The sequence below is a fragment of the Lederbergia graminis genome (genome assembly GCF_042655485.1).
GTDB lineage: Bacteria > Bacillota > Bacilli > Bacillales > Bacillaceae_C > Lederbergia > Lederbergia graminis.
Genome location: NZ_JBHSMC010000005.1, coordinates 1 through 115,343 on the forward strand (window position 1 = coordinate 1; position 115,343 = coordinate 115,343).

Sequence of the window (115,343 nt, forward strand, 5' to 3'; positions counted from 1 at the left end):
TAATGTAGCTCTGATTTGGTTTTTGTTTATTTAACCACTAAACATTCTTACCAAAATAACCTACGAATTTACGAGTAAGGAGCTAGTTTCGTTCATGATAACTCGACGCTTTACGCGTCTGTGGGGTCTCATCGAGGCCTTTATTCCCGCAGGAGTCTTCGTGTATTTCCTCCGCTGGTAACTATAAAATTTTTGTAATTGAGAAGGTAACCGAACTATCTTGTTTTGAACAAGTTATGGTTCGGTTTTTATTTGCAATCATTATCCATTGTCCAAGCTCTTCATTTTAATCCATTACACTCTTTAGAAGTCTATCATCATTCTTAGCTGGATTACCTCTTCCGTCCGTATTATTCGTAATAAAATATATCTCACCATTATCTATTAATACATCTCGAATGCGGCCATTCCCATCTATTAAAATAGTGGCTTCATTTGTTTGTAAATCAAACTTTCTTAATGCCTCGCCACGTAATGTTGCAATATACAAACTTCCATTATCGTATGCTATACCACTAGGTGCCCATGTGTTTCCGTTTGTATGATAGAGTGGTGTTTCCATATTTTCTTGCTGTTCATCCCCTTGGATGAATGGCCATCCGTAATTCCTACCTGGTTCAATTCGATTTATTTCGTCATGTGCACTTTGACCATGTTCTGTTGCATATAATTTACCTTCTTCAGTCCATGCAAGCCCCTGTGGATTACGGTGACCATATGAATAAATATAAGAATCTTGAAAAGGATTATCAGCTGGTATGGAACCATCTAGCTCCATCCTTAATATTTTTCCAGACAACTCATTAATATTTTGTGCAGAATCGGGATTTGCTGCATCTCCTGCTGTGACGTACAATTTTTGATCTGACCCTATTTTTATGCGACCTCCATTATGAATGTCCGCTCCAGGAATTCCTTCTAATAATACATCTACTTCTTCCCATGAATTATCCTGTTTTTCGATACGAATAACCCGATTTTTCACTTTTCCTTGTTCCTCATATGTATGGTAAGCATAAGCCTCTAAGTTAGTATTTGGAATAAGTTCTAAGCCTAGAAATCCACCTTCTCCACCTGTATACAGTTTCTTTTGCAATTGTACAGGTAAGCGCATTGCATCACCTGTCTCCGTATTAATGGAAACGATGGTTCCATGACGTTCACTAATATAAAAAGTGGTTTCTTTTTTTGTGATTGCCCATGGAACATGTAAGTTTTCAGCAATTTGGTTATTACTGACGCCAACATTTACTGGAATATCTTGATTATCTTCCGGTGTTGCATCGTTATCATTACCTGAACATCCTACTAAAAATAATACGATGAAAATAAGCCAATATATTTGTTTCTTCATTTAATCACCTCCCATACTACTAAGTTATACCCGATTTCCTATTACTTGTTACAGAATTCTAGGATTTTTTTATTGTGAAATAGACATTAGTCTGGGTACATCGGACAGTTAACTGAACGCGACAGACAGTATTCACTTGGTCTTGGACAGTATACTCTGCTCGACAGACAGTAATCACGCATACTGTCATAATAAAAAAACGAGCTGAATCATCAGCTCGTTCCGTTCTCAGAAGTTATCCTCTTAGCTCCGCTCCTGCTTTATCCTTTACAGCGGCAAGTACTTTGTCATGTGCACGTACTACTTCTTCATCTGTAAGTGTTTTTTCAGGGTCGATATATGTTAAGGAGAATGCAATAGATTTCTTACCTGCTTCCATCTTTTCACCTTCATAAAGGTCAAAGACATGAACAGATTTCAATAGTCGACCACCAGCATCTTTAATAATATTTGTTAACGTACCGGCAGTTACTCCCTTATCCACTACTAACGCAATGTCTCTAGAAATCGATGGGAATTTAGGAATTGGAGTGTATTTTAATTCCAGTAATTGTGTATTGAATAATGGACTAGCTTTTACTTCAAATACATATGTGTTTTTCAAATCTAATTCTTTTTGAACAGTTGGATGGACTTGACCAGCGAAACCAATTACTTCTCCATCAAATAAAATTTCTGCAGTTCTTCCTGGATGCATACTATCCAATTGGGCTGCACGCCATTCTATATGAGAAGCAATATCTAATTTTTCAAATAAGCCTTCTAATATTCCTTTTACTACATAGAAATCAACTGGTTTCTTCTCACCTTGCCATGCATTATCCACCCATAGGCCAGTTAATGCACCTGCAATATGTTCACGTTCTTCTGGCTGCACATTTTCCCCTTGACTCAAGAATACAGAGCCAATTTCATATAATGCGATAGAATCATGTTGGCGAGCAACATTATAAGAAATTGATTCTAATAACTGAGGAATAATACTAAGTCTTAAACGACTGCGTTCTTCACTCATCGGCATTGCTAGTTTGACTGGTTCACGACTTTCAATTGCAAAGTGCTGTGCTTTTTCTTCACTTGTTAAGGAATATGTTAGTGCTTGATAAAGCCCAGCTCCTTCTAAAAATCCTTTTGCAGTACGACGCTTCTCTTGTAAACTTGTTAAACCACCAGCAGTAGCTGAACCTTTAGGCAATGTTTTTGGTAAATTATCATAACCATATAATCTAGCTACTTCTTCTACTAAGTCCTCTTCAATCTTAATATCACCACGACGAGTCGGTACAGTAACTGTAAAAATTCCTGCTTCTACTGTTGCATGAAACTGTAGTCTAGCAAAAATCTGTAGCACTTCTTCTTCTGTAATATTGGTGCCTAGTACACGATTAATTTTTTCTAATGAAATAGAAATGACAGCAGGTTCAACTGTTAAATGATCTGCTTCCACTCTACCACTTAGCACTTCACCACCCGCTAGTTCAGCGATTAATTGTGCAGCGCGTTCTGCTGCAGGGCGTACTCTGTTTGGATCCACCCCTTTTTCATAGCGACTGCTAGCTTCACTACGTAAACCATGGTGTTTAGAAGTTGCACGAATCGACGGGCCAGTAAAGTATGCTGATTCTAGAAGAATAGTTGTAGTATCATTACTCACTTCAGAATCAGCTCCCCCCATTACACCTGCAAGTGCAACTGGGACGTTACCATTTGTAATAACTAACTGATCCTTCGTTAATGTACGTTCCACATCATCTAAGGTTGTAATTTTTTCCCCTTCATGTGCATGGCGAATGACAACTTCCTTCGAACCAAAGCGGTCATAATCAAAAGCATGTAGTGGTTGACCATATTCTAATAAAATATAGTTTGTAATATCTACTACATTGTTATGTGGTCTAATACCCGCTGACATAAGGCGAGTTTGCAGCCATAGTGGAGAAGGACCAATTTTCACGTTTTTAATTACTTTAGCTGTATACAGTGGGTTATCTTGCTCCGCTTCTATTTTAACAGATACGTAATCTGCTGCTTTTTCAGATGAAGTTGCACCAGCTAATTCTGGTAACTTCACTTCTCTTCCTAGAATAGCTGCTGTTTCATAAGCAACACCTAACATACTTAAAGCATCTGCACGATTTGGTGTTAAATCAAGCTCTAATACTTCATCATCTAAATTTAGTAATTGAAGAGCATCTGCGCCAACTTCCGTTTCTGGAGGGAAATTATAAATTCCATCTGCAAATTCTTTCGCAACAAGCTTTCCTTCAATCCCTAGTTCTTGTAAGGAACAAATCATACCATTGGAAACTTCACCGCGTAATTTTGCTTTCTTTATTTTAAAGTTCCCTGGTAGCACAGCTCCAACTTTTGCAACTGCTACCTTTTGTCCTTTTCCAACATTTGGTGCACCACAAATAATTTGAACAGGCTCCTCTTCCCCAACATCAACTAAACATTTATTCAATTTATCTGCTTCTGGGTGTTTTTCGCATTCGAGAACGTGCCCAACAACGACACCTTTTACGCCATTGCTTAATTGCTCAACACCGTCCACTTCAATTCCACTTCTAGTAATCTTCTCTGCTAATTCTTCGGCAGTGACTCCTGTCAAATCGACATAATCCTGCAGCCATTTATATGAAACAAGCATTATTAATACCTCCCGTCATTATTCTTGAACTGAAAATTGTTGTAAAAAGCGAATATCATTCGTATAGAAGTGACGAATATCATCAATTCCATACTTCAACATCGCAATTCGTTCTGGTCCCATTCCAAATGCAAAACCTGTGTACTTTTTAGAATCAAACCCTGCCATTTCTAGTACGTTTGGATGAACCATTCCTGCACCAAGAATTTCAATCCAACCTGTTTGCTTACAAACTCGGCAGCCGTCTCCCCCACAGATTTTACAAGAAATATCCATTTCTACAGATGGTTCTGTAAAAGGGAAGAAGCTTGGACGAAGGCGAATTTCGCGATCTTGACCGAACATTCTTTTCGCAAATACTTCCAATGTTCCTTTCAAGTCACCCATTGTTATATTTTCATCAATTACTAGACCTTCAATCTGTGTAAATTGATGAGAGTGAGTTGCGTCATCATTATCACGACGATACACTTTACCAGGACAAATAATTTTCACTGGTCCTTTACCTTCATGTTTTTCCATTGTGCGTGCCTGTACTGGTGATGTATGTGTACGCATTAGAATGTCTTCTGTTATGTAGAAGGAATCTTGCATGTCTCGAGCTGGATGACCTTTTGGCAAATTCAATGCCTCAAAGTTATAGTAATCTTGTTCTACTTCAGGACCTTCAGCGATTTTATATCCCATACCAATAAATAAGTCTTCAATTTCTTCTATAATTTTAGTTAATGGATGCTTACTACCAGTTCTAGCTGGACGACCTGGAAGTGTAACATCAATTTTCTCAGCTTCTAATTGTTTTAACACTGCTTCTTCTTCAAGTGCTTGTTGCTTCTTCGTAATTTCCTCTGTAATTGATTCTCTAATTACATTTACTAGTGCCCCCATTTTCGGGCGCTCTTCTGCTGATAGTTTCCCCATTCCACGTAACACTTCTGTAATCGGTCCTTTTTTACCGAGATACGCAACGCGGACGTCATTTAATTCTTTTAGATTTGTTGCAGCTTTTACTTTTTCTAAAGCTTCTGTTTGTAGACTATTTAATTTTTGTTCCACTTGTAAAACCTCCTTCTAAATTTTGCCAAATAAAAAAAGCCCATCCCCCAAAAAAGGGACGAGGCTTTGGTCGCGGTACCACCCTTATAAACATTTACATGTTCACTTCATTGGAATAACGGCATTGCCGGGGTATCTTTACACTAATCAATATTAATGGTCCCGATACCGACTCAGGAGGTGAACTTCACCTAGATTCCACTGCAAATGCTCACAGTCAAAGGCATTTACTTCCTTAAAGCTTTCTCTGGTTACTTTTCTCCGTCATTGTCATTTCATTTATTCAGATAATCACATTATAGACGTTCTAAAGTGTGATTTCAAATTTATTTGCGTAAATGGTACATTAAAATACCAGCAGCAATTGCAACATTTAATGATTCACTCTGACCGTATATAGGTATATACAAATTTTGAGTTGTCTGTTGTAGGATTTCTGGATGAACTCCTGCACCTTCATTCCCCATAATTAATGCAAAGGAATCAGATGGATCTACATGTTTAAATGGTACTGCATTTTCCAGTGCTGTACCATAGATAGGAACCCCTGCAGTTTTTAGTTTCTTCATCCAATCAAATATATTTCCAACCTCTGTTTGGATGTGAAAATGACTACCTTGTGCAGAACGAATTACCTTTGGATTATATAGATCTCCAGACCCTTCACCAAATATGACAACATCTACTCCTGCAGCATCCGCTGTTCTAATCATGGTCCCAATATTTCCTGGATCTTGTACCGCATCAAGTAGTAAAAAACGTTTATATGAATTAATATCTTTCGTTTGATTCTTTTTACGACATACCGCAAAGACACCTTGAGATGTTTTCGTAGTAGAAATAACTTTACTTACCTCCGGTGAAACTGTAGTGATGTTTCTTCCACTTTGTAGCCAATTGACAGGTATCTCAATACCCTCCTGAATCATTAATTCGAGTATATCATCCGTTTTTAACGCTTCTTCTATTAGATGTGATCCTTCAATTATGTAAGTTCCTGTAATATCACGTTCTTTTTTTAGTTGTAACTTTTTCCAGTCTTTAACCTTTTGATTTTTTGTTGATTGAATATGTTCCACAACTTCAATTCCTTTCCTACTACATATCATGTGTGTAGTTGCAAAGCCAAACGTTTACTATAACTCTAATTTCACTTCGTTAAAGAGTCACTATTGCTTTACTAATATTATACATATTTTTTTATCTTTGCGAAAAACTAACACTGTATGATCTGAAAAGGAGCTGAAATTATGAATTTAAATTTACGTAAAGCCATTATTGCTAATGTTTCTGGAAATTCTCAAGAGCAGCTAAAAGATACAATTGTAGATGCTATTCAACGTGGAGAAGAAAAAATGCTACCAGGATTAGGAGTGCTTTTTGAAGTCATCTGGGAACATGCAGATGATCAAGAAAAGAGTATGATGCTTGAGACATTGGAAGATGGATTAAAATAATACATAAAGTCCCAAGTTTTTCACTTGGGACTTTTATTGTTTTAAAAAGACCTCTTTTACGGGATCTTCGATGAATATTATTTAGATTTTGCAAGTATTCTTCCCAATAAAAATGCTAGTAAGCTAGCAATTAAAGCAATTAATATACAAGTGATGGAAAGGGTAAAATTATCAGGATTCTCAAAAAAATACTTAATACTATATAAAGGTCCTATTACAAGGAAGATTGCTGGTAACGTAAGCAATATGAGTGACTCAATATAATTCCCTAATAAGAATAATACAAGTCCTATCCCCCAAAAGATTAGAATAACGGCAATATAGCTATATTTCTTTTTCCTTCCCATGACAAACGAATAGGCGAACCAAATGAGGATTAATAAAATCGATGATAGCGCCTGCAATAAATTCGGTTGTCCACTTTTAGAGAACACCTTGAAATTAATAATAATAAATGGAATTGCAATGATAACTGCATATAATAAATTTAATAAAATAAATTTAATTTTATCTCTCATAAACTCTGCTGCCTTTCTATCAATCTAGTGATTTTATCATATCATATCAAAATTTGTAATGTAAACCGTTTTCAAAATTGTGCCTAGCTCAGGAAGATTTGATAAAACGATTAAAAAAAACCGAAAATCAGTGAAGATTTTCGGTTCAACTTATTAATCAAATGTAATTTTATCAACAGTCTCACGATCAAGTCTTTTTACAACTTCTGTAATTAACTTCACTGCATTTTCAAAATCATCACGATGGAGAATTCCTGCGTGAGAATGGATATATCGAGTAGCAATTGTAATGGCAAGGGATGGTGCCCCTTCACCTGCTAAGTGTGTGGACCCCGCATCTGTCCCTCCACCAGGAATTGCATCAAATTGATAAGGAATATTCAATTCATCCGCAACATTTGTCACAAGATCACGCAATCCTTTATGAGATACCATCGATGCATCATATAGAATTATTTGTGGGCCATCTCCCATTTTACTCATTGCTTCTTTTTTACTTATTCCAGGAGTGTCACCTGCAATACCTACATCAACAGCAATGGAGATATCTGGTTGAATTTTATTACTTGCCGTTTTAGCACCACGTAATCCAACTTCTTCTTGAACAGTTGCCACACCATAAACAACGTTATCATGTTTTTCATTTTGTAAATTCTTAAGTACATCAATTGCAATCGCACATCCAATACGATTATCCCATGCTTTTGCAAGCAACATTTTATCGTTATTCATGACAGTGAATTCAAAATAAGGAACTGCCATGTCGCCAGGGCGAACTCCCCACTCTAATGCTTCTTCTCGGCTAGAGGCACCAATGTCAATAAACATATCTTTAATATCAACCGGTTTTTTACGAGCTTCTGCAGACAATATATGTGGCGGTTTAGAGCCAATGACTCCAGTAATGTCCCCTTTAGATGTCACTACTGTAACTCGTTGGGCAAGCATAACTTGAGACCACCAACCACCAACTGTTTGAAAACGCAGGAAGCCTTTATCATCGATTTGCGTAACCATGAAACCAACTTCATCTAAATGACCAGCAATCATAATTTTAGGTCCATTTTCATTTCCTGATTTCTTTGCAATTAAGCTTCCTAATCCATCTGTTTCCACTTCATCTGCATAAGGTGTTATGTATTTCTTCATTACTTCTCTTGGTTCATGCTCATTTCCTGGAATTCCTTTAGCATCTGTTAAATCTTTCAACATCGTAAGTGTTTCATCAAATTTTGGCATGTTGTGCCTCCTTATAACTTTCATTTCCCACTTTTCATTCTATACATAATATGGATTTTACATCCACTAATATCCCTCTTGTTGCCGTTTAAAGTTCACTTCATTTTTTGCTTTATAAGCTGATTGAACATCATCAATTGAAAAACCAAGAGATTGTCCAAGAATGAAGTATTGTCTTAATAATTCCTCAAAACTTTCGGCTGATCGGTGTAGTCGAAGTTCTCCAATAAGATGATATATCTTAATAAAAGATTGAACTAAGTCTTCATTACCTTCTGTTGATACAAGTGAAATATCACGCTCTGAAAAGCTAAGTTCTAGTCCGATAGAAAGAATAAAATGTACCCCATCAACAAATTCTTCTAAAATTATGTCTGTTTCTGACGCTGGTTTCTTGCTCCAGAATTTAAAACATCTTGTCTCATTTGCAAGTTCACCGATTTCCACAAGTAATGCCAATATTTTCTTTTCCACTAAGTCTTCATTTTCTAAACCATGCTCTCTTTCAATGTACTGATCTAATTCATGTTGCATTGCAAACCATTCTGTTAATGTCATATAGATCCCTCCTAAAAAAAATTATATCAAATAACGAAACTTTTTCATCTTTCAAACGTATAGGAGGTAAATATTCATTTGGGAGGTCGTCTTATTATGGCCCTTCTGCTAAGAATCGCTATTTTCGGATTAATTATTTACCTCATTTATAAAATTGTTAAATTTTTGCTTGATGCAAAACGTAAGCTCGAAACCGCACATGAACAAAAGAAATATTTTTTCTACGATGTTCGGGAAAATATTCGAAAAAACTTCCTCATTACTTATAATGGCGTAATGTTTGAGGGAGAGAAATATTTAGGCACAACTGATAAATCGTTTGAAGTTGTATCTATTTTTATTTGGCCACATAACCCTGATTTACTTCATGGTCTAAGCTACGATGATTTTATCTTTATGGAAAATGAAATTAAGCTGAGGTATCCGAACGCGGAAATTGATTGGAAGAGCCCAATAAAAGAATTATTGGCAAAAAACAAGAAATGAGTCCCATTTGCGGGACTCATTTTTTATGAAGTTTGTTTGGATTGAACTTGATCTGCGAAGAACTCACTCCAAGTAACAGTGGCAATTTTTTCACGAAGTAGGTAAAACAATACAAAGAGGGATAAGATGATGATGATAGCCATTCCTGGTGAAAACCGTGTTATGAATTCGCCAAAGACTGTATAGAAAAATGCGAGAGGTAAATTAGTTGCGAATGAACCTTTCATAAACCCTTTAAAATCCGGACGACGTTCAAGTAAACATAGGTTCAATAATTGATAGTGAAAAAAAGGAATTAGACGTAATACTGCAATTTGACCCACTGTCATTTTGTTATAGCGACCAAACCAATTATATTTTATATTCATTAATCTTGCATGGGTTTTTGGCATTTTTCCGATACAAAAATAAAAAATAGCAGATAATAGCAACAGTCCAATCATGGAATAAACCGTTCCGAGTAAACTTCCGAATAATATACCCCCAGCCATACAAACCATCACTACAGGTATGAACATAAATTGTCGTAGAACATGGAAAAAGATAAACATAAAAGGAGCTAAAATACCGGTTCCTTCCACTAGAGCAAGCATTACCAAGAGCTCGTCATTCAATGTGACCACCTTCCTTTTTGTCTAATTCCTCCATGGAATCCACAATTTTTTCCGCCAAGTTACAATGTCATTAATTAATCCTATTAACATTGTATTTACTTATGTAACTAGTTATGACAGACGGCCAAGCACGTAAAAGTAAATTAGGAAGTCCAAAATTGCAACGGTCGGTAATCCATATTTGAATAAAAAATGTTTTGTTTTATGTCGGTATTTCTTCATACCGATTGTTAATCCTGGTGCTGCACCAACGAATGCAAGTAGCCACAGCTTCTTCTCGCTTATTCTCCAATCCCTTTTTCGAGCCCTTTGCTTATCCTGTTTCATAGTGAAGATGCCAATAATATTAATGATAATGAAATAAAAACTTAATATTGCCTTTATCATTCTCTATCCCTCTTTTCAAAAAAAGAGGCTTTTCCAACTTAAAGTGGAATAGCCTCTTTCTTCATTCAAATTATAGAGCAGCTTTTGCTTTGTTAGCTAATTCTGCGAATGCTTTTTCGTCAGATACTGCTAGTTCAGCAAGCATTTTGCGGTTAACTTCAATGCCAGCTTCTTTCAAACCATGCATTAAACGGCTATAAGAAAGACCGTTCATACGAGCAGCAGCATTAATACGTGTGATCCAAAGTTTACGGAAATCACGCTTTTTGTTGCGGCGATCGCGGTATGCATAATTGTGAGATTTCATCACTTGTTGCTTAGCAACTTTAAATAATCTATGTTTAGAACCGTAGTAACCTTTAGCTAATTTTAATACTCTCTTACGACGTCTGCGGGTAACTGTACCGCCTTTTACACGTGGCATATTAATTCCCTCCTAATATCTCTGTTATTACTTAAGATTGTCTAGCAAGTGGCGGATGCGGCGGAAATCACCTTTAGATACCATTGCTGATTTACGTAGTTTGCGCTTTTGTTTTGTAGATTTATTTGCAAACAAATGGCTTGTATAAGCTTGTGAACGTTTCAGTTTACCAGAACCTGTTTTTTTGAAGCGTTTTGCTGCGCCGCGGTGTGTCTTCATTTTTGGCATAGAGTTTTCCTCCTCAAAACATTACTTTTCATTTTTTGGTGCTAAAACTAAGAACATGCTTCTACCATCCATTTTAGGATGTGATTCAATTGTAGAAAGATCTGCACACTCTTCTGCAAATCTATTTAATACACGTTGACCAATTTCTTTATGAGTAATGGCACGTCCTCTAAAACGAATCGAAGCTTTCACTTTGTCTCCTTTTTCAAGGAATTTGCGACCATTGCGAAGCTTTGTATTGAAATCATGCTCATCAATTGTAGGACTCAAACGAACTTCCTTCAAATTAATTACTTTTTGGTTTTTGCGTGCTTCTTTCTCTTTCTTCTGTAGTTCAAAACGATGCTTTCCATAGTCCATAATACGAGCTACAGGCGGTTTTGCGTTAGGCGCTACAAGAACAAGATCCAGATTTACACGCGCAGCCATTTCTAGTGCTTCATTGCGGGATTTAACCCCCAATTGCTCACCATTATGATCAATAAGACGAAGTTCACGGGCACGAATGCCTTCATTTACCAACATATCTTTGCTAATAGTTAGCCACCTCCAAGGTTTTTTCAAGGAATACATTGTTTGGAAAAAGTCAAGCTAAAAAGCACAATAAAAAAGTGCGGAGCATATAGCACCCGCACTGCATTCACGCACAATAGTGTAAGAATGAATGACAATTCATATCCATAGCCTGTCAACTGCATTATCGCGTCAATCAGGCGAGAAGCGGGTAGCTCCTTCTTCCATAAACGAGTATTCAATTACCTTAGTTACTTTATCATAGAAAGTCTGATGTGTCAATGTTGAATCCTTTTCACAACGTTATTCATCATATCAAATTGAAGATAAATAATCAATGATTTTCTTAAAAATGTTTAATTAAACAAAAGCGGGAAAAACTTTGAGTACAAGTAAAAATGCGGAAAGAGCCTGCTAATGGAGAGAAGGCTCCTTTTCCAGTCTGTTGTATAAACCTTCATGAACAACGAAGTTTGGACAAACAAAAACAAATATTTGGAGGGAAAACAATGAAGAAGTTATTTATGATTATTTCTGTCCTTAGCATTATTGGTCTAGCAGCATGTTCCGATGACCCTTCTATCGATAGTCATCCGAAAGAACAACTTAATCCTCAACATGAAGAACAAAATGCACCTCCACCAGATCCTACTGGAGACATGTCACATGAAGGTGAGATAGCTGACGATAAAGATTCAGCTGCTAAAATGGATAAACTAAGTTTTTCGAAGTTTGATTTAGAGGTAGAATATGCGGTGGATAAAGAATATGACTTTGATTATGAGGAAAAGGACGACGATGGCGATTATAAGGCTGAGCTTTATGATTCAATTCACGATACAAGATTATATGGGATGGAAGCATTTAATGCATTATATTCTTTAACCGAGGAATTACATTTTGATGAAAATACTCCGAAAGAGGAAATAATACAACATATCCTTGAGCGTTTTAATCTTGATCAAGATTATTCAAGCTTTGAATTAGAAATTAAATTTAAAAATGGAGCAAAAATAGATATTGAAGATAAGTAACTAGTTTGTGAATAAGTGTAGCGATATGACTGGTTCTATTAGACATTTTTTTGGGGGATAATTAGGAAAATGTTGATTAGATGGGGGCTATTGGACTTTTCGTACTAAGTTGATAATCAAAGTGTCGATTGGGATGTTTCTATAAGACATTTCGCTTTTGGTTTCATGTAAAAATTGTCCATTAGAACACTCCTATTGGACATTTCAAAGCCTGATTCACATTCAAATTGTCCATTAGAGCACTTAATTAAATCAAAGTGATTTCGACTATAAAAATAAAGGCAGGAAATAAGTAATCTACATCACTTACTTCCTGCCTTTTGGATTTCATTACATAGTTATTGAAGTTTTTTATAAAAAGCTAACTTCTGACTTCAGCTGTTCTATAAATTCTTTGAATGGAACTGTCTCGGATTTTTGTTCTCCGTATTTCCTTACGTTTACAGCTTCTTCCTTAATTTCATTGTCTCCAACGACAAGCATATAAGGGATTTTCTGCATTTGTGCTTCCCTTATTTTATATCCTATCTTCTCATCCCGTTTATCCATTTCAACGCGGAAGCCAGCAGCCTTTAAGTTTGTAACTACTTGTTTAGCATAATCAAAATGAACATCAGGAGATACTGGAATTACTTGCACTTGAACTGGTGCTAGCCATGTTGGGAATGCACCTTTATACTCTTCAATTAAGAACGCAACAAAACGTTCCATTGTTGACACAACACCACGGTGGATAACTACTGGACGATGAAGTTTTCCGTCCTCACCAACATAAGTCAAATCAAATTTCTCTGGAAGTAAAAAGTCAAGCTGAACAGTAGATAATGTTTCTTCTTTTCCTAATGCTGTTTTTACTTGAACATCCAGTTTTGGACCATAAAATGCCGCTTCACCGTCTGCTTCGAAGTACTCAACACCAAGATCATCCATTGCTTCTTTTAACATCGCTTGTGCTTTATTCCACATCTCATCATCATCGAAATACTTTTCTTTATCTTCAGGGTCACGATAAGAAAGTCGGAATGAATAATCATTAATCTTAAAGTCATCATATACTTCTTTAATCAATTCTACTACGCGAATAAATTCATCTTTGATTTGGTCTGGACGTACAAAGATATGAGCATCATTCAATGTCATTCCACGAACACGTTGTAATCCAGATAGAGCTCCAGACATTTCATAACGATGCATTGTACCAAGCTCTGCAATTCTTAGCGGTAATTCACGATAGCTGTGAATATCATTTTTATATATCATCATATGATGCGGACAGTTCATCGGACGAAGAACTAGTTGCTCATTATCCATTTCCATGACAGGGAACATGTCTTCCTGGTAATGATCCCAGTGACCACTTGTTTTGTATAAGTCTACACTTCCCATAATTGGTGTATATACGTGATCATAGCCGAGCGATACTTCTTTATCTACAATATAACGTTCAATCACACGTCGGATTGTAGCACCTTTCGGAAGCCACATTGGCAACCCTTGGCCAACCTTTTGAGAATTTGTAAATAGGCTAAGTTCTTTCCCTAACTTACGGTGGTCACGTTCTTTCGCTTCTTCGAGCATTTTCAAATGGGCTTTAAGATCCTCTTTAGTGAAAAATGCTGTACCATAAATACGTTGAAGCATTTTGTTTTTACTATCTCCACGCCAGTATGCACCAGCAATACTTAATAATTTAAATTCTCTAATTTTCCCTGTTGATGGTACGTGAACACCACGGCAAAGGTCAGCAAAATCCCCTTGCTCATAAATTGTTACTTTTTCGTCAGCAGGAATCGCATCAATTAATTCTTGCTTATATTGATCATTAGCGAAAAATTCTTTTGCTTCATTACGAGTTACTTCTTTACGTGTAATCTCAATATTTTCATTGATGATTTTTTTCATTTCTTTTTCAATAATTGGTAAATCTTCTGGTGTAATTGCATGGTCGAGATCCATATCGTAGTAGAAACCATGTTCAATTACAGGACCAACACCAAGTTTCACATCTGGATAAAGTCTCTTTACTGCTTGTGCCATTAAGTGCGCAGTACTATGACGCATAATCTCTAGTGCTTCTTCACTACCAGATGTAATAATTTCTATAGATCCATCTGCATCAATGGGAGTTCTCAAGTCAATTAGTTGCCCATTATGTTTACCCGCTATAGCTTTTTTCCTAAGACCAGGACTTATCGAAGCTGCGATATCTTCTGTTGTCGTTGTTTTAGGAAACTCCTTCACATTACCGTCTGGAAACGTAATTTTAAGTTGCTCCGACATTGCATTTCACTCCTTCATTATTTGTAAAATAAAAAAGCCCATCCCTGGAAAAGGGACGAGCTTAATACACGTGGTTCCACCCTAGTTTATATGTTGACAAAAAGACAACATAACTTGGATTATTATAACGGAAATAGTCCGCCAATCAATACTACACAAATTCATTGTGATTCATGATTGGAGTTCAAAGGTGGTAAGTATTCTGTTCGTATTAGGAAGTTCTCAGCATTTCTTCCCTCTCTGTAAATCGTGGCAGAAAACCCATGTCCTTATCATAACTTATTAAATGTAAGATTATGTAGGATATTATAGCTGTTCCATTTGATAAAATCAAGGGTTTTGGGAGTATGCCTCAGATAATGCATAGAAATGCTGAGGAGTGAAAATAATTAAGCGCTCTTCAAATATATTTTGTAATGTTCTTATCAATGGTTGGTCTTCATTTTCCGTATATAAAAATACTTTGTTTGGTGCTATGGATAATAGTGGAGCAATGATTGCGGAGTCTACATAAACAGGATGGTTGGACAATAAGCGACGATCAATTAATTCATGGAGCTCCTCTCTCGTCATTTCTGTTAAACTTTCATCATAAAAAATCGTAGAATTAGTAAATAGTACATGAATGATATTTTTTTGTGTCGGTCGCTTACGTAAATATTCTCTCAACATATGCACAAACATTTGATAATCTTGTTCCATCTTATATTCATCTATTGCAATTGCTAAATAGTTCGAAACATGTTCATAGTATTTTTTTAATCTAAACCGAAGAAATGAATCAAACGAAACCGTCCCATTAAAGTCTAGTAAATCCATAACCGCTTCACTAATAATTGCATTCTCATCAAACTGACCAGCCAAGGAAGTTAGCTCAGGACGCTCACCTAAAAACATCTCACTTACAATTTCTAAAATTTCGTTACGTTCTTCCTCATTTTCAAATTTATATGTTTCATACAAGACTCTATTTATCCACTCATTACGTTTTTCCTCTTGAATATATTGAATGAAAGCTGATAAGTATCGGTCTTTTTTCGTTAATAATTGTTGAAAAGAATATATAAATTGGTTGCGTCGTTCCATGAAGGAATCTTGCAAACCATTAGCTGATAAGAAAATTTTAAATCGAATTGCTTCCTTAATGGATGTAAACATTAATTCCAAGCTTGCCCCCCCTTTCTCTATATTGATACATATATATGAGAAAGTAGTAGGACTAGACCAAAGAATTGATGTTTCATATATAAAAATAAGTGAATCAATATATATAGTTCATTTCTCTTCTTTATGGAAAATATTCGCGATGAGTTTGGCTAGCTGCTTCTTGCCTTAAGGGACTTATTGTCACGCAATCCCACAGGAGCGACAAAAACGTTTGCAATAAAGTAAAGAAAGCTTTAAAATTCTCGGTCTAGGACAATAACCTTACTTATCCAATGAAAAAGAGCCTCCAACGAGATATATTATATCTTCTTGGACAGCCCTTATTTTATAATCAAGTATGTCTTCTATTTGGTCCATCTACTTTAATTGGGATGGATAAATATTTAATACGCTCCATGATTCGCGCAGCTTTCATCTGTTCCTCTTCTCCACGTTGGGAATAAGTAAGGTGATGCTGCAGTGCGTTAAAATCAAAATTAGATGTGAAAAAGGTTGGTAACTGCTCGTGCATACGGAATTGCAAAATGGAGCCAAGAATCTCATCCCTTGTCCAACTCGACATTGCTTCCGCACCAATATCATCCAGCATTAATACTTTCGCTGTTTTTACTACCTCTAATTTTTCATTTAATGTTTGATCTCCAAGAGACTGTTTCATTTCTCTTAAAAATTCTGGCACATAGACAATTAACGAAGGTATTTCTTTTTCTGCAAGTTGATTTGCAATTGCACCAAGTAAATATGATTTTCCAACCCCGAAACTACCATGCAAATATAGTCCCTTCATCTGAGTATCATCATTATAAGTTGATGCGAATTGCTCTGCATATTCGAATGCATTAATTCTCCCAGGACTATCAAGTGAAAAATCAGCAAAGGATGCTTGTAAAATCTCTTTTGGCACATAAATACTCTTTATTAATTTCTCTGTCTTCTTCCTCTCATCATCCATAATCTTCGTTGGACAAGGTCGGTATTGGACTTCAATTGAACCTCTTACAAGTGCAATAACAGGTTCATAGCCCTTCATCATATTTTTACATCCATCTAAGTTCGGACAATTAGAACAGCTTTTTGTTTGGGAAGCATACTCATATAGCTTCATTAACCCTTTTTCAATCATACTTTCATTTATTTCATATTGATGTTCTTGTAAGAATGCTTGAACATCTGGATTATTCAATATTTCAGATTTCATCTCTTCATATCGTTGTTGAAAGTTTTGTGAATTTGAAATTCTACTTAATGTCCGATTAATTCGTTCCACCTTTTTCACCTCCATTTTTCTTATATTTTTGTTGAATCGCTTCTAATCTACGTCTTCTTTCTGCAAAATCTGTTGTAGTTTCTTCTTGTTGTGCAGGAGTAGCCTGATTTTGACTTGCCATAAACCAATCCGGTAGTTGCTCAGTCCGAATTGCTTTTTTGCGTTTTTGGGTCGATTCCTTTTTACTATTAGCCCATTCTTGGTATTGACGATGTTCTTTAAGTGCAAGCTCCATTGCTTCCTTGACAGTAGTCACTTTTTTCCGTGCCCAGTGGGAAGCAATTTTCTCCAAATAACTTTTTGACAATTTCATATCTGTTTTTAACATTACATAGTGGATCATTACATTTATGACACCTGGTGGTAATTTTTGTTGGAACATTACTTCTTCTATCGCTTGTAAATCTGACATAGAAGGTTCCGTTCCTTCTCCTAAGTCGATGAGGAACTGACGTGGAGAGATGGATTCCAAATAAGCTATTAGTCTATCTTCTTGCGTTACTGGTGGTTGTAGTGACTCACGATTAAAAACTGGCTGCGAACGATCCACCAATTGAGGTAACTTCCCATCATGTTCCACCTGAAACCAATCGCGTGCAGCCTTTCTCATCTCTTCAATATCAATCTCTTGTTCAGCTGTTAAACTAGATAAGACAATTTTTTTCATATCTACAGCATTAATGGAATACAAATACGCAAGTTTAGCTATTGCTGCTCTTACTTCTTTTGTAAAAAGTTTTCTAGGCACCATCACTTCGGATAGCCCCGAAAACAATAAATCAAAATCGAACTCACTCTCTGCAATCTCAATAAAACTTGCCTTTTCTCTGCGGAAGAATTCTTTTCCTTCCTCTAATGCTTTTACTTCTCGTACATCTATATTTGTTAAGGAACTAGCTCCTAACGACTCAAATACATCTTGAAAATCGCGAGTGATATTATGAAATTGTTCTGTATCCAGTTTATTATCGGATAATCCTCGCTTTAATCTAGAAAAATGCGACTGACCCAGCTTTTGATATAGATAAATGTTCAACATTCCATCAGAAAAAAACTCATCAGCTGATAAAGGTGGGTTTAATTCATATATAAAGGATCGAGATTGTTCTTCATTCTTTATATATGTATTTAATAATCCAATGCCTTCAAGTTTTAATCGCGCATGATAGATTTCTTCCAAGTTTATCGATAATTCGTTCATTAAGTGATAATGATTCCATTCTTCCGACCAAATACGATTATTCTCAATTTTATTGAACAATGTAATATAAAAACTAGTACATATCGGCCCCATAAGTGGTTGATACAATGTTGTAATGATTTTCAAATCATGTGAATGCAATATTCCATTCATCGTAATTGTAAAGGAATCAACTGGCTGTACTTCATTCCAATATTGCTTCATGTTATACACACTTTCATTAATCTTTTTTGATTAAATCTTTCAATTCATCCAAAAAGACATTAATATCCTTAAATTGACGATAAACAGACGCAAAGCGGACGTAAGCAACTTCATCTACCTTTGCTAATTTATCCATCACTAACTCACCAACAATTCCTGAATTAATCTCAGCTTGTCCTAGACTTCGTAATTCACGTTCTATATCGTGAGTTATTTTATCAAGTTGATCTAAAGTTACTGGTCTTTTTTCGCAAGCACGAATAAGCCCTCGTAATATTTTCTCGCGGCTAAATTCTTCTCTCGTTCCTTCTTTTTTCACAATAATGAGTGGTGTTTCTTCCACTCTTTCAAATGTTGTAAAACGGTAAGAACATTTCTCACACTCACGTCTTCTACGTATGGACCTAACTTCATCAGCAGGCCTTGAATCAACTACTCGTGTGCCATTATGTTGGCAGGACGGGCATTTCATCGTATCAGCTCCGTTCATTGTGCTTTTTTTCATTATACATTACTTTAAGGAGAAGTAACAAAAGATATCATGTGAAAATGAGAAATAGAAGCAGTAAAAAACTGCTTCTTAAGGTACTAATTTCCATTTTTCAATTAAGGCATTTATTTGGTTTTTTGTATTCTCTATTGTGCCATTATTATTAATTACTACATCTGCCATTTTCACTTTCTGTTTTAATGGCATTTGTGATTTTATGCGAGCATCTGCTTCAGGTTCAGATAAATTATTACGTTGCATTAAACGCTTCTTTTGAACATCTTCATCTACATAAACAACTATTGTTCTTTCCACTAAATGAGTAAGATTGCTCTCAAATAGTAATGGAATATCATAGATGATTGTTTGTTTTCCAGCAGTAATGGCTTCTTGTTTCCATATGTTCATGCGCTCTCGGACTGCAGGGTGAACAATTTCATTTAAGACCTGTCTCTTGTCATCATCATGAAATATTATGGATCCAAGTTTTTTTCGATTGATTGTTTTATCCTCATGCAAAATGTCCTCTCCAAATGCAGTCACTATTTCTTTATAAGCTTTCTCACCTGGCTCAACTACAACTCGTGCTGCAATGTCTGCATCAACAATATAGAATCCATTATCTTTTAGAATATTTGATACGGTACTTTTTCCACTTGCAATACCGCCAGTAAGTCCAATGATGGTTGCCATAATTAGTGCCACTTCCAATTACATTTTTAGTAAGCCAATCAATATTAATAATACACCAGGCATAAATGCTATTTTTTGCACCCAACTTGATTTAGATAATATTTTCCCAAGGTGAAGACCACCTGTTAAGAATATACAACTCATACATGCGGCCGCAGTAGCTAAAAATATTGGAGAAAAACCAAGCATCGCTGCCCCAATACCTGCTCCGAATGCATCTAATGATAATGCTGTTCCTAACATAAGAGCTTCTAGTCCAGTAATAGTACCTGAACGATCGAAGTCAGCATGTGTGGGCTTTTTTAAAATTTGAATTACGATACCAAGGGACGTAATTTCCCATTTTAAAACTAATTTTTCATGTGTTAAAGGCTCATCCTTTTCTGTTCGGAAGAATTGGAACACAACCCATGCTCCAATTAAAATCAATATACTGCCACCTATTCTTCTTGCTACAACCTCTGAAAGAACTTGCAAAATTAGTTGTCCAGCAAGCATCGCAATTGCTAATGAAACCGCCGTACATAGCGCAATAATTAAAATTGATTTCAGAGGAATTTTCATCTTCCTAAGTCCATATACAAGTCCAGTACTAAAACTGTCTAGACTTACTGCGACAGCGAGTAGCAGCAATGTTAACGAGTAGCCCATCTCCAAACCCCTTCCTCATTAGCAGTTGATAAATCAGTATATGAGGAAGAAAGATTGAACGTTAATACAGTTAAATTTTTTGACAGTTAGGACAGAAATGAGTCCCTCGACCAGCAGCTTTTATTTTTTCAATTTGCTCACCACATTGTAGACATGCTTCACCTTTCCTACCATAAACAAGCAATTGCTCTTGGTAAGAGCCGGTTAGACCATGTGAATTCATATATGTGTTTACAGAACTCCCACCTACTGCAATTGATTCTTGTAATGTTGCAGCTGCTTGTTCACGAAGTCTTGCTATTTCTTGATCAGTTAGTGACTTCGCTTTCCGTTCGGGATGAATTTCTGCTCTGTGTAGTACTTCATCTACATAAATGTTTCCAAGCCCAGTTACGATTGTTTGATCCAGTAGTACGGCTTTGATGATTCTTTCTGTTTTAGCAAATTTTTCTTTCAAGTAGTTTGTCGTAAAGCTCTTGGAAAAAGGTTCTGGACCTAACTTAGATAATGGTGGAACCGTCTCTTCTGTTCCCTTTGTAAACAAGTGCATGGTGCCAAATTTTCTCACATCACGATAACGTAATTCCGTTCCATCTTTAAAGTGAAAGATAATATGTGTATGTTTATCTTTTGGATCGTCTTCGTTTTTTAAGCGATAATTACCCTCCATCCGCAAATGGGATACGAGGGCATAATCATCTAAAATAAAAATGAGGAATTTTCCTTTTCGATTTACATCTATAATCGTTTGTCCTTGTAATGCGTCCTGAAATTGTTCGTATTCCAGAGGATGCTGGATAATTTTTGGCCAACCTACTGTTACTTCTTTGATTGTTTTGCCTACAACCAGTTCGACGAGTGTTTTTCGGACTGTTTCAACTTCTGGCAGTTCTGGCATATCCCCATATCCCCTTTTGCTTTTTATTTTGCATCATACCAAGTTGGACCATATGAGTATTCTACTTTTAATGGTACGGATAGTTTTAATGCGTGTTCCATCACATCCGGAACGATTTCTTTCAATTTTTCGATTTCATCTTCTGGTGCTTCGAAGATTAGTTCATCATGTACTTGTAGTAGCATCCGTGTTTGTAATCCTTCTGTTTCTAACCTTGCTGCCATGTCGATCATTGCTTTCTTAATAATATCTGCAGCACTACCTTGAATTGGTGTATTCATAGCAGTTCTTTCTGCAAAGCTACGCAAATTAAAGTTACGACTCGTTATTTCAGGTATATATCTTCTTCTGTGCAACAATGTTTCGACATACCCCTTGTTTCGAGCATCTGCAACAATGTCTTCCATATAATTTTTTACACCTGGGAAACTTTCTAAGTATCGATCAATAAATTGACCTGCTTCCTTGCGCGTAATTCCTAAATTTTGCGATAGCCCATAATCACTAATTCCGTATACAATTCCGAAGTTAACTGCTTTAGCTTGTCTGCGCATTTCACCAGTAACTTCCTCCGCCTCTACATGGAAGACATCCATGGCAGTCTTCGTATGGATATCCATATCTTGTGTAAAAGCTTCCTGTAAGTTTTCATCATTGGCGATATGTGCTAACACTCGTAATTCAATTTGTGAATAATCGGCAGCAAATATGACCCAGTTGTCTTCAGAAGGAACAAATGCTTGACGAATTCTGCGACCTTCCTCCAAGCGAATCGGGATATTTTGCAAATTAGGATCAATCGAGCTTAGACGCCCAGTTGAAGTTAGAGCTTGATTAAAGCGAGTATGAACTTTGTTTGTATCTTTATGAACGACCTTAAGCAATCCTTCTAAATATGTTGACTGTAATTTTCCAAGTTGACGGTAATTTAATATTTCCCGAATAATTTCGTGCTCATGCTCTAGTTTTTCTAATACATCAGCAGAAGTGGAATATCCTGTCTTTGTTTTCTTTATTGCAGGCAGACCCATTTTTTCGAATAAAATGACCCCAAGCTGCTTCGGAGAATTAATATTAAACTCTTCTCCTGCCAACGCATATATTTTAGCCTCAATTTCCTTTAGACGTCCTGCCAACTCTGTCTTCATCGTTTCAAGGCGCTCTACATCTACTTTCACGCCAGTATACTCCATTTTAGCCAAAATAAGTGCAAGCGGTAATTCTAGATCATAAAATAACTCTGTTTGTTCATTTTGGTCTAATTCTTGTAAAACTTTTTCGTACAGTTCTGAAATAGCAGCTGCTTTTCTTGCTAGATGTTCTGATAGCTCGGCCTCTTCCGCTAGCTTTCTCTTCGCACCTTTTCCATAAACAGCTTCATCAGTTTTCACATTTGTATATTGATGACGTTTTGCAACACCTGCAAAATCTTCGATTGATTCAGATGGATTCAACAAATAAGAAGCAAGTAATAAGTCAAAATCAATACCTCGCAAATGTATTCCACGTAATTTTAAGGAAACAATCGAGCGCTTTGCATCATACACTCGCTTTTTCTTTGTTTCATCTTCTGCCCAGTTTTTAAAAGCTTCGGATTGTTGTGCTACTTCAAGTGGTAAATAAAAGTTTCCATTTTCATTCGATAATCCGATGCCTACAATTTCACCTGTTTGGTAATTGTCTTCTAATATTTCGATGTAAAGGGCAGATTCGTCAGCCAGCATATTTTCAGTGATTTCATCTGCCTTTTCAAAAACTATTTCATTTACTTCTTCTATTGCAATATCTTCAGCTCCATCTAGCTTCTCTAGTAAGGAATTAAATCCTAACTCTTTAAAAATAGCTGATAATTTCGCTACATCATAGCCTTCGTATAATAATTCATCTACGGTTACCTCGACTGGAGCTTCCTTCGTAATTGTTGCCAATTCTTTACTCATTACTGCTAGTTCTTTATGCTCTTCTAGCTTTTCTTTTAATTTTTTTCCACTTACTTTATCAATATTTTCAAGTACATTTTCTACTGATTGAAATTCTTTTAATAGCTTGATGGCTGTTTTCTCCCCAACACCAGGAACTCCGGGAATATTATCAGATTGATCTCCCATTAAACCTTTCATATCGATAATCTGTTCAGGTGTTAGTCCATATTTTTCTTGAATATGATCAGGTGTGTATTGTTCTACATCTGTAATTCCTTTTTTCGTAATAGAAACGGTTATTTTATCCGTACTTAATTGAGTTAAGTCTTTATCACCTGAGACAACTTGTACATCAAAACCTTCTTTCTCTGCCTTGGTTGCAAGAGTTCCTATAATATCATCTGCTTCATAGTTTTCTAACTCATACCGTTTAATTCCATATGCGTCTAAAAGTTCGCGAAGGAACGGAAATTGTTCTGATAACTCTGGTGGAGTTTTTTGGCGACCACCTTTATATTCCTTAAACGTAGAGTGGCGGAATGTTGTTTTTCCGGCATCAAATGCAACAAGAATATGTGTCGGCTTTTCATCTTCCAACATTTTCATCAGCATTGTAGTAAATCCATATACTGCATTTGTGTGTATACCTTTGTCATTATTTAAAAGTGGTAATGCGAAGAAAGCTCGATATGCGATACTATTTCCGTCAATTAACATTAATTTCTTTTTCAAAAAGAATAACCTCCCATTGGAGCAAATTCGTCCATTTGATTTATCTTTTATTTTATCAGAATGATGATCGAAAGGGAAAATAATGGGGTATTTCGAAAAAGATTAGTGGAGCAAATAGAAAAAATCCCACTTATTAAGCGGGATTTCTCTATATTATTCTGTATACCCCATCAAAATTTTAGCATAAGGGGAATCAGATGGGATAATGATGACTGTATCATCACCAATAATTTTCTTATATGTTTCTAATGTACGATATAGATTATAAAATTCAGGGTCTTTAGAAAAAGCTTCATTATAGATTTTTGCTGCTTCTCCTTCCCCTTCCGCACGAATCTCATCCGCATCTGCTTCTGCTTTTGAAAGGATTTCTTTCACTTTACGATCCGTTTCCGCCATTGTTTCGTTTTTCTTTGCATCACCTTGTGATAAGTAATCTTGGGCTGTTGATTGACGCTCAGAAATCATTCTAGTATAAACAGAATTTTCATTTTCAGTTGGTAAATCAGTACGTTTCGTCCGCACATCTACAACTGTAATCCCATACTCATCTCTTGATAATAGTTCATTTACTTTTTCAGTCACTTGATCATTCAAACTACCACGGGAGGACTTCTCGTCATTAATAATTTCATCATAATTTAATTGACCAAGTTCAGCTCTAACAACAGAATAGATAAATTCCTCCATTCGAGTTTCTGCATTAAGTACTGTTCTTGCGTTTGAAATCATTTTCTTAGGGTCATCAATTTTCCATACTGCATAGTTATCAATGATAATCCGCTTCTTGTCTTTCGTATTAATTTCTGCCTCTGACACATTATATGTCATTTGTCGTTTCGGAAGTGTTGAAGTGTTTTGAATAAATGGTATTTTGAATGCTATACCAGGCTCACTCTTAATATCCACTACTTCTCCGAATTGGCGAATTACTTTATATTCTCCCTCTTTCACGACAAACACGCTAGAAAAAAACAATATCAGTATGACTATTAACGCTAAGAAGAACATCCCAATTTTTGCAAATTTACGCCATTCTTCATTAACAGATTTTCTCATGTTCACGACTTTTTCATCCATTATTGTTGTGTACCTCCTTCTTCAGTAGACACATTTCCTTGATTAGAAGGTGTAGGTTGTTGTTGGTTTTCTAATGGTCGAATTGGAAAATACTTCATCGTATTCCCATCATCATTCATAATATAAATTTCAGCACCAGGGAGAACTTGTTCCAATGTCTCTAATGTTAAACGTTCCCTCGTGATCTCTGGGTTGTTTTTATATTGCTCATATAATTTATTGAAAATGGCAACATCCCCACGAGCAGCTTCTAAACGAGCAGCTTTATCTCCTGTTGCTTTTGAAATAATCGCAGCCTTTTCCCCTTCAGCTTCATTCATTAATTGATTTTCATATTTCTGCGCTTCGTTAATCTTCGTATTCATTGTTTCCCTTGCATCTGTAACTGCAGTAAAAGCATTACGCACATCTTCATTCGGAAGTTCTACATCTTTTAAATTCACTGCAAGAATCGAAATACCTAGGTCATACTTATCTATTAAGCTAGTAAGTAATTCACGTACTTCTGCTTGGATTTCTGCTTTACCAGTTGTTAAGGCATCATCAATCTTTGAATTACCAATGATACTTCTTAAAGAAGCCGATGTCGCATCATACAATATATCTTTTGGATTTTCAGCATTAAATAGATACTTTTGTGGATCTACTATTTTCCACTGTACTACAAGATCTGCAAGGACAATATTTTCATCCCCTGTAATCATCTTTGTTTCGTTAGCTGCGCCATTATCTTCCTTATATCCAAAATCTAGTGATAAAGTTTCAGCAGGTACCTTTTCCACTTCTTGAATTGGCCATGGTAGTTTGAAATGTAGTCCTGGCTCCGAAACAGTTTGTTCTGCTTTCCCAAAGGTCATTATGACGGCTTGATCAGATTCATCTACAGTATACCAAGTTGTAAAGGCAACAATTGCTAGAATGATAACTGAAATAACAAGACCTGTTACCGTATAAATTCGTTTTAAGCTCATGCTTCACTTCCCCTTCTCTTAATCTCTCAACAGGTATATACGACTAGGTGGGGAAAAAGTTTCATAAAATTATATAGCTATTTTGGGATTTGTTTTTTTAACTTTGTATGTTGATTTCCACTTCAGGTACTCGCTTTCCGCGGGCGGTTCGGTGAGCCTCCTCGTCGCTACGCGCCTGTGGGGTCTCACCCTGACCCGTCATTCCCGCAGGAGTCTCGTACCTTCCGCTCCAATCAACACTTTAGCAGTATAAAGATTTTATTATAAATAAGCTTACCAATTAAAAAGCCTCGCTACATGGCGAGACTTTGATAATGTAATGCTTATTATATTTTTTGCTCGCTGTATCGACATGGTGCGTACTCCTTCTTTTAATGAGTTATGTTTAATAATGCTTTTTACTGAGGGTAAATCGTTCTTTCAGGTAATTCTTTGTACTCTTTTTTTGATTTCACTATATCTCCAATTAGCTGTGTCAACTGGTAAAAGTCTTTATGGTTTTTAATACTTTGGTCATAGCCATCTCTCCATATGAACGATTTCTTTTTCCATCCATATTGAATTTGAAATTTATGGCCTAATCCACCGGGAAGACCTGATAATCCTTGAATTTCATTGGGATAATCAAAAAAATCAATTTCTTTCATATAGCTTAATATTTTCTTTTTTTCTTCCTTCGTTAATTCGAGATCAATTGTCACTGGTCCATCGTCTAATATTTTAGTATATTGATTTGTAAAAGTATTCAATTGATCTCCCCCGTTTAAATAACCAGATTCATATATAAAATTGAACCTAGACTGAATAAGGAAGAAAATCAATATTAGTGAAATTATTAAAACTATTACTAATGACATTATTTTAGTATTTTTCATCATACTAATTTTACCACCTCCAATAGAATCATTGTCTCTATCACTTAATATACAATTGAAGATGAGTAATATGTTCCACCATATTTATTATAACTTTGAAAATATGGTGCGATTGCTACACGATACGTCCCAGAACCATACGAAGTCAGGTAAAAATCAGCTGTTACTGTTCTATCATAAGTCCATCCTAACCCTTTTACCAATCCGGTATTATTTATTACGTTTTGGGTTGCAACAGTTTTCCAACTTCCAGATGAATACCTTTGTAATTGAACCCTATAATGCTTCTCTCCGTATGATCTATCCTTAGAGGTAAATCGGGCTATGTTATTTGAAATTACACTCGAAGTAATATTTTCTGCCCACCCATAGCCTAAAACACTATCTATCTTTTGCTTATCAGTATAACTAGGGCCTTTCAATGAGTTACACCCTGCCGCATCCATAATTGTTGTTACGGAACCATTACAAACATTTGATCCTGTATGTTTATATTGTTCATGTAATCCAATATAGATAAAAATAACCGTGTCTAACTTTTTGGGGTCACTTCAAAACCCCGAGGAGGCTTGCCATTCTTGTCTAGCTCAGCTCCTTGTGGCTATTGAATTTCCTGTCGCTTCCCTACGATAAGTCATCATCGACTTATTCCCTTCGTGATTCCTTTACCTCAGTTAGCGCTGTAGTAAATTCATAGGCCACTTCACTGTCGCCTACACTTTTCTATTCCAATGGAAAGCGAAGTGTATACGGGCTACGGATATTTAATCAAAAAATTTATTTGCAAACAGTAACAATACACAGTAATTATTGATTATTATTGTGGTGGACAAACAACAATATCCCCATTTAAAACTATGTCTTCATTTTCATCTATTGCTTCGACATGAACTGTTATTTGGTTTACTTCCGTCTCCATGTCTGTGATTTCAAAAAGAAATGTTACTGTTTCGTAGTGATGTACCGGTTTTGTAAATTCGATTTGCTGTTTAATAATATTTGAACCCGGCCCTGGCATATATTTGGATACTGCAGAAGTAATAATGCCTGTTAGCATGATTGCTGGAACGATCGGTTTCTTATAAATTGTTTGTGAAGTATATTCATGTTGTATGTACAGTGGGTTTGCGTCATTAGTAAGTCCTAGGAATAATAGTAATTCTTTATCCTCCATTTTTTCTGTAACTTCAAACTTTTCACCTACTGATATTTCTTCTATTTTCCGACCGAGCTTTTGTTTTTTTCCCAGTATCAATACGGGCACCTCCATCAAATAAAAACGCTTTCTAAAATATTATTTTTATCATAACATGTTTATTTTCTCTGTACAAAAGAAATACCGAACCAATCTATCTTAAATAGGCTGGTTCGGTATTTTTATTAATTTAAGCTCTGTTAAACTCTGTTGTTGATTTTCGCTCCTGAACACTCGCTTTCCGCGGGCACGGCCTCAGCTAACTTGGCAAAGAAAACCGCTTTGCCAAGTTAGCTGAGGCTCGTGCTGTTCCCGCAGGAGTCTCGTGTACATCCGCTACAATCAACTAAGTTGTTAACAACAATGAACTTTAACAGAGCCTAATTTAAAATATCCATTACTTTTCGTACTGATGCAGCTGACTTTTGGAGCGCTACCTTTTCATCATCTGTTAAATCGAGTTCAATGATTTTTTCAATGCCATTCTTACCTAAAATAGTAGGTACACCTAAGTAAATACCATCGAATCCATATTCACCTTCAAGGTAAGCTATTGCAGGAAGAACACGACGTTGATCCTTTACGATGGCTTCTACCATCTCAACTAAAGCAGCAGCGGGTGCGTAGTATGCACTACCATTCCCTAATAAGTTTACAATTTCGCCTCCACCTTTACGGGTGCGTTCAACGATTGCCTCGAGACGATCTTGTGGAATTAATGTTTCAAGCGGAATTCCACCTGCAAAAGAATAACGCACAAGCGGAACCATATCGTCTCCATGTCCCCCAAGTACAAATCCAGTTATATCCTTTACAGATAGATTTAATTCTTGTGCAACAAATGTACGAAAACGAGCAGTATCAAGTACACCTGATTGACCAATAACTCGATTCTTAGGAAATCCTGATTCCTTAAAAACTGTATAAGTCATCGCATCCACTGGATTCGTAAGGACAACAATATAGCAGTTTGGAGAATATTTTACAATTTCTTGCGTGACACTTTTCATGATTTGCTGGTTTGTTTGCACGAGGTCATCACGACTCATCCCAGGTTTACGTGCAATCCCTGCAGTAATAACAACTACATCCGAGTCCTTCGTATCCTCGTAATCAGCAGTACCAGTAATATTGGCGTCAAATCCTTGTACTGGAGAAGCTTCTAGCATGTCGAGAGCTTTCCCTTTTGTTGGATTTTCCATTTGCGGGATGTCCACCAGTACTACATCGCCCAGTTCTTTCTGAGCTAATAGAAATGCTGTTGTTGCTCCTGTAAAACCACTACCAATTACGGAAAGCTTTTTTCGTGCCATTTATATCTCCCCCTACCGTAAAGTACTTATCTGAAACCGTTTCATTTTCATTATAAAATAAAAGACTGAGGAATGCGAGTCAACCCGAAGATTGAACCCGCTTTTTCCGTCAGTCCATTAAATTAACCCATATTTTCAATTAATGCAGTTGCGAATTCGGAAGTTTTTACTTCTGTTGCACCTTCCATTAGGCGTGCAAAGTCATAAGTAACAACTTTAGATTCAATTGTTTTCTCAACAGAATCAATGATTAATTTTGCTGCTTCATTCCATCCTAAGTGTTCAAGCATTAGTACACCTGAAAGAAGAACAGATGAAGGATTTACTTTATCAAGGCCAGCATATTTTGGAGCAGTACCATGTGTAGCTTCAAAAATAGCATGTCCTGTTTCGTAGTTGATGTTTGCTCCAGGAGCAATACCAATCCCACCTACTTGAGCAGCTAGTGCATCAGAGATGTAATCTCCATTTAAGTTCATTGTTGCTACAACATCAAATTCTTTTGGACGAGTTAAGATTTGTTGTAAGAAGATATCTGCAATAGCATCTTTTACAATGATTTTTCCTGCTGCTTCTGCATCAGCTTGTGCTTTATTAGCAGCTTCAGTGCCTTGCTCTTCCTTAATCTGATCGTATTGGTTCCATGTGAATACTTTATCGCCGAATTCTCTTTCAGCTAGTTCATATCCCCAATTCTTAAATGCGCCTTCTGTAAATTTCATAATGTTACCTTTATGTACAAGTGTAACAGATTTACGGCCTTCTTTAATTGCATAGTTGATAGCTGCACGTACTAGACGCTCAGTACCTTCTGCAGAAACAGGCTTAATTCCAATCCCAGAAGTTTCAGGGAAACGGATTTTGTTTACACCCATTTCATTTTTCAAGAACTCAATCACTTTTTTAACTTCATCTGTACCTTCTTTATACTCAATACCTGCATAGATATCTTCTGTATTTTCGCGGAAGATAACCATATCTGTATCTTCTGGACGTTTTACCGGGGAAGGTACACCTTGGAAATAACGTACTGGACGTAAGCATACGAATAAATCAAGCTCTTGTCGAAGTGCTACGTTTAGTGAACGAATTCCTCCACCGATTGGTGTTGTTAAAGGTCCTTTAATTGCGATGAAATACTCACGAATTGCTTCTAGTGTTTCTTCTGGTAACCATTCACCAAATTTATTGTAAGCTTTCTCACCTGCATATACTTCTTTCCAGACAATTTCCTTTTCACCAGCATATGCTTTTTCAACCGCAGCATCTAATACTCTTTGTGCTGCTGCCCAAATATCGGGACCTGTCCCATCTCCTTCAATAAATGGAATAATAGGATTGTTTGGCGTCTTTAACACACCGTTTTCAACTATAATTTTTTCACCTTGTGTCATTTTGTTCCCTCCTGTGTTAGTCATGATTTATTATAATATCAGAAAAACTATAAATATTCTATCTTCGCTTCCTCTTAACGCTGATCAACAGGTACGTATTGACGCAAAGATGGTCCTGTATATTCTGCGCGTGGACGAATCAATCTGTTGTTATCATATTGTTCTAGAATATGTGCAAGCCATCCAGATACCCTGGAAACAGCAAAGATAGGCGTAAATAGATCATGGTCAATGCCAAGGCTATGATATACAGATGCTGAATAAAAATCAACATTTGGCGGTAGTGGTTTTTGTGAAGTAAATGTTTCATGTACCTTTACTGAAATATCATACCATTCTGGTTCACCAGTTAGTTCTGTGAGCTTTCTTGACATTTCTTTCAGATGTTTAGCTCTTGGATCACCACTTCGATATACACGGTGACCGAAGCCCATAATTTTTTCTTTTTTACTTAGTTTATCTAAGACATATTGTTCTGCTTTATCTACTGAACCAATTTCTGTGAGCATTTTCATTACTTGTTCGTTTGCTCCACCATGAAGAGGTCCTTTTAAAGCACCAATTGCTGATGTTATACCAGAGTATACATCCGAAAGTGTTGCAACACATACACGAGCAGTGAATGTAGATGCATTTAGTTCATGGTCTGCATGAAGAATTAATGCTTTGTTCATCGCTTCTACTTCAATTTTCTCTGGTTCTTTACCATTGAGCATATACAAGAAATTTTCAGCGATATCAAAGTCTTTACGTGGAGCTACTGGTTCAAGACCTTTTCGTATTCTTGAGAAAGCAGCAACGATTGTTGGCATTTTAGCTTGCAGACGAATTGCTTTACGATAATTAGCCTCTTTTTCCATTACATCCGCTTCATCATCATAGAGACCAAGTAATGAAACAGCTGTACGTAGTGCTGCCATTGGATGTATTTTATCGGTAGGCATAGATTTTAGAGTTGCAATTACTTCTTTCGGAAGTTCCATATTGTCTGCTATTTGATTTTTTAATTCTTGTAATTGTTCTTTTGTAGGTAATTCTAAATGCCAAAGTAAATAAATTACCTCTTCAAAAGTTGCATTTTCTGTTAAGTCATCAATGTTATAACCAACATATGTTAGATTATCATCGATGATAGAACTAATGGAAGATGTAGTTGCTACAATTCCTTCCAGTCCTTGCTTTGCAATCATAATATAACCTCTCCTTTATCTCTCTTTTTGTAACAAACTGAATTTACAGCAAAATAAAGATAGATTGCTATAAGAGGATTCATAAAACAGCAATCGTGCGCTTAATAATCCAATTCCCATTTATTCACAATACCCCACATTCCATAATAGCGACTTAATTTAGCCATTCACTAGATAGGGAGATTGTATCATTGTCCATTATAACTAAAAAATGTACTTTTGGAAATGGAAACGCTTAAAAATTCACAATCTAATAAAAAAGTATAGAATAACGACAAAAAACTCGTTATCCTATACCTGATTTTAATAATTCAAATACTTTCATTGCAATATAAGCTATCCCCGCTCCAATCAATGGTCCAACTGGGACTCCTTTAAATAGAGCAACCGCTAAAATAGTTCCTATTACTAACGCAGTTGTAATATGGGGATCGGTTGATAGGAGGCCAACACCATATCTTGCTATAATCGCAACTGCCATACCTGCAGCAAGAGCAATCCAAGCATATGGAGATTTTACAACTTCTCCTAATTCTTTAAAACCTATATGTCCACTCGCAATCGGAGCAAGAACGGCAATAGTTATGACGGTTACTCCCCAATTTATACCTTTTGCCTGAAGAGTATCAAATATTTTATGATCTATCCCTATTACGATAAGGACGATTAAAATACTAGCAGCAATCATTAATGACTGGTTTTTTGCTATGAAGCCTATAGCAAGAAGTAATAACATAAATAAAAATGGCTGGTTAAACATCGTCGCACATCCTTAACAGAAAATTATTATCGTAAATTGCCCATCATGTTTTGATAGAGAAAAGCATATAATCCATTAATATGAAATGGGGGTGGCTTTTTGAATAGAGAAACTGTAAATATAGTAATTCGATTTCTACTTGTTCTTAGTATTATTTTCCTTTTGTGCATTTCTCTTTATTTTATTTCAAAGGTTACTTATCCATTTATTATTGCTATAGCAATCACAATTATGATAAATCCAGCGGTAAATTTCCTGGAATTCAAATGGAAATTCCCAAGAGCACTTGCTGTGTTATCTACTCTATTTATTCTAATTGCTATATTTGCTGGCATCATAACATTATTGATAGCAGAAATTGTCGCTGGTGCTTCCTATCTCGCTACAGTAGTTCCACATCACGTTGGTACATTTATTCTTTTCTTAGAAGATTGGTTCGCCGGACAAGTTCTCCCATTCTATAATAAGATCTCAAACTTATTTCAAAGTCTGGATAGTGGTCAGCAAGAAACAATCATGGATAGTATTAGAAGTGCTGGGAATAAAATAACAGAAACGGCAACTGTTTTTTTACAAAGTTTTTTCTTAAATCTACCTGGTCTAATATCGTGGATTCCAAATGCAGCGACAGTTCTCGTTTTCTCTGTATTAGCCACTTTCTTTATTAGTAAAGATTGGAGAAAATTAACTGCGCTTTTCAAACAGTTGTTACCTGAAAAGGCACATTCTAGTGGAAAAAAAGTATTTGTAGATTTAAAAAAGGCTTTTGCTGGTTTTTTTAAAGCCCAGTTTACCTTAATTTCAATTACTCTAATGATAGTATTAATTGGCCTTTTAATTCTTAAGATCCAATACGCGATTACCATCGCTTTTATTTCAGCGCTAGTGGACTTATTACCGTACTTAGGGACAGGGATTGTATTTGTGCCTTGGATCATCTATGAAGCTGTTACAGGCAATTACGGACTAGCATTAGGCTTAGGGATACTTTATACAGTTGTTGTAGTGCAGAGGCAAGTAATGGAACCTAAAATCCTCTCTACTAATATAGGGCTAAACCCATTAGCTACACTCATAGCTTTATTTGTTGGTTTTAAACTGTTTGGATTCTTGGGATTAATCGCTGGACCCGTTTTACTCGTATTTATATCCGCCCTTCACAATGCTAATGTATTTTACGATATTTGGGAATATATCATTGGAAATAATAAAAACGCATGATAAAAGAGACTGTTCAAAAGTCATACTACATGACTTTTAGCAGTCTCTTTTTTATCGGTAGATATATATTTGTTTTCTAGAGATCCACTTCTTAATCATTTTAAGTAATAAAGGCCTTAGAGCTATTCTAGTAAAAGGAATTAATAATATTAATCCGAATAAATCGGTAATAAAACCAGGGCTTAATAGAAGAATTCCTCCTGCTAGAATACATACTCCATCCAGCAGCGCATTACCAGGTGGTTCACCATTTCTTATCTGTTCCTGAACCTTTTGTAATGCAGACAATCCCTGCCTTTTTGCTAAAAATGCCCCTAAAATACCAGTCAAAATGATAATAGCAACAGTATTTAAAATACCAATCTCATTCCCAGCGAGAATAAATACCCCTATCTCTACAGCAGGAAGGATAATAAATAAAAGAATAAAATACTTCAAACGGACCACATCCCCGTTTTCAATTAATGAATTGATATAAAATGTTGGGACAATACGATCTGAACTAGAGGTAAATCCGAACAATGGAAATAAAACGATACCGCTTCGGAAATACACTACGCTTTCCGCGGGCTTAGAAAAGTGAAAGGCGCTTGCTTATCGGCGACAAGCAAATGTTCTGAGACAAAGAAAGGCGCACTTTGCCTTTCATGTCTCAGGTTATTTGACCTCGAGCCGATAGCGCCTACAACTAGACAAGGCTAATGAGCCTCCTCGGCGCTAAACGCGCCTGTGGGGTCTCATCGAGGCCTTTGTTCCCGCAGGAGTCTTCGTGTATTTCCTCCGCTGATAACTTTAATTTCGTATAGATGATACAAAAAGACCAAACTATATTAATTAATATAGTTCGGCTTTAGGTTTTATCACATTTTTTTCCTTAGCCTCTTATAAAAAAGCTATATAATAAACGGATTAAAGAACACTAGCATGTCCATTGTAGATAACTCCATGAGTAGAATCTACCGTAATTTCTTGTCCATCCTTAATAATATTTGTAGCATTTTCAACACCTACAATAACTGGAATACCTAGGTTAATTCCAACTACTGCAGCATGGCTTGTTAAGCCACCTTCTTCTGTAATAAGAGCAGAACATTGATCTAAATAAGATACCATTTCTTTATCAGTACCAATCGCAACCATTACAGAGCCTGGTTTAATTTTCTCTTGTGCTTCTTGAGCATTACGTGTAATTACAGCCTTACCAAATGCAGATTTGCGGCCAATACCTTGACCTTTAGCAAGTACATCACCAACAACATGAACTTTCATCAAGTTAGTTGTTCCTTTTTCACCAACAGGAACTCCACCAGTAATAATGATGACATCGCCATGCTTCACATGACCAGAATTCAAACTTTCACTTACTGCTTGTTCTAACATTTCATCTGTAGTAGCCACTTTCTCAGCAAAGTAAGGATATATACCCCATTGAAGCGTTAAGCGACGAACAACTGATTCATTTGAAGTAACAGCAATAATCGGAGCTTTTGGACGGTATTTTGATACCATTCTTGCAGTATGTCCACTTTCAGTAGGAGTTACAATTGCATTCACATCTAGATTGATTGCAGTATGAGCAACTGATTGACAAATTGCATCTGTCATATTGCGATCACTATTCTTTCTTAAGTACGATAAGATTTCTTGATGGTTTAGAGCAGTTTCTGCTTTTAGGGCAATGTTTGCCATTGTTTTAACTGCTTCAACTGGGTATGAACCTGCAGCCGTTTCACCAGAAAGCATAACCGCATCTGTACCGTCAAAAATTGCATTAGCAACGTCACTTGCTTCAGCACGTGTTGGTCTAGGGTTACGTTGCATGGAATCTAACATTTGCGTCGCAGTAATAACTGGTTTTCCAAGCTCATTACATTTTCTAATTAATTGTTTTTGTACAAGAGGAACAGCTTCTGTAGGGATTTCTACGCCTAAGTCTCCACGTGCTACCATTAATCCGTCAGAAACAGCGAGGATTTCATCGATATTATCAACACCCTCTTGGTTTTCAATCTTAGGGATGATGTTGATGTAAGATCCACCATTCTCTTCTAACAATTGTCTAATCTCTAAAACATCAGATGCTCTTCTTACGAATGATGCAGCTATAAAATCTACACCTTGTTCAATACCAAATAGGATATCTTTTGCATCTTTTTCTGTCATACCAGGAAGATTTACTGAAACTCCTGGAACATTAACACCTTTTTTATTTTTAAGAATACCTGTATTTAATACTTTCGTAACGATTTCGCTCGTATCACGTTTGATTTCTACTACTTCTAGGCCAATTAAGCCATCATCTAATAAAATATTAGAACCAACATGAACATCATTAATTAAACCAGGGTATGAGATGGAGATTCTCTCTTCCGTTCCTTCAACTTGTTCCATTGAAATTCTCAAAGTTGTGCCTTCTTTTAATTCAAGTGCGCCATCTTTCATGTCATGAGTTCTAATCTCTGGGCCTTTTGTATCTAGAAGAATCCCTACATTTTTACCTGCTCTTTTTGAAGCTTCACGAAGGTTAACGATGCGGTTACGGTGTTCTTCATGATCACCATGTGAGAAATTTAGGCGGGCAACATTCATCCCAGCATTAATCAGTTGATAAAGAGTTTCCGTATCTTCACTTACAGGTCCAATAGTACAAACTATTTTTGTCTTTTTCATTTACTTATTTCCTCCTAAACATCATACAAACTATATCGATAATTCTTTGGATAAATCGTACATGGACTTATCATAAACACGATCTTGCTCAAGGATTGTTAGTATATCATCCTCAACTATTTCATTGCGGACAATTCCTACTGCTTTTCCACCTTGATTATTCATTAGAAGTTCTACTGCACGTGCACCTAAACGACTTGCTAACACCCGGTCAAAGCCTGTCGGAGTTCCACCACGTTGGATATGGCCTAATACGGACACACGATGCTCAACCTTGGAAACTTCGTAAAGCTTCTCAGCGAATTCTACCCCACTCATTACTCCTTCAGCCACAATAATGATACTGTGTTTCTTGCCACGTTTTACACCATTTTTTATTCTCGTAGCAATATCATTCATATCAAAATCCACTTCTGGTACAATAATTGTTTCTGCACCACCAGCAAGTCCAGCCCAAAGAGCGATATCTCCAGCACCTCTACCCATTACTTCAATGATAAATGTTCTTTCATGAGAAGAAGCTGTATCCCGGATCTTATCAATTGCATCAAGTACAGTATTTAGCGCAGTATCAAAACCAATTGTAAATTGAGTACCTGATATATCGTTATCGATTGTTGCAGGGACACCAACACATGGAAAACCATGCTCCGTTAGTTTTTGCGCTCCCATAAAGGAACCATCTCCACCAATAACAACAAGCCCGTCAATTCCATGCTTTTTCAGTTGTTCAACACCTTTTAATTGTCCTTCTCTCGTTTTGAATTCCTCGGATCTTGCAGAACGAAGTATAGTACCACCTCGTTGTACAATATCACCAACTGATCCTAATTCTAATTTTGTAATATTCCCATTGATTAGTCCATTAAATCCTTGATGTACTCCAAACGTTTCGATTCCATGATAGATTGATTTTCTAACTACCGCTCTTATTGCTGCATTCATTCCTGGTGCGTCTCCACCACTTGTTAAAACACCAATTCTTTTCATAAATATCACCTCAGCTTTGAAATTATGGAATATTACGCAAATGTAAATTAAAATCGAATTATGTAAAACAATTTTATACATGCATGTTTAAAATACCACTTTATGAGCTTTTTCACAAATTTTTTCCCCAAAAAAAGAGGTATTACTAAAAAGTTAGTAATGCCTCAATTATGGATATTTTCATAATCTTTGGTTTCCGAATATTTACCTATGTTTTTAAACTTTTGATAACGATTTACAATTAATTGATCTGTTGGAATAGTTAGTAGTTCTTTTAATGTTTTGGTTAAAACAATATCAATATGAAGTGCTTGTTCTTCAATATTTTTATGTGCTCCACCTTTTACTTCAGGTATTATTTCATCGACTACGCCAAGTTCTAAAAGGTCAGGTGCAGTAATTCGCATTGCTTCTGCAGCTTGTTTTGCTAGTGAAGCATCCTTCCACAAGATGGACGCTGCCCCTTCAGGAGTAATAACTGAGTAAGTAGAGTTTTCTAACATAAAAATACGATCTCCAACACCTAGAGCTAGTGCACCACCACTACCACCTTCTCCTGTGACGATACAAATGATTGGTACAGTCAATCCAGCCATCTCAAATAAATTACGAGCAATTGCTTCACTTTGTCCTCTTTCTTCTGCTGCTTTTCCTGGGTAAGCTCCTTTTGTATCAATAAAACAAATGATTGGTCTGTTAAACTTCTCAGCTTGTTTCATTAAACGTAAGGCTTTACGATACCCTTCTGGATGTGGCATTCCAAAATTACGTCGAATATTTTCTTTCGTATCTCTTCCACGCTGATGACCTATAACAGTTACTGGGAGTCCCTTGTACTTGGCAATACCACCAACAATTGCAGTATCATCACCAAATACTCGATCACCATGTAGCTCCATAAAATCGGTAAATAGTCTTTCAATATAATCTACCGTTGTTGGACGTTCAGCATGGCGAGCTACTTGCACTCGATCCCAAGGTAACATATTCTCATACACATCTTTTTCTAACTTTTCCAATCTAGCTTCCAATTTATCTATTTCTTCTGTTAGGTCTATATCAGAATCCTTCGTAAACTCCCGTAACTCGGCAATTTTTTTCTTTAAATCTAATACTGGTTTTTCAAATTCTAATCCATTTACCATGAGAGTTCACCTTCTTGCTGATGAATTTCTAATACCGTTGTTAACTTCACTTTCATTTCTAGACGATGTATCACCGCATCAAGTTGTCCATGTTCTAATAGAAACTCAGCAGTTTGGAAATCATCAGGGAGATCTTCCCTAATGGTTTGTTCTATAACACGTCTACCTGCGAAACCAATTAAGGCACCAGGTTCTGCAAAATTATAATCCCCTAAAGAAGCAAAACTAGCAGAAACTCCTCCTGTTGTTGGGTGCGTCATGACAGAAATAATCAAACCACCCTTATCACTGAACATTTTAAGAGCAGCACTTGTTTTTGCCATTTGCATCAAAGAGAGTACACCTTCCTGCATTCTTGCTCCGCCGGAAGCAGTAAAGATAATGAAAGGTACTTCTAATTTTGCCGCCTCTTCGATTGCACGAGCAATTTTTTCTCCGACAACTGAGCCCATACTTCCCATTCTAAAGTGAGAGTCCATAATAGCCACTACAACTTTATTTCCGTTAATAGCACCTGTTCCGGTAAGGACTGCTTCGTTTAATTTAGTATTCTTTTTATCTTTTTCTAGCTTCTCTAAATAATCAGGAAAACCAAGTGGATTTTCTGATGTGATAGATTCATTAAATTCTTGGAATGTACCCTCATCGATAATACTCTCAACACGTTCAAATGCGGTCATCCGTAAATGATGACCACAATGTAGACATACTTTTAGATTCTTTTCTAAATCTTTCGTATACATTATCTTTTTACATTCAGGACATTTTGTCATGATTCCCTCGGGAACATCATGCTTTGCTGCCTCTGATGGAATTGCCGCATACTTTTTCTTTTTTGCTTTAGGTTTTGTAAATAAATCCTTTAGCACACTGTTCCCCCCATATCAACTAGTTTATCAGAATGAGAACATACCATTAGGATTGCAGCATTTGATCGTAAAACGATAATGCTGCTTTCTCATTCCCTGTAACTAGTGCATCTAGTATTTGAAAATTTATATGGCGATTTGGTTTCATGTCTGCCATTGAGTAGTCCTTTAAAATAATCCAAATTCGATATAAAAGATGATTATTTGCAAGTTCCATTAATTTATCGAAATCAACGGAAGAATGTCCTTCATCCATAAGCACTTGTATTTTAAGTTTATTTGGAGATGAACAAATATCCCTAATAATATCCTTTTCTAGAAATTCCTTTGCCTCTTGTAAATCCTTTTGTACAGAGGAATCTTCGAGAATAAACATACCTAACAAACTAATTAAACGGTGATTTTTAAAATTGGTTAGAAAAGTTCCTTCACCGCGACGAGTTTCAATTAAACCTAATAGTTCCAAAGCCCGCAATGCTTCCCGAACGGAGGATCTTCCAACTTGAAGTCGTTCAGTTAATGTTCGTTCTGAAGGGATTTTATCCCCAGCCTTTAATCCATCTGATTGGATAATAGATTTTATATCTTTTACGATTGTGAGAAAAACTTTAGAGTTTTCTTGTTTATTAATCACTATCATCTTCGCCTTTACTTATTTCCGCGATTTTCAACGTTCTTTTTCTTATTTCCTCTGGGTCTACAGAAATTTGGGCGACACCTGTTTCCATAGCAGCTTTTGCCACTGCAGCTGCAACATGTGGTGCAACACGATGATCAAATGGACTGGGAATCACATATCCAGGTTTTAGTTCCTCGTCTGTAATTAGATTCGCGATTGCAGAAACTGCTGCTTGTTTCATTTTTTCATTTATATGAGTCGCTCTTACGTCCAGTGCTCCTCTAAATATACCGGGAAATGCTAATACATTATTTACTTGATTTGGATAATCTGATCGACCTGTTCCTATTACCATAGCACCTGCTTCTATTGCAGCTTCCGGCATTATTTCAGGATCCGGATTCGCCATCGCAAATATGATTGGATTTTGGTGCATGGTCGCAATCATATCTTTTGTTAATGCACCCGCTACCGAGACACCAATAAAGATATCTGCATCCTTAATTACATCAGCAAGCTTTCCTTTTACTTTCCGCTGATTTGTCTGTTTTGCAATATCTTCCTTTATTTTATTCATTCCATCAGGCCGTCCATCATATATCGCACCTTTAGAATCACACATAATGATGTCTTTCACACCATAACTAATCAATAATTTCAAAATAGCAATACCAGCAGAACCCGCTCCATTAATTACTATTCTACTGGTTGACATTGTTTTTCCAACTAATTTCAAAGCATTTACTAATCCTGCAACAGTTACAATTGCTGTACCATGTTGGTCATCATGAAAGACAGGTATACTCGTTTCTGCTTTTAATCTTTCTTCAATTTCAAAACATTGAGGTGCTGCAATATCCTCTAAATTAATCCCACCAAAATTTGGTTCAAGAAGCTTAACAGTCTGTATTATTTCTTCTACATTTTCAGTGTTAAGACAGAGTGGAAATGCGTCAACTCCTGCAAAACTTTTAAATAATACTGCCTTTCCTTCCATCACTGGTAATGCAGCAGCTGCTCCAATATTTCCAAGTCCCAATACTGCTGTACCATTACTAATGACGGCAATCATATTCCCTTTCATCGTATAGTCATATACTGTTTCTGGCTTTTCGTATATTTCTTTACATGGTGCGGCTACACCCGGTGAATAGGCTAAACTTAAGTCTTTTGCATTTTTGACAACTACTTTTGATTTTGATTCAAGCTTTCCCTTGTTTTTTCTATGCAAATGTAGTGCTTCTTCTCGCAAGGTCAAGAGTTCCACTCCTTTATTTATGCAGAATACACGCAAAAATCGTAGGGTACCTCGAATCCAGGTAGGATTTTATTCATTCCATACAAAAAGTGGTCAGACCACATAAGCTTATAAGACAATATATCATATTTTTTCTGGTAGAAAAAGCTTATTTTAGGATAACGTTTTGTTTTCCTAGTAAAGCTTCTAACTCTGATAGACATTTTCGTGATGGATTGATCCAATCTTTCTCAGCTAATTTAATCGTTCTCTTAGTTGATTCGTAATGGACAATTACCTTTGTATCTCCACGATTTCCCTCTAAAATATGTTGGAGGTCTTGTAGTATTTTCTGATTATTAAAATCGTTAGAGATTTTTATATATAAGGTTCCATTGCTAGTAGACTGCTTATTAATTAATTGTGATGCTGGTTGAAGTTTTTGAATAATAAATTGCAGTTTCCCTGATCTTTCTTCGATATTTCCGTTGATTAATACTATTTCTCCTTCTTTACATGTCGATAAGTAGTTTTTATACGTATCTGGAAACACGACTGCATCCATTTCTCCAGACGGATCACTTATCGTTACAAAAGCCATTAAATCCCCCTTCTTTGTGCGTATAGGCTTCACATTCGTGATATAAACACCGGATGAAACTTTCCTTTGTCCAGGGGTAAGTTGAATTAAAGGAATTGTTCCTACTTCCAAAAATACACGTTCATACATGCTGGTAGGATGATCAGAAATATAAACACCTAAAGCTTGTTTCTCTAACTGTAGTTTCTCTGCAATTCCTATTGGTTCTCTCTCAATGTATTTCGGTTTTAATTGAAACAGTTCATCATCTTCAAAAAGGTCTGTCTCTGCTTCTGTTGGTCTCATTAATTCAGCATGTTCGAGAGCTATATCTAAAGATGCAAGGAGTACAGCCCTATCTTGCCCAAACTCATCAAACGCACCAGAATAAACGAGCGATTCTAATACTTTTCGATTCACTGCTTTTGCTGAAACACGCAAGCAAAAATCAAATAAATCTTTAAAAGGTGCTGTTTTTCTAGCTTTCATTATTTCCCTATATGCTGTTGCACCTATACTACGAATGGCACTGAGGCTATAGCGAATACCATTTTGCTCTGGTAAAAAGCGAAATTGACTTGCATTAATAGATGGAGGAAGTATCTCCATGCCCATGTTTTTAGCTTCCGAAATATAGGACGCTATTTTATCATCATTTCCAATTGCTGAAGTAAGTAAAGCAGCCATAAAGTCTAATGGATAATTTGCTTTAAGATAGCTTAACTGCCATGAAATATGACTATATGCAACAGCGTGACTTCTATTAAAACCATAATTTGCAAAACGAACGATTAAATCATACGTTTTATTTGCAACTTCTTCGCTATACCCTTTTTGACAAGCACCTTTCACAAAATGATTCCGTTCTTTATCTAGCACTTCTTTTTTCTTTTTACTAACAGCTCTCCTGAGAAGATCTGCTTCACCGAGTGAAAATCCTGCCATCTTAGAGGCAATCTGCATGATTTGCTCCTGATAAACAATGACACCGTATGTGATTTTTAAAATTGGTTCTAAATCTGGATGTAAATATTCAACTATCTTCTTTCCATGTTTGCCGGCAATATATTCTGGAATATTTTCCATTGGGCCTGGTCTATACAAGGCGTTGACTGCCACTATGTCTTCAAATTGTGTCGGCTTCAATTGACGAAGAACCTTTCTCATTCCTTCTGATTCTAATTGGAATATTCCAGTCGTATCCCCTCTACGTAGTAAAGCAAATGTTTTTTCATCATGCAGCGGGATTTCTTTAATTTGAATTTTCTTTTTAACACGGTACTCAATGCTTTTTAAAATTTGTTCAATCAACGTTAAATTTCGTAGTCCGAGAAAATCCATTTTCAGTAATCCGATTTCCTCTAACTCTTCCATTGGAAATTGAGTCAAATATGTTCCAGCTTCTCCACCTTGGATTGGAATTAAATCTGTTAAAGGCTGTTCCGATATAACAACTCCAGCTGCATGGGTAGAGGTGTGACGTGGTAGCCCTTCTAATTTCAATGCTGTTTCGTATAATAGTCGTTTCTGCTCCGAAGCTGCTACAAACTCTTGTAACCCTTTTGATTCTTTATACGCATCTTTTAAGGTGATACCTAAACGCCCTGGAATAAACTTTGAAAGCTGCTCCATTTCCTGTGAACTAAGCCCAAACACACGTGCAGTATCACGAAGTGCAGCCTTTGCTGCAAAAGTACCAAACGTAATAATTTGTGCAACATGTAATTTTCCATATTTGTTCATCACATACTGAATGACATCATCCCGACGATGGTCAGGAAAATCAATATCAATATCAGGCATAGACACTCTTTCTGGATTTAAGAACCTTTCAAATAGCAAACCATGCTCTAACGGGTCAATATCTGTAATCCCCAATAAATAGGAGACAAGTGAACCTGCAGCCGAACCACGTCCAGGTCCAGTTAATATATGCTGTTCTCTAGCATATTTCATAAAGTCCCAAACTATTAAAAAATAGTCATTAAAGCCCATTTTATCGATGATGGATAGTTCATATTTCAGTCGCTTGATATATTCTGGATTAGTTGATAACTGTCTTTTTTCTATTTCGGAATAACATAATTTCTTTAGTGCAGTTGCTGCTGTTTCTCCTTCTGGTAGTGGATACTTAGGCAATAATTGTTGATTTGTTTCGATCATCACATTACATTTATCCACAATCTCCATCGTATTATGAATAGCATCTCTGTATTGTGAAAATAAACTGATCATTTCTTCTTGATTTTTAAAATATTTTTCTCCAGCATGATGAATCTCTATTTCATGAAGCTTAAAGCCATCACGGATAGCGGCCATACAATCGGAAGCAAATCTGTCTCCTTTATGTAAATAACGAACATCATTGGTAGCTACATATGGGATTGACTGTTGCTGTGAAATTTTCTCTATTTCTGCTATTAAATTTTCTTCACCGTGATTCTGTAGCGATAAATAAAAGCTCCCTGGTTCAAAAACAGACTTTAAATTATTCGCTATAATAGAAGCTTGTTCGATATTCCCTGCTAGAAGTGTCGATTCTATTTCTCCATTTTCTCCTGGACTAATTGCTATTAGCCCTTTACTATACGCTTTCAGCCATTTTATTGATATCCTTTTATCCGGACTAGTCTTAATAACACTAGATATTTTTAGTAGATTTTTATATCCGTTATTATTTCTCGCTAATAAAATAATGGAGTATGTATGATTTGATTCCGTTCCTTCAATATCTGCAGTCATCCCTATAATCGGCTTTATTTTCGCTTGAACACATGCTTTATAAAAAGATAAAACACCATATAATGTGTTGTGATCTGTTATTGCTAATGCTTTATAGTCATATTCCTTTGCTTGCTTCACTAACGCGGGAATCGAGATGGTGCTCGATAATAGGCTATATGCAGTGGAGATTTGCAAATGTGCAAATGTCATCTTAATTCACCTTCCCTAAATTCTTCTTATATACATTATGAACTAGCTATCCAAAAAAGAAAATACGTTCGCATTATTATTCATTCAATTTTTCATACATTCACACTTTGTCCCATATATTTAAATATAGTGATTTTAATTAAAACTGGAGATGGTTGTATGAATGAAGCCTTTTTCCCCACTTTTTTTAATTGTTACTTCATTGCATTAGGCATTATGTTCGGTGGAGCTTTAATTGGTGGACTTGCTGCTTTTATTACAGGAGAACCACTTTTCACAGAAATAGCTAAAATTTCTAGTAGGATTAGGATTTGGGCTATCATTGCTGCAATTGGTGGAACTTTCGATACTGTGTATAGCTTCGAGAGAGGTTTTTTAGATGGTGGGATGAGAGACTTATTTAAGCAATTTCTTTGGATACTATCTGCTATGGGGGGAGCAAAAACAGCAGCTCTTATTATTACTTGGCTAACACAGGAGCATATTTCATGAGAATTCCGCCATTATATCGCAAACCTAATTGGCAACGTTTTTTCTCTGGTGCGGCAATTGGTGGCTGTATCAGTTGGGTAATCTTTTTATATATGTTTGGAGCGATGCAAGAGAGATTCGGCTATATAATTGATGACCAAGCCCAGGTAATTGCGAAATTAGAAAAAGAAAAAGAATTGTGGCAGGAAGATTATAAAGAATTAAATGAGAAAAACGAAAAATTGCTGACCGTTCAAAATATTGACGTGAAGCTAACCGGTTATGAAAAATACGATATTAACGACAGGCAAAGTGTCTTTATGGTACAAGAAACGGTAAAAGAAGATTTAAAGTCATTACTAAAAAAAGATTTAGGGATTGTCTATAAAAATAGCGAGATCATAGAGAAAACAATTACAAATAGAAATCATGATATTAACGGTAAAGATTACAAACTAATCGTTCGCAAGATTTCCTACTATACAACGATAAATATTGTTGTCGAACTAAAACTAGCATAGAACTTTCGCATTTTACTAAATGACTAGCTGATATCAAAACAGAAATCAGCTAGTCATTTGACGTTTACTTACCTTTTTTACATATTTCTACAATATCTTGTTTTACTAACTCAGCTTCTTCCCAAGAGTATACAGAAGCTCCTGAAGCTAATGGATGTCCTCCGCCATTATATTTCATCGCAATTTTATTAATAACTGGTCCTTTGGAACGCAAGCGGACACGAATTTGATCATGCTCTTCAATAAAGAAACACCACGCTTTAATCCCCTTTACACTGCCTAAGGAGCTAACTAGTAATGATGCTTTAGACGGAACAACACCAAATTGTTCCAATGTTTCTTTCCGAAGTTCTACAACTGCAGCGCCGTTCTCATCCATTTTAAAATGCTCAAAAACGTAGCCTTGGAGTTTAATGACTTTATCTTCTAATTCATACATCGCATCAAATAATTCGTTGCGATTAAAATTGTAGCGAATTAATTCACCTGCATATTCAAATGTACGCTGTGTAGTACTTGGGTAAAGGAAACGTCCTGTATCACCAACAATACCTGCAAATATTAGTCTTGCTGCTTCATCAGTCATGACAAGTCCTTTATCTTTTCCATATAAGTAAAATTCATATATCATTTCACTTGTAGAGGAAACAGTTGTATCTACCCAAAGAATATCACCATATTTATCTTCATTAGGATGATGATCAATTTTAATAAGCTTGTCTCCAAGGTGATACCTACTATCACAAATTCGTTCCTTATTCGCTGTATCACAAACAATTACTAATGCACCGTTATATGTATCTTCTGAGATTTCATCCGGAACAAATAAGAAATCCAGACCTGTATCGCGTTCTCCTACTGTGTAAATCTGCTTATCTGGGTAACTTGCTCTTAAAATCTCCCCTAGACCACCTTGTGATCCATATGCATCTGGATCTGGGCGGACATGACGATGGATGATAATCGTATCATACTGGTTAATTGCTTCTAAAATTTCATTCTTCATGGTATATTCCTTTCTAGAGTCAAATACTCTCGCTTATTTGTTCACTTATCTTTCAATAGTACTATTACATTTCCATTATGATTTGCGTTAAAATATACATTAGGGTTATTCACATTGAATGGGAGGATTTCATTATGCCCTTTTTAGTTTTCGTTATTGTTTTATCTCTATCATTTTATGTCTTTTATAAAATAAAGTATGTACGTAGTAAACGTCCGATGGAAAAACGGATGTTAAATGGTAAATCAAGCTTAGCTTTAGGAATATTTGTAGCCTTTTTTGGTATTAATCAACTCTTCTTATATGATACCACTACAACTTACATTATAGCTGCAATATTTATTATTTTAGGTAGTTTTAGTGCTTGGGTTGGCTTCCGAACTTATCGTCATCACGTACCTTATGTCCTAAGAGAAGCGGAAGATCTTGCAAAAGAGTAAAACAAACTACAATCTAAGAATGTAGATGGAATGAAAAGCCAAACTTTTGCTTGAATTATATTCAAGATAGTTTGGCTTTTTTCTATAGAAATAATTTATGCAAAAAGGACCTTCTTTGGTCGCGTTTTGCGAACTTAGTGTATTTCCGAAGCGTTATCTAGTTAAAAATTTTGTTACACGCTCTATTTTTCTATCAGCCTACACATCATCATCGCTTTCCCTATTAAAACATTCCCATTGTACACTTCTACATCTACTTTTCCGAATTTCCTTCCTGCTTCTAATATCCTCGGTTGAATTGTGAGCTTGCTATCCATTTGTGCTGGTTTCAGAAAATAAATCGTCATATTTTCAATTGCGAGTTCGCCTTTTTTCTGTTGTCTAAATAATTGTGTGACAGCCTCTGTCATCATCGTTGTAAAAACACCATATGATATCGTTCCTAGTTGATTGGTCATTTGTGGTGATACTTCAAAAGTAAATGTTTGATTCCCTTGTTGCTGTACAACAGATAATTGCTTGGTTATCGTATCATCGATTGTTTCACCAACTTGTGGTTGCCTTTGTATCATTTGTAGCGCTTTTAATACATCCTGTCTGCTAATAAGACCTTCAAACTTTTGTTGTTCGTTCACAACAGGTAATACTTCGATACCTTCCCAAATCATCATATGGGCGACCGAAGCGACACTCGTTTTTCTACCGACAGTTAAAGGATTTTTCGTCATTACTTTCTCAATTGTAAAATTTTCATTTTGACCAATTACATCTTTTGCAGTGACGATACCTATCACTTTTTGATTCCCGTCTAATACAGGAAATCTGCTATGATCAGTTGCTTTCTTCTTTTTATACCAATCTGAAACTGTTTCTGTTTGTGTCATCCATGCAGAATTTTCCGCTGATGTTAAAATGTCTTCGACTAATATAATTTCTTTTTTAATTAGTTGATCATATATCGCACGATTAATCATCGTGGCTACGGTAAATGTATCATAGCTAGTTGACAGAATCGGGAGTTCCATCTCATCTGCAAGACGTTTTACATGATCACTAGTATCAAAGCCTCCTGTAATTAATACAGCAGCACCTGCTCTAAGCGCATGCTCATGAACCTCCGTACGGTTACCGACAATGAGTAGATTGCCAGCACCTGTATAGCGCATCATTGCATCTATCTTCATCGCACCGATAACAAATTTAGTTAATGTTTTATGGAGACCATCTTTACCTCCGAGCACTTGTCCATCAATAATATTAACAATCTCTGCAAAAGTGAGCTTCTCGATATTCTCTTTCTTTTTTCGTTCAATCCGTATTGTACCTACACGTTCAATCGTACTAACGTACCCTTTATTTTCAGCGTCTTTTATCGCACGATATGCTGTTCCTTCACTTACACTTAATTCTTTAGCTATTTGTCTAACGGAAATTTTCTCCCCAATTGGGAGTCCGTCAATATAGCGAATTATTTGTTCATGCTTAGTTGCCAAGCTTTTCACCCTTTTCTCTCATCCGTAACACCTGTACACAACATTATATCGAGAAAAATGGCAATCTTCAATTTTGTAGGATTATCTACCTCGTAAACGCTTTGTTTCCACCTTTTGATGATTTTGTTTACGTACTGCTCTTTGTTTGTGCTTCGGCATATAAAGTAGCGCCGTTAAATTTCCTGCAACAACAATGAATGCGAATGCAAGCCAAGAAATAGCAAAAACCCCCTCAAGGCCGGTAGCTTCCACATTCAACCTTGGAACCGCATAATACAACATCGCTGCACAAAGTAATAAACAAAGTAATAAACGATTTTTCACAAAAAAACCTCCTTGCATACTTTTTTCTATTGTATGCAAGGAGATTGGTGGACAAAACTAAATATATAAATATCCAATATTATGTTTATCATTTAAAGATCAAGCAGAGATAAGAATCGTCAACAAAATAAGTAAAAGAATTACTCGAGAACTTCTCATAGTTCCTCCTGCTATTCGTTAACTATCTAAAAATATATTATAAATCGTATTAAAATATATTCCTTATATCTCTATTTCATCCCCTACATTCATGATTTCCCCTCTAATACCTTCTTCTAAAAGTTCTATAAAGGTTTGTGGATCTTGCTTAATTGGTGGGAATGTATTGTAATGTATCGGCACGACTTTCTTAGCCTTAATAAAAGACGCTGCAACTGCCGCATCTTCTGGTCCCATCGTGAAGTTATCTCCGATTGGTAAGAAGGCAAGATCTATTGGGTGACGTTCGCCAATGAGTTTCATATCTGAAAACAAAGCAGTGTCACCTGCATGATAAATGGTTTTTCCTTCAGCCATGAACAAGACTCCTGCTGGCATTCCCATATAAATGATCTGCTTATCGTCGGTAATGATTGCAGAACCGTGAAATGCAGGGGTATATTTTACTTTTCCAAAATCAAATTGGTACGCACCTCCAATATGCATTGGGTGAGTATTCAATCCTTGCCAGCTTAAATAAGTTGCTAATTCGTTCGGTGCAATTACTAACGCATTGCTACGTTTCGCTAACTCAACAGTATCTCCAACATGATCGCCATGACCATGTGTCAAGATGATAACATCAGGATTTTCTTTATCAGCTTGTAAATCCGTTAATTCATTCCCAGTTATAAATGGGTCTATTAAAATCTCTTTACCTTCTGTAATTATTTTTACTACTGAATGACCATGATAGGAAACTTTCATTATGAAAAACACTCCTTTTATATTTCTCTATATAATTACTTCGAGTCAAAATTGATTTTCCCTGCTTTCATTTTTATAGGCTCTGTTAAAGTTCATTGTTGTTAACAACTTAGTTGATTGTAGCGGATGTACACGAGACTCCTGCGGGAACAGCACGAGCCGAAGATTCACTTGGCAAAGCGGTTTTCTTTGCCAAGTTAGCTGAGGCCGTGCCCGAGGAAAGCGAGTGTACTGGAGCGAAAATCAACAACAGAGTTTAACAGAGCTTTTTTATAAAACCCTTATCGTTATTAATGAAAGGGAATAACGTGTATACTAATTCTTGAAATCGAACTAGTAAAGAGGAGATGGAAACATTGAATCAAAGATTAACTAAATTATCAACTTGGTTAAAAAAAGAAAATATAGACGTTGCCTTTATTACTTCACCAGATAATGTTTTTTATTTAACTGGTTTTTTAAGTGAACCGCATGAACGTTTACTTGGACTAGCAGTTTTTCAAGAAGAAGAACCATTCTTAGTTTGTCCTGCTATGGAAGTAAATGATGCTAAAAATGTAGGGTGGAACAATGAAATCATCGGCTATAGTGATACAGATAAGCCTTGGGATTTTGTTGAGAGTAGAATAAAAGCACGTAATATAAACGTGAGAAAGTTTGCGATTGAGAAAGAAAATTTAAATGTGGAGAGATATGAAGAATTAATATCTCGTTTTGAAGGTGCTGTGTTTAGTTCTGCAGAAGCAATTCTTCATGAATTACGTTTAGTAAAAGATGAATCAGAGATGAAGCTATTAAGAAAAGCATGTGAACTTGCTGATTTCGCTGTAGAAGTTGGGGTTAATGCAATTGCGGAAGGTAAATCCGAATTTGATATCATTGCTGAAATCGAATATGAAGTGAAGAAAAAAGGCGTTTCCGGAATGTCCTTCGATACAATGGTTCTTACTGGAAAAAACGCAGCTTCTCCACATGGCACACCTGGCCAAACGAAGATTAAAAAAGGTGACCTTGTCCTCTTTGACCTTGGAGTAATTTATGAAGGTTATTGTTCCGACATTACGAGAACAGTTGCCTATGGTGACATTACAGCTGAACAGGAAAAGATATACAACACCGTTCTACAAGCAGAAGAAACTGCTGTGCAGGCAGTAAAGCCCGGTGTAAGAGCGATGGACCTCGATAAAATTGCTCGCGATATAATTCACAATGCTGGATATGGTGACTATTTTCCACACCGCCTTGGACATGGTCTCGGAATAAGTGTACATGAATATCCTTCTATGACAGCAACGAATGAACTACAATTGAAACCAGGCATGGTATTTACAATTGAACCAGGAATATACGTACCAGAAGTAGCAGGAGTCCGAATTGAAGATGACGTACTAGTCACAGAAAATGGTGTTGAAGTATTAACTAAGTTTCCTAAGAACTTGCAAGTAATTAACTAAGTTAAAAAGAGATTAAGAAATTTAAACGGTAACAAAAAACAAACTATCACTGAATCATGATTAAGATAATTCGGATTTTTGTGTCTTAGAATGCTATTCTCACAGGATAGCACTTCTGCTATGCACATTTAAAGTTACCAGCGGAGGAAATACACGTAGACTCCTACGGGACTTACGGTAGCCGGAAGACCCCACAGGCGCGATCAGCGCCGAGGAGGCTTCCGTACCGCCCGTGGAAAGCGAAGTGTATTTCCGCAGCGGGTATAAATTTAGTTATAGTTATACATCAAAACACACTTATCTTGAAGCCATATACCGATAATTCTTAATCTAATAAACTCTCAACATTTGTATACTCATAATCAAATGCTTCCGCTACACTTTTATATGTTATATGACCTTTTAATGTATTGATTCCTTTTCGCAATGCCTCATTGTCTAAACATGCTTGCTTATACCCTTTATTAGCAATTTGTAATACATACGGAACAGTCGCATTTGTTAGTGCAATTGTTGAAGTTCTTGGAACAGCTCCTGGCATATTTGCTACAGCGTAATGAACGACTTCGTGCTTAATATATGTCGGATTATCATGTGTAGTGACTTTATCACTTGTTTCAAATATTCCACCTTGATCAATGGCAATATCAATAATTACAGACCCAGGTTTCATCGATTTTACCATTTCTTCTGATACTAACTTTGGAGCTTTTGCTCCAGGTATTAATACAGTACCTATGACAAGGTCAGAATTTTCCACCGCACGTGCAATGTTATAGGAATTTGATATTAACGTCGTTACTTGATTTTTAAACAAATCATCTAAATATCGGCATCGATCTACACTTAGTTCTATGATTGTCACTTCCGCACCTAATCCCACTGCAATTTTCGCTGCATTAGTACCGGCAATTCCTCCACCAATAATCGTTACTTTACCACGCTCTACTCCTGGGACACCACCTAAAAGAATACCTTGACCCCCATGGATTTTTTCAAGAAACTGAGCGCCAATTTGTGTAGACATACGGCCAGCAATTTCACTCATTGGCGTTAATAAAGGTAAAGTTCGATTTGGTAGTTGAACTGTTTCATAGGCAATGCCTGTAACCTTTTTTGCAATTAATTCATCCGTTAATTTTGGTTCATTCGCTAGATGAAGGTATGTAAATATGATTAAATCTTCACGAAAAAAAGGAAATTCTTCTTCTAGTGGTGCCTTTACTTTCATGACCAGCTCTTGTGACCACGCCTCTTCCGCAGTATTTACTATTTTTGCACCAGCTTGTAAATACTCATCATCAGTAAAACCTGAACCAGCACCTGCATCCTTCTCCACATAAACTTCATGACCAGATGCTAATAATGTTTCTGCTCCTGATGGTGTCATCGCTACTCGATTTTCATTATTTAATATTTCTCTAGGTACTCCAATCTTCATTAAACTATCCTCCATTAAACTGTTTCCTAAAAACAAACCAAGCAGCAATAAATAAGAAATAAGCTGCTTGGAATTTTAGAATTATTTTGTCTCTTCTATTGTATCATTATTATTTTCAATTTGTTGTTCAATTCCACCTACAATGTACATGTCAGAAATTTGTTGAATCGTTTGTTCATTCTCCTTTTCCGTATACTCAAATTGATGTTTATCTTGTTGTTTTGACACAATTCCATCTCCTTCTTCTTTAATCGTTTTATTATCTGTTAGATTAAAGCAGATATACTTGGGTAAACATGTTAAAATAGAGAAAAAGGAGGCAGATTTAATATGGCACTTGGTTATTCAAATATATTAGTCGCAGTAGATGGATCAACATCCGCAGAATACGCCTTCAAAAAAGCAATACAAATAGCTAAACGAAACAATGCTAAACTAACACTTATTCACGTCATTGATACGAGGTCTTTCGTAGCAATTGATGCTTATAATGGGACAATGGCTGAAAGAGCCGAGAAATATGCAAAAGACATATTAAGTAATTACAAAAAAGAAGCAGCAAGTCAAGGTCTGACAGAATTAGATACAATTATTGAATACGGCTCACCAAAGGTAGTTATTCCAAAACAAGCAGCACAAAAAATAAAAGCCGACCTAATTATTTGTGGTGCAACTGGATTAAATGCAGTCGAACGTTTATTAATTGGAAGTGTTTCCGAACAAATTACCCGTTCCGCTTCATGTGACGTACTAGTTGTTAGAACAGAAGAAGAAGTAATTAAAGAGTGAAAGCTGAGACAAAAGCTTTATAACTAAATCTAAATCTGACAAATATTAATGCAACTATCCAGATACGGACATACACTTCGCAGATAACGGTCCATTCAATATTAGATTACAACCTAAAACTATCCTTCATTCACATTGCAAATAGCCGATGTCTGCAAAAAAGCACATCATTTCTATAGAAAAAAGCCAAACTATCTTGAAAATAATTCAAGCGATAGTTTGGCTTTTAGTTCAATTAAATTCTTTTGTTCTATCAGCCTTTTTTGATATTTATAAAAGCTGTTTTGCTTTTTCTAATTGGAATTTCACCTGTTCGAAACCTGTTCCACCATACGAATTTCTTCTCTTTACTGCTTGTCTTGGGGAAAGAACTTCGTATACATCCTCCTCAATATTAGGGCAGGCTTCCTTCAACTCATGAATGGATAAATCAAGTAAATAACAATTTTTATTTATGCATGTAAGGACTAGCTTACCAACAATTTCATGTGCTTCTCGGAAAGGAATTCCTTTCGTTGCTAAATAATCAGCAAGTTCCGTTGCATTTGAGAAATCCTGATGAACCGCTTCTTCCATAACTTCTTTCTTCACTGTCATTGTTGCTATCATGCCGGCGAATATCTTTAAAGATCCCGTTAAAGTATGTACTGTGTCAAACATACCTTCCTTATCTTCCTGCATATCTTTGTTATAAGTTAATGGTAAACCTTTTAAAGTAGTTAACATTCCTACTAGATTACCAACAACACGACCTGTTTTTCCACGAATCAATTCCGCCATATCTGGATTTTTCTTCTGTGGCATAATGCTACTGCCTGTCGCATATGTGTCATCCAGTTCAATAAAACTAAACTCCCGGCTTGACCAAAGGATAATTTCCTCTGCAAGTCTAGAAAGATGGGTTATGGTCAAAGCAGAATTACTAAGGAATTCTACGATAAAATCACGATCACTAACAGCATCCATACTGTTTTCATACACAGCCGCGAATCCTAACTGTTCAGCAGTGTAGTGACGATCAATTGGGAATGTAGTACCTGCAAGAGCACTTGCCCCAAGTGGTGATACGTCGATTCTTTTTGTGCTTTCATCAAAGCGCTCATAGTCACGTTGTAACATCCAAAAGTATGCAAGTAAATGATGGGCAAAAGAAATCGGTTGTGCTCTTTGCAAATGAGTGTAGCCGGGCAAGACTGTGTCAACATTTTCTTGCGCTTGCCCTACAAGTGCTGCTTGCAGCTCCTTTATATGTCCCTTAATTATTTGAACTTGTTTCTTTAAGTATAAGTGCATATCGGTAGCTACTTGATCATTTCGACTTCTTCCCGTATGAAGTTTTCCTCCAACTGGCCCAATATCATCTGTCAGCATTTTTTCAAGATTTAAGTGGATATCTTCCTCTGAAACAGAATACTCTAATTCGCCAGCTTGTGCTTTTTCTTTGAGGTTTAATAATCCGGCAACGATTTTTTCACTTTCTTCAGGTGAGATGATATTTGTTTTTCCAAGCATTTTCACATGAGCAATGCTTCCTTCAATATCTTCCATTACTAATTCCTGATCGAAAGAGATGGAGGCGCCGAATTCCTCAATCCACTGCTCGGGTGTTTTTGAAAAGCGCCCTCCCCATGCTTTCTTCATGCGTTAACCCCATCCTTTTTTTGAATCATGCTGTGTACTTCAGTTGGAAGTCCCCAAAGTTTAATAAAGCCAACAGATGCAGATTGGTCAAATTGATCTTCTTTTGTATAAGTTGCAAGCTTTTCATTATATAGAGAATTTGGTGATTTTCTTCCTTGCACAATCGCATGGCCTTTGAATAGTTTTACTCTAACTGTTCCATTTACATATTGTTGTGTTTCTTTGATAAACGCCACAAGAGCATCTCTTAATGGAGAGAACCATAGCCCATCGTAAATTAATTCCGTTAATTTTTTACTGATAACAGGTTTAAAATGCGCCAATTCTTTCACTAAAGTTAAGTCTTCTAATTCTTTATGTGCTGTAAGTAATGTCATCGCACCAGGACATTCGTATATTTCACGTGATTTTATACCTACTAAGCGGTTTTCTACATGGTCGATTCTTCCGACGCCATGTTTACCAGCTAAAGCATTCAATTCTAAAATCAGTTCACTAAGTGGATATTTTTTCCCGTTAATAGATACAGGTACACCTTGTTCAAATTCAATTTCAATTATATCCGGAGTATCCGGTGTATTTTCAAGCGCAACTGTTAAATCATATGCATCCTCCGGTGGTGCTTCCCAAGGATTTTCTAAGATCCCACATTCATTTGCTCTTCCCCATAGATTTTGATCTACGGAATAAGGGCTATCTAAATCAATTGGAATTGGAACACCTTTATCTTTCGCATACTCGATTTCCTCTTCACGTGACCAACTCCACTCACGAACAGGGGCAAGAATTTCAAGATTTGGATTTAGAGCTTTTATCGATACTTCAAAACGCACTTGGTCATTCCCTTTACCAGTGCAGCCGTGTGCCACTGCATCCGCATTTTCTTGTTCTGCAATTTCTACTAATTTTTTTGAAATTAATGGTCTAGATAAAGCAGAAACTAATGGATATTTATTTTCATACATTGTGTGTGCTTGTAAAGAAAGTAATGCATATTCATTCGCAAATTCCTCTTTTGCATCCACTACAAAGCTTTTGGATGCTCCCATATCAAGTGCTTTTGACTGAATAAATGCTAAGTCTTTCCCTTCACCAACATCCAGGCAGCATGCAATAACATCGTACCCTTTATCTATAAACCATTTAATCGCAACAGACGTATCTAAACCTCCAGAATAAGCAAGAACAACTTTCTTTTTCATGATAAATCCTCCTGTTAGTGAGTGTATAGTTATACATTAAAATTTATTTTTAATCATTTAATATATTGGATAATATCATAATAGATTCATATTTTCAATACTTATTCATTAAAATGTATAAAAATAATATACTATACATCCAAATAAAGTAATTGTTAAATAGGAGGAATTTTCATACAATTATGTATAAGGAGGGGGTTATGATTACTAATAAAAAGAGAACATTATTTTTCTTTATTTCTACTTTGGTGATTTTTTCTATATTTACAGTTTATTATCATGTCCCAGTGAAGATTCAAAAGTCATTCTTAGCGAGTACACTTGACGAAAAGCAAGTAGATGTCAAGATGGATGTTAAATGAAAAAATACTTTTTTAGCCCAACTGAATTAAGAGGAACAATAACAGTTGATGATATTACCTATCATAGTTTTCTAGATACTGATACACCATTAGAAAGGGATCATTTTTGGGAAAGGTTAGACCAAAAATTTAAAAATGAGAAATACATCCCTTTATTCATTATCCCACATTCTCATCCGTTCGATATTCATAATAATTTTTTAGACGTTCTTTCAATTGACGACAACTTTAATATAATGTCCTTTGCTATAGCCCAAAAAGACATTTCACAGGAAAGCAACATATATTTTGGTCCAGCAAAAAATTCCGAAGAAGCCCAAAGATTATGGAACGAAATAAAATAAGTAACTGATAAAAATATCTCTGATACTATTTAAGGAGTGTAATAATGAAAATTAGAATGATACTTATGCTAGTAAGTACAATCATACTAATCATTGGTTGTAATAGTGGACCTATTAGTGAAAAACACAAAGTACATAGAGAATTTTTAGTTGATAAAGGTTGGGAAATTAAAAAACGTACTGACGTAGAAACATATACATTAGACATACCGATCGAAGCGCTAAGTAACTATCATGCTAGTCGTATTACATTTTTGGATGACTATATAGGTGAGGAAGTTACAGTGTATACGTACGAGTTAAAACAAAAAGATAATGAAGGTAACTTAATTACTTATATATACGAGGTAGAGGACGAAATAATCGGTGGTTATGGAAAGCTTCCAGGATGGACACCAGGCGGATTTAATTTAGATGACAAAGAAAGATTAATAAATGAAGATATAATTAGCGAAAATAACTTGCAACTTAAAAACGAAGATAAATAAAATGGCTTCCTAAAAGTCATCTAATATGACTTCTAGAAAACCATTCATTTTTTTATTTTGTGAGTTCCTTTACTACATGCCCAATCTCTTTTAAGATCAGTTTCTCCATCGCTAGCTTTACCGCTCCTGAAGAACCAGGCATGATAAAAATAGCTTTATCACGATATACTCCCGCAGCTGCTCTAGATAAGATGGCTGCTGAACCAATATCCTCGGTATAACTTAGCATTCGAAAAATTTCGCCGAAACCTACGATTTCTTTCTCAAAAAGTCGAGAAACTGTTTCAATGGTTACATCTCGTTTTGCAATACCAGTTCCACCTGTCATTAAGATCAAGCTAATATCTTTTGTACAAGCCATTTCTACCGCATCAATTATTGCTTTCTCTTCATCTTTAACAATTTGATAGGTAGTTGTAAGATGTCCATTATTGCGCAACAACTCTTGAAGCAACTTCCCACTTTTATCTGTTTCTTCTGTTCTTGTATCACTAATCGTAATAACAGCACATTTTATTGATCTAGTACTGTCATGCATTGTCTCCAAACTCATTTATAGCCCTCACTTTTCTCCAATAAATATTTATATTGGTAGAATTTGATTGCAAAATGAGTTATTTTTCTAGTCGATTGATAATTTAGCGAAGCACCAATCGACATCGATAGGATAGGAATATTAGAAGTCTTTAGTTTGGACATGGATGAGATGAGTGCTATTTTTAATACCTCTTTTAATGGCTCATCTATCCATGTTTGATCTGTAATTCGGTCGTGTCCATCAAAGTAAAATTGTGTATCTTCCTTTTGTAAGTCCTGCATTAAATCTTCCCAGCCAAATAATTTCATTCGATTTGGCATCATGGCTACATTTAATACTTTTATTGTTTCCAATAATGCTGCAGGAGATTGGACATTATTACCGAAAGACATCGCAATAAGCTGAACAGCTCGCAAATTAATAACTATCGACGCTAAAAAATCACTCATCAAGAATACTGCTTTACCAGTACCAGTCATTCCACCTTGTATAAAGGAATAAATCCGATGTCGTGACGCCTGTTGTTCAGCAAGAAATGTCAATTGACCAACTGGCATTTTTTTTATATCTGCAAACGACTGTACTTGTTCATCAATCGCTTTTGCTGCATCTAAAATACGAGCACTTGCATCATTTTGCATTTTCGTACCGCGGAGAAGAGAATTCAAGTGAAATAACGAACTATCAAGCTTCTCGAAAAATTGCATTTGAACGGATTCAGGAAGAAGAGAAAAAGCCTGCTCGACCCATTTATCATACAAATTCTCCCACCCTTTCGTTTCATACGAAAAAAACGATTGGCTCCATTCATGAAGTTCTTCCAAAAGTGATTCTTCCCTTTCGGTTAATTTCACTTTATCCCACCCCTTTTATATAGGATTACTGGCTACTACCAAGTCTCACTACATCACGAGCAATCATGATTTCTTCATCTGTCGGAATAACGATAACCTTAACTGGTGAATGAGGATAGTTAACAAATACTTCTTCTCCTCTTATTTGATTCAAATTAGGATCCCAATATACTCCCATAAACTCTAAACCATGTAAAACTTTTGCACGAATGGATGCGCTGTTCTCACCGATACCAGCAGTAAAGATAATGGCATCAACACCTGACATACGAGCAGCATAGGAACCTAGATATTTATGGATTCGGTCCGCGAAGATATCTAGTGCAAGCTCTGCACGATGATCGCCTTTATTTGCTTGTAACTCAATGTCACGTAAATCACTAGAAAATCCAGAAACACCTAATAAACCTGATTTCTTATTTAATACTTCTAAAACTTCGTCTGCTGTTTTACCTGTTTTCTCCATTAAGAATGGGATTAAAGCAGGGTCAATATTTCCAGATCTTGTTCCCATAGTTACACCAGCAAGAGGTGTAAAGCCCATAGATGTATCAATTGATTTTCCGCCTTTAATCGCCGCAATACTCGCACCATTACCTAGATGACATGAGATTAAACGTAATTGTGATAAAGGTCTTTCTAATAATTCTGCTGCTCTTTCTGATACATATTTATGAGAAGTACCATGGAAACCATACTTACGAATGCCATACTCTTTATAGTATTCATAAGGAAGACTGTATAGATATGAGTTTTCAGGCATTGTTTGGTGAAATGCAGTATCGAATACCGCTACATGTGGTACATTAGGCAACGCTTTGTGAAACTCTCTAATACCTGTAACATTGGCAGGATTATGCAATGGAGCAAGTTCAGATAGTTGATCAATTTGAGCTAGAATTTCACTGTTAATTAATACAGAATCGTTAAATAATTCTCCACCATGGACGACACGATGGCCCACACCTTGAATTTCATTTAAGTTAGCAATAACACCTAGTGATGTTAAGCGATCTAATAAAATAGAAACTGCTACTTCATGATTAGGAATATCTAAAACTTCTTTATGACGATCTGTACCAATATTCATTGAAAATACAGACTCATTTAAGCCAATTCGTTCAATTAAGCCTTTTGTAATAACTTTTTCCTCAGGCATTTCAAAGAGCTGAAATTTTAATGAAGAACTACCTGCGTTAACTGAGAAGATTTTTGCCATTTCATTATCATCCTTTAATTCATTAATGTTTTACTTATTCTCCATAAACCATTTCTCAATGCCAGCCATCATTTTATCCATTGCTACTTTATTCGTAAGTTTTGGTACGGAAGCAAGTAAAACTTCTTTTGGTGGCTCAAGTCCTGGTTTTTGCTTTTGAAGAATAAGGATACTCTTAGCTGCATTTTGATTTTTAAATATGGTAAGTGGTAATTGCAATATACCTTGAATGTACACAGTATCTTTCAAGTACTCATGCAATTTCGGAGCTTCTTCTGATTCAAAAAGTCCGTTTGGAATTAAGAAGAATAAATATCCTCCTTCTTTCGAATGCTTAATGCTTTGCTCGATAAATAAATGATGGGCATAAGCATGTCCATTTGTGCGATGGAGTTTATATTTAGCTGCTTGTATATCATTTGGATAGTAACCAACTGGCAGATCAGCAACAACTAAATCAACTGGATCAATGAAGAGCGACTCAAGTGCGTCTTGGTGAAAAAATTCTGTTTGTTGTTGTAGGAGATTTGCACCAACATAAGCAAGTTTTATTAGTAGTTCATCTACCTCTACTCCAAATGCTTGAACATCCATTCTATCATTAAACGTATTAATAATAGTGGATAATAAATTACCTGTCCCTACTGCTGGATCCATGATAGTTAGACTACTTCTCTCACCTAAAAACTTACTTGTTAAATAACTAATAATGATACCGATAGAATCAGGTGTCATTTGATGGTTTGCTTGTGTATGACCCTTCATACCTTTAAGAATTGCTAATTGGTAAGACTTGCGGATGTCCTCATTAGAAAAAGACGACAAAGAGATATCTGCATACTTTCTTTGTAGTCTTTGCTTTGCAATATCATTTAATGAGTCCTGTTGAATCTTATCATGAAACAGATTTTCTCCAGTTTCGATAAGTGCCTCCAAATATGTACATGATAATTCCTCTTGAAGTATAGAAGCAGTATCATCAAACATTTTAAATAGTATTTCCATCGGAGTAATTTTCAATCCAAAACCTCCTATTCAACTTCTATATGTATAGTTTAGCTTGCTAACACAAAGCAAACAAGCAATATGTATGATATTAAAAGTAGTTCTATTAATACGAAAGATTTGATAATACAGATATTTTAGCGCAAATAAAAAATGACTACCCAAAATGCCATACACTTTCATTGGGCAGCCATTAAAAATTTACTTATTGAGCTTGTTTCGCTGCTGCTAATGCACCATCATATTCAGGATGGTTTGTTCCTTCACTTACATATTCTGCATAAACAACATTATCATTACTATCTATAACAAATACACTACGTGCTAGCAGACGGAGTTCCTTCATGACAACACCATATGCTTCACCAAAAGATAGGTCGCGATGATCGGAGAAAATTTTAGCATCATCAAAACCATTTGCCTGTGCCCATCGTGCTTGAGCAAATGGAAGGTCAGCCGAAATAGTTAAGACTTGAACATTACCAAGATTAGCAACTTCCTCATTAAATCGCTTCGTTTGTAAAGCACAAACTCCAGTATCTACGGAAGGAACTACACTAATTAAACGAACCCCAGAATAGTCACTTAGTTTCACTTCTGATAAATCATTTGCGAGTACTGTGAAATCTGGTGCTTTGTCTCCTACTTTCACTTCATTACCAATTAACGTGATTGGATTGCCTTTAAATGTTACAGATGCCATGAAACATTCCTCCTTAATTTTTAGGTATGTCTCTATCATTAATCAAAAATTTCCATCTTGCAAGTAGGAAGACTTACTATTACATCACTTTATATAAATAAATCTTCCAAACAGAATCTTCATGATCAAATTCTTTCTCTAACTGGAGGTTATTTTCTGCAGCATTTAAAATTGGTACACTGGAAATAATATACTCTCCACCCATTTTCTTTAACTGATCTGTATTTAAATTGAGATTTTCTACAACTTTGTCCGAGTCCTTTTTGTACTCATACTTCTTTCCTAACTCATCAACAAATATATAAACTCTCCCACCCCAATAATCATAATAATTACGCAAGGTTTTATTCTTTTCTAATTCGGGTTCTATAATTTTCCGAAACTCATGTTTATACGTAAGTGGGTAAATATTCGCATACGTATCTAAAGTGTAAAAACCATTATATTGTGCAATATCGGGATGGATTCCTATACTAACTACACGATAATCCTCTACAGGTTTTCCAATATACTCTTTTATCTCTGTAAATTGATCTTCTGCAAAAAATTCCTTATAACTTGGTGCGTTATGATACACAACCTGCTCGTTGTATGGCACAAGAGCTAAAAACTGAAGCCCGAGACAAATAATAGCAATCCGCTTACCCCATTTACCCCAACGCCACAACATTAGTAGCGATAATGCAAATAAGATATAAACAAAAATGACACTGAAATAATGAAAACGGGAAAAGTTGAAGGTTGTAAGTAAATTTACTTTTTCCTTCAGCGGTGTCCACGCCTCCCACCACCAAAATGCGTACCAAACAGAAACTGCAAAATTAGCAATATGAATACCAATAAACAATTTTTCATTTTTCCATTGCTTCTTAACAATTACATAAATTAAGCAAAAAATCGCAAGTGGTAAAATGACCATTTCATGTACAGAACGATCCTGATTGTGCGCAAAAATATAATTTTTAAAGACTAACCGGATTGTGCTTCCTAAGTCATTTCTCGAAGGATAGAATACATCACGGTTAGTTGGTTCATGCTCTACTAGCATAGAAGCAACTAGGCGATATTCGATTAACATATAGATTACAATCATATAAAGAATGGAGAACAGGAATTTCAGGTTCCATTTCTTCTTTCTACATAAATCAATAAACCAGAAGATCCCAATTGCAGCTAGAAAATAAAAGAATCCAAATAGGAAGCTTGATATAAATGGTAAAACGGTAATAACTAGATAGTTCTTCCAAGATTTTTCACCATTACGGATATTTAAAAATGCCCATAACGCTAGTGGCATCCCTAATGTACTTAACATTGCTGATGGCCAATATGGTAGTAATGCAAACAATAATGCTACACCAATATGAATGATTGGCTTAGCATCTTTAATTACATATTTTTTAAGTAATAAATACATCCCTAAGAAAGCTAGAGCTCTTGTTATTAATTGACTCAACCCATAAGCAATCATTGGAGGGAACACCATAAATAATGCAACGATTCCATAGAACTGAGAATAAAAGGCATTTCTCGTTAATTCGCCATTTATAATTTGAGGTATTGGTGCATCGCCTGGTGCAAATAATTGTCCACTTTCTTTTAACACTTTATACCACGCAATATTAGAATCTAGATTATCATGCACACGCATGTGAGCATCTTCACCTAAAATAAAATAAGGTGCCACCCAAACCCCTATAATTATACTTGCTATCAATAGCAAATGTTTCTTTTTCAATCTATTCATTTCTTACTCCTATTCAATATACTAAATAAAATATATTTGTGATATATCAAGACTGTCATTGGAGCGGAAGGCACGAGACCCTGAGGGATGAAGGGTCAAGGCCGCGAAAAGCGAGTACCTGGCAGGCTAATGACGCCACGTCTTGTAGCAACGCCTGCACTAGTACATCCTGTACGTCGGAGCGAAAATCACCCTACTTAACTACGCGAAACACAAAAAACTTCTGCCCAAAGTAATTAGTAATCGTATAAAATCCGCTACCTACTAATATAGCAATCTCATCTATATATTTTGTTGATAGTAATTGTGTTTTATTTAATATCATTTCTGTTATTTCTAATCCAACTTTATATGAGACAAAATAGCAAACTGCTATTACGATCACAAATTTCAACATGCTTGAAGCAGTTGGGGCATTGCTTTGAAATGTGAATTTTTTATTGAGAAAATAACTTACAATTGCCCCTATAGCATTTCCGATAAATGTAGATACCCAATAGTTTAAATGCAACACACTCAAACATGTATACATCACTGCTAGACCAACACAGGTATTTAAAATACCAACAAGCAAAAACTTTACAAAAGAGTGCTTCAACATTACTCAAATACCTTCTGTTTCATATATTGATCCACTTTGCTTTCATGGAATAAGCTTTCTTCCACAATATACCGTGGTCGTTGCTTTACCTCTTCATATATTTTTCCAATATATTCACCAATAAGACCAATACTCATTAACAATAACCCACCAATAAACCAAATAGAAATCATTACCGATGCCCATCCACTTACAGTATCTGTAGCAAATTTTTGGTACAAAACATAAATAGCTGCTAGTAAACTGATAAATGAAGCACTAAATCCTAAAACGGTAATCAATCTAATTGGCTTGATGCTAAAGGAAGTAATCCCATCAAATGCAAAAGATAGCATTTTCTTTAATGGGTATTTTGATTCCCCTGCCAATCTTTCTTTACGATCATAATATACTTTCGTTGATTTAAAACCTACTAAAGGTACAATTCCTCTTAAAAACAAATGTGTTTCTTTAAATTGCAGTAATGCTTCTAAGGCACGTTTACTTAGAAGTCGATAATCTGCGTGATTATTTACTAGTGGTAAACCTAACTTATCCATTAGTCGATAAAACCCGAGTGCTGTAGATCGCTTAAACGCTGTATCTGTTTCCCTACTATCGCGAACGCCGTACACAACATCGTAGCCTTCTAAATACTTAATAACAAATTCCTTAATAACTTGTACATCATCTTGTAAATCAGCATCGATAGAAATGACACAATCAGAATATGTAACTGCATCTTCCAAACCTGCTAAAAGTGCTTTTTGATGACCAAAATTTCGTGCTAACTTAATACCATGTACGGAATCATCTTGTAAATATGCTTGGGTAATTTTTTCCCAAGTTGAATCTTTACTTCCATCGTTGACAAATAAAAGCTTACTTGTATTTGAAACATATTTTTCATCAATTAGATCTCGTAGTATCTCTTTTAATTGTTTATATGTTTCTTCAAAAACTTCTTCCTCGTTATAACAAGGAACTACAATTGTTAAAATTGGTAGCTTCATGTCGAAGTACCTCCCTTTCATTATTACCAATAAAAGTATATCGTTTTATTTAAAAAAGTAAATTGATTTTAAGTAAATTTAGCACGTACAAAAAAAACTCACCAATTTTCTGGCGAGTTTTTATATTCAAATATCATAATCTAGATTTTCTTTTGGCGAATGGTCTTCATCTTTCTTCTTAGCTTCCTGTTTCTTTCCTTGTTTTTTCGTCATTTCTTGAATCTTTTCTATTGCATTAGGTGCGAGGTCAATCAGTTTTTCAACAAGATGTGTATTTTGTTCTAAGTGAAGCATGTTAACACCATGTTTATTTACTACTAAAAAAGCAATTGGAGTGATAGAAACACCCCCACCACTTCCTCCACCGAATGGTAATTCATCACTAGAGCTGCTACCTGAAAATTCACTACCACCCATCGCGAACCCGAACCCCACTTTAGAGACTGTTAATATTACACCGCCGTCTGGAGTCTCCACTGGTTCACCAATAATCGTATTTACATCAATCATTTCTTTTAGATTTTCCATTGCTGTTGTCATAAGTCCTTGAATGGGATGATCAGCCATTTAAAATCCTCCTACCTGTTGTTTGATATGATCGTATTTACCTGTATCCATTTCATTTCGATAATTTTTCCATGTTTTTAAAACTTTATATCCTGTCCATATAGCATTTCCCGCTTTCAATTTAAGCATACACTTTATATATGTTTGAGCAGAAAAACCTTGAAAATCAGGAATTACTTTAATTTCAGGAGATCTTTTAAAGTTTAGTTTGGATTGTAAAAAAGCGATAATTGTACCTTTTATAGACCAGACTGTTCCTGCACCAATAGCAGAAGATGCTGCATCGCCAAGTCCAATTTGACTACTCCATTCTAATATGTAAATTTTTATTTTTTTAATGAACATTACAATATCTTTATATAATACTTTTAGGACCGGAAAGATTGTATCCAAAGATGCCGTGCTATCTTCTTCTACAAAATCTTGCTCCCTTTCATTCAGCTTTGATACAAATTCCGATAGCTGAAACTCTCTCTTAATTCGAACTAATCCATATAGTGTTATTATCTTTAAAGAAATTGTATTTTGTGGGGTATGAATTTTAATAATGAATTCGAACTTAATATTCATTATCAAGATAAGTAGAGTAAAAGCGATAATGCATAAAACTATCATGAGAAAAATATACATACAATCCCTCCGGGGAGATAGTATTACCAATTAAAAAGAAAATAAACCTGTCTAAGAATAGACAGGTTTAACTAATTTTGTTTTCTCATGTATAACTGTTGTATCTGAAAAAATATCGTGCAACCCTTGTTTTTTAGGTGTGAACGCAACCACTGCATAAAGAAATTGGAATGTGGCTGAAATATACCGTCCTATCCCTTCACGAAAAATAATGGTTCCCCACGTTAACTTATCACCCTCTATAGGGATTACTTTTAGTCCAAAGACCATTTTTCCAAGTGTTTGACCAAAGAATTTTGTTAAAAGAATAAAATATAAATAAAACACAATTCCAGTCGCAACTCCATATGGAGTAATAAATCCAGATTCAGATAATGATACTCCCAATCCTCTAAATATAGGTTTTATAAGAATACCATTTAAAGCAAAAATTACGATACCATCAAGTAGGTATGCCCAAAATCTCATCCAGAATCCAGCATAATGGTGGGTATATTGGATTGGGGATGGAGCTGGTTCTGGAATTAGTTGTTCTTGAGAAGCTTGCTCTTGAGGAGCTTGTTCTTGAGGAACATGCTCTTGAGAATCTAGTTCTTGTGAATCTTCATTCTTTAACTCACTATTATTTTGTTCATTCTCTGTCACATTTCTCCCCCCAATTATTTAGAATATAAATACATAAGTCTCGGTGCATTAGGTTGGGAAAGTTTCTCTACTAATCCCGTCATCTCTGCTGTTTTCCCACCAACTTTTTGTGCCATTACAGCAAATAATGATCCAAACCCTGTATTTGTTGCATAACGAACAACTTGTGCTCTTTCCAAGTTATAATCGGTCTTTATTTGTTCAATGACATCTTCTTGATAACCAAACTCATCTATCAAACCAACTTCCTTCGCTTGTCTTCCATCATAAATTCTACCATCTGCAAGCTCACGTACTGTTGATTCCGACATTCCTCTACCTTCCACAATTATGCGAATGAATTCGTTATATGAATTCTCTAGCATCGACTGAAGGATTTCTTTTTCTTCCTCTGTCATTTCTCTGTATTGACTCATGATATCTTTATATGGACCGCTTTTAATTGTTGTAAAGTCAACACCCAATTTATCTGCTAATCCTTCAATATTAATCCCTTGCATGATTACACCTATGGACCCTGTTAATGTTTCAGGGCTTGCAAAAATTTTATCAGCAGGTGCTGCGATATAATACCCACCAGAAGCTGCCATTGAACCCATGGAGACGTAAATTGGCTTCTCTGTTTCTTCCTTTATCTCCATCAATTTGTCATAAATCTCTGCAGATTCATTCGTTCCTCCCCCTGGTGTATTCACTCTTAATACAATCGCTTTGACATTTTTGTCATCTTTTACATGATTTAATTGTTTCATAAAATCACGATGCATATAACCACCAGTAGCAAAAAGAGAAGTAGCATCTCCTGTATCTTGTATTACTCCATCTACTTCTAATAAGGCAATTTTACTTGTAGAGCTACCAGTCTCGACTATTTCTTCTACAATTTCGCCTGTCAGGCCACTTTCAAATGCCTTTGAAAAGTCACTAAATAAAATGCTGCTCGCAAAATTTACAATCATGGAAATAAAAAATACACCAGCTGCAATTCCAAGTGCAGCCCAACGCTTGCCATTCATGTAATTCCTCCTTTTTGTCAACTCTAATACTGTAATACGGCACAATCTTTCAAAAAGTTTCACTAACATGATACACTAAAAAGGTAAATAACATTGTACCAAAACTATAGCATCATTTAGAGGAGGATTCACAATGGAACAACGTAGAAATATTTATTTCTTCCATAATCCCAATGGTTCAGAAAAAATCACAGCTCTTTTAGAATTAGCAGAGCGATATGGTTTTACTATTGTTAAGAATGCAAAAGATGCAAATGTTATCGCTAGCATTGGCGGAGATGGTACGTTTCTCCAAGCTGTTAGAAAAACTGGATTTCGCCAAGATTGCTTGTATGTAGGAATAGCAGATGATAATTCTAAAGGTTTGTATTGTGATTTCCATATCGATGATTTACATCAAATAATCGACGCAATGACAATGGAAACAATCGAAGTTAGACGCTACCCAATTATCAAAGTTGATGTAGATGATGAAGGTCATTTTTACTGCTTAAATGAATTCTCCATCCGCTCTGCCATAGTGAAAACATTAGTATTAGATGTATATATTGATGATTTCCATTTTGAAACCTTCCGAGGCGATGGACTCGTAATCGCCACACCAACTGGTAGCACAGGGTATAATAAGTCCGTACGCGGAGCCGTCGTTGACCCATTATTACCTTGTATGCAAATATGTGAACTAGCTTCACTAAATAATAATAGTTACCGCACACTGGGGTCACCTTTTATCCTTGGTGGGGATCGTAAACTAGTATTAAGAGATGTAGAGGATGGTAACGATCATCCAATTATGGCAATGGACAATGAGGCACTGAGTATACAACACGTTAATAAAATAGAGATTCAATTAACAGATAAACGAATTAAAACGGTTAAATTAAAAGATAACTCATTCTGGGAAAAAGTTAAAAGGACATTTTTATAAATATAAGTAAAGGAAGTGGGATGATTCCCACTTCCTTAGCCATTTCTATTCATTTTTTTAGTGAGAGCTACCACCAAGTTGTTGTTCAGCCATTTGAACAAGACGCTTAGTAATTTCTCCACCTACTGAACCGTTAGCGCGAGAAGTAGTTTCTCCACCAAGGTTTACACCGAATTCTGAAGCAATTTCATATTTCATTTGGTCAAGAGCTTGTTGAGCACCTTGAACTAGTAATTGGTTGCTGTTGTTGTTGCTAGCCATGTGTTTTCACCTCCTTGTAACAATATATTGTGCGAAAACACATGGCTTCATTCTGGTAATTGTTCCTATCACATCTTAAAATTGGAAACTCTCTAATTCAATTAGAAGAAATCATCTGTATCCTCTGCTATTTGTTGATTTCTAGCACTTACAATTACTTCTTCTGTATGATTTATCGCTTTTTCTAATAAAGGTGACCAATCGACTTTAGCTTCAAAAGCTTGTATTTTATCTAATTTTGGTCTTGTTTTTGGTGATGGTGGGGTGAAGATTGTGCAACAATCTTCATATGGACGATTGGATATCTCAAATGTATCAATATCTTCAGCAATTTTAATAATATCAATCTTGTCCATTGTTATTAATGGGCGTAAAATTGGTGTACTAGTCACATCGTTAATCGCAAACATACTATCCATTGTCTGACTAGCTACTTGCCCTAAACTTTCTCCAGTCACGATTGCAAGTGCACCTTGTCTCTGCCTTATCTCTTCCACAATTCTTAACATCATTCGTCTTGTTGCTGTCATCGTGTAACCTTCTGGTATTTGCTTATGAATCGTTTCTTGTATTTCCGTAAATGGTACTATATGAACCTTCACACTACCGGAATACTGTGCTAGTTTGGAAGCTAGATCTAATGCTTTTTGTTTCGCACGTTCACTAGTAAATGGCGGGCTGTGGAAATGAACTGCTTCAATTCCGACTCCACGTTTCATCGTCAAATACCCAGCAACCGGACTATCAATCCCACCAGAAAGCATTAACATTGCCTTACCAGATGACGCAACGGGAAATCCTCCAGCACCTTGTATGACTTGTCCTGAAATATAAGCTGCATCATGGCGAATTTCTACCAATAAATTTAAGTCGGGATTTTTCACATCCACTTTAATATCTTCTACATTAATTAGAATATGTGCACCAACAGCGTGATTTAATCCATTTGTATCATATTCAAATGTCTTATCAGATCTCCGCGCAGACACTTTAAATGTATTCCCTGGGGTGTGTGCCCTACGGACAATTTCTAATGCTGCAGCTCTAATTGCTTCAATATTTTTCTCAGTTTTAATAGCCGGGCTAAACGATTGAATCCCGAAGACATGTTTCAAACTAGAGATAACCTCTTCTGCAGGTTCACCATTTAGCAATACATACATTCTGTCCCATTCTGATTGTATCTGAATTTGTTTAAAATCACGTAAAATAAACTTAATGTTCTTTTTTAATTTTTGTACAAAATGTTTTCGGTTACGTCCTTTTAGTGACATCTCACCATATCGGATTAAAATTCTATCATAGTTCATTTATGTCGCCTCACAACTGTTAATAATCGATCTACTGTTTGTTTAAATACCTTAATAAATTGCTCTGCTTCTTCCATGGTATTGTTATTAGATAAGCTTACACGAATTGCTCCAATCGCACATCCTTCGTCTACACCCATAGCTTGAAGCGTTTTACTTGGTGTTTTATCCTTTGAGGAACATGCACTAGTCGTTGAAATGATAATTCCTTCAGATTCTAATGCATGGACAATTACTTCACCCTTCAAACCATTTACGGAAAAATTCAAAATGTAAGGAGAAGATTGCTTCGGTGAATGTATAACAACATCCGGAATTCTACTTAATTCTTCCACTAAATACGATTTTATAGAATGTACCGTATGTTTGTTTTGAGAATGGCTATTCTCTGACATACGTAATGCTTTTGCTATTGCAACAATTCCACCTGTATTTTCAGTACCGCTTCTTAATCTTTGTTCTTGATTCCCCCCACTTATAAGCGGATCCAACTTAATGCCGTTCCTCTTAAATAAAAAACCGCTCCCTTTTAAGCCATGAAATTTATGTGCTGAAAAGGTACATAGGTCTATCGAATTTTCATATAAATTTATTGGTACTTTCGTAACTCCTTGAACATTATCTACGTGATAAATTATCTTAGAATGCTTCTTTACAATATCACCAATTTCCTTAATCGGTTGGATTGATCCAATTTCATTATTCACATGGATGATCGATACTAGGATCGTTTCATCTGTTATAGCTGCTTCAACATCAGCTGTAGCTATTATACCTTCTGAATTCACCGGTATATATGTGACTTTATAGCCCATCTCTTCTAACTGCCTACAAGGCTCCAGTACAGAAGGATGCTCTATTGCTGTAGTAATGATATGATTGCCTCTATTTCTATATTGAAATGCCGTTCCTTTAATTGCTAAATTATTAGCTTCCGTCCCACCAGATGTAAAAATAATTTCCTGTGGTTTCACGTTTATAATATCCGCAATTTGTTCTCGCGCTTTTGTTATTAACTGTTCTGCTTTTCCACCAAAGTTGTGAAGGGAAGAAGCATTGCCATAAAATCTCTGGTTTAATTTCACATACGTATCAAGTACTTCATCATATGGCATAGTTGTCGCACTATTATCAAAGTAAATCATTCCTATACACCTTCTAATAAATTCTCTTGCCAATTTAACATAATAAATCTGATATGAAAAGCACAAAGGCATTGAAGAGATATAAGCAAGCAGCTAGCAGGAGAATTGAATAATTCCGTGTAAAAAAGGACTGCGAGTGCAGTCCTCTTAGTTCTTAGGTAATTCTTCATTAAATAATTCTTCAATTCTTTTTAGTGCACCCGGCTCCACTTGTTCTACAGCAGTAGCAGCTTGTTCTAACGCCGCTTTATAATCATAATTTCGGAAAGCTCTTTCTGCTTTCTCTAATTCTGATCGTAACTGTGAATTGCGGCCCCTATATCGATTTCCATATTGAATCACCTTTTCGGCATACCATGATGTCTCAATATGTTCCTCTGTCCTGCTGTATAAGTGTTTTACAGTATCTTGGGCTTCATCAAGAAACTTTTGGACAGATTTCATATTTAAAGGTTTTTCATTTAGGCTATTATATACATCCGCAATTTGTTCTTCTGCCTGTTCATACAGCGCTTCGAAATCATTCGGAAGGCCAGGCATACTGCTTTGCTTAACCTTTCGCAATATCTCTTTTATTTGTTTTTGCAGAACTGCTAGGTTATCACGAACCTCTAGCTCATCTTTTCTCAAGTTTTGAAGTCGCTCGATAAATTCATTTTGCTCAATTTGCATCTTTTTCAATTGAGTATCAATATCTGTTAATTCCTCGCTCAATAATGAATACGCAGTAATTTCATCGGCAATTTTTGCCCTTAGTACTTCATAGCGTTTTTTCAGTTGATTCAAGCTTTTTTCAAACTTCCTTGGAATTTCTAGCTCATGATCTAACAATTGATAACTAGATTGAACAATCTTTGTTTCATCTAAAATAGCTGTGCTCACTTCCATCAATTGATTTAAAATAATTTCAGCTTGTTCATTTTCCTCAATAACATGGTGTTTTGAATAAACCTCTTTTTCAAGTAGGTCGTACAAAGTATCTATTTGCTCTTTTATTTCATTTAATCCCGTTTCCACTTCTTCTACTTCAGCTTTTGATACGAAGTCTTTATATGCTTCCAATTCTTTATTAATCTGTTCGAGCTGTTCATCTATTTGTAAATGCTCTAATATAAAGCCTTCCGCTACCATCGCATTCAATCCGTCTTTTAATTCTTGTATTTGACTAGGAATGACAGATTGAATTTCCACTAATAGATCAGGGATTTGCTCCATTTTGCTAATTAAGACGTCCATTTCATCCGCAAGAGTTAACACCACTTCTCGCGCTTCTAAATAATTTCCACCACTTGTTAAATTTTCAAAATTAGCTATTTTTTCTCCGATTGAATCTAGAAGTACTTCAAGATGCTGTGCAGATACACCGTATATATGTCTATGGGATAATAGGTTTTTCTTGGAACTTTTATATTTTTCAAGAAGGTCAGCAATTTCGTTTCTGTTTTTCTCTTCACTACCAATTAACTCCTGGAGTTCTTCAAGGATAGAAGTAATATCATTATCGATTTGATTAATCATCTTTTCTATCTCTTGATGAGTTTCCTTGGCCTTTTTAAACCGATATCTATCCGTATATTCCTCCGCATTAAAAAGCATTTCATCAATATTTGGCAAACGAACAGCGATTATTTCGTCCCATGTTTGTCGCCAACTTTCAAATAATTTTTCGGTCTGGCCATTCATATTTAATTGTTTAACTTTTGCCATTTCCTCCACTACAGGACGGTGCATCAAATCTAACTTCTTAGATTCGAGCTTATCTACTTCTTTATAAAACCTTTTTCTAATAATATATCCAACTATAAATAGTATTAGGACTAGTACAATCGTACTTATAACGATTTCAACCACACCGAATTTCATTGTAAGCCCCTGCTCCTTCCATCTACAACAAACCATATATGTATAAAATTAATAAGAATCGAATTATATTCTTCTATAATACCATGTAAACGACATTTTTTGACTATTATAAGCAATTTTTTTATAAGAAAATCCTTTCCATAAAAAAATCCTCCACAAATATGGAGGCAACTGAAAAAATTTCCTTAATAACTGATGAATTTATACAGTTTATTCCCGCTCTTGGAAGGCTCTGCGTAGTGCGAAGTAAATCCTTCATTCCAGAATCATTTCTAAAGGGCAAAAGAAGTTTGTCAAACGATTTGAACTCAATTTAAATTAGAACAATGTAAGTGTAACTATATCGCTTCGGAAATATCATACACTTTCTGTCGTCTCACTCTCATATTACTTAATAAAATAATTTATATTTATCCTATATATGTTGCCTTTTCGTTCTGACTATATGGATTTTCTGCTTTTCCAAGTAATGATTCTAACCAACCTCTAATAATGATATTGTATTTTTCAATAAAGTAGTTCTCCTGTAAGCCTAAGCCCCATACTTCTTGGACATATTGACTGTTAACGTATGGCATAACAAGCATTCCTTTTAACTGTATGATGATCATACTTAATGGTAATGCTGTTTTTGTTTCTTTTAATGCGGATTGTATCATCGTCTTTAATAAATATCTTTCTTTCATTAAATACGTCGTAATGATTTCCCTAGATGTTTGTGAGTCTATCGTGACTTCGCGCCACACAAACCGAGTAAGTAAATGGTTCTTGCTCTGAAGAATTAGTATTCTTTTCACTGCTCTTTGTAAACAAATTAAAGGATGGTCGATTTCCAACTTCTCTACTTCTTCCTCTAAGCAAACTAAATACGGTTCAAAAAAACGAATTAAACATTCTTCTAATAAGCCTTGTTTCCCACTATAATAATAAGAAATAGTTGCAATATTAGCCTTAGCTTTGTTTGCAATTTCTCGGACTGTTGTTCCTTCATAACCTTTTGAATTAAATAGATATATTGCAGCGTCAATTATATTATCTTTTGTTCCCACTTTTTGGTCATTCATTCTATAACTTCCTCTCAAAAATCTTGAATATTTTTATAAATTTGTTTTATAATGAATGAACTGCATTTACTTTTCCATTTCGTGAAAAATATTGAAATTCCTTTAAAAAATTATCGACATATTGTGCTCGAAACCTTGGAATTATGCGGTTTTCGTCGAACTATATATATAATGAAGGGGGATTAAGATGTTTAAGGTATCATCTTATAGTGAAGATAGAGTAAAAAGTTATCAATTGTTGATAAAACAACTTGAAGCCTTGTTAGAAGGAGAGAGTAATAATATAGCGAATCTAAGCAATGCATCCGCACTTTTGAATCAATTTTTTGAACGGATCAATTGGGTAGGTTTTTATTTAATGGATAAAGGTGAATTGGTGCTTGGACCTTTCCAAGGACTCCCTGCTTGTGTTCGAATACCGGTCGGAAAAGGTGTTTGTGGTACAGCTGTTGCTAAACAAGAATCAATTGTTGTGGAAGATGTACATGCATTTCCAGGACATATTGCTTGTGATGCTGCATCACAATCTGAAATTGTTGTTCCAATGATTAAAGACGGCGAAGTAATTGGAGTTCTGGATATTGATAGTCCTGAAAAAGATAGATTTGATGATATTGATCGAGAAAACCTAGAGCTATTCGTAGAGAGCTTATTGAAGTATATTTGATTGATACACATACAAGTATGTGATATTAAAGAGTGTGAGAAATATTTTAAAGGGTTCCGTTTTGAGGTACAGTTTCAAAATAACCTTAAATGACATTAGAATATTTATTAATAGTGACAAATAAAGAGGTTGAGACAAAACGATTTGACCTGGATGTAAATCCGAACAATGTAAGTGTAGCTATACCGCTACGGAAATACACTTCGCTTTCCGCGGGCGGCTAATGAGCCTCCTCGGCGCTAACTGCGCCTGTGGGGTCTCATCGAGGCCTTTATTCCCGCAGGAGTCTTCGTGTATTTCCTCCGCTGGTAACTATAAAAATTTTATAATTGATAAGGCGACCGAACTATCTTGTTTTGAAATCAAGTTATAGTTCGGTTTTTATTTGCAACCATAATCTATTGTCCCAAGCTCTTTATTATTAGTTTATTTTCGTATAGATTATTTCCTTTTGGACTATATATGCTTGGAATTCTTAGCTCGTCACTAAGATAGCTCTGCAGGAAACTTTATTTCAAACTGTCAAAAATCAAACTACCTGACTGGGATAGCCCCCTAATAAGCGCAGACAAAGAACCTCAAAATAAGAGGTCCTGTTTACATTGCTATTTTTGACTTTCGCATATTGTATAGTCCAATAATTAAAACTCCAAAAGCAATAATATAAACACTTGTTGGAATTAATGAAAACCAACTAACTAATTCTCCGATTGACATACCCATTGGAGGTTCTTTTCCACTCTCAGTAAGTGTATTGATGTAGTTTCTTATAAGTAGTGAGTAAAAGTAAGACGAAATTTTATGCACAATTAGGATAAGAAAAAAGTAAACTCCTGCCGTAAATGAATGCTTCCTACTTAAGACTAGCCCTGAGATTAAAAAAGCAAATAATAAAACAGTGAGTAAAATGCTTACTAATCCGTACAACATTAAATAATCTCTCCTTATGAATATATATTATTAATCTCCATAAATTCCCATACTTTTTTTAAAAAATAACTTAATCTTTTCGAAAGTAGCCAATATTATTATGACAAGGTTATTAATGGAGTAAATAGGTGAAGATTGCTGATATTTGAGGTCCTCAACAAAATTATATTCGAATTCATTTTCTTATTAATAATATCGTTCCAAATAAAGGTTATTTTTAACTATTCCTATTCTTTGAGCAGGGGTAAATTGCATCCTATTAGCTTTATTTTAGTCATTCAGTCGGTGGTGAGGAGCAAATGATTTCCTCAAATGATATGTCACTACTGACTTTAATTGCCATTAACGCCTTATACAAAGGGAAACGACGCGTGCCAATACACGCGTCGTTTTTAATGTCATTTAATCAATACGCACCTTAATACGGAACCTTTTAGAAATATTCACCAACCAAACGTATATACAATTGCAAATGCAATGCTTCATTTACAAACTTCTACTGTAGCACCATTATAAACAACAATTTTATTTTTCCCTGAGTTTTTCGCCTTATAAAGCGCGGCGTCTGCTTGACTAAATAAATCTTTAAAGTTTGTTTCACTGCCTTTTAACCAATGAGTAATTCCACATGACATGGTAATTGCTGGTTTCGTCTCAGTAGATACAAGATGTAAAAGACGTTTAGCAATTTTAACACCGTCTTCCAATGGTACATTTGGTAAATATACCGCTAATTCTTCTCCGCCCCAACGGGAACCAATATCAGTAGAACGCAGATTATTTTTTATAATGGTCGCAACTTGAATAAGTACTTCATCACCTATTTGATGTCCATAAGTGTCGTTTATTACTTTGAAGTCATCCAAGTCTATTAATATGAAAGTACCTTCATAATCATTTTTCAAGGAAATTTCAATTCGTTCATTCATATAATCTCGTGAGTTTAACTTCGTAAGATGATCGGTAATCACCATATTCTCTAGCTTTTCTCGCAATAATAAATTGGATACAGCAATACTAGAACGCTGTATTAATGATTGTAGTAATCGAAACATTTCAAAACTAAAACTATATGGTTCATCACCAAGGACAATAACTAAACCCTTAACTGAATTATTATAACAAAACGGAACTGACATAAAAGAGCTACACTGTGCTTGAATATATTCAGGCATATCTTTTACTTCTGCCATAAATAGTGCATCATCGAAATTATTTGTTTTCTCTAATAATGTATTAATCATTGATTCAAAACTTGGTTCATGAAAGCAATCGGAGCTCCCTTCCAGTACTTTAGGTACACCTTCGTCCATCATAATAAAACCAATTCTTTTTGACTGAATTAAGTGGGATATTTGCTCATATAAGTAACGAAACATCTCTTTTATATTTTTAGTAGAAATTAATTTTTGAGATATTTCATCTAACAAACGTAAATCTTCTATTAATTTTTGTGATTGTTGGAATAACTTTGCATTCTCTAAAGCGCTACCAGCTGTATTTGCTAACAATCTAATAAAATCAATTTGACTACTTTCAAATGGTGTCATTAAGTATGACTTCACTTGTAATACTCCATATACACCTTGCTTTCCATTAAGTGGTGCATACATAATCGGATAATCACTTTCTTCTAGTTCAATGGAAGCATTCATGTATGCAGAAATGGCAACAGCATTTTCAGATTTATATTCCAAGTTCTTAATTGGTAAATTTGCACTCGTATCGTAATCATTAGATAACAATAAATAATAATCATACTGGGGAAAGACTTTTTTTAGAGTTTGAATAATTTCGGCAAGGACAGTGTTCGTATTCATTGTTGAATGAAATTTTTCTGTAACTCTATATAATTCCTTATATTTAATTTCTTCTAATTTAGAATTATTTATTAAAATGGGATTCATTTGGTTATCCATCTCAACCCACCTAGTCATGTTCATAATTGCCACTTCTCTTACCTGTATACAAGAAATTTCCGACAAAAATTATCATACAATTGCAATATATCAAACATAATATAAATTATATCACAAATAGAACTTAATACCTAGGATATTTTTAACATTTTCCGAATCGATGGTTGACTTTATTTTCGACAAAATATATAATGGTCGTTGTGTAAAATAAATTGCAGCCTAGATGAACACTGTATGTTCGTATTTTGTTCCTTTATTGAAATAGTCATTTATTCATAGAGGTGTATCGCGTAACCCGCTGCTGCTAGGGCGAAGGTACATGAAAACAAAATACACATATCTGCTGTCTCATATCGGTTTTTATTTTACAACAAAATAAAACCAAAGGAGGAGACTTTTATGTCTCGTTATACTGGCCCAAGCTGGAAAATCTCCCGTCGTCTTGGTATTTCACTAAGCGGTACTGGGAAAGAATTAGAAAAGCGCCCATATGCGCCTGGACAACATGGTCCAAACCAACGCAAGAAACAATCTGAATATGGCTTACAGCTTCAAGAAAAACAAAAGCTACGTCATATGTATGGTGTTAACGAACGTCAATTCTTAAATACATTCGTTAGAGCTGGAAAAATGAAAGGTAAACACGGCGAAAACTTCATGATTCTTCTTGAACAACGCCTTGACAATATCGTTTACCGTTTAGGTCTTGCACGCACTCGTCGTCAAGCTCGCCAATTAGTAAACCATGGACATATTCTTGTAGATGGAAGCCGTGTAGACATTCCTTCTTACAAAGTAGTTCCTGGACAAACTATTAGCGTTCGCGAAAAATCTCGTAACTTATCAATCATCAAAGAATCTGTTGAAGCTACAAACTTCGTACCTGAATACGTTTCTTTTGATGCTGAGAAACTTGAAGGTTCTCTTACTCGCTTACCTGAGCGTTCTGAATTACCTTCTGAAATTAACGAATCATTCATCGTTGAGTTCTACTCTCGTTAATAGAATACCTCTTAAAGAGCAAAATAAAAACCCTAGAATTGTTGATTTATCCACATTTCTAGGGTTTTTTGTTGCTTTAGAATAATATATGTCTGCAAAAAAGGATATAAGTTACAGCTTTTCTCTCGAGTTTTTAATTTTTAACTCTATCAAGCGCTAATGCTTTTTCTCCAGCTTCTAATACTTCTATTATTTTATCCACGTCATAAATACTACCATTCCACGTTCCACCACTCACCTTTTGCAATGCCGCCCACAAACGTGTATCATCCGGTAAATCTTCGGCTGGTTTAATAGCAATCCGTTCTCTCTCATTTAAAATAACTGCTCCTTGTTCAGGTGACACTGGTTTGTCTTCCGTACCTAAGAAATGAACATGTCCGACGAGTTGAACGGTATCTACTTTTACTTCAATAATATCTCCGTCGCGCAGTTTTCCAATCGGACCATCTGCCAATCCTTCTGGGCCGACATGTCCGATGCAAGCCCCTGTGGAAACTCCCGAAAAACGTGCGTCGGTAATTAAAGTGACATGCTTTCCAAATGAAAGATGCTTAAGTGCAGAGGTAAGTTGATATGTCTCTTCCATTCCGGTACCTAGCGGACCACAACCCGAAACAACCATAATATCCCCTGCATTAATTCTCCCTTGTCTAATTGCCTCAATACCATCCCTTTCACTTGTAAAAACTTTCGCCATCCCTTTATGATAAAAAATTCCATCTTCATCGATTTTTTCGGGATCGATTGATGTTGATTTAATAATCGATCCTTCAGGTGCAATATTCCCTGTCGGAAAAGTAATCGTAGAAGTCAAACCCTTTTTCCGTGCTTTTTCCTTTGACATGATCACTTCATCCGCATGAATATGATCAGCTAGTAGCAATCGATCCTTCATTTTCTTTCTTCGATCAGATTGCTCCCACCAATCCAAATTTTCACCTAATGTTTTACCTGTCACCGTCATGACGTCTTCATATAACAATCCTAATTTCCTTAATTCCAGCATAACTTCTGGGACTCCACCTGCAAGGTAAGCTCGGATTGTCGGATGATAATCCGGACCATTAGGAAGCACACTTACTAGTCTTGGTGTTTGACGATTTACTTTTATCCAATCTTCTACAATTGGAATTTTACATTTTGCCGCATGAGCGATAGCAGGTATGTGTAATAATAAATTAGTCGACCCACCAAAGGCTGCATGGACAACCATCGCATTATGAATTGCTTTATCTGTCAAAATATCTTTTGTTGTTAATTTTGCACGTTCCATATGAATCGCTGCACGTGCTGAATTTTTTGCTAGCTCTCTCCAGACCTCTTGTCCTGAAGGAGCCAAAGCAGAGTGAGGAAGCGATAATCCTAAAGCTTCAGCTACAACTTGAGCGGTTGCTGCCGTCCCTAAAAACTGGCAGCCTCCACCAGGTGTTGCACATGCTCGACAACCAAGTTCAGCTGCTTCCTCTAATGATATTTCATTATTGGAATAACGTGCACCTATCGTTTGTATTTTTCCAGCATCTTCTCCATATTCAGGGGGCAACGTGACACCACCAGGAATGATAATCGTCGGTAAATCATGCATGGAAGAAAGTGCTAACATCATTGCCGGCAATCCTTTATCACAAGTCGCAATGCCAATGACCGCTTTTCTCGTTGGAAGAGAACGAATGAGGCGGCGATAGACAATAGCCGCATCATTTCTATATGGGAAAGAATCAAACATTCCCGTTGTCCCTTGCGATCTACCATCACATGGATCACTCACATAAGCAGCAAATGGAATGCCACCTGCACGATTAATTTCCATTGCTGCTTCTTTCATCAACTGGTCTACTTCCCAATGTCCCGTATGGTAACCGAGAGCAATTGGAAATCCATCCGGCGCTTTCATCCCGCCTTGTGTACTAAGCAATAATACCTCTTTACCATTTAATTTATTCGGCGACCACCCCATCCCAACATTTTGTGAAAGACCAAATAAATCGCCACTTGGAGAATGACGTAACATATAATCTGTCAATGGTAGTTTTCCTTCAGGTCCCTTAGCTTTCGTTTCAATATTTTCTATATTGTTTGGAGCAGTATATAACAATTCATCTAAAGAATAGGTCATCATTGCACCTCTAATGGCAACTGCGCTTTCACTGGATTAATTAATTTCCCTATTCTCGGAATTTCAATCTCAACCAAATCACCATCATTTAATGTAAAATCATTCGGAGGGACGATACATGTTCCCGTTAATAATACCGTACCAGGGAACACGATATTATCTCTCATTAAATATTCGACAAGCTCTTCGTATGATCTCTTTAATTGGGAGGTATTTGCACTGTCTTCAAATACCTTTTCACCTTCTCTAAAAATTCTACAGATAATCTCAAAGTCATATGGATTGTCCACCGTCTCCGCTAATAAAATTGCAGGGCCGACTGAACAGGAATGCTTCCACATTTTTGCTTGTGGCAAATATAAAGGATTCTCCCCTTCAATATCTCTACTGCTCATATCATTACCAATCGTATAACCAACGATTGTTCCATTTCCGTCAATAACCAAACCGAGTTCAGGTTCAGGTATGATCCAATTAGAATCAGAACGTAAATAAAGCGGATCATTCGGTCCAATCGTTCTGCGATCAGTCGACTTCAAGAACAGTTCAGGACGTTCTGCGACATATACTTTATCGTAATAGGAAACGGTTGGCTCATTGCCTTGAGATTCATAATTTCTTGCATCTCTGCTTCTTAAATAGGTGACACCACTTGCCCACACTTCATATGCATTGATAGGTAGACTAAGAGTTAATTCTTCCAAAGATTTATCTAAAGGTTCAATTCCAATAATCAATTCTTGTACGAGTGTAAGGTAACTCATTTTCTCTTCTTCACATTTTTTTAAAAAATCTTGGAAAGTCCTAAACGGCAAAGGATATACTTTTGAGCTAATTGTAACCGCTGCCAATTTTTCCGTTTGTGCGTCAGTACGATAATTGATGATTCTCATTGATCCCTCTCCTTTTTAGTAAAGCATTCACATCCATGTGGAGCGAATGCTTTACTTATATTTTTTTATATTAGCCTTTTACAAATACAGTTTTGATCGATGTATAAAATTCTATTGCTGCTTCACCTTGTTCACGTGAATGAGAGCTTGATTGTTTCATTCCACCAAATGGCGCTTGCAGTTCAACTCCTGCTGTCTCAGCATTGATTCTTACTAACCCAGCATCTACTTGATCAATAAACTGCAACATCGCTCCAATATTTTCTGTGTAAATAGACGCACTCAAACCAAACGGTGTATCGTTTGCAAGATTAAATGCTTCTTCTATATCATCAAAAGGGATGAGTGCAATGACTGGTCCAAAAATTTCTTCTTGGGCAATTTGCATTTTACTATCTACATCATCAAAAATAGTCGGCTCTACGAAAAATCCTTTACCATATTCTGAATCTGTTAATCTATTTCCACCATGAATTAGTTTGGCCCCTTCTTCTTTTCCTTTTTCAATATAAGAAAGAACAGTCTCCATTTGTGCTTCAGAAGAACAAGGTCCCATCCAAACTCCATCTTCCATGCCATTCCCGATTTTTATATCTTCCATTGCAGAAAGTAATTTATCCGTAAAAGCATCTTTTATACTGCTATGAACGAGAACACGGCTGGTTGCTGTACATTTTTGACCAGTCGAACGGAAAGCTCCACTTATTGTACCTTCAACTGCTTTATCTAAATCGGCATCAGCAGCAATAATGACAGGATTTTTCCCTCCCATTTCAAGTTGAAATTTAGCTCCTCTTGCCACTGCTCCTTTGGCAATTTCTCTACCAACCGTATCAGATCCTGTGAATGAGATTCCCGTAATACCTGGATGATTCACGATACCATTACCAATGACACTTCCAGGTCCAGTAACCATATTGACTACCCCTTCAGGAATTCCAGCTTCATGAAAACACTCGATTACTTTTGCTGCCGTAATCGCTGTTTCGGATGCAGGTTTAATAATAATCGTATTTCCGTAAATCAAAGCGGGAGCCATTTTCCAAATTGGAATCGCAACAGGAAAATTCCATGGAGTGATGATACCTACTACTCCAAGTGGAACCCGCTTTGTAAACATAAATGCCTCATTGTCAGTTGATGGAATGACATCCCCAATTTTCCGCAATCCTTCTCCTGCATAATAACGTAAAATTGCGACTCCTCTTGCAGTTTCTCCTTTTGCTTCCGGAAAAGTTTTACCCATCTCTTCCGTCATCGTTTGGGCAATTTCGTCCAAGCGCGCTTCAATAAGATTTGCCACTTTATATAAGTAGTCACCACGTGCAGCACCAGATAATTTGGCCCAAGAAAACCTTGCTTCGGTAGCTGCATTCACCGCGGCATCCAAGTCTTCAGTAGTTGAAACTTGAGCACTCCCAACAACTTCTTGAGTAGCAGGATTAATGATTTCTTTCGTCTTCCCAGATGCAGATGGACTCCACTTTCCAGCTATGTAATTTGAATACGTTTTCATAATTGAATATCCTCCTTGAGAATTCTTAGATAGGACGTTACAGTATCATTCTACCATATTAGTAAATTACTTTAAATAAACCCTAGTTTTTACTATAATTACCCCTGTATTCTTATGGGTATTTGTTATTAAAAATAGTTTACTAAAGCTTTACTAAATCTATATTTTATCATGTAAAATAAATTTAAAATGTAGGACCTATTCTCCAAATTCCGAAGTCATGTTGCTTTAAGATTTCAGCTTTCGTTTTCTTACCCATACATACCATAGCAATTTCATCTAGGATTCTATTCCCTACATCTTGTACTGTTTCCTTGCCCTCTATTATCGTTCCCGCGTTCAAATCTATATTTTCTTCCATTCTTTCAAAAATTGATGTATTAGTTGCAATTTTTATAGTAGGAACAATAGGTGATCCAGTTGGAGTTCCTCTACCTGTTGTAAATAATACGACTTGTGCTCCACCTGCAGCCATTCCAGTTAATTGTTCGATATCATGACCAGGTGTATCCATCCATACTAACCCTTTTTTTGTTGGTGTTTCTGCATAATTTATTAATTCTTGTAAAGTTCTAGTACCTGCTTTTGTGGCAGCCCCCAATGATTTTTCTTCCAATGAGCTTAACCCACCTTTAATATTTCCAGGGCTTGGGTTTCCGGTCCTGATGTCTACTCCCATCATAATCGCCCTGTTTTCCATAGCAGATATTACTTGATACACCCTTTTGGACACATGATCATCAACAGCTCGTTCTGCAAGTAAATGCTCCGCTCCAATCAGTTCTGTTGTCTCAGCTAATATTGCTGTTCCTCCCCGATCAATAATCATGTCACTCACTGCTCCTACAGCTGGATTAGCGGAAATCCCAGAGCATGCATCTGATCCACCGCATTCCGTTCCAATAATTAGCTCATCGAAGCAAAAAGGTACTCTTTGTTGCATAGATGCTTCTTGAACCATTTTGACTGCAATTTTAGAACCTTCAGCAATTGCAGATAATGTTCCTCCATGGTCTTGTATAGAAACTGTTTCAACTGGTTTACCAGTTTTTTTAATTTCTTCAGCTACACTACGGGCTTGATGTGTTTCACAACCAAGTCCTAACACAACGACGCCATATACATTGGGATTAGAGCCCATCCCTACATATGTTCGAAAGGTTTGTTCATAATCGATGCCTACTTGAGCACATCCATGTTGATGAATAAAGGTAACTGTACCATCCACCAATTCAGTAATTTGCTTTGCAGCCTGAGTCGCACATGTGATAGTAGGCAATATTAGAACATGATTCCTAATACCAATTCGCCCATCCGGCCTTCTATACCCCATCAGATTATTATCTTGATTGTTCAACCCGATCACCCCTCCCACGTATTCCCTCTAAATTATGAATATGAACATGTTCTCCTATGCAAATGTCTATTGTTGCTACTCCTATAACCTCTCCATACTTCAATATATTTTCACCTTTTTTAATTGGTAGGATTGAAAACTTATGACCAAATTCAATATCATCAACTACAAGTACTCTAATTGTTTTATTCTGATGATTTAATTCTATAGCTGAATTCTTAGCTATGTCTTTTATAGCAACCGCAACATTATCATTTTCATTCATCGTAACAGCTTGGAAAGTATTCACCTAAATGCCGTACCACCTTTCGTTTATGTCACTTATCATGAAACACTGACACCTCCTCTGAATAAGTTATGATTTCGCCACCGATATCATGATGACCTTCTTTTTTCAGACATTCCATACGAGAAAAATCGATATATTTCAGAGTGATATTTTTTATAATCAAGTATGACTTCTTACAAAAAGATGTAATAGTAAGAGACTTTAACAAAGCAGGACCGAACTATCAATTGATTACATAGTTCGGTCCTTTTCTATCATCTATACGATTATTGGTTGGTTTTACATCTAGTTCAAATCGTTTTGTATAACCTCATACATTACAAAGCTTCTTTTATTAGCTTTTTATAATATATTAATGATAAGATCCCGAAGATTGAATAGAGTAAAGTATAGAACACCATCACGATAATCATTGGTGTCCAGAGCTCGGTTCCAAAAAAGAACCAACCAGATTTCACCGCAAAGTAGCTATGGAATAGCCCTACAATTAACGGAATACCAAAATTAAACAATTGTTTCGCCTTAATCCCGTTTAATAAATCTGTTGTTGTAAACCCTAATTTACGTAAAATTGTATAGCTATCTTTTTCCTCTTCCCCTTCATCCATTTGCTTAAAATAAAGAATGCAACCAGATGTAATTAAAAAAGTTAATCCCAGAAATCCGACGATAAACATAATTAAACCCATTATCATTTTTTGCTTCATAAATGCGTCTAATTGCGATTCATGCCCCGCCCATTGACCTAAGTTTAGATCATTGAAGATCTGATTAGCTTTATTTAGATCTGAGCTTTTATCAATATCAAAACCGACATAAACAGAAAACTCATTCTTGACTTCTGGGTCAAAATCCGCAGCTAATTGTTGATATACTGTATCATCCACAACTGCTACTGGAAACCCACCAAGTGTTATTCGCATTGGAAGTAAGCGTTTATCTTCATATTTTATAAAGTTTAATTCAAATTTTTTTGATTTCCCGGACATCGTGAATAACCCTTTTTTAAAGGTCATCAGAGATTGTATAGCTGTATTACCATTGATAAACACAGATTCCTGCTCTGCCACATCAATTCCTTCAACAAAACGGTCCGATATCACTGTCATTGGTAGTTTTAGATTGTCTGATCCTTGTCGTTTTTCTGAATCTTCCAAGACATTAGATAAATCCGTCAACACATTCATCAAGTCAATCTCCGTTTTGGTATAACTAATTTGTTCAGCTTCCAGTAAATTAGAAAATTGTTTTGCACGCTCCTCGTTAGGAATAGAAAAATCATTGACTACAGACTCTATCGCTGTTTTTTCAGCTGAATAATATGAAATGTAAGTGAGTGATAATAACCCGAGCGCCAATGCTGAGACAGTCGTAATCACAGTTAACAGCATCGAATTAGATCTCATTCGAAACATAATTGATGATAAGGACAACACTTTATGAACCGACAGATATCCATTATCCTTTTTACGAATCAGATTAAAAATAAACCGAATGGAGCCCTTGTAAAAGAAATATGTTCCTATAATTACCGAGGCAAGGATTGTTACCATTACCATAAACATTAGTTCCATTGTAGTAAACTGACCATTAAATAATTTTGTTGATAAATAGTAACCAAATATAATGAGCACAATTCCTAAAATACCCATGATAACTTCTAATACAGAAACCTTCCGTTTTGTCTCCTCAGAAGTTGAAGTTGTATGGAACAAGGATATGATTTGCTGTTGTTTGATAAACAACGCATTTTTGACCATGATTATCACATATATAACGGCAAATACAATGACGGTTTGAACAAGTGCCTCAGTGGAAAACCGCAATGTTGCCACCTCTTCAATCCCGATAACCTTTAATAAAATCATTAACATTAGTTTTGAAGACACAAATCCGATAAACACTCCAACAATCATCGAGCAAAAATAAAGAATCATATTTTCAACACTTAATATCCAAAAAGTTTTTCTTTTAGAAATTCCAACTAGCTGGAGCAATCCAATTTCCTTGCCACGACGCTTGATAAACAACGTATTCGCATAGATCAGGAATACTATGACGATAGCGATTAGCATAACGGCCGCAACTTTCATCGCTGCCTCCCCTTTAATCGATCCTTCCGCAGCATCCATCGATGGATCAAACTGTAGGGTCAAGAATGCAAAATACAAGGCAACACTAAAAATAAGTGCAAAAACGTACAAATAATAGTTTTTGATGTTCTTTACTAAATTTCGAAAGATGAGATTTTTGAAGCTCATACCCCTACCCCACCTAATACAGCTTGTGTCTTAATAATATCGTTAAAGAAATCCTGTCTGCGCTCCTCGCCACGATTCAATTTCGTAAATATCTGTCCATCTTTAATAAAAATAACTCGGCTACAATAGCTTGCTGCTTGTGGATCATGTGTGACCATCACAATAGTGGATTCACGTTTTGCATTAAGGTCGCTTAATTTATTCAATAGATCTGAGGCAGATTTCGAGTCGAGGGCTCCTGTAGGTTCATCTGCAAAAATAATACTAGGTTCATGAACGAAAGCACGTGCAGCTGCAGTCCGTTGCTTTTGACCACCAGAAATTTCATTTGGATACTTATCCTGTAACTCCAATATTCCTAATTCCTGCGCCACACCCTCAAACATCTTTTGTGCGACCTTTTTGGAAAACTTATTGACAGTTAGTGGGAGCATAATATTTTCCTTGACTGTTAAAGTATCTAATAAATGATATTCCTGAAAAATAAATCCGAGGTGGCGTTTTCGAAACTCTGCTAGTTCCTTATCATTCATACTCGTGAATTCTTTCCCATCCACTCGAATTGAACCTGAACTCACACGGTCAATAGAGGAAAGCACATTTAACAAAGTTGTTTTACCAGAACCTGAGGGACCCATAATCCCGACAAACTCTCCCTTTTTCACTTCTATATCAATTTCTTTTAACACTTCTTGGCGGTTCCACTTGTTTCCGTACGTTTTTACTATTTTATTAGAATCTAATATATTCAATCTTATCAACTCCTTAACTTTATTTTAGATGGGATTATGTCCTTTTTCCTTCGAATTGGCGAACAAAACACGAAAGCATGTGACATTTTTGTCACATGCTTATTAGCTTAATAAAGTCATTGCTTTTCGGAAAGGTCAACGTAATCTTTGTTCCTACTTCATACTTAGATTGGGCATCAATCTTAATTTTCAACGGTTTTGCTGCATTTTTTGTAAGGTATAGGCCCATTCCTGTTGCTGCGTGATCCCGATGATTAGTTGTGGAGGTAAAGCCTTTTTCAAAAATGCGCGGTAGGTCTTTCTCCTTTATTCCCCGTCCGTAATCTTGTATCTCCAGAACTACCGCACCATTTTTTTGATAACTATGTATTTCAATCTCAGCATTTTCACTATACTTAACCGCATTGGATAGAATTTGTCGTACAATAAATTGAAGCCACTTCCCGTCAGAATAAACTTCAGGAGCCTCTAATGACATATCAAACCCAATACCCTTTTGTAAACACCATGTTTGCAAGGAACGTATTTCTGAAACAATTACCTTTTCCAAATGGACTCGTTCAATAAAAAGATCGTTTTCCATTAAAGGAATTCGACGAAGATGCAATTGTTGATCGAGAAGCAAATGTATTCTCAACCATTCAGACAATAATTGTTCTTTAAATTTGTCATCTTCTATTCTTTCAAGCATTAATTTTATCGTTGTTAATGGTGTCTTCACTTCATGAATCCATGATAATAACTCATCCTTTTCCTGCTCGACACTAGTTACATGATTACTTATTTCTTTTATATAGTAAGAATGTTGCTGTTTGATAGTAGATTCTATCACTTTTTCAAATGGTGTCTTTCCTTCCTGAATATTTTCAATACCAATTTTGGGGTCCCATTCTTCCATATTTTTATAAAATAGCACTTCTCGATTATATTGAATAACAAAAAATATAATAAAAATGACAAAAAACAACAATACAATATATAGCATAGATTGAAATGAAAGAGATGGATCCAGATACCCGATTAACAGGATTATACCTTGAAAAAAAAAGAATAGTAGAATCCAACTCCACCTTTCTAACAGATATTTCTTCATCATTTCGAGGCATCCTCTTCTCTTGCCATGTATCCTTGTCCAACTTTTGTTTCAATATATTGACCAAGATTAATTTCTTCTAGTCGTTTTCTTAATCGGTTCACATTTACTGTTAAGGTATTGTCGCTTACAAAGCGTTCATCATCCCATAAACTTTTGATAAGTTTCTCGCGGCTGACAATTTGGTTCGCATGCTCGATTAGGTTTTTTAAAATAAACATTTCATTTTTCGTCAACTCTATCTTGCCGACCTTATTTTGCACGGTATTCTTTACGTAATCTACAGAAGCTCCATTCCAAACTTTCAGCTGAATTTGATGCTCAAGACTATAGTTGTATACTCGCCTTAGGATTGCCTGAATCTTTGCAATGAGTACATCAAAATGAAACGGCTTCTGTACAAAATCATCTGCACCAAGCTGCATGGACATAACCATATCTGTCGGATGGTCTCTAGATGATAGAAAAATTATGGGAACCTTTGAATACGTTCGAATCATACGACACCAGTAAAAACCATCATACTTCGGTAATTGAATATCAATAATGACAAGATCTGGCTGAATAGTCGAAAACTCCTTCATCACGTTGTTAAAATCCTCAACACCATACACATCGTACGACCATTGTGAAAGCCGTTCCTTCATTTCTTTATATAACGTAATATCATCTTCAACTAACAGGATTTTAAACACAATATCACCATTTCTTTCAGTTGGACATTCGCGACGAGACTATGTCCTATAATACTTTTATTATACCAAATGAAAGTTGGTAATTTTTATTATCAATATTTCTCCTATTAATAATTTTAAAGGAAATTCCTCTAATTCAAATCGAATAGTTCCTGTTATATATTTATGTAAAAAAATAACCCTCCAAACTTAAATCTGTTCGGAGGGTAAATGTTAATCTTCTATATCTTCTGTATTGCCATGTTCTCCACGATTGTTTCCATTTTCATTTCCATTGTTGCCTCTGTTCTCATTATTACCGTTATTTCCTCTATTTTCGTTATTTCCATTATTTTTATCTTCATCTTTCCCTTTATCATCGTCAGGGTTTGTCGTTTCAACTGTTTCTTCTTCACCAACAACATTAGATGGTGCTGATTCAGTACCAGCGATGTCAACTGCAACAACGTAGTAACGACCTTTTCCTCCATTGAAAGCAAGATCTGCGTCAGCAGTAATTGCTGCTAGTTTGTCTCCAGCTTCAGAATATACTCGGTAACCAACTACATCTTTACTAGAGGAAGGTTCCCATTTGATTTTGCCATCCTGAACTGACGTTTTCACAGTAGCAGGTGCTGAGCCATCATCTTCTATTTTGGCATCTGCAACAAAGATGTCTTTCCACTTGTTATCTTTTGGAATTATTTGAGAAAAATCTTTTACATAACCTAGTGAAATTTCTTTAATAAATTCCGGATCTATTAACATTCCTGGCTTCGTAAATTCTTCTGGTGTAGACGGGAGTGCCATGTATTTCTTATCGCCAATCGCTACATAGCGACCATTACCAAGCACATCATCTGCTTTATCAGGAACGAATTTCGCATTGAAAATGTCAGTGTTAATAAGACCAGCTTTCGTACAAGCATCCGATGGCAACATACCCGAAACGGAACAATATGATCTATTGACGATTCCACCAGGCATTTTAAAGCGCTCTTCCCCATTGACTATTTCTGGAGCTACTTCATGTGCTGCATTCATTAAATTTGCCCATATTTGATAATTTCGGAAGCTCTCGCTATTTCCTGGAACTGTTAGGCTTCTATTCGATCCATATCCAATCCATGTTCCAAATGTAACATTTGGATTAGAAGCAACAAGCCATGAATCCCTCGCTTGATTGGATGTACCAGTTTTACCAGCTAAATCTGTTTTAAAATTTAACATACCTGGTATAGCTGTTGCAGTACCGTATTTAAATACGTCCCGCATAACATCTAACATTAAATAGGCTGTTTGTGGACTGAACACATCCACAGGCTCCACCTTATGTTCATAAACAACATTACCATCTTTGTCTGTAATTTTATCAATCATGTAAGCATCCACAAATTTACCACCATTGGCAAAGGTAGTGTATGCATTCGTGTTTTCTTCAACAGTTACACCATTTGTCATACCACCAAGAGCAAGTGATGGATACGTATACTCCTCTGGTGTTACACTCGTAAAGCCCATTTTTTCTAAGTATTTTGCAGGCTTTTGATCTAAAATCCTCATATATGTTGCAACTGCAGAGGCATTATATGATTTTGCCAGTGCATACCTAGTCGTAATAAGCCCGTAAAATCTTCCTACAGAAAAGTTATTTGGCGTATAAGGCTTTGCACCAGGAATCGGAATCTCATATGGTAAATCAGCTACGATTGATCCCGGTGCAGCAGCTCCTAGCTCGTATGCTGGTGCATAAACAAGTAATGGCTTCATTGTAGAACCATTTGGACGTTTTGCATCTGTAGCGTGATTCATTTGCTCTAATTCAAAATCACGTCCACCAATAAAACTCAAAATTTTCCCAGTGCTATTTTCAATCATAATCCCACCAATTTGCACCGGATCATCTACAGTTTCAATTTCTCCAGTTTCAGGATTTTTTCTTTTTGTTTTATATGTTGGTCCATAATTTTTATAAGCATCTTTCGTTTTCTGGTGTATATCATATATTTCTTTTTTAATTGTTGAATGGATATTATACCCATTTTGGCGTATATCTCGGTTTGCTAATGTCGAATACTTCTCATATAACTTATTATCCGCATCTAGATCTTCCTTTGTATATCCATCTTGTTCCGCAAGTACATATGTCATCACTTTGACTGCTCTTTTTTCTATTTCAAACGTTAAGGCTGGATATTTTTCAAAGGTTCTAGGTTGTTTCGGAATAAAATCTTTCGTTATATCATATTTTATTGCTTCTTGGTATTCTTCCTCTGTTATATATCCCTCTCGCAACATTCTACTCAAAACAGTTTTCATTCTGTTAAGCCCAGGCTCTAAATATTCAGCATCCTTTACTTCACCTTTATTTGTAAAAGGTGTATATCTGAATGGACTTTGTGGCAAACCAGCTATAAAGGCAGATTGTGGTAAATTCAAATCCTTTGCATCGATTCCAAAGATTCCCCTTGCTGCTGCTTGTACACCACCTATATTTTGCCCAGATGAGTTACGACCGAATGTCGAAACATTTAAATACGCTTCTAAAATCTCGTCTTTTTCCATAAACCGTTCTACACGAAGTGCAAGGAGTACTTCTTTAGCTTTTCGATCAAAGGAGACTTCATTTGTTAATATTTGGTTTTTAATTAATTGCTGTGTTAATGTACTTCCACCTGATTGAACAGCTGAATTAGTAAATTCCTGAAATACTGCACGGAATAACGCCTTTGGTACAACACCATTATGATCATAAAAATATTCATCTTCTGTAGCAATTACTGCATTTTTCAGATGTTCTGATACATCTTCAATTGCAACTTCAACCCGGTCAATGTCGGATCGTAACTTACCCAATGGTTTATTATCAGCAAAATATAAAGTAGATGTTTCTTCATATTGATAAATATTTTTTACCATTGATTCTTCTGCTCTTACTTTTTCATCTTTCACTAAAGATGCAAAATAACCTGCACCCACTCCGCCTACAAAAGCACCGCCAATTAACCCTACAATAACGAGTAACAAAACAAGATTCCAAACGACTCCGTATGTAATACGTAATCCTTTGACAACTCGCTTATATCGAAGTGTTGAAATAGATGATTTCAACCTCTCCCAACCTTTATTCCAATTTATATTCATTCATTTATTCCCCCTAAAAATCATTCCTATTATAGCATACTTACAAGGGTTGTCAGAAAAAATTTCAAACGCTATTTGACAATCATCTTTAATTATGTTTAAAATACGATATATTATTGAATAATTTTAACTTTGATAGGAATTAGTAGTCAACTGTCCCTGTAGTATAGAGAGCCGATGTTTGGTGCAAATCGGCACATACAGATTGATGAATTACCTCCTTGAGTTTTTATCGTGAATATAATGACATATTTCATGTTTTTATTATTAGCGATAAACGGTGAAAATCACCGTTATAAATGTGGAGTGGGGAATTTTTTTTCCCAAGTTGGGTGGTAACACGGTGAATAATCGTCCCTTCGTTTATACGAAGGGGCGTTTTTTATTACTCGAAAACATGAAAGTGGGGATAACATTGGAACAATTATTAGAAGACTTAAGATGGCGTGGCATTATATATCAAGAAACAGATGCAGAAGGAATGGCAGAGACGTTAAGCAAAGAAAAGATCTCCTTATATTGTGGAGTTGATCCAACTGCAGATAGTATGCATATTGGTCACTTATTACCGTTTCTAACGCTAAAAAGATTCCAGCAGCACGGACATCGACCAATTGTGCTTGTAGGCGGTGCAACAGGTCTTATTGGCGACCCTAGTGGAAAGAAAGAAGAACGTAAGCTCCAAACTATTGAACAAGTTCAAAAAAATGTCCAAGGGATTCAAAAACAATTAGAACAAATATTTGATTTTTCTGGTGAAAATGGAGCAGTCATGGCGAATAACTATGACTGGGTAAGTTCTATTGATTTAATTTCATTCTTGAGAGACTACGGTAAAAATATTGGTGTTAACTACATGCTTGCGAAAGATACTATCGCATCTAGATTAGATACTGGAATCTCATTTACTGAATTCACGTATACTATTCTCCAAGCAATTGACTTCTACCATCTATACAAAAATTTTGATTGTAAAATGCAAATTGGTGGTAGTGATCAATGGGGAAACATCACTACAGGTCTTGAAATGATTAGAAAAATGGCAGGAGAAGGTGCTAAAGCTTACGGAATGACGATTCCTCTTGTTACAAAAGCAGATGGTACTAAATTCGGAAAAACGGAAGGCGGAGCAATTTGGCTTGATCCAGAGAAGACTACTCCTTATGAGTTCTATCAATTCTGGGTAAATACTGCAGATGCTGATGTTATTAAGTACTTAAAGTTCTTCACATTTGTAGAGAAAAGTGAAATTGAAGCATTAGAAATATCAGTGAATGAAGAACCACATTTACGTAAAGCACAACGTAAATTAGCAGAAGAAATGACAAAATTAATTCATGGAGAAGCCGCTCTTGAACAAGCACTTAAGATTACGGAAGCTTTGTTCAGTGGAGATATTAGCAGTTTATCTGTAGATGAAATCGAACAAGGATTTAAAGATGTTCCATCCTATCAACATGACAGTGATGAAATGGCATTAGTAGAAGTACTCGTAGCTGGTAAAATCTCCTCTTCTAAACGCCAAGCTAGAGAAGATATCCAAAATGGCGCAATCTCTATTAATGGTGAACGAGTTACAGATGTACAGTACAACTTAGAGGAAAATGACAAAATTGGTGGTAAATTCACTGTAATCCGTCGTGGGAAGAAAAAATACCATTTAGTTGAATATAAATAAGGCATTTTAACAAACCTAAATAGTATATGAACAAAGGTATAATTCTTTTAATCAGAATTATACCTTTTATTCATGTACACGTGTTCATCTACTGCAAGAACTAATATAACTTTCCGCCTCTGAGGGAGGTATACTTAATTAATGAAACATAATAAGACATATCATTCAAAAGAAGTTAGAACAATAAATGGTCCCCTCCATATTGAAGGTCCTATTACAACAGACCTGTTATCTTCTTTAGATTTTCACGAAGACTTAACATCATTTCGACCTGCCAATCTACAACATAAAGCCCTCATTGAGATTTCTAAGCTACCGGAAGGCAGAATCATAATAGCTAGAAATGATAATCAAATTGTAGGTTATGTAACTTTTCTATATCCCCATCCACTTGAAAGATGGTCTCATGGAAAAATGAAGGATTTAATAGAGCTTGGTGCAATTGAAGTTATCCCCTTTTTTAGAGCCTCAGGAGTTGGAAAATCCTTATTATCTGTTTCCATGATGGATGAAGCAATGGAAAACTATATTATTATCTCTACTGAATATCATTGGCATTGGGATTTAAAAGGAACGAACTTAACAATATGGGAATATCGAAAAATGATGGAAAAGTTGATGCATCATGGTGGTTTACGTTTATGTGAGACAGATGACCCTGAAATTACGTCCCATTCAGCTAATTGTTTAATGGTAAGAGTAGGTAAACAAGTTCCTAGAGAATCACTTCAACAATTCCATCGTCTTAGATTTATGCATCAATATAGTAAAAATTTGAACTAAATCACTTTCATCAAAAAAAATAACGGGCACAGATAATTTACACACTGTACACCGCCCGTTATTTCCTTATTTTGTTGTTGATCTAAATTCAATTCGATGTGGTAAAATAACTTTATTTTCATCCACTTTTTCTTTGTTCATAAACTTTGTTAATAAGCGCATCGCTACTGCACCAATGTCATATAACGGTTGCACTATAGAGGAGAGCTGAGGTCTCACCATTAACGTAAGTCTTGTATCATCAGATGAAATTACTTCTAAATCATTAGGAATAGACAACCCTTGATCTTGCGCACCATGCATTATACCTAATGCCATTTCATCATTACCAGCTAATACTGCTGTTGGTTTTTCATCTAATTCTGTTAATTTTGCCCAAGTTTCGATACCAGAATCGTAAGTATCATCACCTTCAATGACATAATCCTCACGATATTCAAGCCCTGCCTTTTCTAAAGCTTCTTTATATCCTGTAAGCTTTTCATCCTGATTAATAGAATTATGAAGAGGTCCAATCGCATATGCTATTTTCGTATGACCTTTCTCGATAAAGGAAGAAACAGCGTCAAATGCAGCTTGTCTATAATCAATATTGACAGACGGGATTACACCTGATTGTTCCATCGTACCTGCTAATACAATTGGTACTGGAGAGCGTTTAAATTCCTCAATATGCTTATCCGTTATATTTCCACCCATAAATAGTATGCCGTCTACTTGTTTTCCAAGCATATTATTTAATAACAACATTTCTTTATTTAAGTTTTGATCAGAGTTACTTAGAATAATATTGTATTTATACATTGTAGCTATATCATCTATTCCTCGAGCAAGTTCAGCATAAAGGATATTTGATATATCAGGAATAATTACACCAACAGTGGTTGTTTTCTTACTAGCTAGTCCACGTGCCACTGCATTAGGTCGATATTCAAGTCGATCAATCACTTCTAATACTTTCTTACGGGTTGCGGGTTTAACATTAGGATTACCATTCACTACTCTTGAAACAGTTGCCATAGAAACATTAGCTTCTCTAGCAACGTCATAAATAGTAATATTCATTCCATTCACACTCCTAAATTAACATCAAATTTATATGGTTAATTTACCTGTTCCTTCTTAGTATTGCTTCACATCATCATAAGATACAGCAAAACCTTCTGCAAACTTCACTTAAATTCGACAATTTTCTCAAAATTTAGTGATTTGTTTCACAATCATTATTAAAGAATTGGGAAAAGGAAGCAAGTAATTCCTAGAAGATTCTACTAACAATGTAATTCCAGAAACCTTCTTATACTATAATAACAGAAAAACTTAATTTGTAATAATATTCCTGCTCATTTAAAGGAATTTTTTATATACAATAAACAGGTAGCATTTTTTGCTACCTGTAATATAACATCCGCTATTATGATTGTTTAACAAATTCAGCTTCATTAGACACAGTTGCATTATTAATTTCTTCCGCAACTTCATTAACTACCTCTGCAAGTTCAGCTGCTTCTTCCGATTGATCATGATTATCGGATTTCTTTACAGTACTTTTCAATTGTTCTGCTTTCGCTTTAACTGCATCTTTTACATTTGTACCTGTTTCCATTGCTACTTGACGAAGATGTGCTGTTTTTTCTTTCGCTGTTGCAGAAATTTCCGTCCCTTTTTCCATGACGGTTTCCTTCCATTCGCCTGATTTATCCTTTATTGTACTAACTTGTGTATTAATATCGCTTCTAAGTTCTTTACCGGACTTTGGAGCCAACAAAAGTGCTGTTGCAGCCCCCACAATACTACCGACAATAACACCAGTTAAAAAATTTGTAGATCCATTTTGATTATTACTCATTTTTCCTCATCCTCCAATAATGTATTGTTCAAAATATATTAACCACGACCTGTTTCTAGTTGGTGTGATGTAACTGTTGTATCAGTATTTACATTTTTTCTTCCTTTGGTTGAATGATTTTTTTCCCTAAACCATTTATCCCTGATTTCCTTCACAATGGCTGTCCACTGAACTACTTGTCCAACCTTATCTTGATTTTTCTCAATCGAAGTAGCAACAGATGATGTTACTCTTTTTAACGTGTTGTTTAGCTCTTGCACCGTATTTCCTACATCCTGTACAGCAGTTACAACTGTTTCTAGTTTTTCTGCTTTGCCTTGGAAATCCTCTGCTAGTGCATTCGTTTTATGTAACAGAATGGTTGTTTCTCCTGTTACTCCTTGTAATTGTTTTTCAAGTCCGTCTAGTGTGTGTGAAACACTTTCTAACGTGCCTTTCATTGCTTTTAACGTTTTAATTAGACTAATTACAAGTATGAAAAATGCTATCGCGATTAAAGCTACACTTAAATATAAAATTATTTCCATCCTTTGCAGCACCTCCAAATCTGTCAATTCCACTTTACCCTTTTCACTTAAAAGATAAACAACTTTTAGATATACTTCTACATAAACTCTGATTTTCCTGCATTTTTACACTAAAATATGAAAATGGTCGGAATATGTATTTATGTTTATCTTTTTATTTCAGTCCTATTCATAGTGTCTAATATTATGTACTTATCACCATAAGAAAAGAAGAGGAAGCCATTATCTTGGTCTATTTGTGAAACCAAGGAAATAATGGTTAACCTCTTTTTCTACATGTATTATTGAGCTTTTTTCAATTGTTGCCTTAATAAATCTTCATATGCTGATTGAAATTTTTGAATATCTCCAGCACCCATAAATAGTAGGATTCCTTTATTTTGCATCAATAATGGAGATGTATCTTCTTCCACTATTAACTCTGCACCAGGTATTTTATTCTTTAAATCATTCACTGTCAGTGTGCCATTAATTTCTCGAGCAGATCCAAATATTTCACATAAATATACCTTATCTGCTCCTCTTAGACTGTCTGCAAAATCATCCAAGAACGTTTGTGTTCTTGAATACGTATGTGGCTGAAACACTGCAACAATTGGCCTATTAGGATACTTTTGACGTGCAGCATTAATTGTTGCCTTAATCTCAACAGGGTGGTGTGCATAATCATCCACTAGTACTTGATTCCCAACCTTCTTCTCTGTAAACCTTCTTTTTACACCTTGAAATGTTTTTAAGTATCTCTTTACGACATTTGTGTTTATATCTTCATAATGACAAAGAGCGATTACGGATAATGCATTTAAAACATTATGATCTCCAAAGGAAGGTATTTCAAATGTGTCATGAAAATCATTACGAACATATACATCAAATTTTGTTCCAGATGAAGATGTCTGTAGATTTCGTGCTTGGAAATCATTCCTTTCACTAAAACCATAAAATATCACAGGAACTTCTGCTTGGATTTTTTGTAAATGCTCGTCATCACCATAGGCAATAATTGCCTTATTTACTTGCATCGCCATTTGTTGAAAAGCTGAGAATACATCCTCAATATTTGAAAAATAATCTGGATGATCGAAATCGATATTCGTCATAATCGCATAATCTGGAGAATAGGACAGAAAATGGCGACGATACTCACATGCTTCAAAAACAAAGTACTCAGAGTCCTTTATCCCTTTACCAGTTCCGTCACCGATTAAATAGGATGTTGGTTTCGCTCCTCCCATCACATGTGAAAGTAAACCTGTTGTTGACGTTTTTCCATGAGATCCTGTTACTGCAATACTTGTAAATTTCTTCATTAAATCCCCTAAAAATGTGTGATATCTTACAACAGGAATATTTCTATTTCTTGCTTCTTCAATTTCTTCATGTGTATCAGGAAAAGCATTCCCCGCTATTACTGTCATACCTTCTTTTATATTTTCTCGTTGAAAAGGTAAAATAGTTATATTCAAATTTTCAAGTGCTGCTTGGGTAAAAAAGTATTTTTCCACATCGGAACCTTGTACTTTATATCCCATATCGTGAAGAATTTGCGCTAGTGCACTCATTCCAGATCCTTTGATACCTACGAAATGGTATACTGTCATAATCGAACCTCCAACTTCGGCTGTCATTTTTATAATATGATTTTACGTTAGATTTGCTAAATCACTATGTTTTATTATTCATTATTATTTTCTGAGAATTAATTTGTATGTAAAAACATGAATATGTTTTTACATATTTTTTTTCGTATTGTGCCATTATATCATTTATTAAGATCGAATGCCTAATAGTTGTAATTACTGCCAACCAGATGGATAAGGTCTTTCAGGCATAAAGATAACCTTATACAACATTATAGGCTTCTTGTGAATATATGTGCTTTTAACATGGTATTTTATTAGTTATCTAAGTATATACCCATCTTTTGAAGCATTTACACGGTAGCTACCTTAAAGCTGATTAGCTTCATTACTGAAGTTATAACGTCTCCTTCAGTTTTTCTAATTCATTGTGATTAATAAGAACATCTCGTGGTTTACTTCCTTTTGGTTCTGAAATAATTCCTTGTGTTTCCAACATCTCCATTAGTCGAGCTGCACGATTATAACCAATACGGAAATTTCGTTGTAATAATGAGGTAGAAGCACTACCTTGATTAACAACAAAATCACAAGCGTCCATTAATAGCTCATCTTCATCTTCCTGAATTTGAGCTTTCTTAAGTAATTCCTCTTGTTCAAATAAATAATTAGGCTCTCCTTGATTACGCACAAAATCTATCACCCGATCAATTTCTTCATCAGAAACAAAGGTTCCTTGAAGTCTAACTGGTTTGGAAGAACCACTTTCTAAAAACAACATATCACCTCGACCTAAAAGCTTTTCTGCACCACTAATATCAATTATTGTACGAGAGTCCACTTGTGAGGAGACCGAAAAAGCAATTCTTGTTGGCACATTCGCTTTTATTAATCCCGTAATTACATCAACAGATGGACGTTGTGTTGCAATAATTAGATGGATCCCACATGCCCGTGCCTTTTGAGCAATCCTACAGATTGAATCTTCTACATCATGTGGTGCCATCATCATTAAATCTGCTAATTCGTCGATAACTATTACAATAAAAGGAAGTTTTTCATGATGCTGCCCATTTTCTGTAGCAACTATATTATATCGATTAATATCTCTTACGCTCGCATGCGCAAATAATTCGTAACGGCGTTCCATCTCATCAACGGCCCATTTTAAAGCTGCAGTCGCTGCCTTAACGTCAGTGATAACTGGGCTTACTAAATGGGGGATATGATTATATGGAGCGAGCTCTACCATTTTCGGGTCAATTAGCAATAATTTTAAGTCTTCAGGTTTTGCTTTGTATAAAAGACTAACTAATATTGAATTAATACAAACACTCTTACCAGAACCAGTAGCACCGGCAATTAAGCCATGTGGCATTTTCTTTAAGTCTGTCACAACTGGTGTACCAGAAATATCTAAACCAAGCGCTGCGGTTAATGGCGATTCACTTGATAGAAATGTTTCGTCGTTAATAATTTCACTAATTTGAACCGGTCTACTCTCATGATTAGGAAGCTCAATACCAATTGTTCTCTTCCCAGGTATAGGTGCCTCCATTCGAATATCTTTTGCAGCTAAACTTAATTTAATGTCATCACTCAAATTTGTTATCTTATTTACCTTCACACCACGCTCTGGATGAACTTCAAACCTTGTAACAGATGGTCCTTGACTAACATTTACAACATATGCATTTACATTAAAATTTTGTAATGTTTCATCTAGGAGTTCGGTTTGCTCCGCGATCCATTGCTTATTTTCAGCTTTCGCAACAGGTGGATGCAATAGCTGAATAGGTGGAAATACATAAGACTCTAACGTCTTATCTGTTACGTCAGTCGAAGCAGCAACTTCCGTATTAATCGCTTCTTTGTACGCTTGTTGTAATTGTTGTGAACCTTGTTGCACATTTTGGCTCACTTCTTCATTTGTTTCTTGTCTACTCTTTTGACGCTCTTGAAAAGATTTTCGATCCTGTTTCAACATTAATACGTTAAATGGCATGTTTCTTCTCGGTTTCTTCTGTTTCATGTCAGTCAGATTTGTAGGATTTGACTCTTTCGATTCCTCTTTCATTACATCATCCTGATTTGAAGACAGTTCCATTTCATTAATAACGGGCTCATTTTTTTCTTCTGTTACAAATTCCTCGCTACTCTCATACTGTACTTCCTTTTCTGTTTCATCTTGGTGTACATGTTCAGGAACAGTTGAAGCTTCAGGAATATGTACCACTTCATGAGTATCCAAATTATTTTCTTGTTCTGTCTCACTCTCCGCCATCTGTTGTGATAAAGGATTTTCATCTACAGAAAAAGGTTTTGCTTTTCTTGGATCATTAAATCCATATATCGGTGACGGAACTGTTGAAGGTCGAAATGGTTGCCGCGATTTTGATTCTATCTTATTTGAAGTTGGTCGTCTATCCTTCTTTTGAAACACAGATTCAGGATATTCCTTCCCTAATGTTTTAGGGAGTCTTTCGCCATCATCTACTTGAGGTGGCGAAGAATAACGATTAGGCTGCCTATTATAGCTTGCACTTCTATTCGTATTTCGTTGATTATCGGGTTTCTGTTGGATTGATTGTCTTTCTCGCTTTGGTTCATCTTCAATTAATGGAAACCGAAAATTTCCTTTCGGATAATGGTATGTCATTTTTGTATTCATTTTAGGTATGTGATTGTTATTTTGTAATTGCTTATTCTCGTAACTTGTTTGACTTTCTTCGTGTTCACTATCTAGAAATTTCGAAAAAACCTTTCTAAACCAGGACATATTATCCCTCTTTCTATATGCAGTTTCCTAAAGTTGTTAACTGCCTTATTATATCAAAAATACAGCATAAAAATTGAGTCTTTTGGAACATTATTAAAGAATCATTTGTGAAGAGGAGGATCATCTTGAGGATAATTAAGCCCATAATATATAGCAGTTTTGTCTCACTTATGCTTGTTGGATGTGGGACAAATAATGGTAACAATAATGAATTTGCGTACGATAGTTCTCCGCCCCCACAGAATGGCCATTATGATGGAGTTCAAAATACTAGCGATTGGACTGACTACAATTACAATAGTAACTATACAGGTAATGATCGATTTAATGCAAAATATCCCATGAATGTGAATAATGGTAATCAAGCTACTGATAATATCGATGTTGCCGATGACATTGATGTTGCAGACGACATTGCTGATGCAGTCGCCCAATTAAAAGAAGTAGACAATGCATATGTTCTTGTTACAAGAAGGAATGCGTATATTGCTGTTAAATTAACGAATGACTCCCGTAACGAACTCACAAAAAATATTGAAGAGAAAATAGCTAATAAAGCTCGAAAAGTCGATAAAAATCTTGATCACGTTTATGTATCAGAAAACCCTGATTTTTATGAGCGTATGCACGGATATAGAAATGATTTAAATAATGGCGAACCAGTTAGTGGCTTCTTTGAAGAATTCAACAACACCATACGGCGAATCTTCCCTAGTTCGCGTTAATAAACGGACTTATTTACAGTTAGTTTTACAATTCACAATAAAAGGCTGTCCGTTTTTCGGCAGCCTTTTAATTAATAAAATATACCTATTATGACAAGCGCTCCGAGTATTAATCCACCAATCGTACCAATTGTTTCTGTATTAAGAATGGGTTTCGGAGTGAAAAATTTAATATCCTCTATATCTGTTTCTAACTTAGAAATCTTTTCATTTAATTGTTTTATTTCTTTTAATAACAATTCATTTGTTTCGTTATCCTTATTACTCATCATCTCGCCCCTCCATTCACTATTACATTATATACGAAGTACTATATGAATTGTTTCATTTTTTCAAGAAATTCATACTAGTAAAATACTCATCTACAAAAAATCTATTTCTCAAGTTTTATTACAATAAGCTATATTCAGTCGCGCTAAGAAAAAAGCTGTCATCGGATTACTCCTAGACAGCTTTTGTTTTATTCATTTTCTTGTTTTTGATAATTATATTTTGAGCGATCGACTGGTTCGAAACCTTTAGGTGTATGGAAGCGTAATAAATCACCATTTACAACATGGTCTGAAAGTGCCAATTTGTATTGTGCAAGTTCACGATATTTTTCTGCTTCTTGTAACATATCTTCCTCTAATAATTCACCAGTCTTAGAATCATAGTACTTGTCACCAACACTAGTAATAGTTGGGCTTACGAAGTCACCATTTCTAAATGGTACTAATTCATCATGTTCATCAGAGAATAAATCTGTACCGAAATGTACATAATCTCTCGTATCAATACCAAGCAAATGCATTAATGTTGGTTTAATGTCAATTTGAGCACCATATTTATGGTTTATACCGCCTTCCATTCCTGGAACACGAATGAATAATGGTACACGTTGTAATGCAGCATTATCAAATTCTGTAACTTCCTTACCTAATACCTGGCTCATCGCTTCATTATGGTTTTTAGAAATACCATAGTGATCACCATACATAATGATAATGGAATTATCATATAATCCAGATTCTTTTAGATAAGTAAAGAACTCTTCTAATGCTTCATCCGCATATCGAGCAGTTTGGAAATAATTATCTACAGATTTATCTCCTGTCGTATGTGGCGCGATTGTTGCATCTTCATCACTTATCGGATAAGGATAATGATGAGTAACCGTAATAAATTTCGTATAGAATGGTTGTGGTAATGATTCTAGTAATTCCTTTGATTGTTCAAAGAACGGTTTGTCCATTAATCCATAATCAGTTAAGTCCTCTGGATTCATATCATAAAATTTCTCATCGAAGAAATGGTTAAAACCAAATGATTTATAAATTTCATTTCTATTCCAGAAGCTTCCTGCATTACCATGAAATACTGCAGATGTATATCCTTGTTGCCCTAGAATAGCTGGCGCTGCATGGTATACATTTCTTCCTTTCGTTGTAAAAGCTGAACCTTGTGGTAAACCATATAATGAGTTTTCGATCATAAATTCAGCATCTGCAGTTTTACCAGCTGCGACCTGATGGAAGAAGTTGTCAAAGTAGACTGTGTTTTCCTCTCTAGTTAAAGAGTTTAGGAACGGTGTTACTTCTTCTCCATGCAATTCGTAATCTATTAGGAATGATTGAATAGATTCTAAGTGAAAATAGATTACGTTCATCCCTTCACCAATTCCAAAGTATTCTGGATTTGGTTCTGCATAATTAGACTTTGTGAAGTTAAGAATTTCTGTAATATCATCACTGCTCGCTGTAACTCTTTGTGCAGATGCCTTCGTACTTTGCACTGCATCGTATATTGTATAGTTGTACATACCTAAATATTTCACAATATAGTTACGATCAAATCCTCTAGTTAATAATTGAGGACGGTCAGTTTCAGCTAAACCAATATTTGCACTGATAATTGCCAATGATAATGCGAACAAAGCCGCAACTTTTCGAAGTTTCATATCTTCCTTTTCTATTTTCACGAAACGAAATACAAGTATTCCCATTAAGAAAAGAAAGTCAATAAACAATAGTATGTCCGATGGCTTTAATAATGTTAAAATACTTCCGCTAACATCACCAAGATTTTGTGTCTGTGTTAATACTGGTAAAGTTATAAAGTCAGTAAATGAGCGGTAATACACAACATTCGCAAATAAGATAATGGATAACAAAAGATATATAATCATTAATGCTATATATTTTTTGCGACCTTTAAACAAAAATGCTAAGCCAAGAAATAATAACGAAGAACCTAAAGGATTTAGGAGCAATAAAAACTCTTGAAATGTTCCTTCAACTCCTAAGTTAAACTGTGTTAATTGTACTGCGTATGTTTTTATCCAAAGAAATAGCACAGCTAAAAAGAAAAATCCTATATATTTGTTGAAAATACTTTGGAATCTAATCAAAAGGTTATTCATATTTGCACCTACCCTCTAGCAAGATATTATGTCATATTTATATTGAAAATTAAAGGTCAAAATTAAACCAATTAAACTATTATTTTCTATTACAATCTCTAATTTGATGTTATAAAAAACATCAGAAACAAATTATACTCTGTATTAACAAAATGTCAAGTCGTTAAAAATCCACTATATATTATATCACTTTTTCAAGAAATTTTCAGTGTAATACGGTCTCCACTCATCATTAAAGGAAACACCCACTCCTAATTCTTCAAAATCCTTTTGTAATATATTTTCTCTATGCCCAATTGAATTCATTAACCCTTCATGGGCATAAATACTACTAATCTGCCCGGATGCTAGGTTTTCACCTGCCATTACATAATGAATATTATCGTTCTCCATTCGTTCAAAAGGCGACAATCCATCCAAATTTGTATGGCTAAAATAATTATTATCAGCCATATCCTTACTATGTTTACGGGCTGTTTTCATCACTTCTTCATTCCATTTTAATATAGATAGACCATGATTAACTCTGGTTGCATTCGTCAGGTCAAATAATTGATATTCAAACCCTTCTATCAATTTGGTATTTGGCTCTCCGAATATTTTCTTCTTCTGATCTTCCAGCTCTTTACTAATTATTTGTATTGCAGTTACAGTATTACTCTCATGTTTATCATAGAATATTGTTACATAATTGCCATCCACCCGAAAAATATCATATTCATCATTATGCTGAAATTGGTAATGAACCCAACCCTTTTGAATACTTGTAAGCGGCTTATATGCTTCGAGAATTACATCCCTTGTACTTTCAAATGTAATGTTCATTGTAGATGATAATAAATCTTGGTTTGAATAAATTCCTGCCACCTTGTCCTCTTTATCATATGCAATCATGATGAAATTTTGATAATTATTATGATATGTCACCCAATTGACACCATATTCATTCATAGTAATTCTTTTTGGAGCACCTACTATTTTCTCTATTTCAGCTTTTTCATCACCTAATCTAATATTGTTCATAGAAAAGGATTGATTCTCAGTGGGATCTGCTTGCCTTTTATCTCTTATTATATTATCTTCAACACCCGAGTTATCGGAAAATTTATCTTTCCATAATTGAAATTGTTGTATGATCTTCTCTTCAACTGCATTTATTGTAGGGTGTTCTTGTATCCTCTTCATGTCTTCTTGTATATCGTTTACAACGCCATTTATTCCTGATTGTTTAAAATCTTCTCCGTAAAAATACCAAAGGGCGCCTACTAATAATATGATAGGAAAAAAATATTTTATTTTCGACATAATAGTCACCCCTGCTTGTTCAAATTTTTATTTTAGAGACTAACGGATGTGTCATAATTCTAAATATTAAAAAGCCATTGTGTATTCTTACAAATCATAGTAAGATTTACCTAAAAATACGAAGGAGGGCGAATGTTGGAATATTTAATCATGCACTTTCTTTTTAATATATCATTATTAGTAGTGTTACTTTTCCTTTTCTTTATATGGATTAAAATAACAGAAAATATCGAGTCATACAAAAAAGCATTTTTAATATACTTTATCCTTTCATTACTCTTATGTAATTTATTCGCGTATGAATTAAGTGATTACATAGCACTTGATCTACGGATTATCCCTTTCCTAATTGGTGGCCTTTATTTTAGATTAAGTCCTATTTTGGGTTTATTGCTAATTGCAATGCGCGGGTTCCATGGGATAGATCTTGGATTCTATGTTGGTGTCATTTTTTACGCAATATTTAGTTATGTAATTTGGAAATTGTCCCCACTGTTTCTAAAATTATCAGAGAAATATCGAATTCTTTCTTCCACAGGAATTACCTTCATTGTAAGTTTGGGTATATTAGCACTTTTAGAAATAGACAGTACTCCACATCGAATTATTGATGTGTGGTCTGCGTATATCATAGTACCTCCACTTGGTGTTGCTATGCTTGCTTATCTGATTGAACACATTAATAAAAACGTTATATTAATGAAAGAATTAATTAAATCAGAAAAATTTGAAGTACTGGAACAAATGGGGGCTGCTATATCTCAAGAAATTAAAATTCCAATCACTAATAGTCTTCAATATATCCAAAATCTTAACAATTTAACATTAGATTCAAATGATAAAAAACAACATTTGACTAACATTCACGATAGCTTAACTTCTGCTGAAATGGTGATTAAGGATTACTTGTCGTTTTCAAAACCATCTATTCAATCTATTGAAAAAATAGATGTGAATGAAGAAATAATTCAATTAATTAAATTAATGCAGCCTCTTACAAAACAAAATGCTATACAAATACATACGAATTTATCCTCAAAAGGATGCATAAATGGAAATAGACAAAATTTTCAACAATGTTTAGTTAATATAATGAAAAATGCTGTAGAAGCGATGCCTAATGGAGGTGTTTTAACAATAGAAACAACTTCTACATTAACTACAATTACGATAATGATTGAAGATACTGGAATTGGCATTAGTAAGGAACAGCTTTCTAGAATTGACGAGCCTTTCTATTCAACTAAAGGCGAAAAAGGAACCGGAGTTGGATTAATGGTTTCCTATAATATAGTACGTTCAATGAAAGGCACTATTAATGTAAGAAGCGAACTTGGAAAAGGAACTTTATTTCAACTTACATTCAGAAAGTAACTCTCAAAAAAATCTATAAGTACTATTAGGAGATGCTGTCTTTGGAATTTACCATTCACTTCTTATTTAATTTATCGCTTTTATTAGTATTATTATTTTTTTGTATTCTATGGAGTGAACGATTAAATAAATATGAATCGAATAAGAAGATTACAACTGCATATTTTTTATCATGCCTCATTATATCCAGTATTTTTACATACGAGGTTCACAATGGTATTTTACTTGGATTGAATAATGTTGGATTTATCGTTGGTGGACTTTATGCAGGACTAGGCCCTTTATTAGCACTTGTTATTATTATTATCAGAGGTTTTTATGGATTTAATATTGATTTTTGGATAACGGTGTTATTTTATGGTGGTATGGCTTTATGTTTCAGATGGTTATCCCCTTGGTTTGTATTAAAACGAAAGAGATATAGAGTTTTTATTACTATTGCTTTAACATCTTTCTTGAGTATTTTACATATTGTTCCGTTAGAATTGTTGAACATAACATATGAACGCATAGATATTTGGTTTGCTTGTTTTGTCATTATCCCTTTAGGTGTTGGGTTAATTTCTTCTATCATGGAAGAATTGTGCAAAATATATGCTCTACGACGTCATGTATTAAAAGCAAGAAAATTAGAAGCTGTTGAGCAAATGGCCGCAGCTATATCACATGAAATCCGAAATCCACTTACATCAGCTATTGGGTTCATTCAACTTTTACGAGAAGGCTCCATAGATAAAGAAAAAGAAAATCAATACTTATCTATCATTAAGACTGAACTGAAGTCTGCGGAAAGAGTGATACAGGATTACTTTACTTTCTCATCTCCTAATACGAATATTACTGAGACGATAAGTATTGAAAAAGTATTACAAGAAGTATTAGATTCGTATCACCTAATGAGCAGTCTACAATCTATACAAATTAAAACAAACTTTCTCAATACTTTAAGGGTCGTTGGAGATGAACAAAGGCTACATCAGTGTTTAGTAAATATTATTAAAAATGCGATTGAAGCCATGAACAGCGGCGGAATATTAACTGTAGAAACTGAATCAGTTGGAGAAAAAGTATTTATTCGCATTAAAGATACAGGTATTGGCATGAATCAAGAACAAATTGATCGTTTAGGTGAGCCCTATTACTCAACTAAAGGTGATATGGGAACTGGGCTTGGGTTAATGGTCTCCTATAGCATCGTACGTGCAATGGGTGGTACTATTCATGTAGAAAGTAAGGAAGGAGCAGGCACCTGCTTTCATTTGACCTTACCTGGTGTAAAAGTACATGGATAATGGTACAAGGAATATTTGAGATCAAAGAAACGAACTATCTTTTCATTTGAAACTTAAGATAGTTCGTTTTTATTTTGTCTTGAAAGTATTATTTCTCAGGATACAACTTTCCTAGGGAAAGGAATGTCTCCTTCGCTAGCCGCTAGTAGCTTAAGCTAGACGGACGTGTCAGCTGCGAGGAGGCTCCAAAACCTTGTCTAGCTGTAGGCGCTAACTATCGGCTCGAGGTCAAATAACCTAAGACATAAAGAGGATGTTGCGAAGTTAGCCTTCAAGTTCCAAGCACCTTTCGCTTTTTAAAGCTCGCGGAAAGCGAAGTGTATTTCCGAAGCTGAATAGATGCACCAACATACCTCTAATTACTTAACTAATCGTGTTTGAATTACTTTAATAATCTCCATTAGTATTACCGCAGCTAATGCTAATCCAGCTGCAATCAACCACTCGTCCCACCCAAATGCTGCAGGTATTGCAAATATTTCTCTTATTACCGGAAGAACGGTAACACCATATAACAAGAAACAAACAATTACAGCACCAATTACATATTTATTGCTAAAAAATCCTGCTCCGAATGCTGTTTGAACATTGGATCTTGCCGCAAAGGTCTGTAAAGTTCTTGCTAATATAAGTGTCGTAAACGCCATCGCTACTCCCATTTCTGTGGATGTTTGTAAGCCAATGTAGTGTGAAATGATCACTACAATCCCAATTAATAATCCACGAGTGATGACAGCTTTTAATGTTCCCCCTGCAAAAATCCCTTCATGAAGATTACGTGGCTTCTTCTTCATCACTCCGGGCTCAGCTTTCTCCATTCCTAACGCAATCGCAGGGAGTGAATCATTAATAAGATTAATAAAGAGAAGTTGTAATGCAGTAAATGGATTGGGCATATTCATAAATACTGCAAAAAGAATGGCAATAATAGCACCTAAGTTACCTGCAAATAAATAACTAATTGCTTTTTTTATATTATTGTAAACCGTACGGCCGACACCTACAGCATTTACAATCGAGACAAAATTATCATCTGTTAAAATCATTGCCGAGGCATCTTTTGCAACCTCTGTTCCACTACCCATGGCTATGCCTATATCTGCTTGTTTCAATGCAGGCGCATCATTTACACCATCACCCGTCATTGCTGTAACATTCCCTTTTTTTTGCCACGCCTTAACAATTCTTATTTTGTTTTCTGGTGAAACACGAGCATACACTGATATTCTTTCTAACTTTTCATTAAGTTCTTCATCCGTTAACGCATCAAGCTCTTGACCTGTTAGTGCTATATCATTCTTGTCCATTAATCCAATATCACGTCCAATTGCTTGGGCAGTTGTCTTATGATCACCAGTAATCATTATGGTCCGGATTCCTGCATTTTTCGCTTCCTTAATAGACCCATAAACAGCTTCACGTGGTGGATCTATCATCGCTGTTAATCCAACTAAGACTAGTTCATACTCATCTTCTATGGATATATTAGTTTTTTCGTCTGGAATCCGTTTATATCCATATGCTAGTACACGTAAGGCTTGCTTAGAAAACTCCTCATTCGCTTTTTGAAAACGTTGAAGTATTTCAGGTGTAAGTGGCTGTACCTTCCCATCCAGATATACGGAAGAGCAACGCTTAAACATTACATCTGGACCACCTTTTGTTAGCATTGTTTTACCACTATTAAACGTGTGTAATGTCGACATTAGCTTTCTATCCGAATCGAAGGGTATTTCAGCTTCTCGTTTAAAAGTAGCGCGGATTTCTCTATAGTCTTTATTATTTTTATTACAAAAATCAATTAGGGCTACTTCCGTTGGATCCCCTATCTCTTGGCCGTCTTCGGATATATGAGAATCATTACATAACACCGCTATCCCCATTAGACGAGTTTGTGCATTATTCCATTCTTTTGGATTTTCCGGAAAACTTTCCTCTGGATTATCCGGTAAGAAATAATCAGTAACGGTCATTTTATTTTGCGTCAATGTACCTGTTTTATCTGTACAAATAACACTTGTTGACCCTAATGTTTCAACTGCAGGGAGTTTCCGGATGACAGCATGTTGTTTTGCCATTTTTGTTGTACCAACTGCTAGTACAATCGTTACAATGGAAGAAAGCGCCTCTGGAATTGCTGCGACAGCAACGGCAACAGCAAACATAAAAGCATTCAACATACTTTCACCTAAATTGGCTGTATTCTGATTAAACCAGATCCGTCCCGCTTCTGCAGCAAAAATAATAATACATAAAACTAGTATTCCAATACTAAGTTTTTTACTAAAGTCGTCCAATTTTTGTTGTAATGGAGTTTGTTTAGATTCTGCAGTTTCAATCATATGAGCTATTTTTCCAATTTCCGTTTCCTTTGCAGTAGCAGTTACAACAAATTTCCCGCGTCCATATACAACAAGTGAACCACTATACACCATATTCCTACGATCACCTAAAGGCACTTCTTTTGTAAGAGTTATTGTATTTTTCTCGACTGCTTCTGATTCACCTGTTAGCATACCTTCGTTCACTTTTAACGATCCGCTTTCTATAATTCGACCATCTGCCGGTATAAAGTCACCCGCATCAAGTAATACGATATCCCCTTTTACAAGTTCTCTAGCAGGGATACTTATATTACTCCCATCTCTCAGTACTTTTGCAATTGGAGAAGACATTTGTTTTAAAGCATCTAGAGAGCTCTCCGCTTTTCGCGTTTGTATTACACTTATAATCGCATTAATGATTAGAACTAAGAAGATAATAATGGATTCAACTACTTCTCCAAGTAATAACTGAATTGCTGCGACGATTAGGAGAATAATTACCATCGCATCTTTAAAAGTTGATAGAAATAATTTCCATGTTGGTTCTTTTTCTTTTCCTTCGATTTCGTTATATCCATTCGTTTCTAACCTTTTGGTAGCTTCTGAAGATGAAAGGCCATCTTCTGTTACATTCAGTTGCTGTATTACATCATCAGGATTCTTTTGATAAAACTCCATTTATTCATACTCCTTCCTACAATCTTCTTTGTTATTGTACCCAACGATAGAAATTAAAAAAGCGAGACCTTTGCCGTTGAAGGCAAAGGTCTCGCAAAACAATTTCTTGTTAATAAAGCCGATGTTACATAACATGAAATGACGACTTTATTTAGAGCTAATACAAATAGCTCTAGAGCTACTCCCCTTTGAAATTTATCAAAGTATATAATAAATACTATCATTGAAAGGCTGCAAAAGAAAAATAATTTGATTCCTTATTCAGAAAATTTTTCGTAATAAATTGTTTCTTCTATAGGAAGAAGTTTTTTAGGGTCAGGTAATTTTTTCGGGTAGCCCATCCCTATTATCGCCACTACACGCCGATCTTCAGGAATGTCTAATTTACTCCGAACATAGCTTTCTCTTTGTTCAGATTCTTTTTCATCCTCAGAATGGTAAACTGCACCAAACGCAGCTCCTAATCCGAGATCGACAGCATTCAACCATATAAATCCACATGCAATCGATGTATCTTGTAACCAATATTTACTAATATTAGGACGTCCTAAAACAACAACAGCTGCCATTGCTTCCCTCAGCCATGGCATATAAGGGGTCGTTTGCGCTAAATAATCCAGCGTTTCTCTAGTACGAACAATAATGAATTCTTTTGAAGGTAAGTTATTTCCAGAAGGAGAAAGATAAGCTGATTCGATTATTTTTTGAACTATATCATCTGGAAGCTCTTTCTGCTCAAAACTAGTTATTTCCCTTCTTTGTTTAATTGCCTCTAATACATTCATATTCCTCTCTCCTAATTTGAATTTTAGAAATATTCCATTCTTATTATAACATATTCCCCCTTAATTCAACGTAGTCCAATAGAATTTATATGTTTATAAACTAAGTAAAATGATGACGCATTAAAAGAGAGATTGCGACAAAGGAATATGGTTGCAAATCAAGAGGCTGGGACAGAGGTATATGGATGCAAATAAAAACCGAACTATAACTTGTTTCAAAACAAGGTAGTTCGGTCATTTTATCAATTATAAAAATTTTATAGTTACCAGCGAAGTGTATTTCCGAAGCGTTATAGCTATACTTACATTGTTCGGATTTACATCCAGGTCAAATCGTTTTGTCTCAACCTCTAGTAAGTCTCTCTACATACCTAGGTCTCCTCGTTGTATTCGGTCTGTTTGTTTTAATTCCTCTATGTTTTTACAACCAGTAGCAAACATGGTGAGTCGTAATTCTAGCTCACGAGTTTCCATTACCTCAAGCACACCTTCTAATGATTCTGTTGCTTCTTTTAAAATTGAACGACCATAACCAGCAAAGTCCGCTCCTATTGCTATGGCTTTAGCTGCATCTAGTCCTGTTTTCATCCCCCCACTAGCAATGAGGGGCACCGGTATATTTTCTTTTTTGACAGAATTAATACAATCAACTGTAGAGATGCCCCATTCTGTAAAAGCTTCTGCAGCTTTTCTTTTAACTGGATTTTTGGAACGCATTTTCTCCACTTGACTCCATGATGTTCCTCCTGCTCCAGCAACATCAACAAAAGATATTCCTACATCATATAGTTTCTTTGCTGTTTTCCCGTCAATCCCCCAACCAACTTCTTTGACACCAACGGGAACAGATAATGTAGTACAAACCTCTTCTATTTTAGTTAATAAATCTTTGAAGTTTGTATTGCCTTCTTCTTGGATTACTTCTTGAATACTATTTAAATGAAGAACAAGGGCATTTGCATCCGTTATATCTATTATTTGTTCACACTGTTCTACTCCGAATCCATAGTTAAATTGAACTGCACCCAAGTTAGCAATTATCGGGATATCTGGAGCATATTTTCTTACTTGAAATGAGGAATGAAACTCTTTACTTTCTATTAGAGCTCTAGTGGATCCAAGTGCTAAAGACCATCCTCTTTCTTGTGCTGCTTGTGCCAAATGACGATTTATTGTATCAGCAAATTCCGCTCCACCAGTCATCGAACTTATAAGGAAAGGCGTTTTACAGTCTATACCTAAAAAGTTAGTTGCGATGGAAATTTCATCAAAATCTATTTCAGGAAGTGCATTATGAATAAAAGTAATTTTTTCAAACCCTGTTGTTATATCGTTACCTGTTACTTTTTCATTTAATGCAATTTGAATATGTTCAGATTTACGCTTATTAATTGAATTAGACATGATTCACTTCCTTTCTAATAGGGGTTCTATTGTTGCTCCATCTTTTGATAATTGTATATCTAGCGGCATAATTCCATGGGATTGCCATTCGTTTTGGAGTGGTGTTACTAAAGAAGGATCTGTGATAAATGCAATACCACAATCACCACCACCTGCACCAGATGATTTCCCAGCACCATATTTATTAGCGATCCTTATTAAACTTTC

General features: G+C 35.6%; 106 protein-coding genes and 4 other annotated features (1 of these 110 running past the window's edge). Of the genes, 19 read left to right on the top strand and 87 right to left on the bottom strand.

All coding sequences use genetic code 11. The features are described 5' to 3' along the window. Positions 1-286: 286 nt before the first annotated feature. From ACFPM4_RS06190 to ACFPM4_RS06205, 4 genes are all read right to left on the bottom strand, one after another. Positions 287-1,354, bottom strand: a complete 1,068-nt coding sequence (locus ACFPM4_RS06190; RefSeq protein ID WP_382349097.1) for a PQQ-dependent sugar dehydrogenase — start codon at positions 1,352-1,354, stop codon at positions 287-289. 235 nt (positions 1,355-1,589) lie between these two features. Next, positions 1,590-4,004: a phenylalanine--tRNA ligase subunit beta gene (gene pheT / locus ACFPM4_RS06195; protein WP_382349100.1), complete on the bottom strand. Its 2,415-nt coding sequence runs from the start codon at positions 4,002-4,004 to the stop codon at positions 1,590-1,592. Positions 4,005-4,022: 18 nt separating this feature from the next. After that, entirely contained in the window at positions 4,023-5,060 is a 1,038-nt protein-coding gene (gene pheS / locus ACFPM4_RS06200) for a phenylalanine--tRNA ligase subunit alpha (RefSeq protein WP_382349103.1), read from the bottom strand. Between the two features lie 51 nt (positions 5,061-5,111). Further along, positions 5,112-5,337, bottom strand: a binding site (T-box leader). Positions 5,338-5,386: 49 nt separating this feature from the next. After that, on the bottom strand, positions 5,387-6,139 hold the full coding sequence (locus ACFPM4_RS06205; RefSeq protein ID WP_382349106.1) for a TrmH family RNA methyltransferase: 753 nt from the start codon (positions 6,137-6,139) through the stop codon (positions 5,387-5,389). Positions 6,140-6,310: 171 nt separating this feature from the next. Between ACFPM4_RS06205 and sspI the strand changes: the two genes are divergently transcribed. Then, the gene (gene sspI, locus ACFPM4_RS06210) at positions 6,311-6,517 is read left to right on the top strand and encodes a small acid-soluble spore protein SspI (protein WP_144927730.1); all 207 of its coding nucleotides are present in this window, start codon (positions 6,311-6,313) and stop codon (positions 6,515-6,517) included. A 77-nt stretch (positions 6,518-6,594) separates the two neighbouring features. Here the strand turns inward: sspI and ACFPM4_RS06215 are convergent, their stop codons facing one another. The 3 genes from ACFPM4_RS06215 to ACFPM4_RS06225 all read right to left on the bottom strand — a co-directional run bounded on the left by ACFPM4_RS06215 (position 6,595) and on the right by ACFPM4_RS06225 (position 8,832). Next, complete coding sequence (locus ACFPM4_RS06215; protein WP_382349110.1) at positions 6,595-7,035, bottom strand: hypothetical protein; 441 nt, start codon at positions 7,033-7,035, stop codon at positions 6,595-6,597. 153 nt (positions 7,036-7,188) lie between these two features. Beyond that, positions 7,189-8,274 carry a M42 family metallopeptidase gene (locus ACFPM4_RS06220; protein ID WP_382349113.1) on the bottom strand — a complete coding sequence of 362 codons (1,086 nt, stop codon included), beginning with the start codon at positions 8,272-8,274 and terminating at the stop codon, positions 7,189-7,191. 66 nt (positions 8,275-8,340) lie between these two features. Continuing rightward, complete coding sequence (locus tag ACFPM4_RS06225) at positions 8,341-8,832, bottom strand: dUTP diphosphatase (RefSeq protein ID WP_382349116.1); 492 nt, start codon at positions 8,830-8,832, stop codon at positions 8,341-8,343. A gap of 96 nt (positions 8,833-8,928) precedes the next feature. Between ACFPM4_RS06225 and ACFPM4_RS06230 the strand changes: the two genes are divergently transcribed. Beyond that, the gene (locus ACFPM4_RS06230; RefSeq protein WP_144924199.1) at positions 8,929-9,318 is read left to right on the top strand and encodes a sigma-w pathway protein ysdB; all 390 of its coding nucleotides are present in this window, start codon (positions 8,929-8,931) and stop codon (positions 9,316-9,318) included. A gap of 23 nt (positions 9,319-9,341) precedes the next feature. Here ACFPM4_RS06230 and ACFPM4_RS06235 read toward each other — a convergent pair whose 3' ends face one another. The 5 genes from ACFPM4_RS06235 to infC form a co-directional block, all read right to left on the bottom strand. Further along, positions 9,342-9,932 (bottom strand): TVP38/TMEM64 family protein, encoded by a 591-nt coding sequence (locus ACFPM4_RS06235; RefSeq protein WP_382349119.1) that lies wholly within the window; start codon positions 9,930-9,932, stop codon positions 9,342-9,344. A gap of 111 nt (positions 9,933-10,043) precedes the next feature. Further along, positions 10,044-10,319, bottom strand: coding sequence for a DUF1294 domain-containing protein (locus tag ACFPM4_RS06240; protein WP_186324748.1), 276 nt, complete (start codon positions 10,317-10,319; stop codon positions 10,044-10,046). 70 nt (positions 10,320-10,389) lie between these two features. After that, positions 10,390-10,743, bottom strand: coding sequence for a 50S ribosomal protein L20 (gene rplT / locus ACFPM4_RS06245; RefSeq protein ID WP_144924000.1), 354 nt, complete (start codon positions 10,741-10,743; stop codon positions 10,390-10,392). A gap of 27 nt (positions 10,744-10,770) precedes the next feature. Next, a complete protein-coding gene (gene rpmI, locus ACFPM4_RS06250) occupies positions 10,771-10,971 on the bottom strand; it encodes a 50S ribosomal protein L35 (RefSeq protein ID WP_144924003.1) in 201 nt (66 codons plus the stop codon). A 21-nt stretch (positions 10,972-10,992) separates the two neighbouring features. Further along, the gene (gene infC / locus ACFPM4_RS06255; RefSeq protein WP_222125513.1) at positions 10,993-11,496 is read right to left on the bottom strand and encodes a translation initiation factor IF-3; all 504 of its coding nucleotides are present in this window, start codon (positions 11,494-11,496) and stop codon (positions 10,993-10,995) included. A 74-nt stretch (positions 11,497-11,570) separates the two neighbouring features. Further along, positions 11,571-11,714: a sequence feature (ribosomal protein L20 leader region), on the bottom strand. Positions 11,715-11,993: 279 nt separating this feature from the next. Here infC and ACFPM4_RS06260 point away from each other — a divergent pair. Further along, the gene (locus tag ACFPM4_RS06260) at positions 11,994-12,518 is read left to right on the top strand and encodes a YusW family protein (RefSeq protein WP_144924009.1); all 525 of its coding nucleotides are present in this window, start codon (positions 11,994-11,996) and stop codon (positions 12,516-12,518) included. Positions 12,519-12,869: 351 nt separating this feature from the next. On the opposite strand, the gene thrS is transcribed toward ACFPM4_RS06260, so the two are convergent. The 18 genes from thrS to ACFPM4_RS06350 form a co-directional block, all read right to left on the bottom strand. Further along, on the bottom strand, positions 12,870-14,798 hold the full coding sequence (gene thrS / locus ACFPM4_RS06265; RefSeq protein ID WP_382349126.1) for a threonine--tRNA ligase: 1,929 nt from the start codon (positions 14,796-14,798) through the stop codon (positions 12,870-12,872). A gap of 48 nt (positions 14,799-14,846) precedes the next feature. After that, positions 14,847-15,083: a binding site (T-box leader), on the bottom strand. Between the two features lie 45 nt (positions 15,084-15,128). Next, on the bottom strand, positions 15,129-15,956 hold the full coding sequence (locus ACFPM4_RS06270; protein ID WP_382349420.1) for a putative sporulation protein YtxC: 828 nt from the start codon (positions 15,954-15,956) through the stop codon (positions 15,129-15,131). Positions 15,957-16,296: 340 nt separating this feature from the next. Then, positions 16,297-17,232: a primosomal protein DnaI gene (gene dnaI, locus ACFPM4_RS06275; protein ID WP_318281039.1), complete on the bottom strand. Its 936-nt coding sequence runs from the start codon at positions 17,230-17,232 to the stop codon at positions 16,297-16,299. After that, a complete protein-coding gene (locus ACFPM4_RS06280; RefSeq protein ID WP_382349130.1) occupies positions 17,219-18,637 on the bottom strand; it encodes a replication initiation and membrane attachment family protein in 1,419 nt (472 codons plus the stop codon). The genes dnaI and ACFPM4_RS06280 overlap by 14 nt, the downstream gene beginning before the upstream one ends. A 16-nt stretch (positions 18,638-18,653) precedes the next feature. Continuing rightward, a complete protein-coding gene (gene nrdR / locus ACFPM4_RS06285) occupies positions 18,654-19,109 on the bottom strand; it encodes a transcriptional regulator NrdR (RefSeq protein WP_144924205.1) in 456 nt (151 codons plus the stop codon). Positions 19,110-19,217: 108 nt separating this feature from the next. Then, positions 19,218-19,820, bottom strand: a complete 603-nt coding sequence (gene coaE / locus ACFPM4_RS06290; protein ID WP_144924025.1) for a dephospho-CoA kinase — start codon at positions 19,818-19,820, stop codon at positions 19,218-19,220. An 18-nt stretch (positions 19,821-19,838) separates the two neighbouring features. Then, a complete protein-coding gene (ytaF, locus tag ACFPM4_RS06295; RefSeq protein WP_144924028.1) occupies positions 19,839-20,471 on the bottom strand; it encodes a sporulation membrane protein YtaF in 633 nt (210 codons plus the stop codon). A 70-nt stretch (positions 20,472-20,541) separates the two neighbouring features. Continuing rightward, a complete protein-coding gene (gene mutM, locus ACFPM4_RS06300) occupies positions 20,542-21,369 on the bottom strand; it encodes a DNA-formamidopyrimidine glycosylase (protein WP_382349134.1) in 828 nt (275 codons plus the stop codon). Positions 21,370-21,392: 23 nt separating this feature from the next. Continuing rightward, the gene (gene polA, locus ACFPM4_RS06305; protein WP_382349137.1) at positions 21,393-24,023 is read right to left on the bottom strand and encodes a DNA polymerase I; all 2,631 of its coding nucleotides are present in this window, start codon (positions 24,021-24,023) and stop codon (positions 21,393-21,395) included. Positions 24,024-24,176: 153 nt separating this feature from the next. Continuing rightward, positions 24,177-25,103, bottom strand: a complete 927-nt coding sequence (hflC, locus tag ACFPM4_RS06310) for a protease modulator HflC (RefSeq protein WP_382349140.1) — start codon at positions 25,101-25,103, stop codon at positions 24,177-24,179. After that, positions 25,103-26,074, bottom strand: a complete 972-nt coding sequence (gene hflK, locus ACFPM4_RS06315; protein ID WP_382349144.1) for an FtsH protease activity modulator HflK — start codon at positions 26,072-26,074, stop codon at positions 25,103-25,105. The genes hflC and hflK overlap by 1 nt, the downstream gene beginning before the upstream one ends. A gap of 398 nt (positions 26,075-26,472) precedes the next feature. Next, positions 26,473-26,931 carry a hypothetical protein gene (locus tag ACFPM4_RS06320; RefSeq protein WP_382349147.1) on the bottom strand — a complete coding sequence of 153 codons (459 nt, stop codon included), beginning with the start codon at positions 26,929-26,931 and terminating at the stop codon, positions 26,473-26,475. 62 nt (positions 26,932-26,993) lie between these two features. Then, a complete protein-coding gene (locus ACFPM4_RS06325; protein WP_382349150.1) occupies positions 26,994-27,371 on the bottom strand; it encodes a hypothetical protein in 378 nt (125 codons plus the stop codon). 395 nt (positions 27,372-27,766) lie between these two features. Next, positions 27,767-28,204 (bottom strand): MaoC/PaaZ C-terminal domain-containing protein, encoded by a 438-nt coding sequence (locus ACFPM4_RS06330; protein WP_144924046.1) that lies wholly within the window; start codon positions 28,202-28,204, stop codon positions 27,767-27,769. A 320-nt stretch (positions 28,205-28,524) separates the two neighbouring features. Beyond that, positions 28,525-29,457, bottom strand: a complete 933-nt coding sequence (gene mdh / locus ACFPM4_RS06335) for a malate dehydrogenase (RefSeq protein ID WP_382349154.1) — start codon at positions 29,455-29,457, stop codon at positions 28,525-28,527. Between the two features lie 122 nt (positions 29,458-29,579). Continuing rightward, positions 29,580-30,851 (bottom strand): NADP-dependent isocitrate dehydrogenase, encoded by a 1,272-nt coding sequence (gene icd / locus ACFPM4_RS06340; RefSeq protein ID WP_144924052.1) that lies wholly within the window; start codon positions 30,849-30,851, stop codon positions 29,580-29,582. Positions 30,852-30,925: 74 nt separating this feature from the next. Further along, positions 30,926-32,041, bottom strand: coding sequence for a citrate synthase (citZ, locus tag ACFPM4_RS06345; protein ID WP_144924055.1), 1,116 nt, complete (start codon positions 32,039-32,041; stop codon positions 30,926-30,928). Between the two features lie 286 nt (positions 32,042-32,327). Continuing rightward, positions 32,328-32,801 (bottom strand): DUF441 domain-containing protein, encoded by a 474-nt coding sequence (locus ACFPM4_RS06350; RefSeq protein ID WP_144924058.1) that lies wholly within the window; start codon positions 32,799-32,801, stop codon positions 32,328-32,330. A gap of 99 nt (positions 32,802-32,900) precedes the next feature. Here ACFPM4_RS06350 and ytvI point away from each other — a divergent pair, with 99 nt between their 5' ends. After that, the gene (gene ytvI, locus ACFPM4_RS06355; protein WP_382349159.1) at positions 32,901-34,022 is read left to right on the top strand and encodes a sporulation integral membrane protein YtvI; all 1,122 of its coding nucleotides are present in this window, start codon (positions 32,901-32,903) and stop codon (positions 34,020-34,022) included. Between the two features lie 51 nt (positions 34,023-34,073). Here the strand turns inward: ytvI and ACFPM4_RS06360 are convergent, their stop codons facing one another. From ACFPM4_RS06360 to dnaE, 8 genes are all read right to left on the bottom strand, one after another. After that, entirely contained in the window at positions 34,074-34,460 is a 387-nt protein-coding gene (locus tag ACFPM4_RS06360; protein ID WP_144924064.1) for an FxsA family protein, read from the bottom strand. A gap of 471 nt (positions 34,461-34,931) precedes the next feature. Then, on the bottom strand, positions 34,932-36,692 hold the full coding sequence (gene pyk, locus ACFPM4_RS06365) for a pyruvate kinase (protein WP_144924067.1): 1,761 nt from the start codon (positions 36,690-36,692) through the stop codon (positions 34,932-34,934). 30 nt (positions 36,693-36,722) lie between these two features. Then, positions 36,723-37,682 carry a 6-phosphofructokinase gene (gene pfkA, locus ACFPM4_RS06370; RefSeq protein ID WP_144924070.1) on the bottom strand — a complete coding sequence of 320 codons (960 nt, stop codon included), beginning with the start codon at positions 37,680-37,682 and terminating at the stop codon, positions 36,723-36,725. Positions 37,683-37,846: 164 nt separating this feature from the next. Continuing rightward, a complete protein-coding gene (gene accA / locus ACFPM4_RS06375) occupies positions 37,847-38,827 on the bottom strand; it encodes an acetyl-CoA carboxylase carboxyl transferase subunit alpha (protein WP_382349164.1) in 981 nt (326 codons plus the stop codon). Next, a complete protein-coding gene (gene accD / locus ACFPM4_RS06380; protein ID WP_144924076.1) occupies positions 38,821-39,696 on the bottom strand; it encodes an acetyl-CoA carboxylase, carboxyltransferase subunit beta in 876 nt (291 codons plus the stop codon). Before accD ends, accA begins: the two co-directional genes overlap by 7 nt. Before the next feature lie 46 nt (positions 39,697-39,742). Further along, positions 39,743-40,330 carry a FadR/GntR family transcriptional regulator gene (locus ACFPM4_RS06385; protein ID WP_186324750.1) on the bottom strand — a complete coding sequence of 196 codons (588 nt, stop codon included), beginning with the start codon at positions 40,328-40,330 and terminating at the stop codon, positions 39,743-39,745. Then, positions 40,323-41,573 carry an NADP-dependent malic enzyme gene (ystJ, locus tag ACFPM4_RS06390; protein ID WP_144924083.1) on the bottom strand — a complete coding sequence of 417 codons (1,251 nt, stop codon included), beginning with the start codon at positions 41,571-41,573 and terminating at the stop codon, positions 40,323-40,325. Before ystJ ends, ACFPM4_RS06385 begins: the two co-directional genes overlap by 8 nt. A 148-nt stretch (positions 41,574-41,721) precedes the next feature. Next, positions 41,722-45,066: a DNA polymerase III subunit alpha gene (dnaE, locus tag ACFPM4_RS06395; RefSeq protein WP_382349169.1), complete on the bottom strand. Its 3,345-nt coding sequence runs from the start codon at positions 45,064-45,066 to the stop codon at positions 41,722-41,724. A 159-nt stretch (positions 45,067-45,225) separates the two neighbouring features. Here dnaE and ytrH point away from each other — a divergent pair, with 159 nt between their 5' ends. After that, complete coding sequence (ytrH, locus tag ACFPM4_RS06400) at positions 45,226-45,558, top strand: sporulation membrane protein YtrH (protein ID WP_144924090.1); 333 nt, start codon at positions 45,226-45,228, stop codon at positions 45,556-45,558. Further along, positions 45,555-46,058: a sporulation membrane protein YtrI gene (ytrI, locus tag ACFPM4_RS06405; protein WP_144924093.1), complete on the top strand. Its 504-nt coding sequence runs from the start codon at positions 45,555-45,557 to the stop codon at positions 46,056-46,058. Before ytrH ends, ytrI begins: the two co-directional genes overlap by 4 nt. A 64-nt stretch (positions 46,059-46,122) precedes the next feature. Here the strand turns inward: ytrI and ACFPM4_RS06410 are convergent, their stop codons facing one another. Then, a complete protein-coding gene (locus ACFPM4_RS06410) occupies positions 46,123-47,064 on the bottom strand; it encodes a DHH family phosphoesterase (RefSeq protein WP_382349173.1) in 942 nt (313 codons plus the stop codon). Positions 47,065-47,198: 134 nt separating this feature from the next. On the opposite strand from ACFPM4_RS06410, the gene ACFPM4_RS06415 reads away from it, so the two are divergent. Continuing rightward, a complete protein-coding gene (locus ACFPM4_RS06415) occupies positions 47,199-47,504 on the top strand; it encodes a YtpI family protein (protein WP_144924099.1) in 306 nt (101 codons plus the stop codon). A gap of 182 nt (positions 47,505-47,686) precedes the next feature. Here the strand turns inward: ACFPM4_RS06415 and ACFPM4_RS06420 are convergent, their stop codons facing one another. From ACFPM4_RS06420 to ACFPM4_RS06430, 3 genes are all read right to left on the bottom strand, one after another. Then, complete coding sequence (locus ACFPM4_RS06420; RefSeq protein ID WP_382349177.1) at positions 47,687-48,997, bottom strand: DRTGG domain-containing protein; 1,311 nt, start codon at positions 48,995-48,997, stop codon at positions 47,687-47,689. A gap of 81 nt (positions 48,998-49,078) precedes the next feature. Next, positions 49,079-49,321, bottom strand: a complete 243-nt coding sequence (locus ACFPM4_RS06425; RefSeq protein ID WP_382349180.1) for a hypothetical protein — start codon at positions 49,319-49,321, stop codon at positions 49,079-49,081. 222 nt (positions 49,322-49,543) lie between these two features. After that, complete coding sequence (locus ACFPM4_RS06430; RefSeq protein WP_382349183.1) at positions 49,544-50,227, bottom strand: metal-dependent hydrolase; 684 nt, start codon at positions 50,225-50,227, stop codon at positions 49,544-49,546. Positions 50,228-50,583: 356 nt separating this feature from the next. Here ACFPM4_RS06430 and ACFPM4_RS06435 point away from each other — a divergent pair, with 356 nt between their 5' ends. Then, on the top strand, positions 50,584-51,681 hold the full coding sequence (locus ACFPM4_RS06435; protein WP_144924116.1) for a M24 family metallopeptidase: 1,098 nt from the start codon (positions 50,584-50,586) through the stop codon (positions 51,679-51,681). A 325-nt stretch (positions 51,682-52,006) separates the two neighbouring features. Here ACFPM4_RS06435 and ald read toward each other — a convergent pair whose 3' ends face one another. Both ald and ACFPM4_RS06445 read right to left on the bottom strand, forming a co-directional pair. Continuing rightward, positions 52,007-53,122, bottom strand: coding sequence for an alanine dehydrogenase (gene ald / locus ACFPM4_RS06440; RefSeq protein ID WP_144924119.1), 1,116 nt, complete (start codon positions 53,120-53,122; stop codon positions 52,007-52,009). An 81-nt stretch (positions 53,123-53,203) separates the two neighbouring features. Beyond that, positions 53,204-53,350 carry a hypothetical protein gene (locus ACFPM4_RS06445; RefSeq protein WP_186324752.1) on the bottom strand — a complete coding sequence of 49 codons (147 nt, stop codon included), beginning with the start codon at positions 53,348-53,350 and terminating at the stop codon, positions 53,204-53,206. A 102-nt stretch (positions 53,351-53,452) separates the two neighbouring features. On the opposite strand from ACFPM4_RS06445, the gene ACFPM4_RS06450 reads away from it, so the two are divergent. Next, on the top strand, positions 53,453-53,911 hold the full coding sequence (locus ACFPM4_RS06450) for a universal stress protein (protein WP_144924122.1): 459 nt from the start codon (positions 53,453-53,455) through the stop codon (positions 53,909-53,911). A 270-nt stretch (positions 53,912-54,181) separates the two neighbouring features. Here the strand turns inward: ACFPM4_RS06450 and argH are convergent, their stop codons facing one another. Together argH and ACFPM4_RS06460 are read right to left on the bottom strand one after the other, a co-directional pair. Next, complete coding sequence (gene argH, locus ACFPM4_RS06455) at positions 54,182-55,552, bottom strand: argininosuccinate lyase (RefSeq protein WP_382349188.1); 1,371 nt, start codon at positions 55,550-55,552, stop codon at positions 54,182-54,184. Next, on the bottom strand, positions 55,549-56,754 hold the full coding sequence (locus tag ACFPM4_RS06460) for an argininosuccinate synthase (protein ID WP_144924129.1): 1,206 nt from the start codon (positions 56,752-56,754) through the stop codon (positions 55,549-55,551). The genes argH and ACFPM4_RS06460 overlap by 4 nt, the downstream gene beginning before the upstream one ends. A 358-nt stretch (positions 56,755-57,112) precedes the next feature. On the opposite strand from ACFPM4_RS06460, the gene ACFPM4_RS06465 reads away from it, so the two are divergent. Next, positions 57,113-57,460 (top strand): hypothetical protein, encoded by a 348-nt coding sequence (locus ACFPM4_RS06465; RefSeq protein ID WP_382349193.1) that lies wholly within the window; start codon positions 57,113-57,115, stop codon positions 57,458-57,460. 44 nt (positions 57,461-57,504) lie between these two features. Then, positions 57,505-57,948 (top strand): DUF4830 domain-containing protein, encoded by a 444-nt coding sequence (locus ACFPM4_RS06470; RefSeq protein WP_382349196.1) that lies wholly within the window; start codon positions 57,505-57,507, stop codon positions 57,946-57,948. Positions 57,949-58,000: 52 nt separating this feature from the next. Here ACFPM4_RS06470 and ACFPM4_RS06475 read toward each other — a convergent pair whose 3' ends face one another. The 12 genes from ACFPM4_RS06475 to sppA form a co-directional block, all read right to left on the bottom strand. After that, positions 58,001-58,501 (bottom strand): MogA/MoaB family molybdenum cofactor biosynthesis protein, encoded by a 501-nt coding sequence (locus ACFPM4_RS06475; RefSeq protein WP_144924137.1) that lies wholly within the window; start codon positions 58,499-58,501, stop codon positions 58,001-58,003. Continuing rightward, positions 58,498-59,340 carry an EcsC family protein gene (locus ACFPM4_RS06480; RefSeq protein WP_382349200.1) on the bottom strand — a complete coding sequence of 281 codons (843 nt, stop codon included), beginning with the start codon at positions 59,338-59,340 and terminating at the stop codon, positions 58,498-58,500. Before ACFPM4_RS06480 ends, ACFPM4_RS06475 begins: the two co-directional genes overlap by 4 nt. Positions 59,341-59,365: 25 nt before the next feature. Then, positions 59,366-60,559, bottom strand: coding sequence for an acetate kinase (locus ACFPM4_RS06485; protein ID WP_382349203.1), 1,194 nt, complete (start codon positions 60,557-60,559; stop codon positions 59,366-59,368). Between the two features lie 30 nt (positions 60,560-60,589). Beyond that, positions 60,590-61,579: a class I SAM-dependent methyltransferase gene (locus ACFPM4_RS06490; RefSeq protein WP_144924146.1), complete on the bottom strand. Its 990-nt coding sequence runs from the start codon at positions 61,577-61,579 to the stop codon at positions 60,590-60,592. Between the two features lie 190 nt (positions 61,580-61,769). After that, positions 61,770-62,267 (bottom strand): thiol peroxidase, encoded by a 498-nt coding sequence (tpx, locus tag ACFPM4_RS06495; RefSeq protein ID WP_382349207.1) that lies wholly within the window; start codon positions 62,265-62,267, stop codon positions 61,770-61,772. 79 nt (positions 62,268-62,346) lie between these two features. Further along, on the bottom strand, positions 62,347-64,014 hold the full coding sequence (locus ACFPM4_RS06500; RefSeq protein WP_382349210.1) for a DUF6044 family protein: 1,668 nt from the start codon (positions 64,012-64,014) through the stop codon (positions 62,347-62,349). A gap of 193 nt (positions 64,015-64,207) precedes the next feature. Next, on the bottom strand, positions 64,208-64,615 hold the full coding sequence (locus ACFPM4_RS06505) for a GtrA family protein (protein ID WP_144924155.1): 408 nt from the start codon (positions 64,613-64,615) through the stop codon (positions 64,208-64,210). Next, positions 64,615-65,607: a glycosyltransferase family 2 protein gene (locus ACFPM4_RS06510; RefSeq protein WP_144924158.1), complete on the bottom strand. Its 993-nt coding sequence runs from the start codon at positions 65,605-65,607 to the stop codon at positions 64,615-64,617. The genes ACFPM4_RS06505 and ACFPM4_RS06510 overlap by 1 nt, the downstream gene beginning before the upstream one ends. 126 nt (positions 65,608-65,733) lie before the next feature. After that, complete coding sequence (gene ytfJ, locus ACFPM4_RS06515; protein WP_144924161.1) at positions 65,734-66,174, bottom strand: GerW family sporulation protein; 441 nt, start codon at positions 66,172-66,174, stop codon at positions 65,734-65,736. Next, positions 66,175-66,789 (bottom strand): DUF2953 domain-containing protein, encoded by a 615-nt coding sequence (locus tag ACFPM4_RS06520; protein WP_382349215.1) that lies wholly within the window; start codon positions 66,787-66,789, stop codon positions 66,175-66,177. Between the two features lie 66 nt (positions 66,790-66,855). Beyond that, a complete protein-coding gene (locus ACFPM4_RS06525; RefSeq protein ID WP_382349218.1) occupies positions 66,856-67,449 on the bottom strand; it encodes an RDD family protein in 594 nt (197 codons plus the stop codon). 14 nt (positions 67,450-67,463) lie between these two features. Next, the gene (gene sppA, locus ACFPM4_RS06530; RefSeq protein WP_144924167.1) at positions 67,464-68,465 is read right to left on the bottom strand and encodes a signal peptide peptidase SppA; all 1,002 of its coding nucleotides are present in this window, start codon (positions 68,463-68,465) and stop codon (positions 67,464-67,466) included. Positions 68,466-68,598: 133 nt separating this feature from the next. Between sppA and ACFPM4_RS06535 the strand changes: the two genes are divergently transcribed. Next, a complete protein-coding gene (locus ACFPM4_RS06535) occupies positions 68,599-69,393 on the top strand; it encodes an NAD kinase (protein ID WP_144924170.1) in 795 nt (264 codons plus the stop codon). A 57-nt stretch (positions 69,394-69,450) separates the two neighbouring features. Here ACFPM4_RS06535 and ACFPM4_RS06540 read toward each other — a convergent pair whose 3' ends face one another. From ACFPM4_RS06540 to refZ, 5 genes are all read right to left on the bottom strand, one after another. Then, entirely contained in the window at positions 69,451-69,654 is a 204-nt protein-coding gene (locus tag ACFPM4_RS06540; protein WP_144924173.1) for a small, acid-soluble spore protein, alpha/beta type, read from the bottom strand. Positions 69,655-69,755: 101 nt separating this feature from the next. Next, the gene (gene thiI, locus ACFPM4_RS06545) at positions 69,756-70,964 is read right to left on the bottom strand and encodes a tRNA uracil 4-sulfurtransferase ThiI (RefSeq protein ID WP_144924176.1); all 1,209 of its coding nucleotides are present in this window, start codon (positions 70,962-70,964) and stop codon (positions 69,756-69,758) included. Beyond that, complete coding sequence (locus ACFPM4_RS06550; protein WP_382349225.1) at positions 70,961-72,109, bottom strand: cysteine desulfurase family protein; 1,149 nt, start codon at positions 72,107-72,109, stop codon at positions 70,961-70,963. Before ACFPM4_RS06550 ends, thiI begins: the two co-directional genes overlap by 4 nt. A 147-nt stretch (positions 72,110-72,256) precedes the next feature. Then, on the bottom strand, positions 72,257-73,972 hold the full coding sequence (ezrA, locus tag ACFPM4_RS06555) for a septation ring formation regulator EzrA (RefSeq protein WP_382349228.1): 1,716 nt from the start codon (positions 73,970-73,972) through the stop codon (positions 72,257-72,259). A gap of 410 nt (positions 73,973-74,382) precedes the next feature. After that, a complete protein-coding gene (gene refZ, locus ACFPM4_RS06560; RefSeq protein WP_144924185.1) occupies positions 74,383-75,036 on the bottom strand; it encodes a forespore capture DNA-binding protein RefZ in 654 nt (217 codons plus the stop codon). A gap of 187 nt (positions 75,037-75,223) precedes the next feature. On the opposite strand from refZ, the gene ACFPM4_RS06565 reads away from it, so the two are divergent. Then, positions 75,224-75,703, top strand: coding sequence for a GAF domain-containing protein (locus tag ACFPM4_RS06565; RefSeq protein WP_144924189.1), 480 nt, complete (start codon positions 75,224-75,226; stop codon positions 75,701-75,703). A 597-nt stretch (positions 75,704-76,300) separates the two neighbouring features. Here the strand turns inward: ACFPM4_RS06565 and ACFPM4_RS06570 are convergent. Together ACFPM4_RS06570 and ACFPM4_RS06575 are read right to left on the bottom strand one after the other, a co-directional pair. Next, complete coding sequence (locus tag ACFPM4_RS06570) at positions 76,301-76,633, bottom strand: hypothetical protein (RefSeq protein ID WP_382349233.1); 333 nt, start codon at positions 76,631-76,633, stop codon at positions 76,301-76,303. Positions 76,634-77,115: 482 nt separating this feature from the next. Beyond that, complete coding sequence (locus tag ACFPM4_RS06575) at positions 77,116-78,552, bottom strand: sensor domain-containing diguanylate cyclase (protein ID WP_382349236.1); 1,437 nt, start codon at positions 78,550-78,552, stop codon at positions 77,116-77,118. Positions 78,553-78,951: 399 nt separating this feature from the next. Here ACFPM4_RS06575 and rpsD point away from each other — a divergent pair, with 399 nt between their 5' ends. Next, positions 78,952-79,554 carry a 30S ribosomal protein S4 gene (rpsD, locus tag ACFPM4_RS06580; protein WP_382349239.1) on the top strand — a complete coding sequence of 201 codons (603 nt, stop codon included), beginning with the start codon at positions 78,952-78,954 and terminating at the stop codon, positions 79,552-79,554. A 133-nt stretch (positions 79,555-79,687) separates the two neighbouring features. On the opposite strand, the gene ACFPM4_RS06585 is transcribed toward rpsD, so the two are convergent. From ACFPM4_RS06585 to ACFPM4_RS06630, 10 genes are all read right to left on the bottom strand, one after another. Further along, positions 79,688-81,673, bottom strand: coding sequence for a YjhG/YagF family D-xylonate dehydratase (locus tag ACFPM4_RS06585; protein ID WP_382349242.1), 1,986 nt, complete (start codon positions 81,671-81,673; stop codon positions 79,688-79,690). Next, positions 81,673-82,566: a fumarylacetoacetate hydrolase family protein gene (locus ACFPM4_RS06590; RefSeq protein ID WP_382349245.1), complete on the bottom strand. Its 894-nt coding sequence runs from the start codon at positions 82,564-82,566 to the stop codon at positions 81,673-81,675. Before ACFPM4_RS06590 ends, ACFPM4_RS06585 begins: the two co-directional genes overlap by 1 nt. A 70-nt stretch (positions 82,567-82,636) precedes the next feature. After that, positions 82,637-84,082 (bottom strand): alpha-ketoglutaric semialdehyde dehydrogenase GucD, encoded by a 1,446-nt coding sequence (gucD, locus tag ACFPM4_RS06595; protein ID WP_382349248.1) that lies wholly within the window; start codon positions 84,080-84,082, stop codon positions 82,637-82,639. 184 nt (positions 84,083-84,266) lie between these two features. Then, entirely contained in the window at positions 84,267-85,415 is a 1,149-nt protein-coding gene (locus tag ACFPM4_RS06600) for a UxaA family hydrolase (protein WP_382349425.1), read from the bottom strand. A 7-nt stretch (positions 85,416-85,422) separates the two neighbouring features. Next, positions 85,423-85,728, bottom strand: a complete 306-nt coding sequence (locus ACFPM4_RS06605) for a UxaA family hydrolase (protein ID WP_382349251.1) — start codon at positions 85,726-85,728, stop codon at positions 85,423-85,425. A gap of 317 nt (positions 85,729-86,045) precedes the next feature. Continuing rightward, positions 86,046-87,989 carry an FtsX-like permease family protein gene (locus ACFPM4_RS06610; protein ID WP_382349253.1) on the bottom strand — a complete coding sequence of 648 codons (1,944 nt, stop codon included), beginning with the start codon at positions 87,987-87,989 and terminating at the stop codon, positions 86,046-86,048. After that, a complete protein-coding gene (locus tag ACFPM4_RS06615; protein WP_382349256.1) occupies positions 87,986-88,741 on the bottom strand; it encodes an ABC transporter ATP-binding protein in 756 nt (251 codons plus the stop codon). Before ACFPM4_RS06615 ends, ACFPM4_RS06610 begins: the two co-directional genes overlap by 4 nt. 91 nt (positions 88,742-88,832) lie before the next feature. Then, positions 88,833-89,837 carry an ATP-binding protein gene (locus tag ACFPM4_RS06620; protein WP_382349259.1) on the bottom strand — a complete coding sequence of 335 codons (1,005 nt, stop codon included), beginning with the start codon at positions 89,835-89,837 and terminating at the stop codon, positions 88,833-88,835. Beyond that, positions 89,834-90,529: a response regulator transcription factor gene (locus tag ACFPM4_RS06625; RefSeq protein WP_382349262.1), complete on the bottom strand. Its 696-nt coding sequence runs from the start codon at positions 90,527-90,529 to the stop codon at positions 89,834-89,836. The genes ACFPM4_RS06620 and ACFPM4_RS06625 overlap by 4 nt, the downstream gene beginning before the upstream one ends. Before the next feature lie 213 nt (positions 90,530-90,742). Further along, positions 90,743-93,652, bottom strand: a complete 2,910-nt coding sequence (locus ACFPM4_RS06630) for a transglycosylase domain-containing protein (RefSeq protein WP_382349265.1) — start codon at positions 93,650-93,652, stop codon at positions 90,743-90,745. Positions 93,653-93,775: 123 nt separating this feature from the next. Further along, positions 93,776-94,014: a binding site (T-box leader), on the top strand. Positions 94,015-94,049: 35 nt separating this feature from the next. Between ACFPM4_RS06630 and tyrS the strand changes: the two genes are divergently transcribed. Both tyrS and ACFPM4_RS06640 read left to right on the top strand, forming a co-directional pair. Further along, positions 94,050-95,330: a tyrosine--tRNA ligase gene (tyrS, locus tag ACFPM4_RS06635; protein ID WP_382349428.1), complete on the top strand. Its 1,281-nt coding sequence runs from the start codon at positions 94,050-94,052 to the stop codon at positions 95,328-95,330. A gap of 141 nt (positions 95,331-95,471) precedes the next feature. Beyond that, positions 95,472-96,113, top strand: coding sequence for a GNAT family N-acetyltransferase (locus ACFPM4_RS06640; protein ID WP_382349268.1), 642 nt, complete (start codon positions 95,472-95,474; stop codon positions 96,111-96,113). Between the two features lie 66 nt (positions 96,114-96,179). On the opposite strand, the gene ccpA is transcribed toward ACFPM4_RS06640, so the two are convergent. From ccpA to ACFPM4_RS06665, 5 genes are all read right to left on the bottom strand, one after another. After that, on the bottom strand, positions 96,180-97,178 hold the full coding sequence (ccpA, locus tag ACFPM4_RS06645) for a catabolite control protein A (RefSeq protein WP_382349271.1): 999 nt from the start codon (positions 97,176-97,178) through the stop codon (positions 96,180-96,182). A 349-nt stretch (positions 97,179-97,527) separates the two neighbouring features. Continuing rightward, positions 97,528-97,962, bottom strand: coding sequence for a YtxH domain-containing protein (locus tag ACFPM4_RS06650; protein WP_382349274.1), 435 nt, complete (start codon positions 97,960-97,962; stop codon positions 97,528-97,530). 38 nt (positions 97,963-98,000) lie between these two features. Further along, positions 98,001-98,489, bottom strand: a complete 489-nt coding sequence (locus ACFPM4_RS06655) for a DUF948 domain-containing protein (RefSeq protein WP_382349277.1) — start codon at positions 98,487-98,489, stop codon at positions 98,001-98,003. 281 nt (positions 98,490-98,770) lie between these two features. Further along, on the bottom strand, positions 98,771-100,090 hold the full coding sequence (murC, locus tag ACFPM4_RS06660; RefSeq protein ID WP_382349280.1) for a UDP-N-acetylmuramate--L-alanine ligase: 1,320 nt from the start codon (positions 100,088-100,090) through the stop codon (positions 98,771-98,773). A gap of 376 nt (positions 100,091-100,466) precedes the next feature. After that, on the bottom strand, positions 100,467-102,848 hold the full coding sequence (locus ACFPM4_RS06665; protein WP_382349283.1) for a DNA translocase FtsK: 2,382 nt from the start codon (positions 102,846-102,848) through the stop codon (positions 100,467-100,469). A 107-nt stretch (positions 102,849-102,955) separates the two neighbouring features. On the opposite strand from ACFPM4_RS06665, the gene ACFPM4_RS06670 reads away from it, so the two are divergent. Continuing rightward, entirely contained in the window at positions 102,956-103,573 is a 618-nt protein-coding gene (locus ACFPM4_RS06670; protein ID WP_382349286.1) for a YhcN/YlaJ family sporulation lipoprotein, read from the top strand. 71 nt (positions 103,574-103,644) lie between these two features. On the opposite strand, the gene ACFPM4_RS06675 is transcribed toward ACFPM4_RS06670, so the two are convergent. From ACFPM4_RS06675 to ACFPM4_RS06685, 3 genes are all read right to left on the bottom strand, one after another. Further along, positions 103,645-103,842 (bottom strand): hypothetical protein, encoded by a 198-nt coding sequence (locus ACFPM4_RS06675; protein WP_382349289.1) that lies wholly within the window; start codon positions 103,840-103,842, stop codon positions 103,645-103,647. Positions 103,843-104,033: 191 nt separating this feature from the next. Further along, entirely contained in the window at positions 104,034-105,974 is a 1,941-nt protein-coding gene (ltaS, locus tag ACFPM4_RS06680; protein ID WP_382349292.1) for a lipoteichoic acid synthase, read from the bottom strand. A 186-nt stretch (positions 105,975-106,160) separates the two neighbouring features. Further along, the gene (locus ACFPM4_RS06685; RefSeq protein WP_382349295.1) at positions 106,161-107,279 is read right to left on the bottom strand and encodes a CAP domain-containing protein; all 1,119 of its coding nucleotides are present in this window, start codon (positions 107,277-107,279) and stop codon (positions 106,161-106,163) included. A gap of 132 nt (positions 107,280-107,411) precedes the next feature. On the opposite strand from ACFPM4_RS06685, the gene ACFPM4_RS06690 reads away from it, so the two are divergent. Further along, positions 107,412-108,653, top strand: a complete 1,242-nt coding sequence (locus ACFPM4_RS06690) for an ATP-binding protein (protein WP_382349298.1) — start codon at positions 107,412-107,414, stop codon at positions 108,651-108,653. Between the two features lie 41 nt (positions 108,654-108,694). Beyond that, entirely contained in the window at positions 108,695-109,945 is a 1,251-nt protein-coding gene (locus ACFPM4_RS06695) for an ATP-binding protein (protein ID WP_382349301.1), read from the top strand. A gap of 359 nt (positions 109,946-110,304) precedes the next feature. On the opposite strand, the gene ACFPM4_RS06700 is transcribed toward ACFPM4_RS06695, so the two are convergent. The 4 genes from ACFPM4_RS06700 to ACFPM4_RS06715 all read right to left on the bottom strand — a co-directional run. Then, positions 110,305-112,947: a cation-translocating P-type ATPase gene (locus tag ACFPM4_RS06700; protein WP_382349304.1), complete on the bottom strand. Its 2,643-nt coding sequence runs from the start codon at positions 112,945-112,947 to the stop codon at positions 110,305-110,307. A gap of 257 nt (positions 112,948-113,204) precedes the next feature. After that, entirely contained in the window at positions 113,205-113,732 is a 528-nt protein-coding gene (locus ACFPM4_RS06705) for a nitroreductase family protein (RefSeq protein WP_144921105.1), read from the bottom strand. Between the two features lie 363 nt (positions 113,733-114,095). Further along, entirely contained in the window at positions 114,096-115,136 is a 1,041-nt protein-coding gene (gene fni / locus ACFPM4_RS06710; protein WP_382349308.1) for a type 2 isopentenyl-diphosphate Delta-isomerase, read from the bottom strand. A gap of 3 nt (positions 115,137-115,139) precedes the next feature. Further along, positions 115,140-115,343: the end of a phosphomevalonate kinase gene (locus ACFPM4_RS06715; protein WP_382349311.1), read on the bottom strand. Its footprint extends 912 nt past the window's final position; the window shows 204 of its 1,116 coding nt (coding positions 913-1,116); its start codon lies off the right edge, out of view — the gene reads right to left on this strand; the stop codon is at positions 115,140-115,142.

What these genes read in the sequence shown, in the direction of transcription:
- ACFPM4_RS06640 (WP_382349268.1), top strand. Translation starts at nt 95,472, where the DNA reads ATGAAACATAATAAGACATATCATTCAAAAGAAGTTAGAACAATAAAT.
- ACFPM4_RS06570 (WP_382349233.1), bottom strand. Translation starts at nt 76,633, where the DNA reads ATGTTGTACGGATTAGTAAGCATTTTACTCACTGTTTTATTATTTGCT.
- sppA (WP_144924167.1), bottom strand. Translation starts at nt 68,465, where the DNA reads ATGAATGGCAAGCGTTGGGCTGCACTTGGAATTGCAGCTGGTGTATTT.
- ACFPM4_RS06700 (WP_382349304.1), bottom strand. Translation starts at nt 112,947, where the DNA reads ATGGAGTTTTATCAAAAGAATCCTGATGATGTAATACAGCAACTGAAT.
- ACFPM4_RS06520 (WP_382349215.1), bottom strand. Translation starts at nt 66,789, where the DNA reads ATGATAGTTTTATGCATTATCGCTTTTACTCTACTTATCTTGATAATG.
- ACFPM4_RS06550 (WP_382349225.1), bottom strand. Translation starts at nt 72,109, where the DNA reads ATGATTTACTTTGATAATAGTGCGACAACTATGCCATATGATGAAGTA.
- ACFPM4_RS06590 (WP_382349245.1), bottom strand. Translation starts at nt 82,566, where the DNA reads ATGAGAATCATCAATTATCGTACTGACGCACAAACGGAAAAATTGGCA.
- ACFPM4_RS06430 (WP_382349183.1), bottom strand. Translation starts at nt 50,227, where the DNA reads ATGAAAGTTTCCTATCATGGTCATTCAGTAGTAAAAATAATTACAGAA.
- ACFPM4_RS06240 (WP_186324748.1), bottom strand. Translation starts at nt 10,319, where the DNA reads ATGATAAAGGCAATATTAAGTTTTTATTTCATTATCATTAATATTATT.
- pyk (WP_144924067.1), bottom strand. Translation starts at nt 36,692, where the DNA reads ATGAAAAAGACAAAAATAGTTTGTACTATTGGACCTGTAAGTGAAGAT.
- ACFPM4_RS06620 (WP_382349259.1), bottom strand. Translation starts at nt 89,837, where the DNA reads ATGATGAAGAAATATCTGTTAGAAAGGTGGAGTTGGATTCTACTATTC.
- dnaE (WP_382349169.1), bottom strand. Translation starts at nt 45,066, where the DNA reads ATGACATTTGCACATTTGCAAATCTCCACTGCATATAGCCTATTATCG.
- hflK (WP_382349144.1), bottom strand. Translation starts at nt 26,074, where the DNA reads ATGAGCTTAAAACGAATTTATACGGTAACAGGTCTTGTTATTTCAGTT.
- ACFPM4_RS06470 (WP_382349196.1), top strand. Translation starts at nt 57,505, where the DNA reads ATGAAAATTAGAATGATACTTATGCTAGTAAGTACAATCATACTAATC.
- sspI (WP_144927730.1), top strand. Translation starts at nt 6,311, where the DNA reads ATGAATTTAAATTTACGTAAAGCCATTATTGCTAATGTTTCTGGAAAT.
- ACFPM4_RS06600 (WP_382349425.1), bottom strand. Translation starts at nt 85,415, where the DNA reads ATGGGGTATAGAAGGCCGGATGGGCGAATTGGTATTAGGAATCATGTT.
- ACFPM4_RS06260 (WP_144924009.1), top strand. Translation starts at nt 11,994, where the DNA reads ATGAAGAAGTTATTTATGATTATTTCTGTCCTTAGCATTATTGGTCTA.
- ezrA (WP_382349228.1), bottom strand. Translation starts at nt 73,972, where the DNA reads ATGAAATTCGGTGTGGTTGAAATCGTTATAAGTACGATTGTACTAGTC.
- ACFPM4_RS06630 (WP_382349265.1), bottom strand. Translation starts at nt 93,652, where the DNA reads ATGAATATAAATTGGAATAAAGGTTGGGAGAGGTTGAAATCATCTATT.
- tpx (WP_382349207.1), bottom strand. Translation starts at nt 62,267, where the DNA reads ATGGCATCTGTAACATTTAAAGGCAATCCAATCACGTTAATTGGTAAT.
- ACFPM4_RS06535 (WP_144924170.1), top strand. Translation starts at nt 68,599, where the DNA reads ATGGAACAACGTAGAAATATTTATTTCTTCCATAATCCCAATGGTTCA.
- ytfJ (WP_144924161.1), bottom strand. Translation starts at nt 66,174, where the DNA reads ATGGCTGATCATCCCATTCAAGGACTTATGACAACAGCAATGGAAAAT.
- ACFPM4_RS06225 (WP_382349116.1), bottom strand. Translation starts at nt 8,832, where the DNA reads ATGACATTAACAGAATGGTTTGCAATGCAACATGAATTAGATCAGTAC.
- ytrI (WP_144924093.1), top strand. Translation starts at nt 45,555, where the DNA reads ATGAGAATTCCGCCATTATATCGCAAACCTAATTGGCAACGTTTTTTC.
- ACFPM4_RS06450 (WP_144924122.1), top strand. Translation starts at nt 53,453, where the DNA reads ATGGCACTTGGTTATTCAAATATATTAGTCGCAGTAGATGGATCAACA.
- ACFPM4_RS06415 (WP_144924099.1), top strand. Translation starts at nt 47,199, where the DNA reads ATGCCCTTTTTAGTTTTCGTTATTGTTTTATCTCTATCATTTTATGTC.
- accA (WP_382349164.1), bottom strand. Translation starts at nt 38,827, where the DNA reads ATGGTAAATGGATTAGAATTTGAAAAACCAGTATTAGATTTAAAGAAA.
- ACFPM4_RS06410 (WP_382349173.1), bottom strand. Translation starts at nt 47,064, where the DNA reads ATGAAGAATGAAATTTTAGAAGCAATTAACCAGTATGATACGATTATC.
- argH (WP_382349188.1), bottom strand. Translation starts at nt 55,552, where the DNA reads ATGAAGAAAGCATGGGGAGGGCGCTTTTCAAAAACACCCGAGCAGTGG.
- ACFPM4_RS06460 (WP_144924129.1), bottom strand. Translation starts at nt 56,754, where the DNA reads ATGAAAAAGAAAGTTGTTCTTGCTTATTCTGGAGGTTTAGATACGTCT.
- rpmI (WP_144924003.1), bottom strand. Translation starts at nt 10,971, where the DNA reads ATGCCAAAAATGAAGACACACCGCGGCGCAGCAAAACGCTTCAAAAAA.
- coaE (WP_144924025.1), bottom strand. Translation starts at nt 19,820, where the DNA reads ATGGCAACCATCATTGGACTTACTGGCGGTATTGCAAGTGGAAAAAGT.
- ACFPM4_RS06280 (WP_382349130.1), bottom strand. Translation starts at nt 18,637, where the DNA reads ATGAAGCAATATTGGAATGAAGTACAGCCAGTTGATTCCTTTACAATT.
- ACFPM4_RS06500 (WP_382349210.1), bottom strand. Translation starts at nt 64,014, where the DNA reads ATGAATAGATTGAAAAAGAAACATTTGCTATTGATAGCAAGTATAATT.
- gucD (WP_382349248.1), bottom strand. Translation starts at nt 84,082, where the DNA reads ATGAAAACGTATTCAAATTACATAGCTGGAAAGTGGAGTCCATCTGCA.
- citZ (WP_144924055.1), bottom strand. Translation starts at nt 32,041, where the DNA reads ATGATTGCAAAGCAAGGACTGGAAGGAATTGTAGCAACTACATCTTCC.
- ACFPM4_RS06575 (WP_382349236.1), bottom strand. Translation starts at nt 78,552, where the DNA reads ATGGATAACCAAATGAATCCCATTTTAATAAATAATTCTAAATTAGAA.
- hflC (WP_382349140.1), bottom strand. Translation starts at nt 25,103, where the DNA reads ATGGATGAAAAAGTCGTGAACATGAGAAAATCTGTTAATGAAGAATGG.
- refZ (WP_144924185.1), bottom strand. Translation starts at nt 75,036, where the DNA reads ATGAATGACCAAAAAGTGGGAACAAAAGATAATATAATTGACGCTGCA.
- ACFPM4_RS06230 (WP_144924199.1), top strand. Translation starts at nt 8,929, where the DNA reads ATGGCCCTTCTGCTAAGAATCGCTATTTTCGGATTAATTATTTACCTC.
- ACFPM4_RS06190 (WP_382349097.1), bottom strand. Translation starts at nt 1,354, where the DNA reads ATGAAGAAACAAATATATTGGCTTATTTTCATCGTATTATTTTTAGTA.
- ACFPM4_RS06585 (WP_382349242.1), bottom strand. Translation starts at nt 81,673, where the DNA reads ATGACCTATTCTTTAGATGAATTGTTATATACTGCTCCAAACAATATA.
- ACFPM4_RS06475 (WP_144924137.1), bottom strand. Translation starts at nt 58,501, where the DNA reads ATGAGTTTGGAGACAATGCATGACAGTACTAGATCAATAAAATGTGCT.
- nrdR (WP_144924205.1), bottom strand. Translation starts at nt 19,109, where the DNA reads ATGAAATGCCCGTCCTGCCAACATAATGGCACACGAGTAGTTGATTCA.
- pheT (WP_382349100.1), bottom strand. Translation starts at nt 4,004, where the DNA reads ATGCTTGTTTCATATAAATGGCTGCAGGATTATGTCGATTTGACAGGA.
- ccpA (WP_382349271.1), bottom strand. Translation starts at nt 97,178, where the DNA reads ATGAATATTACTATTTATGACGTTGCTAGAGAAGCTAATGTTTCTATG.
- ACFPM4_RS06565 (WP_144924189.1), top strand. Translation starts at nt 75,224, where the DNA reads ATGTTTAAGGTATCATCTTATAGTGAAGATAGAGTAAAAAGTTATCAA.
- pfkA (WP_144924070.1), bottom strand. Translation starts at nt 37,682, where the DNA reads ATGAAAAGAATTGGTGTTTTAACAAGTGGTGGAGACGCACCAGGAATG.
- ACFPM4_RS06665 (WP_382349283.1), bottom strand. Translation starts at nt 102,848, where the DNA reads ATGTCCTGGTTTAGAAAGGTTTTTTCGAAATTTCTAGATAGTGAACAC.
- mutM (WP_382349134.1), bottom strand. Translation starts at nt 21,369, where the DNA reads ATGCCAGAACTGCCAGAAGTTGAAACAGTCCGAAAAACACTCGTCGAA.
- ACFPM4_RS06270 (WP_382349420.1), bottom strand. Translation starts at nt 15,956, where the DNA reads ATGTTTACATCCATTAAGGAAGCAATTCGATTTAAAATTTTCTTATCA.
- ACFPM4_RS06220 (WP_382349113.1), bottom strand. Translation starts at nt 8,274, where the DNA reads ATGCCAAAATTTGATGAAACACTTACGATGTTGAAAGATTTAACAGAT.
- ACFPM4_RS06650 (WP_382349274.1), bottom strand. Translation starts at nt 97,962, where the DNA reads ATGAGTAATAATCAAAATGGATCTACAAATTTTTTAACTGGTGTTATT.
- ACFPM4_RS06510 (WP_144924158.1), bottom strand. Translation starts at nt 65,607, where the DNA reads ATGAAGCTACCAATTTTAACAATTGTAGTTCCTTGTTATAACGAGGAA.
- tyrS (WP_382349428.1), top strand. Translation starts at nt 94,050, where the DNA reads ATGAAAGTGGGGATAACATTGGAACAATTATTAGAAGACTTAAGATGG.
- ACFPM4_RS06675 (WP_382349289.1), bottom strand. Translation starts at nt 103,842, where the DNA reads ATGAGTAATAAGGATAACGAAACAAATGAATTGTTATTAAAAGAAATA.
- ACFPM4_RS06540 (WP_144924173.1), bottom strand. Translation starts at nt 69,654, where the DNA reads ATGGCTAGCAACAACAACAGCAACCAATTACTAGTTCAAGGTGCTCAA.
- ACFPM4_RS06215 (WP_382349110.1), bottom strand. Translation starts at nt 7,035, where the DNA reads ATGAGAGATAAAATTAAATTTATTTTATTAAATTTATTATATGCAGTT.
- ytaF (WP_144924028.1), bottom strand. Translation starts at nt 20,471, where the DNA reads ATGGGCTACTCGTTAACATTGCTGCTACTCGCTGTCGCAGTAAGTCTA.
- ACFPM4_RS06320 (WP_382349147.1), bottom strand. Translation starts at nt 26,931, where the DNA reads ATGTCATTAGTAATAGTTTTAATAATTTCACTAATATTGATTTTCTTC.
- ltaS (WP_382349292.1), bottom strand. Translation starts at nt 105,974, where the DNA reads ATGAATAACCTTTTGATTAGATTCCAAAGTATTTTCAACAAATATATA.
- ytrH (WP_144924090.1), top strand. Translation starts at nt 45,226, where the DNA reads ATGAATGAAGCCTTTTTCCCCACTTTTTTTAATTGTTACTTCATTGCA.
- rplT (WP_144924000.1), bottom strand. Translation starts at nt 10,743, where the DNA reads ATGCCACGTGTAAAAGGCGGTACAGTTACCCGCAGACGTCGTAAGAGA.
- fni (WP_382349308.1), bottom strand. Translation starts at nt 115,136, where the DNA reads ATGTCTAATTCAATTAATAAGCGTAAATCTGAACATATTCAAATTGCA.
- rpsD (WP_382349239.1), top strand. Translation starts at nt 78,952, where the DNA reads ATGTCTCGTTATACTGGCCCAAGCTGGAAAATCTCCCGTCGTCTTGGT.
- ACFPM4_RS06350 (WP_144924058.1), bottom strand. Translation starts at nt 32,801, where the DNA reads ATGTTTAACCAGCCATTTTTATTTATGTTATTACTTCTTGCTATAGGC.
- ald (WP_144924119.1), bottom strand. Translation starts at nt 53,122, where the DNA reads ATGAAGATTGGAGTACCTAGAGAAATATTAAATAATGAAAATCGAGTA.
- ACFPM4_RS06655 (WP_382349277.1), bottom strand. Translation starts at nt 98,489, where the DNA reads ATGGAAATAATTTTATATTTAAGTGTAGCTTTAATCGCGATAGCATTT.
- icd (WP_144924052.1), bottom strand. Translation starts at nt 30,851, where the DNA reads ATGACACAAGGTGAAAAAATTATAGTTGAAAACGGTGTGTTAAAGACG.
- ACFPM4_RS06505 (WP_144924155.1), bottom strand. Translation starts at nt 64,615, where the DNA reads ATGTTGAAGCACTCTTTTGTAAAGTTTTTGCTTGTTGGTATTTTAAAT.
- ACFPM4_RS06485 (WP_382349203.1), bottom strand. Translation starts at nt 60,559, where the DNA reads ATGGCAAAAATCTTCTCAGTTAACGCAGGTAGTTCTTCATTAAAATTT.
- ACFPM4_RS06705 (WP_144921105.1), bottom strand. Translation starts at nt 113,732, where the DNA reads ATGAATGTATTAGAGGCAATTAAACAAAGAAGGGAAATAACTAGTTTT.
- ACFPM4_RS06610 (WP_382349253.1), bottom strand. Translation starts at nt 87,989, where the DNA reads ATGAGCTTCAAAAATCTCATCTTTCGAAATTTAGTAAAGAACATCAAA.
- mdh (WP_382349154.1), bottom strand. Translation starts at nt 29,457, where the DNA reads ATGGCACGAAAAAAGCTTTCCGTAATTGGTAGTGGTTTTACAGGAGCA.
- infC (WP_222125513.1), bottom strand. Translation starts at nt 11,496, where the DNA reads ATGTTGGTAAATGAAGGCATTCGTGCCCGTGAACTTCGTCTTATTGAT.
- thiI (WP_144924176.1), bottom strand. Translation starts at nt 70,964, where the DNA reads ATGAACTATGATAGAATTTTAATCCGATATGGTGAGATGTCACTAAAA.
- ACFPM4_RS06690 (WP_382349298.1), top strand. Translation starts at nt 107,412, where the DNA reads ATGTTGGAATATTTAATCATGCACTTTCTTTTTAATATATCATTATTA.
- ACFPM4_RS06465 (WP_382349193.1), top strand. Translation starts at nt 57,113, where the DNA reads ATGAAAAAATACTTTTTTAGCCCAACTGAATTAAGAGGAACAATAACA.
- ACFPM4_RS06685 (WP_382349295.1), bottom strand. Translation starts at nt 107,279, where the DNA reads ATGTCGAAAATAAAATATTTTTTTCCTATCATATTATTAGTAGGCGCC.
- thrS (WP_382349126.1), bottom strand. Translation starts at nt 14,798, where the DNA reads ATGTCGGAGCAACTTAAAATTACGTTTCCAGACGGTAATGTGAAGGAG.
- murC (WP_382349280.1), bottom strand. Translation starts at nt 100,090, where the DNA reads ATGACAGTATACCATTTCGTAGGTATCAAAGGATCTGGAATGAGTGCA.